At 64.6% G+C, this 114,226-nt stretch carries 105 protein-coding genes and 1 pseudogene (1 of these 106 cut by a window edge); 36 read left to right on the plus strand and 70 right to left on the minus strand.

Going from position 1 to position 114,226, the window contains the following annotated elements; all coding sequences use genetic code 11:
• Nucleotides 1-299, minus strand: a 299-nt coding sequence (locus CXQ88_RS12535) for a hypothetical protein (RefSeq protein WP_373637765.1), incomplete at its 3' end; no start/stop codon positions are given.
• 701 nt (nt 300-1,000) lie between these two features.
• Between CXQ88_RS12535 and CXQ88_RS12540 the strand changes: the two genes are divergently transcribed.
• The 11 genes and pseudogenes from CXQ88_RS12540 to CXQ88_RS12585 all read left to right on the plus strand — a co-directional run bounded on the left by CXQ88_RS12540 (nt 1,001) and on the right by CXQ88_RS12585 (nt 11,558).
• Nucleotides 1,001-1,441, plus strand: a complete 441-nt coding sequence (locus tag CXQ88_RS12540; protein ID WP_104044493.1) for a hypothetical protein — start codon at nt 1,001-1,003, stop codon at nt 1,439-1,441.
• Between the two features lie 26 nt (nt 1,442-1,467).
• A complete protein-coding gene (locus CXQ88_RS12545; RefSeq protein WP_104044494.1) occupies nt 1,468-2,301 on the plus strand; it encodes a hypothetical protein in 834 nt (277 codons plus the stop codon).
• Nucleotides 2,298-2,732: a hypothetical protein gene (locus CXQ88_RS12550; RefSeq protein WP_146069208.1), complete on the plus strand. Its 435-nt coding sequence runs from the start codon at nt 2,298-2,300 to the stop codon at nt 2,730-2,732. Before CXQ88_RS12545 ends, CXQ88_RS12550 begins: the two co-directional genes overlap by 4 nt.
• Nucleotides 2,729-4,168, plus strand: a complete 1,440-nt coding sequence (locus tag CXQ88_RS12555) for a hypothetical protein (protein ID WP_146069209.1) — start codon at nt 2,729-2,731, stop codon at nt 4,166-4,168. Before CXQ88_RS12550 ends, CXQ88_RS12555 begins: the two co-directional genes overlap by 4 nt.
• 315 nt (nt 4,169-4,483) lie before the next feature.
• A pseudogene (locus CXQ88_RS12560) lies at nt 4,484-5,662 on the plus strand (MFS transporter); the annotation flags it as partial.
• Between the two features lie 147 nt (nt 5,663-5,809).
• Entirely contained in the window at nt 5,810-6,106 is a 297-nt protein-coding gene (locus CXQ88_RS22370) for an ArsR/SmtB family transcription factor (RefSeq protein ID WP_441296483.1), read from the plus strand.
• A gap of 6 nt (nt 6,107-6,112) precedes the next feature.
• Nucleotides 6,113-6,778: a hypothetical protein gene (locus CXQ88_RS12565; RefSeq protein WP_104044498.1), complete on the plus strand. Its 666-nt coding sequence runs from the start codon at nt 6,113-6,115 to the stop codon at nt 6,776-6,778.
• Between the two features lie 81 nt (nt 6,779-6,859).
• Entirely contained in the window at nt 6,860-7,489 is a 630-nt protein-coding gene (locus CXQ88_RS12570) for a copper resistance CopC family protein (RefSeq protein ID WP_104044499.1), read from the plus strand.
• Nucleotides 7,490-7,639: 150 nt separating this feature from the next.
• Complete coding sequence (gene chrA, locus CXQ88_RS12575; RefSeq protein WP_104044500.1) at nt 7,640-8,998, plus strand: chromate efflux transporter; 1,359 nt, start codon at nt 7,640-7,642, stop codon at nt 8,996-8,998.
• Nucleotides 8,999-9,163: 165 nt separating this feature from the next.
• Nucleotides 9,164-10,525 (plus strand): hemolysin family protein, encoded by a 1,362-nt coding sequence (locus tag CXQ88_RS12580; RefSeq protein ID WP_104044501.1) that lies wholly within the window; start codon nt 9,164-9,166, stop codon nt 10,523-10,525.
• Nucleotides 10,518-11,558, plus strand: a complete 1,041-nt coding sequence (locus tag CXQ88_RS12585; protein WP_104044502.1) for a hemolysin family protein — start codon at nt 10,518-10,520, stop codon at nt 11,556-11,558. Before CXQ88_RS12580 ends, CXQ88_RS12585 begins: the two co-directional genes overlap by 8 nt.
• A gap of 67 nt (nt 11,559-11,625) precedes the next feature.
• Here CXQ88_RS12585 and CXQ88_RS12590 read toward each other — a convergent pair whose 3' ends face one another.
• Nucleotides 11,626-11,802: a CsbD family protein gene (locus CXQ88_RS12590; RefSeq protein ID WP_104044503.1), complete on the minus strand. Its 177-nt coding sequence runs from the start codon at nt 11,800-11,802 to the stop codon at nt 11,626-11,628.
• A gap of 118 nt (nt 11,803-11,920) precedes the next feature.
• Between CXQ88_RS12590 and CXQ88_RS12595 the strand changes: the two genes are divergently transcribed.
• Together CXQ88_RS12595 and CXQ88_RS12600 are read left to right on the plus strand one after the other, a co-directional pair.
• Nucleotides 11,921-12,328 (plus strand): hypothetical protein, encoded by a 408-nt coding sequence (locus tag CXQ88_RS12595; RefSeq protein ID WP_258061847.1) that lies wholly within the window; start codon nt 11,921-11,923, stop codon nt 12,326-12,328.
• Between the two features lie 236 nt (nt 12,329-12,564).
• The gene (locus CXQ88_RS12600; protein WP_104044504.1) at nt 12,565-13,317 is read left to right on the plus strand and encodes an amidohydrolase family protein; all 753 of its coding nucleotides are present in this window, start codon (nt 12,565-12,567) and stop codon (nt 13,315-13,317) included.
• 230 nt (nt 13,318-13,547) lie between these two features.
• On the opposite strand, the gene CXQ88_RS12605 is transcribed toward CXQ88_RS12600, so the two are convergent.
• The 3 genes from CXQ88_RS12605 to CXQ88_RS12615 form a co-directional block, all read right to left on the minus strand.
• Entirely contained in the window at nt 13,548-14,480 is a 933-nt protein-coding gene (locus CXQ88_RS12605; RefSeq protein WP_104044505.1) for a tetratricopeptide repeat protein, read from the minus strand.
• A gap of 183 nt (nt 14,481-14,663) precedes the next feature.
• Nucleotides 14,664-15,866, minus strand: coding sequence for an MFS transporter (locus tag CXQ88_RS12610; RefSeq protein ID WP_258061848.1), 1,203 nt, complete (start codon nt 15,864-15,866; stop codon nt 14,664-14,666).
• 99 nt (nt 15,867-15,965) lie between these two features.
• Complete coding sequence (locus CXQ88_RS12615; RefSeq protein WP_104044506.1) at nt 15,966-16,880, minus strand: LysR family transcriptional regulator; 915 nt, start codon at nt 16,878-16,880, stop codon at nt 15,966-15,968.
• A gap of 276 nt (nt 16,881-17,156) precedes the next feature.
• On the opposite strand from CXQ88_RS12615, the gene CXQ88_RS12620 reads away from it, so the two are divergent.
• The 4 genes from CXQ88_RS12620 to CXQ88_RS12635 all read left to right on the plus strand — a co-directional run bounded on the left by CXQ88_RS12620 (nt 17,157) and on the right by CXQ88_RS12635 (nt 21,989).
• Nucleotides 17,157-18,236 carry a PrpF domain-containing protein gene (locus CXQ88_RS12620; protein ID WP_104044607.1) on the plus strand — a complete coding sequence of 360 codons (1,080 nt, stop codon included), beginning with the start codon at nt 17,157-17,159 and terminating at the stop codon, nt 18,234-18,236.
• Between the two features lie 85 nt (nt 18,237-18,321).
• Nucleotides 18,322-19,530 (plus strand): Bug family tripartite tricarboxylate transporter substrate binding protein, encoded by a 1,209-nt coding sequence (locus tag CXQ88_RS12625; protein ID WP_104044507.1) that lies wholly within the window; start codon nt 18,322-18,324, stop codon nt 19,528-19,530.
• 8 nt (nt 19,531-19,538) lie between these two features.
• Nucleotides 19,539-21,566: a tripartite tricarboxylate transporter permease gene (locus CXQ88_RS12630; protein WP_104044508.1), complete on the plus strand. Its 2,028-nt coding sequence runs from the start codon at nt 19,539-19,541 to the stop codon at nt 21,564-21,566.
• 42 nt (nt 21,567-21,608) lie between these two features.
• Entirely contained in the window at nt 21,609-21,989 is a 381-nt protein-coding gene (locus CXQ88_RS12635; protein WP_104044509.1) for a universal stress protein, read from the plus strand.
• A 759-nt stretch (nt 21,990-22,748) separates the two neighbouring features.
• On the opposite strand, the gene CXQ88_RS12640 is transcribed toward CXQ88_RS12635, so the two are convergent.
• The 11 genes from CXQ88_RS12640 to leuS form a co-directional block, all read right to left on the minus strand.
• Nucleotides 22,749-23,669: a tyrosine-type recombinase/integrase gene (locus tag CXQ88_RS12640; RefSeq protein WP_104044510.1), complete on the minus strand. Its 921-nt coding sequence runs from the start codon at nt 23,667-23,669 to the stop codon at nt 22,749-22,751.
• A gap of 248 nt (nt 23,670-23,917) precedes the next feature.
• Entirely contained in the window at nt 23,918-24,286 is a 369-nt protein-coding gene (locus CXQ88_RS12645; RefSeq protein ID WP_146069210.1) for a hypothetical protein, read from the minus strand.
• Between the two features lie 59 nt (nt 24,287-24,345).
• Nucleotides 24,346-24,684, minus strand: a complete 339-nt coding sequence (locus tag CXQ88_RS12650) for a histone-like nucleoid-structuring protein Lsr2 (protein WP_104044512.1) — start codon at nt 24,682-24,684, stop codon at nt 24,346-24,348.
• A gap of 123 nt (nt 24,685-24,807) precedes the next feature.
• A complete protein-coding gene (locus tag CXQ88_RS12655) occupies nt 24,808-25,317 on the minus strand; it encodes a hypothetical protein (RefSeq protein WP_104044513.1) in 510 nt (169 codons plus the stop codon).
• 15 nt (nt 25,318-25,332) lie between these two features.
• On the minus strand, nt 25,333-25,671 hold the full coding sequence (locus tag CXQ88_RS12660; RefSeq protein ID WP_146069211.1) for a hypothetical protein: 339 nt from the start codon (nt 25,669-25,671) through the stop codon (nt 25,333-25,335).
• A gap of 192 nt (nt 25,672-25,863) precedes the next feature.
• A complete protein-coding gene (locus tag CXQ88_RS12665; RefSeq protein ID WP_104044515.1) occupies nt 25,864-27,414 on the minus strand; it encodes a recombinase family protein in 1,551 nt (516 codons plus the stop codon).
• 9 nt (nt 27,415-27,423) lie between these two features.
• Nucleotides 27,424-28,548, minus strand: coding sequence for a hypothetical protein (locus CXQ88_RS12670; RefSeq protein WP_181037507.1), 1,125 nt, complete (start codon nt 28,546-28,548; stop codon nt 27,424-27,426).
• A gap of 42 nt (nt 28,549-28,590) precedes the next feature.
• Complete coding sequence (locus tag CXQ88_RS12675; RefSeq protein WP_104044517.1) at nt 28,591-29,496, minus strand: ComEA family DNA-binding protein; 906 nt, start codon at nt 29,494-29,496, stop codon at nt 28,591-28,593.
• 72 nt (nt 29,497-29,568) lie between these two features.
• Complete coding sequence (locus CXQ88_RS12680; RefSeq protein WP_104044518.1) at nt 29,569-29,796, minus strand: hypothetical protein; 228 nt, start codon at nt 29,794-29,796, stop codon at nt 29,569-29,571.
• Between the two features lie 188 nt (nt 29,797-29,984).
• The gene (locus CXQ88_RS12685) at nt 29,985-30,965 is read right to left on the minus strand and encodes a DegV family protein (RefSeq protein WP_104044519.1); all 981 of its coding nucleotides are present in this window, start codon (nt 30,963-30,965) and stop codon (nt 29,985-29,987) included.
• A gap of 56 nt (nt 30,966-31,021) precedes the next feature.
• Nucleotides 31,022-33,547 (minus strand): leucine--tRNA ligase, encoded by a 2,526-nt coding sequence (leuS, locus tag CXQ88_RS12690; protein WP_104044520.1) that lies wholly within the window; start codon nt 33,545-33,547, stop codon nt 31,022-31,024.
• Nucleotides 33,548-33,841: 294 nt separating this feature from the next.
• Here leuS and CXQ88_RS12695 point away from each other — a divergent pair, with 294 nt between their 5' ends.
• Complete coding sequence (locus CXQ88_RS12695; protein WP_104044521.1) at nt 33,842-36,229, plus strand: PEP/pyruvate-binding domain-containing protein; 2,388 nt, start codon at nt 33,842-33,844, stop codon at nt 36,227-36,229.
• 108 nt (nt 36,230-36,337) lie between these two features.
• Here CXQ88_RS12695 and glpK read toward each other — a convergent pair whose 3' ends face one another.
• From glpK to CXQ88_RS12710, 3 genes are all read right to left on the minus strand, one after another.
• Nucleotides 36,338-37,852, minus strand: a complete 1,515-nt coding sequence (glpK, locus tag CXQ88_RS12700; protein WP_104044522.1) for a glycerol kinase GlpK — start codon at nt 37,850-37,852, stop codon at nt 36,338-36,340.
• Between the two features lie 54 nt (nt 37,853-37,906).
• Nucleotides 37,907-38,656: an MIP/aquaporin family protein gene (locus CXQ88_RS12705; RefSeq protein WP_104044523.1), complete on the minus strand. Its 750-nt coding sequence runs from the start codon at nt 38,654-38,656 to the stop codon at nt 37,907-37,909.
• A gap of 91 nt (nt 38,657-38,747) precedes the next feature.
• Nucleotides 38,748-40,499: a glycerol-3-phosphate dehydrogenase/oxidase gene (locus CXQ88_RS12710; protein ID WP_258061858.1), complete on the minus strand. Its 1,752-nt coding sequence runs from the start codon at nt 40,497-40,499 to the stop codon at nt 38,748-38,750.
• Nucleotides 40,500-40,727: 228 nt separating this feature from the next.
• Between CXQ88_RS12710 and CXQ88_RS12715 the strand changes: the two genes are divergently transcribed.
• The 4 genes from CXQ88_RS12715 to CXQ88_RS12730 are packed head-to-tail and all read left to right on the plus strand — an operon-like array spanning nt 40,728 to nt 44,574.
• A complete protein-coding gene (locus tag CXQ88_RS12715) occupies nt 40,728-41,660 on the plus strand; it encodes a sugar-binding transcriptional regulator (protein ID WP_373637766.1) in 933 nt (310 codons plus the stop codon).
• A 10-nt stretch (nt 41,661-41,670) separates the two neighbouring features.
• The gene (locus CXQ88_RS12720) at nt 41,671-42,540 is read left to right on the plus strand and encodes an aldo/keto reductase (RefSeq protein ID WP_104044525.1); all 870 of its coding nucleotides are present in this window, start codon (nt 41,671-41,673) and stop codon (nt 42,538-42,540) included.
• Between the two features lie 7 nt (nt 42,541-42,547).
• Nucleotides 42,548-43,477, plus strand: a complete 930-nt coding sequence (locus CXQ88_RS12725; protein ID WP_104044526.1) for an alpha/beta fold hydrolase — start codon at nt 42,548-42,550, stop codon at nt 43,475-43,477.
• Nucleotides 43,474-44,574, plus strand: coding sequence for a glycosyltransferase family 4 protein (locus CXQ88_RS12730; RefSeq protein WP_104044527.1), 1,101 nt, complete (start codon nt 43,474-43,476; stop codon nt 44,572-44,574). Before CXQ88_RS12725 ends, CXQ88_RS12730 begins: the two co-directional genes overlap by 4 nt.
• A 37-nt stretch (nt 44,575-44,611) precedes the next feature.
• On the opposite strand, the gene CXQ88_RS12735 is transcribed toward CXQ88_RS12730, so the two are convergent.
• From CXQ88_RS12735 to pyrR, 13 genes are all read right to left on the minus strand, one after another.
• Nucleotides 44,612-46,732, minus strand: a complete 2,121-nt coding sequence (locus tag CXQ88_RS12735; RefSeq protein WP_258061850.1) for a primosomal protein N' — start codon at nt 46,730-46,732, stop codon at nt 44,612-44,614.
• Between the two features lie 124 nt (nt 46,733-46,856).
• The gene (gene metK / locus CXQ88_RS12740; protein WP_104044528.1) at nt 46,857-48,092 is read right to left on the minus strand and encodes a methionine adenosyltransferase; all 1,236 of its coding nucleotides are present in this window, start codon (nt 48,090-48,092) and stop codon (nt 46,857-46,859) included.
• Nucleotides 48,093-48,179: 87 nt separating this feature from the next.
• Entirely contained in the window at nt 48,180-49,421 is a 1,242-nt protein-coding gene (gene coaBC / locus CXQ88_RS12745; RefSeq protein ID WP_104044529.1) for a bifunctional phosphopantothenoylcysteine decarboxylase/phosphopantothenate--cysteine ligase CoaBC, read from the minus strand.
• 35 nt (nt 49,422-49,456) lie between these two features.
• Nucleotides 49,457-49,717: a DNA-directed RNA polymerase subunit omega gene (gene rpoZ, locus CXQ88_RS12750; RefSeq protein WP_003800778.1), complete on the minus strand. Its 261-nt coding sequence runs from the start codon at nt 49,715-49,717 to the stop codon at nt 49,457-49,459.
• Between the two features lie 15 nt (nt 49,718-49,732).
• Nucleotides 49,733-50,329, minus strand: a complete 597-nt coding sequence (gene gmk / locus CXQ88_RS12755; protein WP_104044530.1) for a guanylate kinase — start codon at nt 50,327-50,329, stop codon at nt 49,733-49,735.
• A gap of 47 nt (nt 50,330-50,376) precedes the next feature.
• On the minus strand, nt 50,377-50,694 hold the full coding sequence (mihF, locus tag CXQ88_RS12760) for an integration host factor, actinobacterial type (protein ID WP_104044531.1): 318 nt from the start codon (nt 50,692-50,694) through the stop codon (nt 50,377-50,379).
• Between the two features lie 111 nt (nt 50,695-50,805).
• Complete coding sequence (gene pyrF / locus CXQ88_RS12765; protein ID WP_104044532.1) at nt 50,806-51,666, minus strand: orotidine-5'-phosphate decarboxylase; 861 nt, start codon at nt 51,664-51,666, stop codon at nt 50,806-50,808.
• On the minus strand, nt 51,659-54,973 hold the full coding sequence (gene carB, locus CXQ88_RS12770; protein WP_104044533.1) for a carbamoyl-phosphate synthase large subunit: 3,315 nt from the start codon (nt 54,971-54,973) through the stop codon (nt 51,659-51,661). The genes pyrF and carB overlap by 8 nt, the downstream gene beginning before the upstream one ends.
• Entirely contained in the window at nt 54,973-56,277 is a 1,305-nt protein-coding gene (carA, locus tag CXQ88_RS12775; protein WP_104044534.1) for a glutamine-hydrolyzing carbamoyl-phosphate synthase small subunit, read from the minus strand. Before carA ends, carB begins: the two co-directional genes overlap by 1 nt.
• Complete coding sequence (locus CXQ88_RS12780; protein ID WP_104044535.1) at nt 56,258-56,779, minus strand: PH-like domain-containing protein; 522 nt, start codon at nt 56,777-56,779, stop codon at nt 56,258-56,260. Before CXQ88_RS12780 ends, carA begins: the two co-directional genes overlap by 20 nt.
• On the minus strand, nt 56,779-58,113 hold the full coding sequence (locus CXQ88_RS12785; protein ID WP_104044536.1) for a dihydroorotase: 1,335 nt from the start codon (nt 58,111-58,113) through the stop codon (nt 56,779-56,781). Before CXQ88_RS12785 ends, CXQ88_RS12780 begins: the two co-directional genes overlap by 1 nt.
• On the minus strand, nt 58,113-59,138 hold the full coding sequence (locus tag CXQ88_RS12790) for an aspartate carbamoyltransferase catalytic subunit (protein WP_104044537.1): 1,026 nt from the start codon (nt 59,136-59,138) through the stop codon (nt 58,113-58,115). Before CXQ88_RS12790 ends, CXQ88_RS12785 begins: the two co-directional genes overlap by 1 nt.
• On the minus strand, nt 59,135-59,722 hold the full coding sequence (pyrR, locus tag CXQ88_RS12795; protein ID WP_104044538.1) for a bifunctional pyr operon transcriptional regulator/uracil phosphoribosyltransferase PyrR: 588 nt from the start codon (nt 59,720-59,722) through the stop codon (nt 59,135-59,137). Before pyrR ends, CXQ88_RS12790 begins: the two co-directional genes overlap by 4 nt.
• A gap of 178 nt (nt 59,723-59,900) precedes the next feature.
• On the opposite strand from pyrR, the gene CXQ88_RS12800 reads away from it, so the two are divergent.
• A complete protein-coding gene (locus CXQ88_RS12800) occupies nt 59,901-61,181 on the plus strand; it encodes a PrsW family intramembrane metalloprotease (RefSeq protein ID WP_104044539.1) in 1,281 nt (426 codons plus the stop codon).
• Nucleotides 61,182-61,250: 69 nt separating this feature from the next.
• On the opposite strand, the gene nusB is transcribed toward CXQ88_RS12800, so the two are convergent.
• The 14 genes from nusB to CXQ88_RS12870 form a co-directional block, all read right to left on the minus strand.
• The gene (gene nusB / locus CXQ88_RS12805) at nt 61,251-61,661 is read right to left on the minus strand and encodes a transcription antitermination factor NusB (RefSeq protein WP_104044540.1); all 411 of its coding nucleotides are present in this window, start codon (nt 61,659-61,661) and stop codon (nt 61,251-61,253) included.
• Complete coding sequence (gene efp / locus CXQ88_RS12810) at nt 61,661-62,224, minus strand: elongation factor P (protein ID WP_066276200.1); 564 nt, start codon at nt 62,222-62,224, stop codon at nt 61,661-61,663. Before efp ends, nusB begins: the two co-directional genes overlap by 1 nt.
• Nucleotides 62,225-62,398: 174 nt before the next feature.
• Nucleotides 62,399-62,917, minus strand: coding sequence for a tetratricopeptide repeat protein (locus CXQ88_RS12815; protein WP_104044541.1), 519 nt, complete (start codon nt 62,915-62,917; stop codon nt 62,399-62,401).
• Complete coding sequence (gene aroB, locus CXQ88_RS12820; protein WP_104044542.1) at nt 62,917-64,008, minus strand: 3-dehydroquinate synthase; 1,092 nt, start codon at nt 64,006-64,008, stop codon at nt 62,917-62,919. The genes CXQ88_RS12815 and aroB overlap by 1 nt, the downstream gene beginning before the upstream one ends.
• A complete protein-coding gene (locus CXQ88_RS12825) occupies nt 64,005-64,544 on the minus strand; it encodes a shikimate kinase (protein WP_104044610.1) in 540 nt (179 codons plus the stop codon). The genes aroB and CXQ88_RS12825 overlap by 4 nt, the downstream gene beginning before the upstream one ends.
• 27 nt (nt 64,545-64,571) lie before the next feature.
• A complete protein-coding gene (aroC, locus tag CXQ88_RS12830; RefSeq protein ID WP_104044543.1) occupies nt 64,572-65,771 on the minus strand; it encodes a chorismate synthase in 1,200 nt (399 codons plus the stop codon).
• Nucleotides 65,772-65,797: 26 nt separating this feature from the next.
• Nucleotides 65,798-66,658, minus strand: a complete 861-nt coding sequence (locus CXQ88_RS12835; RefSeq protein WP_104044544.1) for a shikimate dehydrogenase — start codon at nt 66,656-66,658, stop codon at nt 65,798-65,800.
• Complete coding sequence (gene mltG, locus CXQ88_RS12840) at nt 66,655-68,343, minus strand: endolytic transglycosylase MltG (RefSeq protein WP_104044545.1); 1,689 nt, start codon at nt 68,341-68,343, stop codon at nt 66,655-66,657. Before mltG ends, CXQ88_RS12835 begins: the two co-directional genes overlap by 4 nt.
• Nucleotides 68,340-68,936: a Holliday junction resolvase RuvX gene (gene ruvX / locus CXQ88_RS12845; RefSeq protein ID WP_104044546.1), complete on the minus strand. Its 597-nt coding sequence runs from the start codon at nt 68,934-68,936 to the stop codon at nt 68,340-68,342. Before ruvX ends, mltG begins: the two co-directional genes overlap by 4 nt.
• Nucleotides 68,937-68,939: 3 nt before the next feature.
• Nucleotides 68,940-71,618 carry an alanine--tRNA ligase gene (gene alaS, locus CXQ88_RS12850; protein ID WP_104044547.1) on the minus strand — a complete coding sequence of 893 codons (2,679 nt, stop codon included), beginning with the start codon at nt 71,616-71,618 and terminating at the stop codon, nt 68,940-68,942.
• A 132-nt stretch (nt 71,619-71,750) separates the two neighbouring features.
• On the minus strand, nt 71,751-71,993 hold the full coding sequence (locus CXQ88_RS12855) for a hypothetical protein (protein WP_258061854.1): 243 nt from the start codon (nt 71,991-71,993) through the stop codon (nt 71,751-71,753).
• 17 nt (nt 71,994-72,010) lie between these two features.
• The gene (locus tag CXQ88_RS12860; RefSeq protein WP_104044549.1) at nt 72,011-72,385 is read right to left on the minus strand and encodes a DUF948 domain-containing protein; all 375 of its coding nucleotides are present in this window, start codon (nt 72,383-72,385) and stop codon (nt 72,011-72,013) included.
• A 144-nt stretch (nt 72,386-72,529) separates the two neighbouring features.
• Complete coding sequence (gene rpsD, locus CXQ88_RS12865; protein WP_104044550.1) at nt 72,530-73,156, minus strand: 30S ribosomal protein S4; 627 nt, start codon at nt 73,154-73,156, stop codon at nt 72,530-72,532.
• Nucleotides 73,157-73,324: 168 nt separating this feature from the next.
• Nucleotides 73,325-74,734: a replication-associated recombination protein A gene (locus CXQ88_RS12870; RefSeq protein WP_104044551.1), complete on the minus strand. Its 1,410-nt coding sequence runs from the start codon at nt 74,732-74,734 to the stop codon at nt 73,325-73,327.
• Nucleotides 74,735-74,806: 72 nt separating this feature from the next.
• Between CXQ88_RS12870 and CXQ88_RS12875 the strand changes: the two genes are divergently transcribed.
• Nucleotides 74,807-75,481, plus strand: a complete 675-nt coding sequence (locus tag CXQ88_RS12875) for an acVLRF1 family peptidyl-tRNA hydrolase (protein WP_104044552.1) — start codon at nt 74,807-74,809, stop codon at nt 75,479-75,481.
• 8 nt (nt 75,482-75,489) lie between these two features.
• Here CXQ88_RS12875 and CXQ88_RS12880 read toward each other — a convergent pair whose 3' ends face one another.
• Both CXQ88_RS12880 and aspS read right to left on the minus strand, forming a co-directional pair.
• The gene (locus CXQ88_RS12880; RefSeq protein ID WP_441296482.1) at nt 75,490-76,269 is read right to left on the minus strand and encodes a GNAT family N-acetyltransferase; all 780 of its coding nucleotides are present in this window, start codon (nt 76,267-76,269) and stop codon (nt 75,490-75,492) included.
• 73 nt (nt 76,270-76,342) lie between these two features.
• Nucleotides 76,343-78,121: an aspartate--tRNA ligase gene (gene aspS / locus CXQ88_RS12885; RefSeq protein ID WP_104044553.1), complete on the minus strand. Its 1,779-nt coding sequence runs from the start codon at nt 78,119-78,121 to the stop codon at nt 76,343-76,345.
• A 109-nt stretch (nt 78,122-78,230) separates the two neighbouring features.
• Between aspS and CXQ88_RS12890 the strand changes: the two genes are divergently transcribed.
• A complete protein-coding gene (locus CXQ88_RS12890) occupies nt 78,231-79,475 on the plus strand; it encodes an APC family permease (protein WP_104044554.1) in 1,245 nt (414 codons plus the stop codon).
• Nucleotides 79,476-79,589: 114 nt separating this feature from the next.
• Here the strand turns inward: CXQ88_RS12890 and hisS are convergent, their stop codons facing one another.
• Entirely contained in the window at nt 79,590-80,960 is a 1,371-nt protein-coding gene (gene hisS / locus CXQ88_RS12895) for a histidine--tRNA ligase (RefSeq protein WP_104044555.1), read from the minus strand.
• Nucleotides 80,961-81,187: 227 nt separating this feature from the next.
• Here hisS and CXQ88_RS12900 point away from each other — a divergent pair, with 227 nt between their 5' ends.
• The 3 genes from CXQ88_RS12900 (at nt 81,188) to CXQ88_RS12910 (ending at nt 84,459) form a co-directional block, all read left to right on the plus strand.
• Entirely contained in the window at nt 81,188-82,000 is an 813-nt protein-coding gene (locus CXQ88_RS12900; protein WP_104044556.1) for a peptidylprolyl isomerase, read from the plus strand.
• 66 nt (nt 82,001-82,066) lie between these two features.
• Complete coding sequence (locus CXQ88_RS12905) at nt 82,067-83,611, plus strand: DUF349 domain-containing protein (protein WP_104044557.1); 1,545 nt, start codon at nt 82,067-82,069, stop codon at nt 83,609-83,611.
• Between the two features lie 110 nt (nt 83,612-83,721).
• A complete protein-coding gene (locus CXQ88_RS12910) occupies nt 83,722-84,459 on the plus strand; it encodes a type IV toxin-antitoxin system AbiEi family antitoxin (RefSeq protein ID WP_181037508.1) in 738 nt (245 codons plus the stop codon).
• Here the strand turns inward: CXQ88_RS12910 and CXQ88_RS12915 are convergent.
• The 9 genes from CXQ88_RS12915 to pdxT all read right to left on the minus strand — a co-directional run bounded on the left by CXQ88_RS12915 (nt 84,340) and on the right by pdxT (nt 94,313).
• Nucleotides 84,340-86,730, minus strand: coding sequence for a RelA/SpoT family protein (locus CXQ88_RS12915; protein WP_104044558.1), 2,391 nt, complete (start codon nt 86,728-86,730; stop codon nt 84,340-84,342). The two genes, CXQ88_RS12910 and CXQ88_RS12915, sit on opposite strands and share 120 nt — an antisense overlap.
• A 131-nt stretch (nt 86,731-86,861) precedes the next feature.
• Nucleotides 86,862-87,884: a protein translocase subunit SecF gene (gene secF / locus CXQ88_RS12920; RefSeq protein ID WP_104044559.1), complete on the minus strand. Its 1,023-nt coding sequence runs from the start codon at nt 87,882-87,884 to the stop codon at nt 86,862-86,864.
• Nucleotides 87,884-89,644: a protein translocase subunit SecD gene (gene secD, locus CXQ88_RS12925; RefSeq protein WP_104044560.1), complete on the minus strand. Its 1,761-nt coding sequence runs from the start codon at nt 89,642-89,644 to the stop codon at nt 87,884-87,886. The genes secF and secD overlap by 1 nt, the downstream gene beginning before the upstream one ends.
• Nucleotides 89,645-89,746: 102 nt before the next feature.
• Nucleotides 89,747-90,142 (minus strand): preprotein translocase subunit YajC, encoded by a 396-nt coding sequence (gene yajC, locus CXQ88_RS12930; protein ID WP_104044612.1) that lies wholly within the window; start codon nt 90,140-90,142, stop codon nt 89,747-89,749.
• A 241-nt stretch (nt 90,143-90,383) separates the two neighbouring features.
• Entirely contained in the window at nt 90,384-91,472 is a 1,089-nt protein-coding gene (ruvB, locus tag CXQ88_RS12935) for a Holliday junction branch migration DNA helicase RuvB (RefSeq protein WP_104044561.1), read from the minus strand.
• The gene (gene ruvA / locus CXQ88_RS12940; RefSeq protein WP_104044562.1) at nt 91,465-92,109 is read right to left on the minus strand and encodes a Holliday junction branch migration protein RuvA; all 645 of its coding nucleotides are present in this window, start codon (nt 92,107-92,109) and stop codon (nt 91,465-91,467) included. Before ruvA ends, ruvB begins: the two co-directional genes overlap by 8 nt.
• Before the next feature lie 90 nt (nt 92,110-92,199).
• Nucleotides 92,200-92,778, minus strand: coding sequence for a crossover junction endodeoxyribonuclease RuvC (gene ruvC / locus CXQ88_RS12945; protein WP_104044563.1), 579 nt, complete (start codon nt 92,776-92,778; stop codon nt 92,200-92,202).
• A 65-nt stretch (nt 92,779-92,843) separates the two neighbouring features.
• Nucleotides 92,844-93,599 (minus strand): YebC/PmpR family DNA-binding transcriptional regulator, encoded by a 756-nt coding sequence (locus CXQ88_RS12950; protein ID WP_104044564.1) that lies wholly within the window; start codon nt 93,597-93,599, stop codon nt 92,844-92,846.
• 3 nt (nt 93,600-93,602) lie between these two features.
• A complete protein-coding gene (gene pdxT / locus CXQ88_RS12955; RefSeq protein ID WP_104044565.1) occupies nt 93,603-94,313 on the minus strand; it encodes a pyridoxal 5'-phosphate synthase glutaminase subunit PdxT in 711 nt (236 codons plus the stop codon).
• Nucleotides 94,314-94,403: 90 nt separating this feature from the next.
• On the opposite strand from pdxT, the gene CXQ88_RS12960 reads away from it, so the two are divergent.
• Complete coding sequence (locus CXQ88_RS12960) at nt 94,404-95,696, plus strand: Mur ligase family protein (RefSeq protein WP_181037509.1); 1,293 nt, start codon at nt 94,404-94,406, stop codon at nt 95,694-95,696.
• An 11-nt stretch (nt 95,697-95,707) separates the two neighbouring features.
• Nucleotides 95,708-96,445, plus strand: a complete 738-nt coding sequence (locus tag CXQ88_RS12965) for a type 1 glutamine amidotransferase (RefSeq protein ID WP_104044613.1) — start codon at nt 95,708-95,710, stop codon at nt 96,443-96,445.
• A gap of 48 nt (nt 96,446-96,493) precedes the next feature.
• Here the strand turns inward: CXQ88_RS12965 and CXQ88_RS12970 are convergent, their stop codons facing one another.
• Nucleotides 96,494-97,768, minus strand: coding sequence for a CapA family protein (locus CXQ88_RS12970; RefSeq protein WP_104044614.1), 1,275 nt, complete (start codon nt 97,766-97,768; stop codon nt 96,494-96,496).
• An 85-nt stretch (nt 97,769-97,853) separates the two neighbouring features.
• Here CXQ88_RS12970 and CXQ88_RS12975 point away from each other — a divergent pair, with 85 nt between their 5' ends.
• Nucleotides 97,854-99,866 carry a M3 family metallopeptidase gene (locus tag CXQ88_RS12975; protein ID WP_104044567.1) on the plus strand — a complete coding sequence of 671 codons (2,013 nt, stop codon included), beginning with the start codon at nt 97,854-97,856 and terminating at the stop codon, nt 99,864-99,866.
• 192 nt (nt 99,867-100,058) lie between these two features.
• On the opposite strand, the gene pdxS is transcribed toward CXQ88_RS12975, so the two are convergent.
• The 6 genes from pdxS to CXQ88_RS13005 all read right to left on the minus strand — a co-directional run bounded on the left by pdxS (nt 100,059) and on the right by CXQ88_RS13005 (nt 108,299).
• Entirely contained in the window at nt 100,059-100,985 is a 927-nt protein-coding gene (pdxS, locus tag CXQ88_RS12980) for a pyridoxal 5'-phosphate synthase lyase subunit PdxS (RefSeq protein ID WP_043481916.1), read from the minus strand.
• A gap of 145 nt (nt 100,986-101,130) precedes the next feature.
• On the minus strand, nt 101,131-101,754 hold the full coding sequence (pgsA, locus tag CXQ88_RS12985; protein WP_104044568.1) for a phosphatidylinositol phosphate synthase: 624 nt from the start codon (nt 101,752-101,754) through the stop codon (nt 101,131-101,133).
• Nucleotides 101,744-102,331 carry an HIT family protein gene (locus tag CXQ88_RS12990; protein WP_104044569.1) on the minus strand — a complete coding sequence of 196 codons (588 nt, stop codon included), beginning with the start codon at nt 102,329-102,331 and terminating at the stop codon, nt 101,744-101,746. Before CXQ88_RS12990 ends, pgsA begins: the two co-directional genes overlap by 11 nt.
• Nucleotides 102,332-102,349: 18 nt before the next feature.
• Nucleotides 102,350-104,359, minus strand: coding sequence for a threonine--tRNA ligase (thrS, locus tag CXQ88_RS12995; RefSeq protein ID WP_104044570.1), 2,010 nt, complete (start codon nt 104,357-104,359; stop codon nt 102,350-102,352).
• Nucleotides 104,360-104,475: 116 nt separating this feature from the next.
• Nucleotides 104,476-107,964, minus strand: coding sequence for a DNA polymerase III subunit alpha (locus CXQ88_RS13000; RefSeq protein WP_104044571.1), 3,489 nt, complete (start codon nt 107,962-107,964; stop codon nt 104,476-104,478).
• Entirely contained in the window at nt 107,961-108,299 is a 339-nt protein-coding gene (locus CXQ88_RS13005) for a DUF6504 family protein (protein ID WP_104044572.1), read from the minus strand. Before CXQ88_RS13005 ends, CXQ88_RS13000 begins: the two co-directional genes overlap by 4 nt.
• Nucleotides 108,300-108,432: 133 nt before the next feature.
• Between CXQ88_RS13005 and CXQ88_RS13010 the strand changes: the two genes are divergently transcribed.
• Nucleotides 108,433-108,822 (plus strand): hypothetical protein, encoded by a 390-nt coding sequence (locus tag CXQ88_RS13010; RefSeq protein WP_104044573.1) that lies wholly within the window; start codon nt 108,433-108,435, stop codon nt 108,820-108,822.
• 18 nt (nt 108,823-108,840) lie between these two features.
• Here the strand turns inward: CXQ88_RS13010 and CXQ88_RS13015 are convergent, their stop codons facing one another.
• On the minus strand, nt 108,841-109,161 hold the full coding sequence (locus tag CXQ88_RS13015) for a chorismate mutase (protein ID WP_104044574.1): 321 nt from the start codon (nt 109,159-109,161) through the stop codon (nt 108,841-108,843).
• Nucleotides 109,162-109,180: 19 nt separating this feature from the next.
• On the opposite strand from CXQ88_RS13015, the gene CXQ88_RS13020 reads away from it, so the two are divergent.
• Nucleotides 109,181-109,603 (plus strand): VOC family protein, encoded by a 423-nt coding sequence (locus CXQ88_RS13020; protein ID WP_104044575.1) that lies wholly within the window; start codon nt 109,181-109,183, stop codon nt 109,601-109,603.
• Nucleotides 109,604-109,642: 39 nt separating this feature from the next.
• On the opposite strand, the gene CXQ88_RS13025 is transcribed toward CXQ88_RS13020, so the two are convergent.
• Nucleotides 109,643-110,404 (minus strand): SOS response-associated peptidase, encoded by a 762-nt coding sequence (locus CXQ88_RS13025; RefSeq protein WP_104044576.1) that lies wholly within the window; start codon nt 110,402-110,404, stop codon nt 109,643-109,645.
• 129 nt (nt 110,405-110,533) lie between these two features.
• Here CXQ88_RS13025 and CXQ88_RS13030 point away from each other — a divergent pair, with 129 nt between their 5' ends.
• Entirely contained in the window at nt 110,534-110,791 is a 258-nt protein-coding gene (locus tag CXQ88_RS13030; RefSeq protein WP_104044577.1) for a mycoredoxin, read from the plus strand.
• A 388-nt stretch (nt 110,792-111,179) separates the two neighbouring features.
• Here CXQ88_RS13030 and CXQ88_RS13035 read toward each other — a convergent pair whose 3' ends face one another.
• Entirely contained in the window at nt 111,180-111,926 is a 747-nt protein-coding gene (locus tag CXQ88_RS13035) for a lipoate--protein ligase family protein (RefSeq protein WP_104044578.1), read from the minus strand.
• Nucleotides 111,927-111,942: 16 nt separating this feature from the next.
• Here CXQ88_RS13035 and CXQ88_RS13040 point away from each other — a divergent pair, with 16 nt between their 5' ends.
• Nucleotides 111,943-112,335 (plus strand): DUF2177 family protein, encoded by a 393-nt coding sequence (locus CXQ88_RS13040; RefSeq protein ID WP_104044579.1) that lies wholly within the window; start codon nt 111,943-111,945, stop codon nt 112,333-112,335.
• Between the two features lie 17 nt (nt 112,336-112,352).
• Here CXQ88_RS13040 and CXQ88_RS13045 read toward each other — a convergent pair whose 3' ends face one another.
• Nucleotides 112,353-113,156 (minus strand): thioesterase family protein, encoded by an 804-nt coding sequence (locus tag CXQ88_RS13045; RefSeq protein WP_104044580.1) that lies wholly within the window; start codon nt 113,154-113,156, stop codon nt 112,353-112,355.
• A 170-nt stretch (nt 113,157-113,326) separates the two neighbouring features.
• Between CXQ88_RS13045 and CXQ88_RS13050 the strand changes: the two genes are divergently transcribed.
• The gene (locus CXQ88_RS13050) at nt 113,327-114,004 is read left to right on the plus strand and encodes an endonuclease/exonuclease/phosphatase family protein (protein ID WP_104044581.1); all 678 of its coding nucleotides are present in this window, start codon (nt 113,327-113,329) and stop codon (nt 114,002-114,004) included.
• Between the two features lie 12 nt (nt 114,005-114,016).
• Here the strand turns inward: CXQ88_RS13050 and CXQ88_RS13055 are convergent, their stop codons facing one another.
• On the minus strand, nt 114,017-114,226 hold the final stretch of the coding sequence (locus CXQ88_RS13055) for an NUDIX domain-containing protein (protein ID WP_104044582.1). The gene runs 300 nt beyond the window's last position; only the last 210 of its 510 coding nucleotides appear in the window; its start codon lies beyond the right edge, outside the window; it ends in the stop codon at nt 114,017-114,019.

Raw genomic sequence — 114,226 nt, forward strand, 5'->3', positions numbered from 1 at the left:
GGGTCTTTATTCACGGTGCCGGCGACCGCCCGGGTGGCTTCTTCGGCATGGTCGTTTTGAATCAGGACCGCTACGTCCTGGACCTTGGACCGTAGCAGGCTGTCAGTACTGGAGACGAGCGCCGACTCCAGTGTCTGGAGCAGCAGTAGCCCTCCGGTCAGCATGGCGACGGCGACGACGGCCACCGCCGCCACAGTGGATTGCCACCGGAGTCCGCGCCGCACCCCACGCTTTCGCCGTGTTTTCTCTCGTACCCGCATCGGAAGCGCAGCGGCGGACGACGGATTCGGTTGAACCATAGTCCAAGGATTCAACCTGAACCGTCCCAATGCAATGAGAGCCTATGCCGGTCTCAGGTTCCTCTCATGTACCTGGCCGCATCATGGAAGGAAACGGTGCGGCGACGGAATACGGCGGAATTACCAGCGTCAAAGTGGCTCACTTTTCAGCCCGCGAAATCGCTCACCTTTTGACCATCCCTGACAATGCATCAAGTACCTGCAAGAGGAGGAAGTTTGGAAATGGATACTTCGAACCAGTGTCCGGTTGCTGGCTGCGGGGAGGCAGGAGTGAAGTTATCGCCTCATCATGACCCTTTTGGACCAATTACTTTTGACCGACTAGCGGCTCGACGGATGGAAGTTGCCTGTCCGCTTCATAGTGAACTCCTGTGGGGTCTGTATCGGAAGCAGGTAAGTGCAGCCATGATTCGTGCTTCCCGACGTGGAACTGCTGCTGCGCCTACTGATTTTGTCGCAAGGGTTTCCTGGCGTCTTAACTCCCACAATGACCCCACATCAAAAGCAATCGCGTCCCTACTGGCACTGAGTGAGAGCGCATGAATGCTCTTCACCCCTGGGGCCCCGCTTCGGCATGTCTTGTGCGGCGGCCTGAAAATAGGGCACTGAGAACTGGGATGCGGGCTGCGGGGCCTACCGAAGCTAACCAAACTGGGTCAAAAGTCATTGTTCGCCTTCAGGGGCGATGTTATGTTCGACGCATGAAAATGCGGTCCTACTTCGTTTGCAAGCAGGGCCTGCGCCCGCTCCTCGGTGCCACGACGGTGCTTATGGCTGCCGTCCTGCTCACCGGTTGCAACTCCCCCGCCGATACAACCCCCAACTCGGCACCGGCGGCCAGTGCCAGTGCTAACACCAGTGCCAGCGCTGACACCAGCGCCGTCGCTGGCACGAGCGGATTGCAGCAGGTTGATGGGCGAGGAGTGTCTGCCAGTGACACCGAGCTGGTGTTACGGACGGCCCAGGGCGAGCGGACCTTCCAGATCAAGGAAGAAGACCTTCAGGCCATCGACCCGGCGCACTACAACTCCCACGTCGGTGTTCCCTCGCTCGGGTTCCGTGTGTATTACCGAACGGAAGGCGGCGTGGACCGGGTCGTTTCCGTCGAAGAAATCGAGGGCTCGACGCTCGGATTCGATTGACCCCAGGAAGGCCGCAGGGAGCAGGAATGCTTGACGCCGACGGTGCGATCATCGCCGCGACAACCGCGGCCCTCGCTCGTGGCCTCATGCTGGCCGCATCGCTGATCATTCTGTTTGCATTGCTGGCTATCGTCGTCAGGGGTGTTCGATTGAGCCGTGCCCTGGGACGAGGCGACAGTACTGCAGCCGCAGGCAGCGTGCCCTGGGAGGGCGTCATCGTCGGCGCCGCCCTTGTTGGGATTGTCGGCGGCGTTGTCGGCCTGCGGGCGACATATGCCCACGCCTCCATCATGCGTGGTGACGGCATCGCTGCGACGCTAGGGAGCTGGTTCGGTCTCTGGTCGCTCGTCTCCGTCGCGGTCAGCATCGCGTGCATCGCGCTGTTCGTCCTCCTACGACGCACAGTTCGCCGGGTGCCACTCGCGGTCTCGATCACCGCATCGGTCGCGGCAGCGGTCCTGTTTTTCGCAGTCGGGGCAGCCAATGAGTTGCAACAGCCACAGCGACGCGTCGAAGCAATGGTCTCTGTCAATCCTGCCGTGCAAGGAACGGTCGTCGTCGAACCTGGCGCCGCGGGACTGAACGAGGTGCGGATCGGGCTGACGGGACCGGATGAGGACGTGGACAAGCTTCGGCGCGCCATCAGTTCCGGTAGCGCAACGGTGACCCTGCGCTCCCTCGCGCTCGGTCTCCGGTCCCAGCCGGCCACTGTGCAACTTGACCAGCAAGGCGGGCTCATCGCGCGTGACGTCATCGCCGAAGCCGACGGGCGCTGGCGTGTGCAATTGGATCTCGCCGATGGCGATGATCCCGTCCTCGCCGACGTCACCCTGCAACCAAACCCCGGGTACCAAAAATGAGAAAATCTCCCGGCGCTGGCCCCGCCGTGCTGCTCGAGGACGTGCCGACCAAACCTTGGGCGTTCTGGCCCACGAGCATCGGCGCGTTCGCTCTTGCCGCACTCCTCGGGGTCGGCATCTGGCTCTTCTCACCGTCCGACCTGAGCGAAATCCAGCCCCCACCAAACATCGAGTCCTACGACTACGTCGACGGTGTCCTCTCGGAAGTACAACTGCCCATCCTCGTCATGAATGCGTACGACACCGTGGAAGGGGAGGAAAAGCTCACCTTCCGCGTGCCCGAGGCGAACCTCCGCTATTTTGACGTGGTGCACCTGCGCGCGCACTCCTCGATCGGCCTGCCAACCCGGCTCTACTACGAGCGCATCAAGGGCGAGTTGGTCGCCGTCTATAAGGTCGACGCGCCGGCCAACAGTGGGAGCGGCCAATGACCATGTCCCTCAGTAGCCGCATGCTCGCCGTCGCGGCGATCGTAACAATCATCGTCGTAACCCCAATGCCCGCCTACGCGCACGGCGTCCAAGGACGAGCCGACACTCCGATCCCCATCGAGGCGTTCTTTTGGGTCGCAGCAATCGTGCTCGTCGTTTCGTTCATCGGGCTCGGATTCGGGTGGACCAGACCACAGCTGGCAACCCACGGATGGCGACGAGCACCCCGACAACTCGAATCGATGGTGCTGGCACCCGTCACGGTCTGGACACTCCGCCTGGTCGTTCTGGCGCTGTTCATCATCGTGTTCGCCGCCGCAGCCTCCGGCTCCACACTGCTCGGCAACAACATCTCACCCCTCGTCGTGTTCGTGGTCTGGTGGATCGGGCTCGTCCCGCTGAGCGCGGCATTCGGCAACGTGTGGCGGGAGATCAATCCAGCAGCCACGATCGCGCACCTGGTGCGCATTCCAACCTCCCGGCCGGACCGGCCAATTCCCGCGCGGTGCGGCGTATGGCCGGCCGCCTTCGTGATCCTCGCCTTCGCCTGGTTCGAGCTCGTCTACCCCGCACCAGCCGAGCCTCGCCTCATCGCAGTGCTGATCGCCGTTTACACCATCGCAACCCTGGCAGCGATGTGGCGCTGGGGAATCGACGCCTGGCTCGAGACGGGCGAGGCGTTCTCCGTATACACCGGCCTCCTCGCGCTGCTCTCCCCGGTCGAAGTCCGCGGAAAAGGAAAATACCGTCAGCTCGGCTTTCGACCGCCGTTCACCGCGGCCACACGAATGAGCAACGCCCCCGGCGTCGTCGCCCTCATCGCGGTACTGATCGCCACCGTCACCTACGACGGGCTCTCCACGAGCCCCTTCTGGAAGAGACGAGATGTCGCTGCCAGCGAACGCCTCATTGACATCGGTCTCGACGACTTCCAGGCCGGCGTGCTCATCGGCACATTCGGCCTCCTCGCCTCACTGGTCGCGTTCGCCATCGCGTACGAGCTGTTCTCCACATTGTCGGGACGCTTCGCCGACTGGCGGCACACGAGCCTCGGCCGCACAGCCCGCGCCTTCGCGCACTCGCTCATTCCGATCGCATTCGCCTACTTTGTCGCGCACTACTTCACGCTGTTCGTCTTCCAAAGCCAGGATCTGGTCCGACTGGCCTCGGACCCCTTCGGCCAGGGCTGGGATCTCTTCGGCACAGCAAACAACCGCATCAACTTCCAGCTCGTCTCCGCCGAAACCATCTGGGCAGTCCAAGTCGCGGCCATCGTCATCGGACACGTCGTCGCGCTGGCATTGGCGCACGACCGTGCCCTCGAACTCGGCCGCACGCACAGGGAAGCACTCAAGTCCCAAGGCCCAATGCTCGTACTCATGGTCCTGCTCACCGTCGCGGGCCTCTGGTCCCTTTCCGTCGGCATGGGCGCCTGAGGCCAGGCGACGACAAACCACGGGTCGTCCCACCCGTGAGCGGATCGCAACCTGCCACCCCGCTCCCCGTCGCTGACTTGGTCACCACTAATACTCACTAATCCGCGCGACCCACTGCGCCGCCTAGCAAGGGAAATCGAGGCGTAGGTGAAGCGCATCGCCCTGACCCGGAGGAGTTCGTGCGGATGGACCGGACGGGCATCGCAACAATCAAAGATCGCCCGCCATGGCGGGACCCCAAAGCAGCCGCTGACCCCTTACCAGTCTGCTATAAGTGCATATACACGCACGTTTGCACTTAAGGGGTTGGGCTGGATGTTGTCGGTTTTGCGGGATGTCACGTACCGGAGGCTTTTTGCCGCGCAGATCGTGGCGCTGATCGGTACCGGCCTGCTGACCGTTGCGCTTGGCCTGCTGGCCTACGACCTGGCAAGCAGTAACGCGGGCGCGGTGCTGGGCACGGCACTGACGATCAAGATGTTCGCCTACGTTGGCTTGGCACCGGTGATTAACGCCTTGGTGGCCCGGTGGCCCAAGAAGCGGGTCCTGATCGGTGCTGACCTGGTCCGGGCGGCGATGGCCCTGTGCCTGCCGTTCATCACCGACGTCTGGCAGATCTACGTAGTGATCTTCCTGCTCCAGTCCGCTTCTGCCACATTCACGCCGGCGTTCCAGTCCCTGATCCCCACCATCCTCACCGACGAGCGGGACTACACCCGGGCGTTGTCGCTGTCCCGGCTGGCTTACGACATGGAAGCCCTGGTCAGCCCGGCGGCCGCGGCCCTGCTGCTGACCGTGCTCAGCTACAACAACCTGTTCCTCGGCACCGTTGCCGGGTTCCTGTTCTCCGCCTTTATGGTCGCCATCACCGTCCTGCCAAAGGTTCAGGCCGCCCCGGCGCCGCAGACCTCGCTCTGGCACCGGACTACTCTTGGGGCGAAAATTTTTTGGCAGAACCCTCGGCTGCGGTCCCTGCTGGCCCTGAATCTGGTGGTCGCGGCCCCGACGGCGCTGGTGCTGGTGAACACCGTCGTCTACGTCCGGGACGTCCTGGACCGGCCGGACACGGACCTCGCCCTCGCGCTGGCCTGCTTCGGTGTGGGATCGATGATCGTGGCCTTGTCCGCGCCCCGGGTCCTGGACCGGTTCGGGGACCGGGCTGTGATGCTTACCGGCGCCGGAATCATCCCATTCGTCCTGGCCGGTGCGGCCGCGCTGACCCTGCTCGGCGATCCCGGGACCGGGTGGTGGCTGCTGCTGGGACTGTGGTTCCTGCTCGGCGCGGCCACCGCCACAATCCTCACACCGTCGGCGAGGCTGTTGCGTGATGCCTCCACCGAGGACACCAGGCCGTATGTGTTCACGGCCCAGTTTTCCCTCTCGCACGCCTGTTACATCCTGACTTATCCGCTGGCCGGTTGGGTGGGAGCGGTCGCTGGTTTGGGCTGGGCTGCGGTGGCCCTGACAATTGTTGCGATGATAAGCAGTGCAGGAGCATTCGCCTCCTGGCCCCGGCACGACACTGCAGAGCCACGGAACCGACAGGGAAGGAGCAGAGCGTTGAGCAGCCAGCCCCACGGCGCACCCCGCCCCGCACCTGACACCCCTTCACTGGTCCACCCGGTAACCCCCGGACCGGAGCTGCTGGAAACCGCCGCCGGTACGCTGCGGATGCTGGCCGAACCGACCCGTCTGCACCTGCTATGGCAACTCGCACAAGGCCCGCAGAGCGTCACTGAGCTCACCGCTGCCGCCGGGGTGCCCCGGACGGTGGTCAGTCAGCACCTGGCCAAACTCCGCCTTAGCGGGCTGGTGGACACGCGCAAGGACGGCCGCCGCGTGATCTACTCCCTTCATGACGGGCACTTGGTACGGCTCATCCGCGAAACCTTCAACCACGCGGACCACCGGATTACCGGCGAACCAACCCACAGCTGACCCGGCATGCCCTTGACCGTCCTGCCGCAGCGCGCCGCACCCACCCAGACGCATGGTCTTTGGCAGTTCCTCCGCGCCGGCGTCGTCACCGCCCTGATCGTCGGCATAGCGGCCGTCGCTCACCAGGGTGCGGGCGGCCACTTGCCTCCGGTGTCGTTGATGGCCCTGCTCACCGCCGTGGTCATGGCCCCTGTCACGGCTCTGTCCCGCCGCAGGTTGTCCCTTCCTGTCCTGGCCGGGATCCTTGTCGCTGGCCAAGGGGTTTTGCACGTAGCCTTCAACGCCCTGTCCGGCCCCGTCCCTCACTGCGGACCGGCCGGCATCGCTGCTCACAGCCACCACCAGGACATGGTGGTCCCGGACTGCGCCGTCGCCGCCCCGGCTGCTGTCACTGAAGCGGTCTCTTCAGGATTCAGCCCAACGGTGATGACGGTTGCCCACGTACTGGCCACGGCGCTGACAGTCCTGGTCCTCGCCCGGGCCGAAGCCGCCCTGTGGCAGCTAAGGGACTGGCTCCTGCCACTGACCCAACCGCTGCGGCCAGCCGTGCTGCCGCCCGTCTTAGACACCCCTGCAATGGGGGCGGTTTCCCTGCCCCCAATGGCTCCCAGGACCCGCACTACTGCGCCCCGTGGTCCGCCAAGCTCCTTGGTCCTGCTGCCGGTGCTCTAGCGCCGCCACAGGACACGCGACCACACCCCTCATCTTTGCCTGGCCTAAAAGGCTTCCGGCAGTCCCTGAAAGGACACCCGCATGACCTTCTCCCTCCCCCGCGTTGGGACCACCGCCGCGCTGACCGCTTCCCTCGCCCTTGCAGCCTTCCTTGGCGTTGCCCCGGCCCAGGCCCACGACGCACTGGCCTCCACCAGCCCCACCGACGGGCAGACCATCACCACCAACCCCGGCACGGTCTCCATCACCCTGACCAACCCGCCCACCACCGGGATCCCCGGATCAAACATCCTCACCGTCACCGCCCCTGACGGCCACGTCATCAGCAACGGCGAAGTCACCATAGAAGGGGCGACGCTGAGCACGGCAGCCGAGATCGACCACGACGGCGAGCACACAGTGCAATGGCGGGCAGTCTCCGCCGACGGTCACCCCATCGAAGGCACCTTCAGCTTCACCTACACCCCCGAAGCCGCCGCCTCTGCTGCACCTTCGCCCGCTACGCCCCCGGCCAGCGCAACAGCATCAACCCGCGCAGCCGCCGCACCTGAGCCCTCAGCTGCAGCCACCGAGGCCGCAACTGATCCCGCTGCCCAAACCGAACCCGCCAACCCGGCAGGCTGGGTGATCGGCGCCGTCCTCCTCCTTGCCGCCCTCGCAGGCCTGATCTACTTCCTGCGCCGCAGGAACAAGACCGGCACCCCGGCGTAGCCCCAAGGACAGCCGGGTATCAGGCGCAGAATGGCCCTGGTACCCGGCTTCCGCATGTTGGCGCGCGTGACGGTATATGACCGGCGGCTCCCCGCTAGGTGCCTTTGGCTTCTACCTTGTACCCATGGTTACAGCCCAAGCGGTGCCCGCATGACCGTCACCCGCGACGTGGTCTCCCTCCGCGAAGCCACCCGCGTCTGGTTCGCGATCTCGCTGCAAACCTTTGGCGGGCCGGCGGGCCAGATCGCGGTGATGCAGCGGGCACTGGTCGACGAGAAGCGGTGGATCAGCCAGCAGCGTTTCCTCTTCGCGCTGTCCTACTGCACACTCCTTCCCGGCCCCGAGGCCCAGCAGCTGGCCACCTACGTCGGGTGGCTGCTCAACGGATTCCGCGGCGCCCTTGTTGCCGGGATCCTGTTCGTGCTCCCCGGCGTCGCCGCGCTGCTCGCACTGTCCGCCGTTTACGTCGCCTTCGGCGACACCGTCTGGGTTCAGGGCCTCTTTCTTGGACTCGCCCCCGCCGTGATCGCAATCGTCCTGCAGGCGCTGATGCGCGTCGCCAAACGCGGCCTGAACCACCCCGTCCTCGTTGCCCTCGCTGCCGCCGCGTTCATCGCGCTAAGCGTCTTCGCAGTCCCCTTCCCCATCGTGATCGCCGCCGCCGCAGCCATCGGCTGGGCTTTCGGGCGCGTCCACCCCGAGCTCACCGCACCCAAGGAAGCAAAAGCGACGGACGGGCCGGCCCCGCTGATCGACGACGCCACTCTTCACACCGAGCGTCCCTCCACACGGCGCTCCCTCCTGGTGCTCGTGGCCGGAGTGGTTATTTGGCTGTTGCCCGTGGTGCTGGTGGCCGTGTTTACCGGCACCGGCAGCGTGTACGTCGACCAGGGCCTGTTTTTCTCAGGGGCGGCACTCGTGACCTTCGGCGGGGCCTACGCGGTCCTGGCGTACGTCGGGCAGCAGGCCGTCAGCGTCTACGGGTGGCTGACCCCCGGTGAGATGGCGCGGGGGCTGGCTCTGGCGGAGACAACCCCCGGGCCGTTGATCATGGTGGTCCAGTTCGTCGCGTTCCTTGGGGCGTTCCGTGACCCCGGCCCCCTCGGGCCCTGGGGAGGGGCGGTCCTTGCAGCACTGCTGACCACCTGGGTTACCTTCGTGCCCAGCTTCCTGTTCATCCTCCTCGGTGCACCCTACGTTGAACGGCTCCGGCACAACCGCTCGCTCTCGGCGGCACTTACCGGAATCACCGCAGCCGTTGTCGGGGTCATCGCCAACCTCGCCGTCTACTTCGCCCTCCACACGCTCTTCGAACGCACCACGGCATCAGCCTGGGGGCCAGTCGCGCTTAACGTTCCCGACCTTGGTTCCCTGAGCGTGCCCGCCCTCATCATCACCGTCCTTGGCTTCGTCCTCATCTTCGCCTTCAAGTGGGGCGTCCTGCGTGTGCTTGGCACCTGCGCAGTCGTCGGCATCGCGCTGCACCTGGCCGTGACTACTCTCCTGTAAGCGACGTACAGCTGGCTTGCCCCTCCGCTGTGGGCATAGAGGCCGGGTTCGGTGTGGCCGGGGCCGATAGAATGAGGTGCATAATGGATGACCCTCCTTCACATATGCCCAAGCCCCTCCACCTTCTGACCGGCTCGCCGGCCACCACGGGAGAGGGGCGCCCGAATGTATGAATGGATCATGCTCGGCATCGGCCTCGTTCTCACGGTCGGTACCGGTTTCTTTGTTGCTTCCGAGTTCGCGCTGGTCAATCTGGACCGCAACGATCTTGAAGCCCGCCAGGCACGCGGAGAAAAGCGCCTCACCAGCACCATCAAGGCGCTGAAGATCACTTCGACCCACCTGTCCGGCGCCCAGCTGGGCATCACGCTCACCACCCTGCTCACCGGCTACACCTTCGAGCCCGCCATCAGCTCCATGCTGAGCGGCCCGTTGCAGGCCGCCGGGCTTCCCGACGCTGTGGTTCCCGGGGTTGGCTCCGTCGTCGGCATTTTCCTCGCCACTGTTTTCTCGATGGTGATCGGTGAGCTGGTGCCCAAGAACTTCGCACTGGCCCTGCCCCTGGCTACGGCCAAATTTGTGGTCCCGTTCCAGACCGTCTTCACCACGGTGTTCAAACCCGTGATCCTGCTGTTCAACAACACCGCCAACCGGATCATCCGGTCCTTCGGCATTGAGCCGAAGGAAGAACTCTCCGGCGCCCGCAGCGCCGAGGAGCTCAGCTCGCTGGTACGCCGCTCTGCGTTGGAAGGCGTCCTGGACGCAGACCACGCGGTGCTGCTGCACCGCACGCTGCGGTTTTCGGAGCACTCGGCAGCGGACGTCATGACACCCCGTGTGCGGATGACGGCGGTGAACGCCGATGACACGGCCGAGGAGATCGTCGCTCTTGCCACTACCACCGGCTACTCCCGGTTCCCCGTCATTGGGGAGGACCGCGACGACGTCCTGGGTGTGCTCCACGTGAAGCAGGCCTTCGCCGTGGCCTTGGAAAACCTGACAAGCGTCACCGCCTCCGAGTTGATGATCGAACCGTTGCGTGTGCCGGAATCCATGGGCGTCGACTCGCTTCTGGTCCTGCTGCGCAAGCAGGGTCTGCAGGTGGCCATCGTCTCGGACGAGCACGGCGGAACCGCCGGCATCGTGACCCTTGAGGACCTTGTCGAAGAGATCGTCGGTGAGCTTGAGGACGAACACGACCGCGCCCGGACCGGCGTGGTCAGGACCGGGCGCTCCATCACCTTTGATGCCTCCCTGCGTCCGGATGAGCTGCTGGACCGGACCGGCATCGCCGTGCCGGACGGCGAGGAGTACGACACCCTGGCCGGTTTCGTCACCGACCAGCTGGACCGTATCCCGGAACTTGGCGATGAAGTGGAGATCGACGGCGGCACGCTCCGCGTGGAGCGCGTCCTGGGTACGCACGTCGAGCGGATCCGGTTCACCCCGGAAGACTCGCAGAAAACGCCCGTGAGCGCCCATGACCGCATCATTGATGACCTGACGCAGGAGCTGACCCATGAGTGAATATCTTCCCGGCATCATCTGGCTGGTAGTGCTCCTGGTGGTCAACGCCTTCTTCGTCGGCGCCGAGTTTGCCGTCATCTCCGCCCGCCGCTCCCAAATCGAGCCCAAGGCCGAGGCCGGCAGCAAGGCCGCGAAAACCACCCTGTGGGCGATGGAGCACGCGACGCTGATGCTGGCCACAAGCCAGCTGGGCATCACGGTCTGTTCCCTGGTGATCCTGAATGTGTCCGAACCGGCCATCCACCACCTCCTGGAAATCCCGCTGGGGTTGACGTCCCTCTCGGGCGAGGCGATTGGGATCATCGCGTTCGTCACGGCGCTGCTGCTGGTGACCTTCCTGCACGTGGTTCTCGGGGAAATGGTCCCAAAGAACATATCCTTCTCGGTCCCCACCCGGGCGGCCCTGATCCTGGCCCCGCCGCTGGTCATGGTCGCACGCATCTTCAAGCCCGTCATCTGGACCCTGAACGCAATAGCGAACTCAGTCCTGCGCTTGTTCAAGGTCGAACCGAAGGACGAGGCCACCAGCGCCTACACCCTCGACGAGGTGGCGAACATTGTGGAGCAGTCCACCCGCGACGGGATGCTCACGGACACCAGCGGAACTCTGACCGCCGCCTTCGAGTTCACCGCCAAGACCGTGGCAGATGTGGAAGTGCCTATTTCGGAGATGGTACTCCTGCCCGAGTCAGCGACTCCGGCTGACATCCAGCAGGCCGTGGCGGAACACGGGTACTCCCGCTACATCCTCACCGATGGAGACGGTGTCCCCTCCGGCTACCTGCACCTCAAGGACGTCATGGACCTGACCACCGAGGAGAAGTTCACCCACCCCGTCCCGGCCAAGCGGATCCGCCGCCTCGCTTCGGCTTTCAGCGGAGCAGAGCTCGAGGATGCCCTGGCCACGATGCGACGCACCGGGGCACACGTCGCCCGGGTCTTCGATGCCCACGGCAACACCACCGGGGTGCTGTTCCTGGAAGACATCATCGAAGAACTCGTCGGCGAAGTACAGGACGCCACCAGCGCCTAACAGCCAGCATCACACAGCAGAAAGGCGCCGCTCCCCTACGGAGCGGCGCCTTTCCTTATAGTCGGATTCAGTCCTTTTTGAAGGCGTCCTTGACCTTTTCGCCGGCCTGCTTCAGGTCGCCCTTGGCCTGGTCGCCTTGGCCCTCGGCTCGCAGGCTCTCATCGCCTGTGGCGTTACCTGCGGTTTCCTTGCCCTTGCCGCCCAGCTTCTCTGCAGCGTTTTTGATCTTGTCATCCAAACCCATGGTGTTCTCCCTACGGTCTGTTGCTGCTGCCGGCTTGCTGTCGGCAGGTCACCTTTTCATCCTAACCACACCGTGGCTTTTATATCGAGACTCCAGCCGACCGAGGGAGGGGGCCGATATGATCGACTTCATGGCCAGCCCCGCGGAGTTCCTGGGCCCCATCCTGGAACTGATGACCTGGGTAGGGTTCGTACCAGGCGTGCCGCTGCTGCTCGCCGGCTGGATCATCGGTAAGAGACGCTGCCTTTGGACAAGCACGGACAGCGAGATCGTCACCGCCGGCCAGTACCGGGCACTGCTGTGGACCGACAGCACCGGCACCTCGCGCCAGGGCTTACTGCACGGGGAACAGGCCACCGGGCTGACAGCAGGACAGATGACTAACCTCTACTACGACACCTGCCACCCCTCCCGGTGGCGCCTGGAACCGCCCCGAAACGAGAACACTCTCACCGTCCTGGGCCTGGTCCTGACAGGCGTAGCTATAGCCTGCGCCGTCGCCGGGTTCATCCTGTTGATGTTATAGCGCTGGCGAGCACTGAATTCTGCCTTCGAGTGGCAAATGTGGACCCAACGGCTCCCACACGACTAGGGACTGTCCGCTGAAGAAGCCCGCACGAAGCAAACCTGTGCCGAGTTAGGGCACACCTCAGTCTGACGGACGGTGTCGTATGTACTGGCTTACTTTTGGGGCAGGCCTCGAACTCAACCTGACAGAATGAGGGATTTGGGGCACACAATCCACTTAGCGGGGGAACCACAATGACTCGACACATCTTCGACAGCCATTTCCACATCATCGATTCCCGCTTCCCGCTCGTGCCAAACAACGGATACCTGCCGCCCGAGTTCACGGCAACGGATTATCTGCGCGCCGTTTCGGATCTGGGAGTTACAGGCGGTGTTGTGGTTTCGGGTTCATTCCAGGCCTTCGACCAGAGCTATCTGACCGACGCGCTGGCAACGCTTGGCCCGATGTTCGTGGGCGTTGCCAATATTGCTGAGACGACAAGCGATGACGAACTTCTTCGTCTCGCTGAAGCGGGGGTCCGCGGCGTTCGGTTCAATCTCTACCGGGGCGGTTCCGCCGAAATGGAAAGTGTTTCGTCCCTTGGGCGACGAGCATGGGATGTTGCAGGAATGCACGTCGAGTTCTATCTGGACGCAAATGACCTGGTCGAGTTGGAACCGGTCATTACAGCACTTCCGAAGGTGAGCATCGATCACTTGGGCATGACAGCTGTGCATCGCGACGTGCTGATTCGCCTCGTGTCCGGTGGCGTACGGGTGAAGGCCACGGGGTTCGGTAGGGTCCAGCTTGACGTCGCTTCCACTATCCGGGAAATCCACCAAGAGAACCCGGAAGCTCTGATGTTTGGAACTGATCTTCCCAGCACGAGGGCCCGGGTGCCGTTTCAACCAGCGGACTTGGAACTCGTTGCGGACGTTCTTGCCGACGACGCGAGTCTCGCCCTTTACGACAACGGGGCGCGCTTTTACGGCTTGAATGCATAAGCTTCCCGCTTACGCATTCGTGTGCCCTCTCAGGTCCCCGTACACGGCTGCAGGTTTCCCAACCCCGACGGACTGGTTGCCGGTCGATGCGCTCAGCAGCATTCCCCTCCCCTTGCAGCCAGGTTCTGAGCGTCTCGACGGAGGCGCGGCGGCTGGCGGTGCAGCCTGAGCCGTGGTCAGCACGTCGTCCGCGCAAGCTCCCTGTGGGCATCCTCAGAATGCGGAAACCCCTAACCCCCGTTGCGGGAAAGCAACAGCGGGGCTATCACGTCCCTTTCGCTGGCAGACTTTGTCCACCATGAGCGTGCTTCTTCAACGTCTCCGCGGATGGCCGCATGAAGTCCTAGTATGTTCATGCTGTCGGTCTCGCCCGCCTGGGCAAGTTTTAAGACTGCTTTAGATGCGATGTCGCTGGTTACCGTGGCGGTGTCCGGGCCGAATATCTGAAGCGAATGAGCGGCGACACTGTTGCCCAGGACCGCTGCCTGTTGGAGCAGCTGTCGCGCTCTTGGTACGTCACGTTCGGCGATGTAAAGCTCCGCGAGACTCATGAGTACGTCAGGGTTTCCGTAGCCCGCGGCCTTCTCGCGGAAGTGGGAACGGTGCTGTATATCCGCTGTGAAGTGCTCGCCTATGAGCAGCATCGCGAAGGGTGCGTGGTCGGGATGTCCGCTGTCGATTGCTGTTTGGTAGGCCGCTTGGGCTCCGGTGGCGTCATCCTGTCCTTGGAGGAGTAACCCCAGTCCGACCGCGGCCAAGGGTGCATATTCTGGGTTACCACTGTCAACGGCCGCCCGGTATGCTTCGTTCGCCTCAGCTGGATTTCCTTGTTTTTCCAGGAGCATCCCCATCATGACCCAAGCGGAAGGCGCATGATGGGGATGGCGACTGTCGATAGCCTGCTCATACGCACGGCGGGCTCCTTGCCAGTCGCCAGCCTCCATCAGCCTTATCCCGACGAGGACCGCACCTCGTGGTGCGTACTCGGGGTGGCCGCTGTCCTTCGCAATCTGGAACGCTTTTTGTGCTCCGGCGGGGTCACCAAGTTCCAGCCGCAGCGTCCCAAGGGTCACTGCTGCCCTTGGGGCGTGATCAAAGTCGCCGTGGTCAACCGTTTTTTGGAGCGCTGCTGCGGCCTGTGCGAGTCGCTCGTTATGATTCATCTGCGGCTCCGCTCAGCGCTACGCCATCTACACAACTCCCGGCATCGGGACCGTAGCTTCATTGTGATGTATGAACCCGCGGATGTCGCTAATACCGCCAAGCAGCATAACTTTTCGACTCCGCCGATCCCCTAAAGCAAGCAGGCTGTTCATGGCAGTTCGTTCCAGATGCCGGAATGAGGCTCACGGCCTTTTTGGCCATCTTATGGACGCGGCGCAGAGGACTGCTGACGACATCCACAAAGCTCCCCCCGGTCCGGCTGGAGCTGCCAGCAACCCTGCCCCGATCGGCAAGGCAACCTGTCCGAGGCGGTTGCCGAGCAGCCTCAGCGCCAGTGCGGCGCCTCGCGCGTCCGGAGGGACCGCCTGGGTGATGAGTGTCATGGTGATCGGTTGTCCGAGTCCGAGGAAGAATCCAACGATTGCTAAGATGACCGCCGCCAGAACAGGATTCCCGAACAGCCACGGCAGGATCGCCAAGGTGATACCTGCCCCAACGAGGCTGGCAGTGATGAGCCCGGTTCTGCTCCACCATGTCAGCATCACGGGCAGGAGCAGACGAGACGTAATCGAAGCCGCGGCCCGGATGGCAAGAAGGACACCGATTCCGATGGGAGCGATCCCGTTTTCCTCCCCCAGCAGGGGGAGGAACGCAACGATGATGTCGGTCGTGGCCAGCAGTGCAAGGCTGGCGAGCATGTTGGTCTTCACGGTGGGGATACCCAAAAGGTGGGCCACAGGCCTCGATGCCGGGGCCTTCACCGGAGCTGCTTCTGTTTTTGGAGCGTTTGCACGTTCCTTCGTTGATGCCCCGAAAGCGACCGGCGTGGCAAGGACCGCTATTGCCGCCGCAAGTATTAGAGCTGCGTTGGCGTCCATGAGTCTGGCATCTGCGGGCGCATTTCCGGCAGATCCCATGGCCAGGCCTGCAACAAGTGGGCCGATGAGCTGGCCTAGGGAGAATGCCGCGGTGAACCAGCCGAAGGCTGCGTCCATCCTGCTGAGCGGAACAAACCGTGCGATGGCAGACTGCCCGGCAATCGTGAAGCACAGGTGTCCAATACCCAGTACCGCGCTGGCGACACCAACGAGCAGAAGGGAGGGGGCGGCCGAGAGCAGGAACGGACCGGCCGCGAGCAGCAGCGTCCCGGCCAGGGTGATGCCCTTCATCGACGTGCGGCGGTCGGACATTCGACCCAGCCAGAGGGCGATCGCCACCGGAAGGAGGGCGAAGGAGGCAGAGGTCAGGCCGACTGCAACCGAGTCTCCGCCCAGGGCCAACACCTTATAAGAGATGAGCGGCCTTGCCAGGTTCAGAGCGATCTGGCAAAGCACCGCAGCTCCAATCAGCATCCATAACCAACGGATTGACTTGCTCTTGCTCACCGCTCCCCCTTCGGTGCTGCCAAGTCAGCTGATGCGAAGCGAAGCGATACCGACGCGAGGTGCCTCACTGCTGGCGCCGGGCTTCTCGAAGGCAGTCCGTCACCGGAAGTCCGCTGTCGTATTTTTGGCTACTTCCAGGAGCGTCGCCTGGAAGGCCATTTCCGCGGCAGCACGTACCCTGTCATGTCGGTGGGCGAGGAGCACCCTTCGCGACGGGGCGCTCGAACCCAGTGAAACGATGCTGACACCGGGATGCTTATTGACGACGGCGGTTCGTGGAGCAAGCGCGATGCCCAGGCCAACACTGACCATGGCTTGGGCCTCCTGGTAGTCGTTTGCCTGGAAAGCGATCCGTGGAGTGAAACCTGCCGCGCTTGCGCTTCTTTGCAGTACTTCGACCACGGGATGTGCATCACCGCGAACGATCCATTCTTCTGAGGCCAGGTCTGCCATGTCCACCTGCTTCCGTCGCGCCAGTCGGTGGTCCTTGCCGACGATGAGCGCGGTGGCGTCCTCGAAGACCGTCGTGAGGGCAAAGTCCCCCGGGTTAATCCGGTTCCATTCGTAGTCCCAGAGGAGAGACATGCCGACCTGGCCGTTTTCCAGCATTTCAACCAAGTCCTCGAAGCGGCTGCTGCGGACGTGCAGCTCGATCGCCGGGTACTCCTTCTTGAACCGGCTGATCACGAGCGGGAGAAAGGATCCGCCCAGGGTGGGGAAGGTCCCCATGGTGAGGCTGCCCCGGTGGAGTCCTGCGATTTCTGCCAGATCCGCCTCAGCGGCAGCCATCTGCCGCAGGATACGTCGCGTGTGCGCTGCCAGAACATGCCCGGCATCCGTGGGGACCATGCCGCGGGTCTGCCGCTGAAGAAGTGGCTGCCCGATTTCGGTTTCTAGACGCCGCAGCTGCTGTGAAACTCCCGAGGGGGAGTACACATGTTTTTCTGCCGCAGCGGTGATCGATCCAAGCTCGACCACGTCCAGCAGCAATTCGAGCCTTCGAATGTTGAGCACAGCCGCGCCTCCTTTGAAGTATTTCTTATGCCCCCCTCACAATATTATGCTCACGCTTCATCAACGGCGGAATTTAGCACTCCAATTGGCTCCCGACGCGCTCCGTCACCGTGCGCGAGCCCCGCGTAACGTCATTTTGCGGCTGGTAATTGAAGTAAAAGTGCACGGATATGCAGTATTTCGCGTTTGTAATTCATCTGAGGTTCGAATCACACTTAGACCAGCCGGCAAGGCTTGCAGGCCCGATGAAGGGCCCAGGAAGGTGTGAAAGCAATCATGTTTAAGATCCCAGCAGCGTGGATGCGGGGCGGAACCAGCAAGTGTTGGGTGTTCGAGTGGGACAACCTGCAGGTCCCAGGAAAGAGCGTGGACGAAGTCCTTCTGCGTCTCTTCGGCAGCCCCGACAACCGTCAGATCGATGGTGTCGGAGGCGGAACATCCACCACAAGCAAGGCCGTCATCCTGTCCCGCTCCCTCAGTGACGAGGCCGACGTCGACTACACCTTTGCACAGGTGGCCATCGACGAACAGAGAGTTGACTGGGGCAGTAACTGCGGGAACTGCTCAGCCGTGGTCGCCCCATATGCGATCGAACGGGGTTGGGTGGTACCCGGTGAGGAGACCACATCGGTCCGGACCCTGAACACCAACACCGATCAGCTCATTCTGCAAAAGGTTCCGACGCCGGACGGCAAGCTTCAGGATCCGGGCACGCAGACGATTCCCGGTGTTCCGTTCCCCGGGCTGTCGGTGGGCATGGGATTCCTGGATCCCGCCGGGAGGACCACCGGGAAACTGTTCCCCACCGGTGAACCGGTGGAGAAGGTCACCTTCGACGGCCGAGAGGTCTCGGCCACGCTCATAGATGCCGGCGCTCCCCTGATTATTCTGGATGCCGAGTCCATCGGCCTGACCGGCAACGAGACTGCCGCGGACATTGACAGCCAGGCTGCACTGCTTGTGCATCTGGACGACGTACGCCGAGATGCCGCCGTCCGCATGGGCCTTGTGGCCACACGCGCTGAAGCTGCCCGGGCGATACCGAAGCTGGCACTGGTCGGCAGAGCGGCCCCGGGCGATGAAGCCGAACTCAACGTCAGGATGCTGTCGATGGGCAGGCTCCACCCTGCCCTGGCCATCACAGGAAGCGTAGCGCTGACAATGGCCGCGCAACACGAAGGAACAGTGGTCCGGGACCTCCTCACAACTGATCCTTCGTCCGGACTGATCATGCGCACCCCCGCCGGCCTGGTCCAGACCTGGGCGGAAAACAGCGACGGCGTTCCCGTCGTCGGAACCATCCGAAGCGCCCGCCGCATCGCAGACGCCGAACTGCTGCTTCCAGAGTCCTGGTAAGCGGAACACAAAACAACAGCCTGTCCTCCTTTGAACGCCGCGGAGTGGTGTTGCATTGAGGTAGGCCCAACCTAAGGATTCCTCAATGACGAGCAACAAGTCATCCTTGGAGCCGCCCGGGCTCTCCCCGGAAGGCACCGACGGGCGGACCGAGCCTGGCGAGCTGCCTGAGCCGCCCAAGCACTCCCGGCGCACCATCCTTACAGCGGTAGGCGCCTTTGCACTGTTGGGAACGGCAACCACCGTCCTCGGTGGAAGTTTGCTGAACCCGCCCTCCAGCACCGAAGACGGCAATTTCAGCGGCGAAACCCTCGAATTCCTCATTCCCCTCGCCTCTGGCGGTGGAACAGATACCTGGGCCCGGTTCATCGGCACCGAACTGACTAACTACGTCCCCGGGCGCCCCGGTTTTGCGCCCGTGAACGAAGCCGGCGGCGAAGGCATCCTGGGCACCAACAGGTTCGCCCGCTCAGCCAAGACAGACGGCACTGAAATTCTCGTCGGGACAGCATCGACCGTCGTTCCCTGGGTCCTCGGACGCTCGGCGGTGAAGTACTCCTTTGAAGACCTCAAGCCGGTCGTCGTCAATGGCACGGGCGGAGTGATTTATGCCCGGGCCGAAGCAGGGGTAGCCGGTGTGCAGGACCTGATCAACCGGGACACACCACTGGAGTTCGGCGGAATCAGCGCCACAGGCCTGGACATCACCACCCTGGTCGCCTTCGACCTGCTCGAGGCCGACGTGACCAGCACCTTCGGCTTTGAAGGGCGGGGACCGGTCAACCTGGCCCTCCAACGCGGAGAGATTGACCTGGACTACCAAACGACCTCCGCCTACGCCTCGGCCGTCGCCGGCATTGTCAAGGAAGGCAAAGCCGTCGTCCTGATGTCCTTTGGCCAACTGAACGAAGCCGGGGACGTCATCCGTGACCCGAACTTCCCCGATGTGCCCACAGTCGCAGAAGCCTACGAAACCCTTCACGGCAAGAAACCCTCCGGCGAAAAGTACGAGGCCTACAAAACCCTGCTCGGGCTCACCTACACCTACCAAAAAGGACTCTGGGTGCCGCAGGAGACACCGGAGAACGCCTACGAGCTGCTCCGCCAATCCAGTGAAAAACTCGGCACCGACACAGGTTTCCAGGAAAAGGCCTCCAAAGTACTCGGCGGCTACCCCCTCGTCGCGGACACCGGCATGGCCGACCGCGTCCGGGACGCCTACAAAGTCAGCGGCTCCGTCCGGTCCTACGTCACAGGGCTGCTCGCGGACAAATACAACATCCACGTTGAATAAGGACCATCATGCTTGACTCCGCAATGGCAGCGCTGGCATCCCTCGCTGACCCCTCCCTCCTCATCATGCTCCTGATCGGCACCGTCGCCGGCCTGATCATGGGCCTCATCCCCGGGCTCGGCGGCACAGGCGCCGTCGCGATCCTGCTGCCCATCACCTTCGGGATGGAACCGCCCCAGGCTCTGGCCCTTCTCATCGGTGCCCTCGCTGTTGTTCACACCTCAGACACCGTATCCGCGGTGCTGCTCGGCGCCCCCGGGTCCGCATCCGCCAGCGTCACCATGCTCGACGGCTACTCCATGGCGAAGAAGGGGCAGGCAGCCCGAGCGCTGACCCTGGCGTTCCTTTCCTCCATGGCCGGCGGCATCATCGGCGCGGTCGGCCTGACCCTGGCGATCCCACTGGCCCGGCCCCTCGTCCTTTCCTTCGCGAGTCCCGAGCTCTTCATGTTGACCGTCCTCGGTGTATCCCTGGCCGCAGTCCTGTCACGGGGAAACATCATCAAAGGCGTCTCAGCAGGCCTCCTTGGCCTGATCCTGGGCATGGTTGGAACCTCACCGACCACCGCTGAGGAACGCTTCACCTTCGGCAGTCTGTTCCTCGGCGACGGGCTGTCGCTCGTGGCCGTTGCCCTGGGCATCTTCGGTCTTGCCGAAATCGCATCCCGCGCCAGCCAGCGCCGCGGCGAGAAGCAAACCATCACCCTCGGCGGCGGATGGGGCCAGGGCATCCGGGAATGGCTCACCCACTGGACCCAGGTCATCCGCGGCGCCCTCATCGGCATCTGGGCAGGCGTCCTGCCCGGCGTCGGCGCGACCGCCGGAACCTGGATGGCCTACGGCCAGGCCGTCGCAACCGCCAAAGACAAGCGCCAGTTCGGCAAGGGAGACCCCCGCGGAATCGTTGGCCCCGAAAGCGCCAACAACTCCGTGGAAGCCGGCGACCTGATCCCCACCCTCCTCTTCGGCATCCCCGGCGGAGTCCCCTCAGCGATGCTCCTCGGAATGCTCCTCACCTACGGCATCCAGCCAGGCCCGTCCATCATCACCGAGCACCTGGACCTGATGTACCTGATCGTCTGGTCCTTCGCGATTGCCTCGATCCTAGGCGCGCTGCTCTGCTTCCTCAGCGTCAAACAGCTCGCAAAACTGACCAAGGTCCCCTTCGCCGTCCTGGCAGCAGGCCTCGTAGCCATCATGCTCCTGGGCTCCTTCCAGGAAGGCGGCCAGCTCGGCGACCTCTGGATCATGATCATCCTCGGCGTCTTCGGCTGGCTGCTGAAATCAACAGGGTTCCCCCGGGCACCGTTCCTGATCGGCTTCGTCCTGGCCATCCCGCTGGAACGCTACTACTTCCTCACCGACAGCCTCTACGAAGGCTTCGACTGGATGGCCCGCCCCGGCGTCATGGTCTTCCTGGCAATCCTGATCCTCCCGATGATCTGGGCGTTCATCAAGTTCATCCGCGCCCGCCGACACACCAACCTCGATGATGGTCACCGGGACGAACAGCCCGAGGACGACGAAGCTCCGCTGAAGAATTCAACCTGGTCCCTCGTAGCATCAGGCATCTTCTTCGTCGCCTTCGCTGCCGCCTTAATCTCCTCCGCTTCATTCTCACCGGAAGCCAGGCTGGTCCCCCAGCTGGTGAGCACCGGTGGCCTGATCTTCTCCGGCATCCTGCTCTTCATTGAGACCCGGAGAAGGCTTCGCGACAGAACCCCGAAGGCAGATCAGATCCATGCTGAGGAGACAGAAGGCATCCGTGGAACACTGCCCGCCAAGGCAGGCTGGACCCTTGACGCAAAGTTCGCGTTGAAGACCTTCCTGTGGATGACAGGGTTCCTGGCACTCACAGCCGCCTTCGGATACCTGATCGCAGTCACGATCTTCATCCCGGCCTTCCTCCTGATAGTCGCAAGGGCCCGGCTCAAAGTCGCCATCATCTACACCGGCGTCCTGTACATCGTTCTCCTGGCACTGCCCTCGCTGCTGCCGATCGACCTGCCGCAGGGCTGGCTCAACACCCTCGTCTAGCACCGGAACACCCTGCACACCCAAGCCATTGGAGAATCAAAAATGACGGTACTCGTAGCCTACGCATCCGCCCCCGAAGGCAGGGAGGCGCTAACTGAGGGGATCAAGGAAGCCCACCGGCGGAAATCAGACCTGCTCATCGTGAACATCGGCCGTGGCCACCACGACCTGGACGCGCAGGAACTGCAGGAGCTCGAACGCCAACTAACCGAGGCCGGTCTGGCCCTGACCATCGAATCCTCGATCCTGGCCGATCCGGGGGACGCGGTCATCCAAATCGCACAGGAACGCGGCGCCGAAGTGATTGTCATTGGACTCAGGCACCGGTCCATGGTGGGCAAACTCATCCTGGGAAGCACCGTTCAGCGCATCCTGCTCGACGCGACCTGCCCCGTACTCGCAGTCCGGGCCGACAAACTCTGACCCGGCGCTACAAACTGCCGGACACATCGTCCGGCGCGTGTGCTGCCGTTCCCGCACTCCATCGCAACAGGTAGCCCGACGGACGGGCGCGAGAACAGCGCAGCATACGAACGGAGGCAGGGTGACCAACCGGTCACCCTGCCTCCTCCCATAACTACCCAGAAAAGCCAACCGCCAGAACCACGTAGATAAAGGACAACCGAGATGAACACCCGCTCTCGTATGGCCAAACCCCACACTGGATCCCCCAGGCCCGAACCCATCCCCAACTGGTCCACACTCTCCCGCACCGACGAGGTCGAGATCCACAATCACGGACAAGTCATCACCTCAGGCCGCATCGACATGCTCGCCAGGACGGCAGCGTCCTCTGGCTTCAACAGGACGAAGGAAAGGGCCGCGCACTGTTCCTGCACAACGATGGACTACGGGTGTACCGGCGACCAGTCAAGCAAAGCTGAGCTGACAACAGTTGAGGTACATCTCAACCTGACGTCAGGCTGTCCACCGAAGTCTGTCCGAGTAGCGTTGGTTTTCTCTTTTCCCCACACGGAACCCGGGAACTCTAGATCCAAACCAGACACTTTCCCACCTACGCAAGCAGCAATATAAGTCTGATCCTCAGTCTTGCTGGGCAATGCTGATGCGGATGTCGGCATCCAGCACATACCTCCGGGGGCGCCGCCCACCTATTGGCGATATAGGCCGGCCGTCACGCGGCGTTTTCACTCCTTATATAAAGGGAGTGAGAAATCAGCCCTAAGCCAGGGCCCGTGCGACGTCGTATCCGGCCGACTTGAGCAGGTTGTTCCGTGCCCTGTCGTACCTGCGGGTGGTCCGGGGATCGGCATGTCCCATGCTGTCCTGCAACGCATGCAGTGAGGTCCCGCTCTCCAGTGCGATCGTGGCGAAGGTGTGCCGCAGGCTGTGCGGACTGATCTGACCGTCTATACCGGCTTTGCGGGCCAGGCGCTGGATTGTGCGGAACCCCTCGGTCCGGTGCCAGGGCCTGCCGGTGCTCGTGGTGAAAAGCGGCCGGCTTACGCTGTGGCTCTGCGCCGGCACCAGGTCTGCACCGCTGCTGCCCAGATAAGTGTTCAGGGCCACCACCGCCGGGGCGGGTACTGCGACCTTGGCGCTCCTGCCTCCCTTGCGCCGGATGTTCAGTGTGCGGTGCCCGCTGTCGTGGCCATAGTCGGCAGTACTTGCCTCCAGCGCCTCACTGACCCGGACACCGGTGAACATCAGCAAGCTCACCAGGGCATGGGACCGCGGACCGTCTGCTTTGGCGACCGCGAGCAGCGCCTTCGCCTGATCCCGGTCTAGACCCTGGGTCGAAGAGTGATCAGCATCGACAGACGGACGGGTCACTGTGGCAACCGGGTTCCGGTCCGCCGCCCCTTCGGCCATCGCGTACCGGTAGAAGCTCGACAGTGCTGCAAGGGTCCTGGCGATCGTGGACGGAGCCCCGGCCAGGGTGTGCCGGTAGCCATCGACATGCACCCGGCGGACGGTGAGCAGGTCCAGGCCCAGTCCATCGAGCCAGGTGCAGTAGGCGTCCAGATTTCGGGTGTAAGCAACCAGCGTGTGACGCGAAGTCTGCGCGAGCTGCCACGCAGCAATAATACTGGCGTGTCTTTCCCTGTTTCCAGCAGGAGCAATGTTATAAGCGACGTCCATAATTGACCTTCTCACATAGTCCACAACATAAGGGACATTATGTTGTGCTTTCTGAGCGTGTCCTGTGAATTTCAAAAAGTCGGTGTTTTTACCCTCGAACCTCTTGACGCAACACGCGCCCTTTAGTAGGCGTTTTTTTGTGCACAAAAAAGTAGCCGGGAAGTATGGACTACTTCCCGGCTACTTGTTAATATCTCGCGGCATCAGGACTCCTGGCGACCCTCGCGAATGGTCGACCAGTGACGGTTCTACAGGTCCGCTGCACGAGGACCACCTGGATGTTTCCTGCGAGTCCTGTCTCTCAGCGGCGGCACCGTGAAGGCGCCGACAGCGAGCAGCGCGAAACCGACGACCGCGGGGTTCATCCAGAAGGGGACCATGTCATAGTCGGCGTTGCACTTATTGCTCAGCGGGAAGATGTTCCTGCCGGCATGTTCAGGATGAGCCTTCCTGTACTCCCGGTCATAGTGCTGCTGGTGACGTATCCCGCAGGTCTCCTGGTCGTCGAGCCCTCCGGTCAAGATTCCAAAGAACAGGAGGACCGGAACCATAAACGCGGAGAAGATCCCGAGCTGGATCCACCAGGGTTCTATACGATGCCGCGCTGTTGGGTTCATGTCCTGTTCCCCCACAACGTCGCCTGTTCGATGAGCTCCACGCGTCAGCCCAAGCCCTGTTACTTCTGCGCCTCGTGATAGGCGTCGACTACCTCTGCCTGGATGCGACCCCGGGCGTTGACCTGGATGCCGTTCTCAGTGGCCCACCGTCGTACGGCTTTGGCGTCAACACCACTCGTGCCGGTCTTGCGGGCCGAAGTGGTCTGCCTGCTGCCGCGGGCACCGGTTACCTTACGGCCGGCGTTGGTGAATCTTTCCAGGGCCTCGCGCAATTCATTGGCGTGACCATCATTCAGATCAATCTCATATTCGGTGCCGTCGAGAGCAAAATTTACTGTCTGGTTCGCTTCCGAGCCGTCAATATCATCTTCAAGCAGCACAACTGTCTTTTTAGCCATGAAGAAAGGTTATCAGTTATGAGGCTATTGCCCTGCGTCGGACAATCCAGGACCTAATTTGGGACGCCGGAATACAAGCGGATAGCAAATAAGAAAGCAACTTGAATTAGGAGCCTTCGGCGATTACTGAAAGTCGGACTTATAGCTATAGTCGGGGAGGTAATAGCAGTCAGACATAGCGTCTACCGTCAGCGCATTTGGTGTCCACTCTTTAAATGACAGGAAGATATACCCGCCGTCCGCATGGGCAAGTTCAAGTCGATCAACACCGTTGGTGAAGTCATTATCGCCAGGCTTCCATCCCTCGGCTGCCATGTGGTTCTTGATGTCGTCAAGAAGTTGAGCCTGGTTCCGCCCGCCGCTGAGGTCGATCCACCTCATCTCGCTCAACCGCCACTCCCCGTCGTGACTGTTGTCCTTGGGACTCGCACAGCTTGATAGCTCGTCACGGTTATCCGAGATCCGGACCGATGCTTCTGGAAACATTGCCTCTATGTCATCCACCGCGGAGCGGATCATCGGTTTGACCTCCCTCAGCGTTTCGCTCTGGTCGGTACGTTGTCCTGGCGCGCAGGAGATCAGAGTTGGTGCCAAGACCACTGCACAGAGGACTGCAATCAGGCCGCTTTTCATGGGTTCCTTCGGGGGCTATAGGGGCTTGACTGCTTCGACCGTGTGGATGGTTCCATTGCGATCCTTGCATTCCATCGGGGCCCTGTTGTTGAGATCGCTCTTGCTCGGCATCGGGCACTTGAGGCGGTTCCCATCCTCATCGGTGAAGATGATGTTTTTGTTGATGAGCGATCCGGTCGTCTCGGTGATCTCCACGCCATAGGTCACTTCAACTTCCTCGTTTGCCTGTTCCACGAGCGGAAGCAACAAAACGGTGAGCAAGGCAATCACAACTGGAACGCACAGGTAGCTTATCCATCGCTGAAGAGGAGAAAGGCTGCTCTTTGCCCGTCGTGGTGTGGGACTGTCAGACATGTCTAGAACCCTATCTTCAGTAAAGGTGAACGCGGCCGACCTCCAGATGGAGCCCCTCCCCCGGCACTAATTCCACCGCCTTGGCCAGACCAGTGGCATGGGCGGCCGCAGTGCCGCCGGAACGTTTTCTTTTTGCGCCGCTACGCTACAGCCCGGTTCTGCTATCAGCGGTACTCAAAGTCAACCTGATTCTCAGCGCCACACAACGTCGACACGCTCGTGGTTGATGCCTCTCTGTCCCTTTGCGTCCGGTTCAACGCGATTGACCCTCGGCGTCATAACGGCACGGACGACGCGCCGCTTGTCGGGCAGGTCCAATCCCTCCCATGTCTCGCGGACAGATCCTGTGGCCATCAGTCGCAGGACGAACGGGTCTATCTCGGAAAGCTTCTCAAGCCGCTTCTGTGCCGTTTTGATTTTCGGCTCGATTCTGGCCTCCTGATCAATCAGCAAATCAAACCTGAGATTCAGGGCTGCCTCATCGCGCACCTTTTCCAGGTACTCCTGGTACTTCCCAATCTCGGCCAAAAGTGCCTGGCGCTCGTCGTCATTGCCCTTGCCACGCTCTCCGAGCATGGCAAGGAAGTCGGGCCGCTCGAGCCGGGCCAGCACCAGTTCGGTAACGACGGCGTCCAAGTGGGAATCACGCATCGCGACGTGAAATCCCGTCTTCCCTGGCACTCCTACACAGATGTATGTGTTGTAGAAGGGGTAGGGCAGCTCATTGCCGTTCTCATCGACGGGCTTTGGCAAGAGTTCCCCCGTGACCTTGTCCTTGCGCCGTCCGGCGTTCTGCTTGCCAATACGCATCGGAGCCCCGCATACGCCGCACGTAGCGATACCGGTCAGCAGATGTTTAGCCGGCCAGTCGTTCGTCCGCTTGCGCTCTGGAGGACTCATGACGATCTGAAGTTTCTGCCAAGTGTTCAGCTCAATGAGGGGCGGCCACATGGCGTCACCGATGATCTCCCCCTGGTGCTGACGTTTGGCTGCATAAGCCGGCATCGTCAGCATCTGTTTGATGGCGGGGGGCGTCCAGCCAAGGCCCTGCCGGTGTGCCTTCATCGTCATGCGCCTAGGCGGTATGCCGCGCTCGTTAAAGTCCTTGGCAATGGCATAGAAGGTCTCCCCGGCGAGTATGCGCCGTGCTGCCTCTTGCACGACCGGAGCCTCTTCCTCATGGGGATCGACCCGAACCAAGGCGCCTGTCTCAGAATCCTTAATGCGCCGGTAGCCGTAGATTTTCTTGCCGTGGGGCCGGCCCTTCTCCGCGTTGGATCGCATGTCACGTTGCAACCGCTTACTTGTCTTAGCGCTCTCGTACTCAGAGTCGACAGCATCTTCCAAAAGTGTGCGGCGATCACGAGCGTTGGCCGGGTCATAGAGCCTTCCGTGCGTCGTCACCCAGATGCGGATCCCACGTTCCTCACACAGTTCGATAAGGTCAACCCACTCCCCTGTCCGCCGTGATCCACGGCTGGACTCCCACAAGCCCAGGGCGCCGGCACCAAAGGCGTCTTCTTCAAGATCGCTCATGAGCTTGGCAAAGCCCTCACGCGCCTGCTTGGAATACCGGCTCGCGCTTCTGTCGTTGTCCCTGTAGGGCTCAGCGTGAATATCCCACCCGCGGTGCATGAGGGCTGCAACGTTCTCATCGTGCTGCTGGTCAGGGCTCTTGCCTCTGCCGGAGCGGTCCTTTGACACGCGGAGATACTCTCGAACCAAGAGATTCTTCGGATCCATAAACCCACCCTACTTTATGACTTTGTCCCCGCTGACGGCGGTCAGGTGGGTCATGCCAACGCTTTTCATGGCAGCGTCCAGGCTCTCGTCGAGCGCACTGGTGTCCCCGGTGACCATTCCCGGAAGCAGGCCGCGCGGATCCGGGGCCAAGAAAGAGGCCGCGGTTACAAACCGTTCCCGCAGTTCCTTGGCTGCTCCCTGCAGTACTGGCGGGCCAACGGGCTGTCCTGGTCCGGAGGACGCTGTGAGGATGCCGGCCTCCTCCCGCCCGGGATCCGCGGGGCGGAGCTTCCCGGTTGCCCGGACCAGCTGGCCGGGCACCAACGCGCCCCAACCGCCGCCGCCCATCACCAACAGCTGGGCCCGGGTCCGCAGCACAACACCGCCGGTACTGACGTCCCGCGTCCAAACAGGTACGGACCAGCGCGCAGGCGGGCCGGCTTGGTTGGGTGCAGTCAGGGCGCGGGGCGCTCCTGCCACTTCCAGGACGGCTACTACTGACTTTCCCGAAGAGACGGCGGCAGCTAGTGGACCGTCGTGCCGCTGGGTGGCGGCCACCGCCGAGTGCGCTGCCGTTGTCGCGGCAAGGAGGAGGGCGACGGCCGTGGTGGTCAGGAAGCTGCGCCGGGCCGTTTTCCCGTTGCCATGCCTGGCCGCTCGGCGGGTTCTGGGTTTGACGGTACGGTGCAGCAGCAGGGCCGAAAGGACGAGCAGTGCGCAGCAGAGGCCGCCCAGCGCCATCGGGGGCAGCCAGAGCCCGGCGACGGAGGCAACCCAGACGAGCGCCGCCGGCAGTGCCAGCCGGACGTCTGTGCGACGGCGTGCAGTTTCACCATTGGCGGGGTCGGCGTCCTGCCGTGCTTTCCTGTCGCCGTCCCGGAATCGGGCAGACTGCGCAACCCAAAACTGTTCGAGGCTTCTTCCGGGGCGACCGGCAGGGCCACTGGCGCCCAGCAACCTCCGGCGCGGTTGGGCCGGGGCACCTTTCCCCGGCCCCTCCCCAGCTGCTGACGAGGGCTGTTCCATGGCACCGGTTTGCTGCGCGTCCTGCTCACCGGCCGCGTGCCCGCGGACTGCCGACTCCACAAAACTGCTCCAGGGGCTCGACCCGGTCCCCGCTGTTCTGTTATCCATGGCGCCGCCCAACGGCCGTCGTCATTGCGCCTTGCCTTCGTTTCATATGGTCACCAGTGGCAGCAATGCTTCAAGCATTTTGGGACCGACACCGTCAATGGCGTCAAGGTCTTCGACGGCCTTGAACGCGCCATGTTCCTTGCGCCAGTCCACGATCCGCTGTGCCAGCACCGGGCCGACCTTCGGCAAACCATCCAGTTCCTCCACCCCGGCAGTATTCAGGTTGATTTTCGATGCTGCCGGCACACCGGCACTTCCATCCGGGCGATCCCCGGCCACTGGCCCGCCTGGATCCCCAGAGCCGGCTGGCAGCGGTTCGCCCTGCTGCGGGACGTGGATCTTTTGCCCATCCTCCACAGCCCCGGCGAGGTTAAGGCGGTTCAGGTCCGCCCCTGGCGCGGCCCCTCCGGCGGCGGCAATGGCCTCGTGCACCCGGCTGCCAGCGGGCAACTCCACAACTCCTGGCCGAAGCACTGATCCGGCAATGTGAACCACAACTGCGCCTGAAGGTGCACTTTCCTGCGTGTCGGGCTCGGGACCGGCGCGGTTGCCGCCACCACTGTCCTCCCCCGAGGTGCTGTCCGCGGCTGTTGGGTCGGTGGTTCCGGGACTGATGCCGCTGAGCGGCAGGATCTCCGGCCGGCCGGACGCCGCCTGCCACCAAAACCAGGCACCGGCAGCGACTGCAAGGATGCCCAAGAGCACGCCCAGCCGAAAACTGAGGCGCCAGCGAACTGCGGGGCCAACGGCGACGGGCTCCTTGGCCGGATCTTCCCCCGTAAGGGCACGCCTCCCTCCTTCCCCGCCGTCCGTGCCCCGGTATTCGAAGGGGGACCCGCCGTCGTCCCCAAGCAGCAGCCCACGGGAGTTGTCGCCCAGGGTAGCCTGCAGCCGCGACCTGGCGTGGCGCGCCCGTTCACCTGCTGCTCCAGCATCCCGGCGTGACATACCCCCACGCTAGGGACTGGCAGCGGCAGGAAAACAGGGCAAGAGGCCGCTATGTGGACAGGCGCATGGCTCTCACGCTTCGACGTCATAACTTCCCACGACACTGCCGGTCACGGCACACTGCCTCCCAGTCACCTCGCCAGAATTGCTGGCCAGCAGCAGCACTGCTCCTGCCCCTGCCAGGGCGGTGCCCAACGCGTGGCGTCCGTGCGCACGGGCTGCCCAGGAAGCGAGGTAGGCAAGGACGTGTTCCTTGCCCAGCACGCTGCGGAAGGCCACCTCATAGGCCCGCGGAGCCACCTAAAAGTTGCGGTACATCACCACAAATGCCATCCCGCCCAACAAAATCGCCGCTGAAGCGATACGGGCACCGAGAGGTGCGCCGGCCGTGGTGAAGTCAAGCAATGAGTGCTGTGGACACTTTTGGTTTGCTTTCGGGTAGGACTCGGAAGGCTTACCTGTGGGAGGGCGACTACCTACCCCCGAGGTCAGCCGGCGTCATCCACGGCAAAGTTATCGCCCACAATGACGGCGAGAACACCCAGCCCCGCATGGGCAGCGAGAACGGCGGGAAGGGAACTGATCTGGGCAGGCGGGCACTGCGGCAAGGCAGCCGCCAGCCGTTTGGCCAGCCCCTCCGCCTCAGTTGGGTTTCCAAAATGATGGACGGCAAGGCGCACGTCCGCAGCGGTCCGGGCCGACGCGTCCGCAGCCACGATCTCCTCCAGACGGGCAACGGCACGGACGGCTGACCGCACCTTCTCCAGCGGAACGATCTTGCCGCCGTCGACCCCCAGGATGGGCTTGATCGCAAGCACTGTTCCCCACAAAGAGGCAGCCGCCCCAATCCGCCCTCCGCGCCGAAGCTGCTCGAGGCTCGGAACGTAGAAATAGACCTTGGTCCGTCCTGCCTGGCCGGTGGCAGCGGCCGCCACTGCCTCCGCGTTGGCGCCTTGGCCGGCAACGCGCGCAGCTTCCTGGACGGCCATGCCAAGGGCCATGCCGACCGTTCCGGAATCGACCACTTCCACCGGAATGCCCACCCTGCCGGCCGCAAGCCGCGCGGCATCTGCCGTGCCGGACAGCCCACCCGAGATGTGGACGGAAACCACCGCTTCAAAGCCCCTGCGCTGCGCCGCCACATAGGCCTGTTCAAACTGTCCGGGCGAGGGCCGGGAGGTCTTAACGGACGTCCCGCTGGCCAGGGCCAGCGCAATGGTCTCCGAGATATCGTCTTCGCCCTCGCCGTAGATCTCCTCGCCCACCATCACGGGCATGGGAATGACGGTGAGCCGTCCGTCGCTGCTCAGCCCTGCGGCCCAGTCGGCCGGCAGCGCGGCGGCCGAGTCGGTCACCACAGCAATACGTACGACGGCGTCCGGCTGGGTTGCCGGACTTTCCTGCCGGCGGCGTCGTGCCAGCAGGCGTGCACGGACCCAGGGCCAGGCGGCGGCATCGCGGTGTGGCAAGTGGGCCTCCTGGAGTCACAGCGGGCCGCCGGAGGATTCCGGCGGCCCGGTCCGGCTTATGCCGGGACGATGTTGACCAGTTTAGGGGCGCGGACGATGACGGTGCGGATGCCGCGGCCGTCAAGGGCGCGCTGGACGTTGTCCGAGGCCAGCGCCAGTTCGCGCAGCTGGTCCTCAGAGACGTCGGGCGAGACCTCAAGCCGGTCGCGGACCTTGCCCTGGACCTGGACCACGGCGGTGACGGTCTCCTGGACCAGCAGCGCTTCATCGTGGGCAGGCCAGCCGGCGTTCGCCACCGAGGCAGGGTGGCCCAGGACGTTCCACATATCCTCGGCGGTGTACGGCGCGAAGAGGCTGAGGATGACGGCAACCGCCTCGGCAGCTTCCCGCACTGCGGGATCGGCCCCGCCGGCACCGGCGTCTATAGTCTTGCGGGTCGCGTTGACCAGCTCCATCAGCTTGGCCACCACCACGTTGAACTTGTTGTTGTCCAGCAGGGCCGCGGCGTCGGCGATGGTGCGGTGCGTGACCGACCGCAGCGCACGGTCCCCGGACGCGGGGTCAACTCCGGGCTCGCTGGTGACGTCCTGCGCCAACCTCCAAGCGCGGGCCAGGAACTTCGCGGAGCCCGACGGCGAAACATCGGCCCAATCGACGTCGTCCTCCGGCGGGGAGGCGAAGATCATGGTCAGGCGCACGGCATCCACGCCGTACTTGTCCAGCTGCTCGCCGAGGTCAACGCCGTTGCCCAGGGACTTGCTCATGGCCTTGCCGCCGTTAAGGACCTGGCCCTGGTTAAGCAGGGCGCTGAACGGCTCGTCGGCATCGATCATGCCCAGGTCGTGGATGACCTTGGTGAAGAACCGGGCGTAGAGCAGGTGCAGGATGGCATGCTCCACACCGCCCACATACTGGCCTACCGGCATCCAGTCGTTGATCTTCGCCGGGTCGAAGGGACCCTCCGTGAACTCCGGCGAGACGAAACGCAGGAAGTACCAGGACGAGTCCACGAAGGTGTCCATGGTGTCGGTATCGCGCTTGGCCGGTCCGTGGCAGTTGGGGCATTCAACATTGACCCAGGCCTCTGCGGCAGCCAGCGGTGACGTGCCCTTCGGCGACAGGTCCTCGCCGCGGAGGTCTGCCGGAAGGGTGACGGGCAGCTGCTCATCAGGCACGGGGACCTCGCCGCAGGACGGGCAGTGGATGATCGGGATGGGGGTGCCCCAGAACCGCTGGCGGCTGAGCAGCCAGTCGCGCAGCCGGAAGTTCACGAACTTCTCTCCCGTGCCCTGGCGTTCCAGGATGGCGATCGCGGCCGGGATGGCCTCAGCCTTGGGCAGTCCGTCCAGGTCGCCGGAGTTGATCAGCGTGCCCTCCCCCGTTGTGGCGGTGCCGGACACAAAGGGGTCTTCCTCGCCGGTGTCCAGGACGGGCCGTACGGGGAGGTCGAACTTCCGGGCGAAGTCGAGGTCGCGCTGGTCGTGGGCCGGCACGGCCATGATGGCGCCCGTGCCGTAGTCGGCCAGGACGTAGTCAGCTGCCCACACAGGCAGCTTCTCACCGTTCAGCGGGTTGACGGCGTACCGGCCGGTGAAAACGCCGGTCTTCTCCCGTTCCGTAGACTGCCGTTCGATTTCGGTGAGCGCCTTGACCTGCTCACGGTATTCGTCCAGGGCAGCCGCGTGCTCATCCGTAACCAGCTCGACGGCGAGGGGCGCATCCGCGGCAACGACAAAGAAGGTTGCGCCGTACAGGGTGTCGGGACGGGTGGTGAAGACCGTGACGTCCTTGGCGGGTTTGCCGCCGTCGCCCTCGATCACGAAGTTAACGTGCGCACCCTCGGAACGGCCGATCCAGTTCTTCTGCATGGCCAGCACGCGCTCGGGCCAGTGGCCCCGCAGCTCATCCATGTCATCGAGCAGCCGGTCAGCGTACTCGGTGATCTTGAAGTACCACTGATTCAGGGACTTCTTGGTGACAGTGGTGCCGCAGCGTTCGCAGGCGCCGTTGACAACCTGCTCGTTGGCCAACACGGTCTGGTCCTTGGGGCACCAGTTGACCGGTGAATTCTTGCGGTACGCCAGGCCGCGCTCGTAGAAGCGCTTGAACAGCCACTGGGTCCAGCGGTAGTACTCCGGGTCCGAGGTGTGCAGCCGGCGGGACCAGTCAGCGGAGATGGCGTAGCGCTTGAAGGACGCGGCCTGCGTGTCAATGTTGGCGTAGGTCCACTCACTGGGGTGGGCGTTGCGCTTGATGGCGGCGTTCTCGGCGGGCAGGCCGAAGGAGTCCCAGCCGATCGGGTGCAGGACGTCGTAGCCCTGCTGGCGCAGGTAGCGGGCCACCACGTCACCCATGGCAAACGCTTCGGCGTGCCCCATGTGCAGGTCCCCGGACGGGTACGGGAACATGTCCAGCACGTAGCGCCGCTCCCGGGACCCGTCGTCGACAGGGGTGAAGACCTTGAGGTCTTCCCACACCTGCGGCCATTTGGCCTCCATGGCGGCAAAGCTGTACGCGCCCTCCTCGGGCACCTCCGCCGACACTGCTGCTGTTCCGGTCTCTGTCTCCGGCTGAACGCCCACTGCTGCCCTCTTCTGTTCTGTTACGGCATCTGTGCTGCCATAACGGCCTGATCCTCCTGCTGGCGGCCCGGAAACAAGCCCGGACACACAAAAGCCCCTCACCATGGAGGGGCTGCCGCACGGTTATCCGATATTTCGGATGCCGGGCGGCTAACTAAGCAGGAGGATCGCACGCATGCAACCACTTTAGCGCACCAAGGGGGCAGGACGGTGAGCGGCTTACCTGTACCGCCGGCGCCCTGCGTTACTAGACTTGAGCCGGGCAATCCAGCCACGTTCCCGGCAGGTGACTCCTTGGGCAATGACCCTGGTGATGACTTGGGCGATGACGCCCGTGCTGCTTTCAGTGCCGATCCCTCTGGCAGTGCCCTTTTTCCGCGCCTTGGCGGACCTCTCCCACTGGCGCGCGAGGAGGCCGGCGGCAAAGCCGCAGCCTTGTCCGAACTGAAATCCGCGGGTTTTCCTGTTCCTCCCGGCTTCGTCGTCACACACGCAGCTTGGGACGCCCGTTCAAAAGACAATCAGGATGCGTGGGACCGCCAGCTGCGGGCCGCCGCCCGCATGGCCGGTCGGGGACCGTACGCGGTCCGCTCATCGGCGGCGGCCGAAGACCTGCCCGGTGCCTCCTACGCCGGGATGTATGAAAGTTATCTGGGGGTGCCAGCCGGGGACCTCCCGTCGGCCATCATTCGCTGTTTTATTTCGGCTAACGCCGCCCGCGTCCGGGCGTACCAGGAATCGCACCCCCTGCAGCCGGCCGACCACCCGCGTACTGGGCCCAGCGCCGATCCGGACGCTGGAAACGGAACTCCCAACGGCGTCGGGACCATGGCGGTCCTCGTACAGCAGATGGTGGACGCAGCGGCTGCCGGCGTCGCCTTCACGGCGAATCCCTTGACCGGCGCCCGGGACGAGACGGTGATCTCCGCTGTGAAGGGGCTCGGGGAAAGTCTGGTGGGAGGGTCCGAGCGCGGCGAAGAGTGGTTTGCGCGCAATGGGCTGGTCAGCCTCCGGAGTGGTGCTGCTGCCGCGCAGTCAGGACCTGTGCTGACGAGGGAAAGCGCGACGGCGGTCGCCGCCTTGGCGGGCAGCATCGCCCGGCACTTCGGCTGCGCGCAGGACGTGGAGTGGGCTGTGGACCGTTCCGGGCAGGTACAGGTCCTGCAGGCGCGTCCGATGACAGCCGTTCCGGAACCAGTGGTGTGGCGGGCCCCGGGAAAGGGCGCGTGGATCCGGAACTTCCGGCTTGGAGAATGGTTGCCAGAACCTGTCACACCGCTCTTTATGGACTGGATCATTCCCTGCATGGATGCCGCTTACAACGACGCCGTCTTCCGCTCGGCCAGCCTTCGGGTTCCCATGGGCTATGCCACCGTGAACGGCTGGTACTACGTGGCCCCGCCAACACTCCGGGCCCTCCCCCACCTTGTTGTCGGCGGCACGCCGCGCTCGCTGCAATACTTCTTCAACTCCGTGGTCCGCCCCATGGTCGACCCCGCCGGTGCAGACCGCGCCGTCCTGCGGGGCCTTGAGCTGGAGTGGCGCAGCCAACACCTGCCCGCCTACCGACGGCTGGTTGACAGTTACCGGGATGTCCCGCTGCCGCCAACCCTGGCCGGGCACTTGGACCTCGTTGAACAAGTGGCACGCGCTGCCGGGCAGTATCTCTGGTTCTTCGCCGCCACCGGCGGGGCAGCCTGGAAAGTGGAGCTGGTGCTGGCCCGGTTCTGGCGCAGGCATCTTGCCCCCGTTTTTGCCATCCGGCAGGAGCAGGGACTGTACGACGGCGGCGGCTACCAGGTGCTGCTCGGCGGCCTGGCCCCGGCGTTGCCGGCCAGGTCTGACCACGCCGTCTTCAGCCTCGACTGGTATCACCCGACGGCGGGCGAGGAGCCAGGCCCGGCGGTCCCGTCCGGCGGTGATTCCCGGGGCGCCGCTGCCGCGGCTGACCGGCGGCGTGCGGCCGAAGCGACCTGCCGCTCCATACTCAAGGGCCCCCGCCGACTGCGCCGGTTCGACAGATTACTTGCGATTGCCCAGCACTATGCCCTGCTCCGGGAGGAACAGGTGCGGGACTTTACCCTGGGTTGGCCGCTGCTGCGCCGTTGCGCGGCCGGGATCGGGACGCAGCTGGAACAGGCGGGCGTCATCAGCAGCCCGGACGACGTCTACTTCCTGACCCGGCAGGATCTGCGGCTGGACGCGCCAGCGCAGCAGGACAACGTTGCTGGACGCCGCGGGGACTGGCTTCGTCAACGAAAGCTTGCAGCCCCGCTGATGCTGGGCAGGCTTCCGGTGCTCGGCAACACCTTCGACCGATTGGCCAACACGGCCCGCAGCAGCACCAACTTTCCCCAAGGTGCCCTGGTGGGCCATCCCGCAAGCCCCGGCCGTGCCCGGGGCCGCGTCCGTATCGTGGAAGGTTCCGGGGACTTTTCAAGGTTTGAACCAGGCGAGGTGCTGGTTGCCAGAGCAACCGCACCAGCCTGGACCCCACTGTTTACCCAAGCTGCAGCCGTGGTCACGGATGGGGGCAACCTGGCAGCCCACGCCTCCCTGGTTGCACGGGAGTACGGCATCCCCGCAGTAGTAGGAACAGGAACAGCCACCCAGGACCTAAGGACAGGCCAGCTAGTCACGGTCGACGGCAACGCAGGAACTGTGGAGATTCACGAGGACTGACGTTGGTTAAGCCGACCGAGGGGCCGATGACTCCCCGCCATGGTGTGGTGGGCACCACGAAGCGGGCGGGCGGGAGTCATCGGCCCCTCTGTTTGGGGGGCAACAGGGCTAGTGCACGTCCTCGTCAACCCAATCCATGGACTTCGTGACGGCCTTCTTCCACAGCCGCATCTGTCGGTCCTGTTCGGACTGGTCCAGCTGTGGTTCCCAGCGCTTGTCCTCGGACCAGTTGGATGACAGTTCGCCGAGGTCCTTCCAGAACCCGACGGCGAGGCCGGCGGCATAGGCCGCGCCCAGGGCGGTGGTCTCCACCACCTTCGGCCGGATCACGGGGACGCCGAGGATGTCCGCCTGAAACTGCATCAGCGCATCGTTGGCGACCATGCCGCCGTCGACCTTCAACTCCGAGAGCGGAACGCCTGAGTCGGCGTTTACGGCGTCGAGCACCTCACGGGTTTGGAACGCCGTGGCTTCCAGCGCTGCCCGGGCAATGTGGCTCTTGTTGACGAACCGGGTGAGGCCCACAATCGCGCCCCGGGCGTCGGAACGCCAGTACGGTGCAAAGAGCCCGGAGAACGCCGGGACGATGTACACGCCGCCGTTGTCCTTAACCGACGCAGCGAGAGTTTCCACTTCCGGGGCGCTGCTGATCATGCCCAGGTTGTCCCGCAGCCACTGGATCAGCGAGCCGGTAACCGCGATGGAACCTTCCAGGGCGTAGTGGGGTGCTGCGTCGCCGAGCTTGTAGCCGACCGTGGTCAGCAGCCCGTTCTTGGAGTGGATGATTTCTTCGCCGGTGTTGAAGATCAGGAAGCAGCCGGTTCCGTAGGTGTTCTTGGCTTCGCCGGTCTGGAACGCGGCCTGGCCGAAGGTGGCTGCCTGCTGGTCGCCGAGGATGCCCGCCACCGGAACCTCGCGCAGAAGCTGCGAGGTGTGGACCGTGCCGTAGACCTCGGAGGAGGACTTGATTTCCGGCATCATGCTCCGCGGAACGCCGAAGATGCCCAGGATTTCCTCATCCCACTGCAGCGTGTCCAGGTCCATGAACAGCGTGCGCGACGCATTGGTCACATCAGTGACGTGGACACCGCCGTCCACCCCGCCGGTGAGGTTCCACAGGACCCAGGCGTCAGTGTTGCCAAAGACCAGGTCGCCCGCTTCCGCCTTCTGGCGTGCGCCCTCCACGTTGTCCAGGATCCACTTGATCTTGGTGCCGGAGAAATAGGTGGCCAGCGGAAGGCCGACCTTCTGCTTGAAGCGGTCCGCTCCCCCGTCCCTTGCCAGCTCGTCCACGATGTCCTGGGTGCGGGTGTCCTGCCACACGATGGCGTTGTAGATGGCCTCGCCGGTTGTTTTGTCCCACACCACGGCCGTTTCGCGCTGGTTGGTGATGCCGACGGCGGCAACATCGTGCCGCGTCAGGCTGGCCTTTGACAGGGCCGAGGCGATGACCTCGCGGGTGTTGTTCCAGATTTCGGCAGGGTTGTGTTCCACCCACCCCGCCTTGGGGAAGATCTGTTCGTGCTCCATCTGGCCGGAGGAGACGATGCTGCCGCTGTGGTCAAAAATGATGGCGCGGCTGCTGGTGGTTCCCTGATCGATGGCGATTACGTACTGGCTCATGGTGACGTCCTTGTCTGTGTCGGTGCTGTTTTTGGCAGTGGCTTAGGTGGGAGGTCAGGCTGCTGCTGTTGCAATGATCGGGACCAGCCGGGCGACGAGGCCGCCGAGGGCACCGCCGACCAGCGGACCGACTACCGGGATCCAGGAATAGCCCCAGTCGCTGGAACCTTTGCCCCTGATGGGCAGCAGGGCGTGGGCGATGCGCGGACCGAGGTCACGGGCCGGGTTGATGGCGTAGCCCGTGGGGCCGCCGAGGGATACACCGATGCCGACAACCAGCAGTGCAACGGCCAGCGGTCCCAGGCCGGAGGGCGTCCCGCCAAAGGTGAGGATGACGAAGACCAGGACGAACGTGCCGATGATCTCGGTCACGAGGTTCCAGGAACTGGAACGGATGGCCGGGCCAGTGGAGAAGACACCAAGCTTGCTGGCGGGTTCCTCTTCGACGTCGAAATGCTGCTTGTAGGCGAGCCAGCAGACCACCGCACCGAGGAACGCACCCAGCAGTTCACCGCCGAAATAGGTGAGCGTTGACGCGAAATCGACGGGAACGTCGGGGGCGTATTCCTCAGCTCCGTTCGCGAGCAGGCCAAGCGTCACTGCCGGGTTCAGGTGCGCCCCGGACCTCGCAGCCACATAGACACCCGCGAAAACTGCAACACCCCATCCCCAGGTAACCATCAGGAACCCGCCGCTGTTGCCTTTGGTCCCCCGCAGGGCGACATTGGCGACGACACCGCAACCCAGCAGGGTCAGCATCGCCGTTCCGAAGACTTCGGAAAGGAAAACAATTCCAAGAGACATCTTTGACTCCTCTATTTTCTGTTGTCAGTCCTTCGCGGGTTGAAGGACCGTGGGGCCGGGGCGGGTCATGCGCCCCGGCAGCCAGCCTGTCCTATGCGACCAGGCTGTGCGTTTCTACGCGGTGGAACCGCTGCAGCACTTCCTGCGCGTGCCGGATCTCGGCTGCCCGTGCTGCGGAGTCCCACCCCAGGGGAACGGCGAGTACGTCCGCCACCTCGTTGAGCAGCTCTCCCGTCACAAGGCCGCGGAAAGCCAGGGACGTGCGGCGGATGAGGACATCCACGAGGTGCCCAACCTGCTCATGGGACGCCATGAACTCCAGTTCACGGACACTCAGTTCGCGGGTGGAGTGCAGCGGACGGTCCTGCCCGCCATCGAGGTATGCCATAACGGACTCCGCCCGCGTTCCGTACCGGGTCAGCAACCCGGCGGTCCGGTCCGCGTCACGGCTGTCCGTCATGTGCTCCTTGATCCACTTCTGCACACCGGCCTCGTCCGCGGGGAAGCCTGCGCCTCCGCCGATGGCGAGCTGCGCCGTCGAGACTTTCCGCTGTATGCCGAGTTCGGCGAGGACGTCGTTGGTGAGGTGTTCAGCCAGCGCGCGGAAGGTGGTCCACTTGCCTCCAACCAGGCTCATGACGACGGCGCCCGCCCCGGCTGTGCTGCTCCCGGGGCCCTGGCGCTCGATCCGGTAATCCCGGGAAACGAATCCGGGCTGGGTTGCGTCATGCCGGGGCAGCGGCCGCACGCCGGAGAAGGTATAGACAACCTGTTCGCCCTTGACGGCGATGTCCGGGAAGACGTGGCCAATAAGTTCGAAGAAGTACTCGATTTCCTCGTCGGTGCAGACGGCGTCCTGGGTCATGTCGGCGTCCACGTCGGTGGTGCCGACCAGCACGCGGTCCCCCATGGGATAGATGAGGACGATCCTGCCGTCGGTGTGCTCAAAAAAGATCTCGCGTCCCCCGCATGCGGCCAGGAGCTCCGGGTGGTCCAACACGATGTGCGAGCCCTTGGTACCGCCCATGAACGCGGACGCTGTACCCATGGCTTCGTTGGTGAGGTCCACCCAGGCGCCCGTGGTGTTGACGATGACGTCCGCGGTGAAATCGAACTCCTCACCGGTCAGCTCATCGCGCAGCCGGACCGTGCTGCCTTTGCCGGTGCCGCGGTTGGGCTCGCCGGTCATGGATACCAGTGACAGGTAGTTGCTGGCACGGGCAGTGTTGCCCTGGGCATTGGCGCCGGATGCGCGGCCGGCCTTTTCGCCGTCCTGCAGGACATCGAGCGTGAGCCGTTCGGGGTTGTGCACGGAAGCATCGAAGTAGGTGGCCGCATATTTGACGTCTGGGCGAAGGCCGGGCAGTTCTGCGAGGGCGCGTTGACGGCCCCTGAACTGGTGGCGTGGCACCGTGCCGCCGTCGCGGGAAAACGAGTCATACAGGCTGAGGCCGAGCTTGATGAGGAAGGCGCCGCGCTCCTTGGGCTTCCCCTTTTGCTTGTGCGTGAGGAAACGCAGCGGGGCAGCAAGCACTCCCGAGAAGGTACTGAAAATGGGGATGGTGGTCTGCAGAGGCTTGACGTAGTGCGGTGCGATCCGCAGCAGCCGGTTGCGCTCCACCACTGACTCGCGGACCAGCCGGAACTCGCCGTTCTCGAGGTAGCGGATGCCGCCGTGGATCATGTGCGAGGACGCTCCGCTGGCCCCTTGGCAGTAGTCACCGCGTTCCACAAGTGCAACGTCAACTCCCTGCAGAGCCAGGTCCCGGAATGTTCCCACGCCGTTGATCCCGCCACCCACCACCAGCACTTTTGCATGCGGACGGAGCCGCAGGTTGTGCACCGGCGCGCGCTCGGTTCCCGGTTCTGGTGCTCCGGGGCTGGCGGATAAATCCTTGGGTCCCAAAATGACTCCCTTGGGCTATGTGTGGCGCGGACACAGCTAAGTGATCCACCGTTCTCAACTATTGTTTGGAGTAATGGAAAATGGAGTCAAGCGATATGCACAAACGTGCAGAACGGAGTTCCCGTGGACCCTTCCCGGCACGCAGATGCCCTTCGGGCTGCACAAATGTATTACCTGCAGGACCTCACCATGGACGCCATCGCCCGCGAGCTCCGGACGTCCCGTTCGACGGTTTCGCGCCTGTTGTCCTCGGCCCGGGACTCTGGCCTGGTCCAGGTCCAAATCCGCAACCCCCTGGACACCGGACCGGAGTTGGAGGGCCTGATCCGCCGCCGGTACGGGGTTGACGCCCATGTTGTGCCAGTGGTGGAAACACTCAATGAGGCTGAAACCCTGGACCGGGTGGCGATGCAGGCGGCACGCACCATCGGCCCGCTGGTCGATTCCAACGCGATCATCGGCGTCGCCTGGGGTTCCACCCTCAGCGCCGTCAGCAGGCACCTGACGAGGAAGATTACCCACGACAGCGTGGTGGTGCAGTTGAACGGCGCCGGCAATATGCACACGACGGGCATTACCTACGCGAGCGACATCATGCGCCGCTTCGGCAGTGCCTACGGTGCGCGCGTGGAACAGTTCCCGGTCCCCGCCTTTTTCGACCATGCCGCCACCAAGACTGCCATGTGGAATGAACGCAGCGTGCAGCGCATCCTAGAACTCCAGGCGAAGATGAGCATTGCCATCTTCGGCGTCGGATCAGTGGATGCCGATTACCCCAGCCACGTCTACGCCGGCGGATATCTGGACGAGGGCGACCTCAGCACCCTGGCGACCTCCGACGTCGTGGGCGACGTTGCAACCGTATTCTTCCGCGCCGACGGCTCCTCAGACGGGATCGTCCTCAATGAACGGTCCACCGGCCCGGCCCTCGCCGAACTTCGGCAGGTCCGGCGCAGGATCTGCGTGGTTTCCGGTGTCTCCAAGATCAACGGGCTCAAGGGCGCACTGGCGGCACGCCTGGCGACGGACCTGATCCTCGACGAGGCCACCGCCCGGCGCTTGGTGGGCCTGGAGGGGCTGGCTGTGGCGAGTAGGTAGAGTCATGGCTATGAGGATCTCCCCGCGGCTGAGCCTGAACAACGGCGTGCTGATCGACCAACTGGGCTACGGCCTGTACAAGGTGCCGTCATCCGATGCGGCCGGACTTGTTGCCATGGCTCTCGGTTCCGGGTACCGCCACTTCGACACCGCTGCCATGTACGGCAACGAGACGGGGTTGGCGCGCGGCATCAGTTCCCAGCTCGGTACCCAGCCGGGCAACGGCGGTTCCGGTGAACTTTTCCCGGCACCCGCCCGGGAGGACATCTTTGTTACCACCAAGGTATGGAACGACCACCATGGCTACGACGCCACCCTGCGCGCTTTCGACACCTCAATGGTCAACCTCGGCCTGGACTACGTGGACATGTACCTCATCCATTGGCCCTGCCCCCGGCGCGGGCTGTTTGCCGAAACCTACCGGGCCATGGAGACGCTCTACCAGGAGGGAAAGGTGCGGGCCATCGGTGTCAGCAACTTCCAGCCCGCACACCTTGACCGGCTGCTGAAGACGGCAGAAGTAACACCTGCAGTCAACCAGATCGAGCTGCACCCCTGGCTCCAGCAGCAGGAGCTGCGGAAGATCCACGACGACCTCGGGATCAGGACAGAAGCATGGAGCCCCCTGGGCCGCGGACACGTGCTGGCCGACCCCGTGGTCCAGGCCTGCGCCGCCGAACACGGGAGGACTCCGGCACAGGTCGTTCTCCGCTGGCACATACAACTGGGAAACATTGCCATCCCCAAGGCAAGCTCCGAGGCGCGCATCCGGGAGAACCTGGACGTTTTCGGCTTTGAGCTCTCAGCCAGGGACATGGATGCGCTCGCCGGGCTGGACCGGGGACAGCGCACCGGATCCCACCCGGACAACGTCAATTAGGACCTGAATGAAAACCACACCCCCGGGGCAGCCCCCCGCGCCCGCCTTCTTCAGTCCGGACCTGGCGGGCCGCACCCGAGCCGCTTCGGTGCAGCTCGCAGGCGGAAAGGTGGCCTTCTGGACCTACGAGCCCGTGCAGGCAACCCCTGAAACCCGGACCATCCTGGTGATCCACGGGTTCCGCGGCGACCACCACGGGCTCCTCCGGGTAGCGGACCAGCTTCCGGAGATGAGGATCATCATGCCGGACCTGCCTGGCTTCGGCAGCTCAGACGCTTTCGGGCCCGGTGGACACACGGTGCCGGGTTACGGCGCGTTCATCACGGAGTTTATGGGGGCCCTCGGACTGGGACCGGACACTGTCCTGCTGGGGCATTCGTTCGGGTCAATCATTGCCGCGCATTTCGTGGCCGCCCATCCCGGCGTCGTGAATCCCCTGATCCTCATCAACCCCATCGCCGCCCCCGCGCTGGAAGGTCCCAAAGGCGTGATGACCAGGCTGGCGGTGCTCTATTACCGGCTTGCCGCCCGCCTGCCCCGCCCGCTTGGGCTTGCCCTGCTGCGCAGCCCTGCGATTGTCCGGGTGATGAGCGAAGCCATGGCCAAGACGGGCGACCGGGACCTCCGGCGCTTCATCCACGGCCAGCACCACGCGTATTTCAGTGCGTTTGCCAACCGGGACAGCCTCCTCGAGTCGTTCACCGCCTCCGTCAGCAGCCACGTTGCCGAGGTCGCCGGCAGCCTGACCCTTCCGGTGCTGCTGATCGCAGGTGAGAAGGACGAAATTGCCATGCTGCCGGACCAGCACCGGCTCGACGCGCTGCTGCCCCACAGCGAACTCCAGGTCATTCCGGGCGTTGGCCACTTGATCCATTACGAGACGCCGGAACCGGCGGCCCGCTACATCCGCAGCTTCCTGAAGGACCACACCGCGTGAAGATTTTCATCGACGCCCGTTTCACCAGGACCGACCACCACGACGGCATCAGCCGCTACGGCGCCAGCCTGATCGCGGCCACTTCGAAGATCGCTGATGTTTCAATGCTGATCTCCGACATCCGCCAGCTCGCCCTGCTGCCGGACGTGCCATACACGCTGATCAACAGCCCCCTCTCCCCCGCGGAACTGTTTGTTGCCCGCCGGATCAATCCGCTGGGCGCGGATGTGGTGGTCTGCCCGATGCAGACGATGGGTACCTGGGGCCGCAAGTACGGTCTGGTCCTGACCCTGCACGACCTCATCTATTACGAGCACTCAGCACCCCCGGGATTCCTGCCCGCCCCCGTGCGGCTGCTCTGGCGCCTGTACCACAAGGCGTACTGGCCGCAGCGCTTCCTCCTCAACCGGGCCGACGTCGTGGCCACCATCAGCCGGACCACCGAGGCCCTGATGGCCAAGTACCGGCTCACGAGTCGGCCCGTCCGGATCATCAGCAATGCGCCGCAGCCGGCCCAGGAGCCCCGCGTCCCGGAAGCCGGCGCCGAACCTTCCCTCGTATACATGGGCTCATTCATGCCGTACAAAAACGTCGAAACCATGGTGGCCGGCATGGCTGACTTGCCCGGCTTCACCCTTCACCTGCTCAGCCGGGTCACCCCGCAGCGGCGCGCCGAACTGGAGAAGCTCGTTCCTCCCGGCGCCCAAGTGGTCTTCCATAGCGGCGTCACGGACGAGGAGTACGCGGCGTTCCTGAAAACCGCCACCGCGTTGGTGACCCTTTCGCGTGCGGAAGGCTACGGCCTGCCGCTCGTCGAGGCCATGGCGCTGGGCACGCCGGTCATCGCCAGCGACATCCCCATTTTTCGGGAAGTGGGCGGCGATGCAGCCAGCTACGTTGATCCGGCCTCGCCCCGACAGTTCGCGGAAGCAGTAAAGAAGCTGCAGGACCGGGAGCGGTGGGAGGAAACCTCACGGCGTTCTGTTGACCGTGCCGGGGAGTTCAACTGGGATGAGTCGGCCCGCCAGCTGGTGGACGTGGCCCACGACATCGTGGCCCGGCGCCGCGGCAAATCGAACCAGCGACGCGGCGGATAAGCGCAGTGCCGCGGAGCGAAGCAGCACGCAGGCTCCGCTATAGTACGTCCACGCCGTCCAGGCGCACCTGCACCGGTTCCGCGCTCCGCTTTGCGGCCGTCGCGGCGCGGGTTGCGCGCAGGACCCGAGTCACCGCCGCGGCCTGGCCGTAAGGGAAGAACAGGAGGTTCCGGACATCCTCCGCCGAGCGGCGGGTGGAGGGCGGGCCGCTGAGAATAAGGGGCGCAGGGCCTGCAATGCGAAGGAGGACGCCGGATTGTTCCAGTTGCGCTGACACTGCTCCTGAGAAATGCTGGACGGCGTCCCGGGGGCCGGTCACTGAGGCAATGCGCAGCGCCGGAGGAAGCTGCAGCTCCGTCCGGAGGGAGAGCTCACGCTGGGCGTAGCCTGCCGGATCCCATCTCAGCAGCGCGCCCACTGCGCCGGTGTCCGTTGCGGTCACCACCACAAGGCCTCCCTCCCCGGCAGGCCGCACCAGGGACGCGGCGTTGAACCAGCGACGCACGGTATCTTCGCCCGCCCGCAGCGTCTCCCGGCGCAGCAGGGAATCACCGTCCAGCAGCAAAGCGGCGGCATATCCCCCTTCTGCTATTGGCTCGGCTCCCACCGTAGCCACCACCAGGGCCTTGCCGCTGGTTACGTGCGCCTTGACCTGGTCGCCCGAGGAAGTGATGACGGTTTTACCTGGGAAGGCCCGGCCCAATTCCTCGGCCGTGCGGATCACGCCTGTTGAGCCCCTGCGGAGCTTACGGCCGTTGCAGTGCGTGCAGTGCCAGTCCGGTGCGGGGGTGGAGCACCACCGGCATTGGGGCAGTGCAGAGGTTCCGCTGGCCCCGGCCACGGCTAAGGGACCCTGGCAGGCACCGCAGCGGGCCGGCTCCCGGCAGCTGTCACACACCAGCGACGGCGCGTAGCCGGCGCGGGCCACCTGGACCAGGACCGGCCCCCGTTCCAGGCCTTCCTTGGCCGCCCGCCACGCAGCGCCCGGAAGGCGTGCAATCATGGCCAGCGGATCCCGCTCCTGCTCGAAGCTGTCCGCCGTATTCACCACGCGCGGGACGGTGCGGCGGACCACCGTGCGGTCGGCCTCGACAGGCAGGGCCCAGCCTGCCTCGACGAGCCGTTGGACCTCCGTGCTGCGGGCATGCCCGGCCAGAAGGCAGGCAGCCCGTGCCTGTTCGGCGCGCAGGAGCAGGACTTCGCGGGCGTGGGCATAGGGCGCGCGCTGCTCGATGTGGAGGTCGTCGCCGTCGTCCCAGCACACCACGAGCCCCAGGTCCTTTACGGGGGCGTAGGCGGCGGACCGGGTCCCAATGGCGATGCGGGCGGTTCCGGCCAGGAGTCGCAGGAAGTTCTGGTAGCGGGGTGTGGGCCCGTCCTCCGCCGTCAGGCGGGCTACGGCCTGGTCCGGCAGGAGAGCCACCACCGCCTCTTCAAGCCGGTCCAGGTCACGGTTGTCCGGCACCACCACTACGGCTCCCCGGCCGGAGGCGTAGGCGGCGGCGACTGCCTGGGCCAACAGCTGCGGCCACCCGGAGGAGCCATAACCCGTGAGAGGGTTCAACACCGCCCGTGGCGAGCCGCCGTCCTTCAGGTGCCGCAGGAAGGCGGGACCGTTCCGGTAGCTTGCCCAGGCATCGTCCGCTGTGTCACGCGCGGGTTCAGTTGCACTGTCCGCCCCGAGTTCCGCGGAAGGCGGATACGTCTTTTCCAGCCGCGCAACCCGCGGGGGAACGGCAACCCGGAGGACGTCGCTGACGGTGCCCGCGTAACGGGCGGCGACGGCGGTGACCAGGTCGCGGACCTCCGGCGTCAGGACGGGAACCGCGGAAACAACTTTCGCCAGCGGCAACAGGGTGTGTCCGGCGTCGGACTCCGCCACCCGTTCCATAATGAACCCGCCGAGATCCTGGCCGTTGAACTTCACCTTGACCCTGACGCCGGGCAGCGCAGCCTGATCGAGGGCGGCAGGAACACCGTAATCGAACGGCCGGTCCAGGTGGGGCAAGGAGGATTCCACGAAAACCCTGGCCACCGGGAGGTGGTCCGCGAACTGGGGGCCGTCTTGCAGTTTGCGTGAAGGGAAGCCCTGCAGGAGGGACGGCTGCACCGCTGCCGGTAAATCCAGTAAAGGCTGTGCGGAATCGTCAACAACCACTTCGGCTACCTCCGTTCAGCATCACCGGGTGGACTGGCAAATAAACCACCGGGCACCGACATTCCATCCACTATCGGCATTTTGGCCGGAACCGGCATTTCTGCAGGAACCGGGCGCCGCCCACTTAGGCGTTGAAGAACGCCTTCAGGTCGTCCACACGGTCCAGGCGCTCCCAGGTGAAGTCCGGATCATCCCGGCCGAAGTGGCCGTGGGCGGCCGTCTTGGCGTAGATGGGCCGCTTCAGATCCAGGGCGTCGATGATGGCGCGGGGGCGAAGGTCGAAGATTTCGGCGATGGCAGCGCTGATGCGGGCCGGGTCAACCGTTTCGGTACCGAACGTCTCAACGTACGTGCCCACGGGGCGAGCCTGGCCGATGGCGTAGGCGATCTGGATCTCCGCACGCTTCGCCAGGCCGGCAGCAACAACGTTTTTGGCGACCCACCGCATGGCATAGGCGGCGGAGCGGTCCACCTTGGACGGGTCCTTGCCGGAGAACGCGCCGCCACCGTGGCGGGCCATGCCGCCGTAAGTATCAACGATGATCTTCCGGCCGGTCAGGCCAGCGTCCCCGACGGGGCCGCCGATGACAAACTCGCCGGCCGGGTTCAGGATGTTCGCGGCGCGGGAAATGTCCAGGTTGGCGACTGCCAACACCGGCTCAATAACGATGGCGGCGAGGTCCGCGCGGAGCTGTTCCAGGCTTGCCCCTTCGGCATGCTGGCTGGAGATAACCACGGTTTCGACGGAGACCGGCAGGTCCTTGTCATAGCCGACGGTCACCTGGGTCTTCCCGTCGGGGCGGAGGTAGGGCAACTCCCCCGACTTGCGCACCTCGGTAAGCCGCTCCGAGAGGCGGTGCGCCAGCCAGATCGGCGTCGGCATGTAGGAGGGGGTTTCGTCACTCGCGTAGCCGAACATCAGACCCTGGTCCCCGGCGCCCTGGAGGTCGTAGTCGTCCTCCTGGCGTCCTTCGCGGGCCTCAAGGGAGTTGAAGACTCCGCCGGCGATGTCGTTGGACTGCTGGCCGATGGACACTGAGACGCCGCAGCGGGCGCCGTCGAATCCGTTGGCCGAGGAATCGTAGCCGATGCCCAGGATGGTCTCGCGCACGATCTGCGGGATTTCGACGTAGGCGTCAGTGGTGACCTCACCGGCCACGTGGACCAGGCCGGTGGTGGCCATGGTCTCCACAGCGACGCGTGATTCCGGGTCCTTGTCCAGCAGGGCGTCAAGGATGGCGTCACTGATCTGGTCGCAGATCTTGTCCGGGTGGCCTTCGGTGACCGATTCGGAGGTGAAGAGCCGGAGCGCGGAGGGTGTGGCCGCGTGGGATTGGGGAAGATGCAGCGGTAAAGTCACTCAACTACCTTACTGGTTGGGATCCGTCCTCCCCGCAGGAGACGTCAGCAGATGTCCCTGTACTAAGCGAACGTGGCCTGGAACACTTCAGGCGCGGGGCGATACGTGGTTCAGTTCAAAGCCGATCCGGCTGATGATGGCAGCCGAAACTTCCGTTTTGGTTCCGGCCGCCTCCTGTGGTTCGGCACCGGACCGGGAGAGGATGACGACGGAATTGGTGTCCTGCCCGAAGACCTTGTCTGCGCCCACATGGTTAACCACCAGCAAGTCGCAGCCTTTGCGCTCCAGCTTTGCTTCGCCGTAGGCCAGTACGTCGCCGTCGCTGTCGCCGGTTTCGGCAGCGAAGCCAACGATCAGCTGCTGCCTCTTTCCGTGGCCGGCACTGTTCCGCAGTTCCACCAGTTCATGCAGGATGTCCGGGTTGCGGACCAGCGTGATGACCGGGTCGGCGCTGTCATCGCGCTTTTTGATTTTGGTGTCCGAGACCTCGGCGGGGCGGAAGTCTGCCACTGCGGCAGACATAATGACGACGTCGGAACCGGCCGCGGCTGCCAGCGCAGCCTCCCGCAGCTGCAGGGCAGTCTCCACGGGCACCACTTCCACGCCGGCCGGCGCGGGAACTTCCATATGCGCTGCGAGCAGGCGGACGGTCGCGCCGGCGTTCCGGGCGGCGACGGCAAGCGCCACTCCCTGCTTGCCGGACGACCTGTTGCCCAGGAACCGTACCGGGTCCAGTGGTTCGCGGGTTCCGCCTGCGCTGATGGTGACGGTTCGTCCTGCCAGCGGCAGCTGGTAGTCCGTCTCACCCTGGACCAGGGCCATGGCGGCGTCGAAAATCACCTCGGGCTCGGGCAGCCTGCCCGGACCGGAATCAGAACCCGTCAGCCTGCCGGTTGCCGGTTCGAGGACGGCAGCTCCGCGGCTCCGCAGTGTTTCCACGTTGGCCTGGGTGGCGGCGTGCTGCCACATCTCGGTGTGCATTGCCGGCGCGAACAGCACAGGGCCGTGCGCCATCAGCAGGGTGTTGGTGAGGAGGTCCCCGGCTTGTCCCGTGGCTGCCTTGGCCAGAAGGTCAGCGGTGGCAGGGGCGATGACCACCAGATCGGCCTCGTGGCCCAGGCGGACGTGATTGACCTGGTGGACGTCGTCGAAAACGCTGTTGCTGACCGGATTTCCGGACAGCGCCTCCCACGTGGCGGTGCCAACGAAGCGGGTGGCCGCCTCCGTGGGTATCACTGTGACGTGATGGCCGGCTTCAGTAAAAAGCCGGAGGAGGGATGCCACCTTGTAGGCGGCTATCCCTCCCCCGACTCCGAGGACTATGCGCACGTGACCTCCGTCAACAGCACGTCAGGCGGCAGGTATTACTCTGCAGCTTCGATCGGCGTGGAAACCAGCTTGCCTTCGTTGATCTCGCGCAGGGCGATCGAGAGCGACTTTTCGTTCAGCTTGGTGTCTACCAGCGGGCCGACGTATTCGAACAGGCCCTCGTGCAGCTGGGCGTAGTAAGCGTTGATCTGACGAGCACGCTTGGCACCAAAGATCACCAGGCCGTACTTGGAATCTGCTGCTTCGAGCAGCGAGTCGATCGGCGGGTTGATGATGCCTTCAAGGTTCGTGGACACGAATTCTCCAAAATTCTAGCGGGCTGACCGTTCCGGCGTTCCGTGCGGATGCGGGGTCAGCCCCATGAGTGAAACTAGCTCGTCCGCTGCCCGGCGAACGTCGTCATTGATGACGGTGTGGTCGAACTCCGGTTCAGCAGCAAGCTCCAGTTTAGCGGTTTCCAGCCGGCGCTGCTGTTCCTCGGGTGTTTCCGTGCCGCGGCCCACCAGCCGGCGGACCATTTCGTCCCAGCTCGGCGGCGCGAGGAAGACAAACTGGGCGTCCGGAACGGCAGCCTTGACTTGGCGCGCGCCCTGCAGGTCAATCTCCAGCAGCACCGATCGGCCTTCGGCTATGGCCTGGTTCACGGTGCTTTTCAGCGTTCCGTAGGTGTTCTGGCCGTGCACTACCGCCCACTCGAGGAACTCGCCTTCGGCGACGAGCCGCTCGAAGTCCTCCTTGGCCTTAAAGAAGTAGTGGACGCCGTCGATTTCGCCCGGCCTGGGTGCGCGGGTGGTGGCTGATACGGAAAGCCAGACCTCGGGGTAGTTGTCCCGGATGAAGGTGGACACGGTGCCTTTGCCAACAGCCGTCGGACCAGCGAGGACTGTCAGTCCAGGTTTTTTACTCACGTATTCCTTTTGTGCCGGAGTTCGGGGAAAGCGAGGAGGTATCCGCGCTAGTTTTCGTCTATAAAATCTACCAGCGCCCGGCGCTGGTGGACGCCCAGGCCGCGGAGCCTGCGGGAGGCCGCAATACCCAGCTGCTTCATGATGGCGGCGGCCCGGACTTTGCCAACGCCCGGCAGCGCCTCCAACAGCTCCGAAACCTTCATCCGCGCCATGGCTTCGTCCTCCACGGCGGAATTGATGATGTCGGCTGCGGACCGCGCACCGTTCTTGAGGCTTTCCTTCGCCGCCGCCCGTGTTGCCCTGGCTGCCGCCGCCTTGTTCAAGGCATCAGTTCGTTCCGATGCGGATAAGGGTCGCAGCACCATGGTGGGACACCCCCGGATCTGGGTGGTTACGTCCAGGGCGGCCGCCGTTGGACATGTCCTGAAACTACCCTTTGGTGCTGCCCGAATCAATGCATGGGAGGGAAACGGCAGCTATTCGCCCCGCAACCCGTCAAGCGTCCGCTGGGCGGCCTCCCGCACTGCCCGCGGCTGCGGGCCGGCAGAAAGGATCTCCCTGCTGGAAGTTCCCAGCACCTGCGGGTAGGCGCTGCCGAAGGTGGCGCGCAGATGGGCCGGCGTGGCGCCCTGCGCGCCCAGTCCCGGCGCCAGGATGGGCCCGCGCATGGCGGCGAGGTCCATATCGAGGTCCGCGAGGGCAGAGCCAACAGTTGCACCGACCACGAGGCCAACTGAGCCGAGCCCGCCCGGGTAGCGCCGGTTTTCGCCGCCGGCCGCGAGGGCGATCCGGCGTGCCACCGAGTCGGCTCCCCCGACGTGCTGGACTGAGGCGCCCTCGGGGTTGGACGTCAGGGCGAGGACAAAAACGCCCCGTCCCGTCTCGGCCGCCAGATCGAGGGCCGGACGAAGCGACTCAAAGCCAAGGTAGGGGCTAAGCGTCACCGAGTCAGCGGCCAGGGGCGAGCCGTCGCGGAGCCAGGCATCGGCGTAGGCCGCCATGGTGGATCCGATGTCGCCGCGCTTTGCGTCGGCAATGGTGAGCACAGCCTCGTCCCGGGCAATGGCAAGGACTTCCTCCAGGACAGCCATCCCGGCCGAGCCGTGGCGCTCGTAAAGCGCAACCTGCGGCTTGACGGCGGCAGCGAGGGAGGCGACCGCATCCAGGACTGTCAGGGAGAACGCGCGCAGGCCCTCGACGTCGTCGTTCAGCCCCCAGCCGGCCAGCAGGGACGGGTGCGGGTCGATGCCCACGCACAACGGGCCGCGCGCGGCCATGGCGGCGCCAAGCCGGGAGCCAAAGGACTCCCGGCCGGCGCCTGATACCTGCTCAGGCATGCTGCAGGGCCGCCTTCTGGGACTCGGCCAGGGCAGCGGCGTGCTCCTGCAGGCTGGTGACGGACCATTCGTAGGTGCGCATCGCTTCGATGGCCTGGACGGCCGCGTTGAATTCGGCCACCGTGGTGATGCACGGGATGCCGATGGACGTGGCCGCCGCACGAAGTTCGTAGCCGTCGCTGCGTGCTTCGCCGCCGGAGGGGGTGTTGAAGACCATGTCGATCTCGCCTGCGATCACGAGGTCGGCGATGGTGCCTTCGCCTTCTGCGCTGCTGCCTTCTGCCACCTTGCGGACCGGGGTGGCCTGGATGCCGTTGCGGCGCAGGACATCGGCAGTACCGCCGGTGGAGACGATTTCGAAGCCGAGGTCCGAGAGCCGCTTGACGCCCATGATCACCGAGCGCTTGTCGCGGTTGGCCACAGAGACGAAGATCTTGCCTTCGGTGGGCAGGGCGTTGTTGGCCGCTGCCTGGCTTTTCGCGAACGCGGTGTCAAAGTGCTTGTCGATGCCCATGACTTCTCCGGTGGAGCGCATTTCCGGTCCGAGCAGGGAGTCAACCACTTTGCCCTCGAGGGTGCGGAAGCGGCTGAACGGCAGGACTGCCTCCTTGACGGACACCGGGGCGTCCAGGGGCAGGGTGGAGCCGTCGCCCACCTCGGGCAGCATCTTGTAGGCGCTGCGGAGCTGGCCGATGGTCACGCCGGTGCCGATCAGGGCAGCCGCCTTCGCCATCTGCACGCCGGTGGCCTTGGACACAAACGGCACCGTCCGGGACGCACGCGGGTTGGCTTCGAGGACGTACAGCACGTCTGAGGCCAGGGCGAACTGGATGTTGATGAGGCCGCGGACGCCCACGCCTTCGGCGATGGCCCGGGTTGCCGTGCGCACGCGCTCCAGGACGTTGGTGCCCAGGGTGATGGGCGGCAGGACGCAGGCGGAGTCGCCGGAGTGGATGCCGGCTTCCTCGATGTGCTCCATGATGCCGCCGAGGTACATGTCCGTGCCGTCGAAGAGGGCGTCGACGTCGATTTCGACGGCGTCCTCCAGGAAGCGGTCGATCAGCACCGGGTGGTCCGGGGTGATTTCGGTGGCGTTGGCGATGTAGCGGGACAGGTTGGGCTCGTCGTAGACGATTTCCATGCCGCGGCCGCCCAGCACGTAGGACGGGCGGACCAGGACGGGGTAGCCGATTTCGTCGGCGATCTTCTTAGCGTCCTCGAAGGACACGGCAGTGCCGTTCTTCGGGGAGATCAAGCCGGCCTTGTCCAGGACCCGCGAGAACGCGCCGCGGTGCTCGGCAAGGTCGATGGCTTCCGGGGAGGTTCCGAGGATGGGCACGCCCGCGTCCGCCAGCTGCTGGGCCAGTTTGAGGGGGGTCTGGCCGCCGAGCTGGACGAAGACGCCCATTACACCGCCGGTGCGTTCCTCGGCCGCGATGACTTCCAGCACGTCCTCGAGCGTCAGCGGCTCGAAGTACAGGCGGGTGGAGATGTCGTAGTCCGTGGAGACGGTCTCCGGGTTGCAGTTGACCATCACCGTCTCGTAGCCGGCCTTGCGCAGTGCCATGGAGGCGTGGACGCAGGAGTAGTCGAACTCGATGCCCTGGCCGATGCGGTTGGGCCCGGAGCCGAGGATGAGGATGGACGGCTTGGAGTGCAGCGCCACCTCGTCTTCCTCGTCGTAGGCGGAGTAGTGGTACGGCGTGTACGCAGCGAATTCCGCGGCGCAGGTGTCTACAGTCTTGTAGACAGGGCGGATGCCCAGCGCCTGCCGGACGCCCCGGACCACGGCCTCCGAGTTGTGCGTCAGGGCGCCAATCTGCTCGTCAGAAAAGCCGTGCCGCTTGGCGCGCTTCAGCATGTCAACCGTCAAGGCTCCAGCCTGGCGGATCTCCCGGGAGATCTCGTTGAGCAGCTGGAGCTGGTCCAGGAACCAGGGGTCGATTTTGGTGGCGTCGAAGAGGTCCTCGACGCTGGCGCCGCCCAGGAGGGCACGCTGGACCTGGTGCAGCCGTTCCGTCGTCGGGCGCTTGGCCTTTTCGATGAGCTCGGCGACTTCCCATTCCGGGACGGAGCTGAAGTCCAGCTGGGAGCCCTTCTGCTCCAGCGACCGCAGTGCTTTCTGCAGGGCCTCGGTGAAGTTGCGGCCCATGGCCATGGCTTCGCCCACCGACTTCATGGTGGTGGTCAGGGTGTTGTCCGCCGCCGGGAACTTCTCGAACGCGAAGCGCGGTACCTTCACCACAACGTAGTCGAGGGTGGGTTCGAAGGACGCCGGGGTCTTCTGGGTGATGTCGTTGGGGATCTCGTCCAGCGTGTAGCCCAGCGAGAGCTTGGTGGCGATCTTGGCGATGGCGAAGCCGGTGGCCTTGGATGCCAGCGCCGAGGAGCGGGACACGCGGGGGTTCATTTCAATGACCACCACGCGACCGGTGGCGGGGTCAATGGCGAACTGGATGTTGCAGCCACCGGTGTCCACGCCAACCTCACGGATGACGGCAATGGAGATGTCGCGCAGCCGCTGGTATTCACGATCGGTGAGGGTGAGGGCGGGCGCTACGGTAATGGAGTCACCGGTGTGGACGCCTACGGGGTCGAAGTTCTCGATGGAGCAGACCACCACGACGTTGTCGTTCTTGTCCCGCATCATCTCGAGCTCGTATTCCTTCCAGCCCAGGATGCTCTCTTCGAGCAGAACCTCGCTGGTGGGGCTGTACTGCAGGCCCTGACCCACGATGCGACGGAGGTCGTCCTCGTTGTAGGCGAGGCCGGAGCCCAGGCCGCCCATGGTGAAGGAGGGGCGGACCACCATCGGGTAGCCCAGGTCAACAGCGGCTTTGAGGGCCTCGTCCATGGTGTGGATGATGTGGCTGCGCGCGGACTCGGCGCCGCAGCGCTCCACCACGCCCTTGAACTTCTCGCGGTCCTCGCCGAGTTCAATCGCCGCAATGTTGGCGCCGATGAGCTCCACGTTGTACTTCTCGAGCACACCGTTCTTGTCCAGCGCGATGGCGGTGTTCAGCGCGGTCTGGCCACCCAGGGTGGGCAGGACGGCGTCGGGACGCTCCTTGGCGATGATCTTCTCCACCACCTCGGGGGTGATGGGTTCGATGTAGGTGGCATCGGCGAACTCGGGGTCGGTCATGATGGTGGCCGGGTTGGAGTTGACCAGGATGACCCGCAGGCCCTCCTCCTTGAGGACGCGCAGCGCCTGCGTGCCGGAGTAGTCGAATTCGGCGGCCTGGCCGATGACGATCGGGCCGGAACCAATGACGAGGACGCTCTTGAGATCTGTACGTTTCGGCATTACTTCTTGTCCTCAGTCTCGTTGTCGTTTTTGTGTTCAGCACCCGCGGGGTGTGCGGAGTCAACCGGATCCTTGGACAGGTTGGCGGTCCTGCCGTCCCGCGTCCCTTCCATCAGGTCGATGAAGCGGTCGAACAGGTAGGCGGCGTCGTGCGGGCCGGCCGCTGCCTCGGGGTGGTACTGCACGGAGAAAGCGGGGATGTCCAGGCAGGCGAGGCCTTCCACGACGTCGTCGTTCAGGCTGACGTGGCTGACCTCTACGCGACCGTAGCGTTCCTCGGGAGCCTGGGTGGCGCCGTCGAGCGGTGCGTCCACCGCAAAGCCGTGGTTCTGCGAGGTGATTTCCACCTTGCCCGTGCGGCGGTCCATCACGGGCTGGTTGATGCCGCGGTGGCCGTAGCGCAGCTTGTAGGTGCCATAGCCCAGCGCACGGCCCAGGATCTGGTTGCCGAAGCAGATGCCGAAGTAGGGCAGCTTTTCGTCCAGGACCGAGCGGAGCAGGTTGACTTGGGTGTCGGCCGTGGCGGGGTCGCCGGGGCCGTTGGACATAAAGAAGCCGTCCGGGTTGACGGCCTTGACGTCTTCCAAGGTGGCGGTGGCCGGGAGCACGTGGACGCGGACGCCGCGCTCGGCGAACCGGACCGGGGTCATGGCCTTGAGGCCCAGGTCGACGGCGGCGATGCTGAAGCGGGCCTCCCCGTCCCAGCCGTGGTCCTTCGGTTCAACAACGTAGGCCTCGTCAACGCTGACTTCCTCGGCCAGCCGGGCGCCCTCCATCGGGGCGCTGGCCAGCACGGCGTCGACCAGTTCCTTGTCCGTGGCCTGTGCGGCCTCACCGGAGAAGATGCCGGCGCGCATGGTCTTGTGCTCCCGGAGGTGGCGGGTTATGGCACGGGTGTCCACACCCTGGATGCCGACGACCCCCTGCTCCACCAACTCCTCGTCCAGCGAACGCTCGGAGCGCCAGTTGGAGGGGCGGCGGGCGGCGTCGCGGACAATGTAGCCGGCCACCCAGATGCGCCGGGACTCGGCGTCGTCCTTGTTCACGCCGGTGTTCCCGATGTGGGGTGCCGTCTGGACCACCAGCTGGCGGGCGTAGGAAGGGTCCGTGATGGTTTCCTGGTAGCCGGTCATGCCGGTGGCGAAGACTGCCTCGCCCAGGGCGGTTCCGGTGGCACCGTAGCTGCGTCCGCGGAAGATGCGGCCGTCTTCGAGGACGAGCGCAGCGGGAACTGATACTGGAGCGGAAACTGGGGCTGTTACTGCTGTATTTGTTGTCACTGTCTTACTTTCCACTATTGGCATCAGCCGCGGGGGCCGAAGAAATCAATTCCTGAAGTGCTGCGAAAACAACGTTCCTGTCCTCCGCGCGGCGGGTCCGGAAGCCGGTGTCCATCTCGTGGCTGCCGTGGACCCATGAAAGGACCAGGAGGCCATCCTTTTCAACGAACTTTCCGGCCATGCCGCTGTCCAGCCGCACCCCGGTGAGGGACGCGGCGGGGATGTACAGCGCCGGCGCTCCAGAACGGTCAAAGAGGACGCCGTGCGGGTGGACCCCCAGCGTGGCATTGGTCCGGATGCCGAGCCCGTGCACCGCGATCCGGTCCAGCCAGTCACCGCCGGTGGTAGAGGCGACGTACTGCCCCCCGGCGCTGGCGAGCGGCTCCCCCGGCGCCTCGGGCACCAAAGGCAACTGTTCGACGTCGGCCTGGCGCCTTAGGCGGTTCCGCCAGCCCATCCAGATGAGGCCGAACGCTGCGGCGATGAGGGCCAGCGTGATGACCAGCGAGAGCATCTGGGTGTCCATCAGGCGGCGCCCACGGAAGCGGCGTGCGGGTACGGAGTGTTGAGTGCGCCATCAAGGACGGTGGGGTGTCCCTTGAAGAACGTGGCAACAACCTTGCCGGGCAGCTCCATGCCCTTGAACGGGGAGTTCCTGCCCATGGTGGCCATCCTGGAAGGCTCAACCGTCCAGCGCGCGGCCGGATCCACGAGGATGACGTTGGCGGGCTCCCCTGCTTCAAGCGGCCGGCCCTGGTCCTCGAGGCGGCCGATCTTCGCTGCGGCAGCAGAGGTCACCCGGGCAAAATCGGCCCAAGTGAACAGGCCGGTTTCGATCATCGTGTGCTGCACGACTGACAAGGCCGTTTCCAGCCCGGTCATGCCCATGGCGGCCCGCGCCCACTCGCATTCCTTGTGCTCGCTGGGGTGCGGTGCATGGTCTGTACCCACGACGTCGATGGTGCCGTCCGCGAGGCCTGCGCGGAGAGCCTGGACGTCGGCGTCGGTCCGCAGCGGCGGGTTGACCTTGTACACAGGGTCGTAGCTGCGGACGAGGTCGTCGGTCAGCAACAGGTGGTGCGGGGTGACCTCGGCGGTGACGTTGATGCCGCGCTCCTTGGCCCAGCGGATGATTTCCACCGATCCCGCCGTGGAGACGTGGCAGACGTGCAGGCGGGATCTGACGTGCTGGGCCAGCAGCACGTCCCGGGCGATGATGCTTTCCTCGGCCACGGCGGGCCAGCCGGCGAGTCCCAGCACCGCGGAGACTTCGCCCTCGTTCATCTGGGCGCCCGCCGTCAGCCGCGGCTCCTGCGCGTGCTGGGCCACCACGCCGTCGAACGCCTTGACGTATTCCAGCGCCCTGCGCATGAGGACGGGATCGTGGACGCAGATGCCGTCGTCGGAGAACATCCGGACCCTGGCGCGGGAATCGGCCATGGCACCGAGCTCGGCGAGCTGCTCGCCGGCCAGGCCCACGGTCACGGCGCCCACGGGACGCACGTCCACCCAGCCGGCCTTCTGGCCGAGGGTGTATACCTGTTCCACCACGCCCGCGGTATCGGCCACGGGAGTGCTGTTGGCCATGGCATGCACGGCGGTGTAGCCGCCCAGTGCAGCAGCGCGGGTGCCTGTTTCAACGGTCTCAGCGTCCTCGCGGCCCGGCTCGCGGAGGTGCGTGTGAACGTCCACCATGCCCGGCAGCGCCACCAGTCCGGCTCCGTCGATGACGATGGCGCCCTCGGCGGAAAGGCCGGTTCCCGTTTCAGCGATGACACCGTCTCGGATGAGCAGGTCAGCGGGTTCGCCGCCCAGGATCGAGGCCCCGCGGATCAGATAGGTTCCGGTGTTGCCTGCCATCAGTTGCTCTCCTTGGTGGAATGGGTGCCGGTATACGCCAGGGCGGGGGTGGCGGCTGGTTCGCGGGTGTCCCCGGAGAGCAGCAGGTAAAGGGCGGCCATGCGCACGGACACGCCGTTGCGCACCTGGGCCAGGACGGTGGAGCGGGGGGAATCCGCGGCGGCTGCGGAAATTTCCAGGCCCCGGTTCATGGGGCCGGGGTGCATGATGATGGTGTCCTTCATACCCAGCGCGTCCAACGCCCGCAGCCGGTTGTCGTCGAAGCCCCAACGGCGGGAGTATTCACGGGTGCTGGGGAAGAAGGAGGCGTTCATGCGTTCGCCCTGGACGCGGAGCATCATCACAGCGTCAACGCCCTGCTCGATGGTTTCGTCCATGTTGTAGCTCACCTTGCAGGGCCACTTTTCGACGCCGATGGGCAGCAGGGTGGGCGGCGCTACGAGGGTAACGTCGGCGCCGAGGGTGCGCAGGAGCCAAACGTTGGAGCGGGCCACGCGGGAATGCAGGACGTCACCGGCGATGGCCACGCGCATGCCCTTCAGGTCGGCACCTTCGGAGCCGGTGCCGGCCAGGCGCGCCCAGTGCCGGCGCATGGTGAACGCATCCAGGAGCGCCTGGGTGGGGTGCTCGTGGGTTCCGTCGCCGGCATTGATGACGGCGGCGTCGATCCAGTCGGTTGCGGCCAGCCGGTGCGGCGCACCGGAGGCCCAGTGCCGGATCACGACGGCGTCTGCACCCATCGCGGACAGTGTCTGGGCAGTGTCCTTGAGGGACTCCCCCTTGGAGACCGAGGAGCCCTTGGCGGCGAAGTTGATAACGTCCGCCGAGAGGCGTTTTGCAGCGGCTTCGAAGGAGATGCGCGTGCGGGTGGAGTCCTCGAAAAAGAGGTTGACCACGGTGCGGCCGCGGAGGGCGGGCAGCTTCTTGACCTCACGGTCGCCCACGGCGGCCATTTCCTCGGCGGTGTCGAGGATGCGGATGGCGTTGGCGAGGCTGAGGTCTTCAGTAGAGAGCAGGTGCTTCACGAGCGGCCCTCGATGACTACTTCGTTAACCGGTGTGCCGCCGGGGGCGGTGTCGGTTTCCTCGAGCCGGACCCGGACCTTCTCCGCGGATGACGTGGGCAGGTTCTTGCCTACGTGGTCTGCGCGGATTGGCAGCTCGCGGTGGCCCCGGTCGATCAGCACGGCGAGCCGGACGATGCGGGGCCGGCCCAGGTCGACGAGGGCGTCAAGGGCGGCACGGATGGTGCGGCCTGAGTACAGGACGTCGTCGATGAGGACCACCACCTTGTTATCGATGCCGGTTCGCGGGAGCTTGGTGGGGTACGGCGGACGCGTGCCCTGGTGCGAGAGGTCGTCGCGGAACATCGTGACGTCCAGCTGACCGACGATCGCGGCGGCATCCACGCTAGGATCAGCAGCGGCAATTTTTTCGGCAAGCCTCGCGGCGAGCGGGTAACCGCGACGGGGGATGCCGAGCAGGACAAGGTCCTGGGAACCCTTGTTGGCCTCAAGGATCTCATGGGCTATACGAGTGAGGGCCCGGTCTATGTCCGCCTGGCTGAGGACAACCCTGGCTGGAACCGGTGCGCTGGTGACAGAAGTCAACGCTCGTCTCCCCTTTCCCCGCCTCACAGGACGGAATTAAAAAAGGATTATGTGCGTTCCAAAATTACCACACGGGCACGGCGGGACCCCTGCCGGGAGGACGCGTTGATGGTCACACTCCCGGGGCTCGTGGCCGGGATCCTTGGACGCTTGGCGGCAGCCACCTAGGCTTTCGGGTATGTCGATGCATCCCCGCTACCCGGCGTCCGGGCCACCCGAAGATCCGTATCGTGGAGCCGGCGCCCCACTCCCCCGCGATGCCAACCCAAGCTGGATGGGGCACGTGCAGCCGGAGAACTACCGGTCGGCGCCGGGGCATCAGGGCCAACCTGTCGATACCGTGGTGCCGCCGCAGGTACAAGGAGCGGTGGTCCGGGCCGGCCGGGCCCGCAGCGGCGGGTTGCTGGGACTGACAATCGGCGGCAGTGCCCTGGGTTTCCTCAGCCTGTTCCTGGTGGTGCCGTTCCTGCTCTCGAACACGGGCCCTGCCGGGTTCATGGTGGGATTCCTGGCCTCGCTCATTCCCCTGTCGGTGGTGCTCCTGGCCGTGTACGTCATCGACAAGTGGGAACCCGAGCCGAAGCGGCTCCTGTACTTCGCCTTCACCTGGGGCGCTGCGGTGTCCATCGCCGTAACCCTGCTCATCCAGCCGTTTTTTGTGGTGGGGTTCCAATTGTCGGACGGAGCCGACCTGCAGGCCTACATGGCCACTGTGCAGGCCCCGATTGTGGAGGAGTTCGCAAAATCCCTGGGGCTGTTGCTGCTGCTCCTGCTGGCCAGGAAGCACTTTGACGGGCCGGTGGACGGCGTGGTCTTTGCGTTCACCATCGCCGGCGGTTTCGCCTTCACTGAGAACATCCTGTATTTCGGCAGGGCCATCGCGGAATCGGCAGACCCGGCCAGCGACTTCGCCCAGGTGTTCTTCCTCCGCGGTGTAATGTCCCCCTTCGCCCACGCGATCTTCACCGGCACCACGGGGCTCATTATGGGCTTCGCCGCCCGGCGCTGGCACTCAGGCGCTTCGGTAGCTGCTTTCTTCGTGGGACTGCTGCCAGCCATGTTCCTGCATAACCGCTGGAACAGCATGGGCCAAGGCTTCCTGGTGGATTACATCCTGGTCCAGGTGCCCATCTTCTTCCTTGCCGTCGGAGGCATCATCCTCCTGCGTGTTGCGGAGAAGCGGCTGACCCGCCAGCGCCTGCTCGAATACTCCGCCGCCGGGTGGTTCACCCCCGCTGAGGTGGAGCTCCTGGCCACGTTGGGCGGCCGGCGTACGGCCCTGAGCTGGGCGGGCAGCTACGGGAAAAAGCGGCAGATGAAGGAATTCCTGAAGGCCGCCACCCAGCTTGCAAATACCCGCCAGCGCATCCTCAGCGGTCGCGACGTCCAAGTACACCAGGCTGAGGAGCGCCAGCAGCTGCAGCGCGTCCTTGCCTTGCGGGCCGCCGTCGCCCGCTGAGCGAGCAGCTTAACTGCGAAAGGGCTGGCCTCCACGTCCGTGGAGGCCAGCCCTTTGCGTTCCTGCGAGCTAAGCGAGCAGGGAAGGCTTCAGCTGCTGCAGGCGGCCCAGGAGGCCGTTGATGAACTGTGGCGACTCGTCGGTGGAAAGTGTCTTGGCCAGCGCCACTGCTTCGCTCACTGCCACGCCGTCCGGGACGTCGTCGTTGTAAAGGAGCTCCCACGTGCCAATCCGCAGGATGATGCGGTCCACGGACGGCATCCGCTCGAGGGTCCAGCCCTGCGAGTACGTTTCCAGGAATTCATCGATGGCTGGCTGCTGGGACAGCACGCCTTCAACGATTTCCAGGGTGTACGGATTGACGATCTGGTCGGTCTTCTCACGGCGTGCACGGAGCACGTCGAAGGCGGAAACCGAACGCTGCTCGGCTTCGAAAAGAACATCCAGGGCCCTGTTACGGGCTTTACCGCGTGCGCTCACTACTCGGTGACCCGGCCGAGGTAGCTGCCGTCACGGGTGTCAACCTTGACCTTGGTGTTGTTCTCGATGAACAGCGGAACCTGGATCTCGTAGCCGGTTTCCAGGGTTGCGGGCTTGGTGCCGGCCGAGGAGCGGTCGCCCTGCAGGCCAGGCTCCGTGTAGGTGATTTCGAGAACGACGCTCGGCGGCAGTTCGATGTAGAGCGGGTTGCCCTCGTGGATGGCGATGTTGACCATCTGGTTTTCGAGCATGAAGTTGGTGGCGTCGCCGACGGTAGCGCCGGAAACCGTGATCTGGTCGTAGTCGGAGGTGTCCATGAACACGAAGTCCGCGCCGTCCTGGTACAGGTACTGGTAATCGCGGCGGTCAACGGTGGCGGTCTCGATCTTGAGCCCGGCGTTGAACGTCTTGTCCACGACCTTTCCGGACATCACGTTGCGCATCTTGGTACGCACGAAGGCACCGCCCTTGCCCGGCTTGACGTGCTGGAATTCAATGATGTTCCAGAGCTGGCCCTCGAGCTTCAGGACCGTTCCGTTCTTGATGTCGTTAGTGGTTGCCACTGGTTTCCTCTGGTTTCTTTGTCTGGTCGCGTTGTCAGACGTTGTATGCCGGGCAGGCCTGCCAATCGGCTTGCCAGCGCGTATTTGTCAAAAATCGGGTCTTCGAAAAAAATTCAAAAACCATTCTACCGGGTTAATCTGAGGCCCCCTTTCGGGACGGCCAGGCGGACGCCGTCAGCAGGCCAGGTCCAGGACGTCCCGGGCACGCTGCAGCGCCACTGTAGACGAGTAGATGAGGGCGGCGTCCGCCGACTCGGCCACACGCAGGTCCAAGGCGCGGGCGAAGGATTCAACCGCCGCCGATGTCTGGCCCGCCGTGTACTGGGTCTTGCCCAGGAACTGCAGGACCAGCGCCTCGCGGGGCGTCCCCTGCACCTCGGCGAGGAGTTGCCGGAACAGCTCCACCGCCCGGTCCAGCCGGTTCGAAACCCGGAGCACTTCGGCCTCAAACGCCCGCAACCTGAAGGACTCGGGGTCTTTGAAACGCGCTTCGGCCAGCAGTTCCGCCGCCTCAGCCGAATGCCCTTCCACCAGCAGTACAAAGATGTGGTCGGCGGGGTCGGTGGACACCGCCAGCGCCTCGCGGCAGGCGTCGTCGTTCACGATCTGCGGCAGCAGGGATTCCGGGTTGATGCGGATACCCGGAAAGCCGGCCTCCGGCCAGTCTGCTGTGCCTTCCATGTCGCCGTGCATCAGGAAGCAATTTCCTGGTAGGCGGCGAACAGCAACGAGGTGTCCGGGACGTCCAGGATGCCGGGCTTGGCCACGCCGTCCAGGACAACGAAGCGCAACAGGTCGCCGCGGGACTTTTTGTCCCGGCGCATCCCGTCAAGCAAGCCCTGCCACCGGTCCCTGCGGTAAGTGACGGGAAGTCCCAGTCCGTCAAGGATGGTGCGGTGCCGGTCTGCGTCTGCGTCGCTGAGCCTGCCGACGCTCCGGGCGAGTTCGGCGGCGAACATCATGCCGACGGAGACGGCGGCGCCGTGGCGCCAGGAGTAGCGTTCCACCAGTTCGATGGCGTGGCCCAGCGTGTGTCCGTAGTTAAGGATCTCCCTGAGCCCGGATTCCTTGAGGTCTTCGGAGACGACCTTTGCCTTGACGGCGATGGCCCTCTCAATAAGCTCCCGGAGGACGGCCGACTGCGGGTCCACCACCCCTTCCGGGTCCTTCTCGATGAGGTCGAGGATGGCAGGGTCAGCAATAAAGCCGCACTTGATGACTTCTGCCATTCCCGAGATGATCTCGTTTTTTGGCAGCGTATTCAGTGTGTCCAGGTCCGCCAGCACGGCCGCGGGCGGGTGGAAGGCACCCACCAGATTCTTGCCTTCGGCGGTGTTGATGCCGGTCTTTCCGCCCACGGAGGCGTCCACCATACCCAGCAGGCTGGTGGGCATGTGGATGACCTTGATGCCGCGCAGCCACGTCGCGGCGACAAACCCAGCGAGGTCCGTAACGGCGCCTCCCCCCACAGCGACGATCGCGTCGGAGCGGGTGAAGTCGTTCTGCCCGAGGACCTGCCAGCAGAAGGCTGCCACCTGGATGTGCTTGCCTTCTTCGGCGTCCGGGATCTCCGCCGTCAAGGAGGTGAAACCTGCTGCCGCCAGCTCGTCGCGCACGGTGTCGCCCGTGAGCCGGAGGGCACGCGGGTGGATGACCAGGACCCGCCGGACACGCTCACCGAGCCGGCCGGGAAGGCCACCGAGCAGCCCCCGTCCCACCACGACGTCGTAGTTGTTAGCGGCGGATTCGCCGGTGACTTGGATGATTGTTGATTCCGCGCTCACTTTTCAACTTCCTGTTGGGCAGCTGCGTAGTCCCGCAGTGCTGCTTCCAGACGGCGTCCGAGCTCGGAAACCGAGCCACTTCGTACGTCCAGGGTTATGTCTGCCAGCCGTTCGTAGACGGGTTTGCGGGTGGCGAACATGGCCGTCCATCGGCCCATGGCGTCTCCCGCCAGCAGCGGCCGGCCTGAATTCCGGGCGATGCGGCCCGCAACTGTGCTGGCGTCGCATTCCAGGTACACCACGGTGCACCTGTTGATCAGCTGCTGGGTTCCGGAGTCAAGCACAGCACCGCCGCCCAGGGAGATGACTGTGGCCGTGCCTTCCGCTGCCTCGACGACGTCCGCCACCGTCCGTGCCTCTATCTCGCGGAAAGCGTGCTCGCCGCGTCCGGCGAAGATGTCGGAAATGGATCCGTGTGCTGCCACGATGACGGCGTCGGTGTCCACGAAAGGGGCACCGAGCTGATGGGCAAGTTGCTGGCCAATAGCTGATTTGCCGACGGCCATGGGCCCGATGAGAACCACCGGACGGCCCATGGACGCGGTTTTGTTGCTCTGGGGCACTTACTGGCCGATCGAGTCCAGGGACGCCGGAATGCTGTCCAGGTAACCCTTGATGTTGCGTGCGGTCTCCGCCACCGAATCGCCGCCAAACTTTTCGGTGACCGCTTCGGCCAGGACCAGCGCCACCATGGCTTCTGCCACCACGCCGGCGGCCGGGACTGCACAGACGTCGGACCGCTGGTGGTGTGCCTTCGCGGCTTCTCCGGTGCTGACGTCGATTGTCTTCAGCGCGCGGGGCACCGTAGCGATGGGCTTCATGGCCGCGCGGACGCGCAGGACGTCGCCGATGCTCATGCCGCCTTCGATGCCGCCGGCCCGGTTGCTGGTGCGGACGATGCGCCCGTCGGAGTCCCTGACGATTTCGTCGTGGGCTGCCGAACCGCGGCGTGCGGCGGTCAGGAAGCCGTCGCCGACCTCCACGCCCTTGATGGCCTGGATGCCCATCAGTGCTGCGGCCAGCCGGGAATCGAGCCGGCGGTCCCAGTGCACGTAGCTGCCGAGACCCGGCGGGAGTCCGTAGGCGAGGACTTCAACCACGCCACCCAGGGTCTCGCCCTCCTTGTGCGCGGCATCCACCTCGGCAACCATTGCGTCGGAGGTTTCCCGGTCAAAGCAGCGCAGCGGATCCGCGTCCAGGGCAAGCACGTCCGTGGGAACCGGCAGCGGGCGCCCCTCGGGTACCGTGACCGTTGCGATGGAGACGGTGTGGCTGACAAGTTCGATGCCGAGGTGCTTCAGGAACTGCGCGGCGACGGTGCCCATTGCTACGCGGGTGGCAGTCTCACGGGCGCTGGCGCGTTCCAGGACGGGCCGGGCCTCGTCGAAGCCGTACTTCTGCATTCCGGTGAAGTCGGCGTGCCCGGGGCGGGGGCGCGTCAGCGGTGCGTTGCGGGCCTGGTCGGCGAGCAGTTCGGCAGCAACCGGATCGGCCGACATGATCTGCTCCCACTTGGGCCATTCCGTATTGCCCACCTGGATGGCCACGGGGCCGCCCTGAGTCAGGCCGTGCCGAACGCCGCCGAGGATTGTCACCACGTCCTGTTCGAACTTCATGCGTGCGCCGCGGCCATATCCCAGGCGGCGGCGGGCCAGTGAATCAGCGATGTGCCCGCTGGTGATCTCCACACCGGCGGGGACGCCTTCAATAATTCCCATCAGGGCCGGACCATGGGATTCACCGGCAGTCAACCAACGCAACATATTTTCCATCCTGCCACGTATGGCGGTTACAACGCCCGTCGGGGAAGGCCGACTGCGTCACACATCACATCTATGACAGATGCGTTAACTTCCTCTTCGAGGTGGCTGAACAGGCGCACCTGTTCCACGGCCTGGTACAGCAGCATTTCGAGGCCGGGCACCACGGCGCCGCCCCCGGCCTCCCACACAGACGCAATCAGGCTGGGCCAGGGATCGTAGGCCACGTCCAGCAGAACACCGGACGTGGAAGTCTTCAGTGCCGCGATTTCTGCCGCCAGCCCGTCTGCCGCGCGCGGCGGCAGGGTGGAAATAACGACGTCGGCAGCGGCCATTGGTTTCGCCGCTTCCGTGAGGGGGCGGATCTCCAGGGAGAGGCCAAAACTTTCTGCAGCGGCGCGGACTTCGGCAGTGCGGAAGGGATCACGGACGAAGAGCAGCGCCGAGCCGGCTCCCAGTTCCGTCAGGGCTGCAACGGCGGCGGCCGCCGTCCCGCCCCCGCCTAGAATAACGGGCTCCGCGGGCGTCCCCCCGCCTGCGTGGCGTACGGCGTTGACGATTCCTGTGACGTCCGTATTGAACCCGATGGCCCGGGAACCGCTCCCGTGCTTCTCGAAAGCCACGGTGTTCACCACGCCCAGGGCCCGCGCAACACCGCGCACTTCGTCCACCTCGCTGACCATGGCGGACTTCAAGGGCATGGTGACGGACAAGCCGCGCCAGCCCGGCTGGTCCCGGAGCTGCCGCATCAACGAGGGCAGCATTTGTTCAGTGACATCGATGGCGGTATAGCTGATGCCGATGCCTAGCTGGCTGTACGCCGCGTGATGCAGTGCCGGAGACTTTGAGTGGCTGATGGGGTGGCCCAGGACGGCTGCCCGCAGGCTCATGTGCAGCGGCCAACGTTCGCCGTGCACCAGGCGTTGTACTGGTCAACATAGGTGTTGTGTTCAGCCAGTGTCCGGGAGAACTTCGTTTCCTTGGTGTCCAGGTTGATGGTTACCCAGTACAGGAAGTCGTTTGACTTGGGCTTGGCAGCAGCATCGATGGCTGCCTTTCCCGGAGAACCGATGGGGCCAGGGGGCAGGCCCGGATTCGCGTAGGTGTTGTACGGGTTGGACTTGTCCTGGCGCTGTTCGTCGGTGAAGTTATAGCTCTTGGTGCCCAGGCCGTAGGTCACGGCTGAATCCACCTGCAGGAAGCCGCTGGTCTGGTCATTGGGCTTGAGCCGGTTGTAGATGGCACCGGCCACGTCACCGTACTCCGCCTGGCCACCCTCGGCCTGCACGATGCTTGCCACGATGACGGCCCTATACTGCTTGGCCGGATCCGTGATGCCCTGGGACTCAAGTTCGTCAACGGTGATCTTGACCAGCGATTGGAGGATGTCCTTCGCCGGTGTGCCAAGCGGGTAACGGTGTTCACCCGGGGCGAGGTACCCTTCCAGGTTCTTGGCAGTTTTGGGAAGGCCGAACTGAGCCGGCTGGTTGCTGAGGGCCTGCAGATCCTGGATGGAAACGCCGGAACCTTCGGCGATCGCCTGCAGCGACTCATTAATGCGCAGGCCGGCGCTGAGGGCGAAGTAGATCACCTTCTCCTGGTCCTTGCCGAGCAGGACGTTTACGGCATCGGAGTTCTTCATTTCTGTCTTGAAGGTGTAGTTCCCGGGGGCCAGTACCCCGCCGGATGCGTTGAATTCCTCGAGGAAGGTGTCGGAATTGGCGACGACGCGCTCGCCCTCCAGCCTGCTGGCGACGGAACGGGTGCCTTCCCCGTTCTCAACCGTCACCATAACCTCGCCCGAACCGGGACCCGGGTAGTCGCTGGGCTTGTCGTTGCCAAGCAGCGGCTTCAGGAACTGCGCCCCGACGGCGACAGCCGTGACGAAAACGGCGAGTGTGAGGAACAGGGCCAGCAACCTCCGGCGCCGGCGGACCTTCCTGGACGGCTTGGCCACTACGGGCGCTGCGGCAGGCAGGAACTCGTGGTGCCCGGTGTCGTGGCGCGCATCGTCGTAATGCCCCTGGTCATAGCGTCCCTCGTGTTGAAGGGCGTCGTCGTGGTGCACACCCTCCTGGAAGTGGTGTCCCTCGGCATAGTGGACGTCATCGTCGTAGTGCGTATCGGCTGCGTGCCGGTGCCCGGCGATGGCAGGCTCGGGGTAGGAAACTTGAGCGTGGTCGTGATGGACTTCGTCATGCAGAGCCTCCTCCTGCTGAACCCCGGGACGGTGCTCGTCCTCGTGGTGCACGTCGTCGTAATGAAGGTCGTTTTCCGGGCGCAGCCCTGCGGGCTGCCGCTCCTCATGATGAACGTGCTGGATGGACGGCGGCGCCTGAGGAGCGGCCGGGACAGCCGGTTCCTCCTGGACCGACGGAACAGGTGACGCGACGGCCGGTGGCCCGGAGGGCGGCGGCGGAACGTCGTGTCCCGTTTCGTAGGCCTGCTCGGGCACGGCGCCCTGGAGTCCGGTGTCAGAGGTCTTTTGGCGCGCCCTGAGTTCCTTGCGGGTCAGCGGCCTCGCTGCCCCGGCGTCCAAGGGGCCGGAAGCGTCGTCAATATTGGCAGGACTCACTGTTGCCTTCCATCATTTGAAGATTGGTCCGTATCCGGGGTGACGTGGACACTCTCATCCACTTCGCTGACCCCCGGGTCCACGGAAGGGGAGGGCGCGGTCACGCGTCGGCCGACATCCACTCCCCTGGCTTTTTGCATGTCGAGGGCGTGCTGGAGGATACCTGCCGCCGCGACCTGATCAACTACTTTACGGTGATTGCGGCTGCTCATGCCAGCTTCATGCAGGTTGCGGTGGGCTGTAACGCTGCTGAGGCGCTCGTCCACCAGGTTCACCGGCACGGCCAAAGCCCGTGCCGACAGCTCTGCAACCAGCAGTTCTGCGTACTCAGTGGCCATTTTCGCCGACGCGTGCTCTTCACCCTTCATGGTCCGGGGCAGGCCCACGATGACCTGTACCGCGCCAAGTTCCTCGACCAGGTTGGCAATGACCCGGACGTCCGAGTTTTTCTTGGCATTCCGGTCCAGCGTCTTGTAGGGCGTGGCCAGGATCGAGTCGCGGTCGCAGATGGCCACGCCTACCCGGACGGTGCCGACGTCGACCCCCAGTTTGATGCCCTGGGGGCTGGCGTCGGCTGCAGAAGGATTGGTCAAGGTTTATCGCCCGGAAATGGCGTCCACGACGGCTGCCAAAGCAGGAGTCACCTTGCCGGCGTCCGTTCCGCCGCCCTGGGCAACGTCGTCCTTGCCGCCACCGCCGCCACCGAGGATCCCGGCGGCCAGCCGTACCAGGGCACCTGCCTTGACACCGGATTCCCGAGCGGCTTCATTCGTGGCCACCAGGATCATGGGACGTTCGTTCGCGACGCCCGCAACAGCCACGGCAGCGGCGGTGGAGCCCAGACGGTTGCGCAGGTCCAGCGCCAGCCCGCGGAGGTCGTCCGCGCCGCTGACCTGCCCGGCATCGTGGGCAATAACGCTGACCCCGGAGGCGTCCTTGGCGCTGTTGACGAGCTGGGCGGCGGAAGCAGCCAGCTGTTCCTTGCGGAGCCTGTCCAGCTCCTTCTCCGTAGCCTTGAGCTTCGCCAGCGTCGCGGCGATCCTGTCGGCCAGCTGGCCGGACGGGACCTTGAGCAGGTCGGTCAGTTCGGTCACCAGGGCACGCTCGGCGGCGAGGTGGCGGAAGGCGTCCATGCCCACGAACGCCTCAACGCGGCGGTTTCCGGAGCCGACTGACTGCTCGCCCAGGAGCGAGAGGCTGCCGATCAGCGAGGTGTTGGCCACGTGCGTTCCGCCACACAGCTCACGGGACCAGGCGCCGTCGATCTCCACGACGCGCACTTCGCTGCCGTAGTTCTCGCCGAAGAGGGCCATGGCTCCCAGGGCCTTGGCCTCGGCCAATCCCATCACCTTGGTCTCCACGGAGTAGTTACTCCGGATGGCGAGGTTGGAGACCTCTTCGATTTCCGAGCGGGTGGCAGTGCTCAGGCCCTCGCCCCAGGCGAAGTCGAAGCGCAGGTAGCCGGCTTTGTTGTAGGACCCGCGCTGGGTGGCTTCCGGCCCGAGGATCTGGTGCAGCGCCGCGTGCACAATGTGCGTGCCGGTGTGTGCCTGCTCGGCGGCGTGGCGGCGTTCGCGGTCGACGGCGGCACGGACCAGCGAGTCGGAGCCGATTTCGCCTTCACGGACGATCGCCTTGTGGACGCTCAGGCCCTTGAGCGGACGCTGGACATCGAGGACCTCAACGACGAACCCGTCGCCAGTGATCAGGCCGGTATCCGCGGCCTGTCCGCCTGCCTCTGCGTAGAACGGGGTCTCGGAGAGCACGAGTTCGATCTCGTCGCCCGTGGATGCCTGCTGTACCGGCTGTCCTCCGGTGAGGATGCCGCGGACGCGGGATTCGCCGTCGAGCTCTGTGTAACCGGTGAAGACCGTCTCGCCCCGGGTGAGAATCTCCTGGAAGGCGCTCAGGTCGGCGTGGCCGCCCTTTTTGCCTTTCGCATCGGCCTGGGCACGCTTCCGCTGCTCCTGCATGAGGTTGCGGAATGCTGCCTCATCCACCTGGAGCCCGGCCTCCTCGGCCATTTCCAGTGTGAGGTCAATGGGGAACCCGTAGGTGTCGTGCAGGGCGAAAGCGTCAGCGCCGGAGAGCGGCTTATTGGCGGCCTTGGACTCCTTGACAGCGTCCTCAAGCCGAGCGGTGCCGGAGGCAATGGTGCGCAGGAACGCCTTTTCTTCGGCGTAGGCGATGCGGCTGATGCGGGCAAAGTCGGTGTCCACCACCGGGTAGACGCCCTTCATGGCATCCCGTGAGGCGGGCAGCAGTTCCGGCAGGCAGGCTTGCTCCACGCCCAGGAGGCGCATGGACCGCACTGCACGGCGGATGAGCCGGCGAAGGACGTAGCCGCGGCCCTCATTGGAGGGGGTCACGCCGTCGGAGATTAGCATCAATGCCGAGCGGATATGATCGCCCACCACGCGCATGCGCACGTCGTCGGTGTGGTGAGGATCGTCAGGTGTTTCAGCTGACGTGTATTCCTTGCCCGAGAGTGCGGCGGCCTTGTCGATGACGGGACGGACCTGGTCCGTCTCGTACATGTTCTCGACGCCCTGCAGGATCATGGCCAGGCGTTCCATGCCAAGGCCGGTATCGATGTTGCGCTTGGGCAGTTCGCCCACGACATCAAAGTCTTCTTTCGAGCGGACGTTTTCGATCTGGTACTGCATAAAAACGAGGTTCCAGATCTCGATGTACCGGGTCTCGTCAGCCAGCGGGCCGCCCTCAATGCCGTAGGCGGGGCCGCGGTCGTAGTAGATCTCCGAGCACGGACCGGCGGGGCCGGGCTGGCCGGTGTGCCAGTAGTTGTCCGATTTGCCCATTTTCTGGATGCGCTCGGCCGGAACACCGGTGTTCTTCAGCCAGAGTTCCTTGGCTTCGTCGTCCTCTTCGTAGACCGTCACCCACAGCAGTTCAGGCGTAAGGCCGTAGCCGCCGTCGTCCACGCTCTTGGTCAGCAGTTCCCAGGCGAACTTGATGGCGTCTTCCTTGAAGTAGTCGCCGAAGGAGAAGTTCCCGCACATTTGGAAGAAGGTGCCGTGCCGGGCGGTCTTGCCCACTTCCTCGATGTCGCCGGTGCGGATGCATTTCTGCACGCTGGTGGCGCGGGAGTAGGGCGGTTCCTCGCGTGCCGTGAGGTAGGGAATGAACGGAACCATGCCGGCGACCGTAAACAGCAGCGAGGGGTCGCTGGAGACCAGCGATGCGGAAGGAACCGCGGTGTGGCCCTTGCTGACAAAAAAGTCAACCCAGCGCTTAGTGATCTCCTGCGACTTCATGAGCTGTTTACTTACCCTTCTTGGTCCACGCACATGCGCGGAAGTTCGTTCGCTTGGCAGTTCCGTGGGCACGGTTGCTGCCGGTCTGTTCATTAGAGCCGCGGCCCGGCCGCAGCCCGGCCGGTTGCCGGGTCAGCGGCCGACCAGTTCTCCGGATTCCACCCCAAGGGCCGCACGAAGATCCGTTTCCCGTTCACGCATGCCGTCACGGATCGCGTCAGCGAAGTCGTAGACCCCGTCGGCGAGCCGGCCTACGGCCCGGTTAAGGCCCTGCGGGCCAAGTGTGGACTGCATGCTGGCCTGCGCTTCGGTGACTTTGCGGAATGCGATGACTCCGATCGCCACGCCGATTCCCATCCAGACAAGTCGTTTCATTCTAAGTTCTCCGAAGTTCAGCGGCTGCGGCGGCCGGCGGTGGTTTTTTTGCGGTTGGCCAGCGCGGTGCGGACGCCGTAGCTGAACGCTGCCACTTTGATGAGCGGCGAGCCAACGGTGGCGGCAACCAGCGAGGACAGTGCCGACAGGTTTGCTGACGCGTCGGAGACGTTCGAGGAAATGCCGTCCACCTTCTTCAGCTGCTGGTTGGTGGTGGACACGGTGGCCGTAACCTCGTCCATCAGAGGTGTGGCGCCGTCGCTGATGGACCGGATGGATGTGCGGACCTCGTCAAGGACTTTGCCCAACTTCAGAATGGGCACAGCAAGCAGCAGCACCAGGAGCGCAAATACTCCGGCAGCGATCAGGCCGGCAATATCGCCACCAGACATAGACGTTCATCTCCTAGAAATTCTGTGGTTCGTTCCACCCGGCGGTGCGTTGTGAAGCGCATTCCGCGGATGTCCCCCAAGTACCTTACATACAAAGAAGCCCGCGGCGCTTGCCACGGGCTTCTTTGGATACGCTGCTGAAATTTAGCGTGCGTAGAATTCGACGACCAGCTGCTCTTCACAGGTCACGGGGACCTCGGAGCGCTTGGGGCGGCGGACCAGGCGTGCCTGCAGGGCTTCCAGCTTGACGTCCAGGTATGCCGGAACGGTGGGCAGGACGTCGCGGTGTGCGCCGGCTGCTGCAACCTGGAGCGGAACCATGGTTTCGCTGCGGGTGTGGACGTGGACCAGCTGGCCTTCGCCGACGCGGAACGACGGGCGGTCAACGCGGACGCCGTCAACCATGATGTGGCGGTGCACAACAAGCTGGCGGGCCTGGGCGATGGTGCGGGCGAAGCCGGCACGCAGGACCAGGGCGTCAAGACGCATTTCGAGCAGTTCGATGAGGTTTTCACCGGTCAGGCCCTTGGTGCGGCGGGCTTCTTCGAAGGCACGGGTCATCTGTGCTTCGCGGATGCCGTACTGGGCGCGCAGGCGCTGCTTTTCGCGCAGACGTACGGCGTAGTCGGAGTCCTGCTTCTTGCGGGCACGGCCATGCTCACCGGGGCCGTACGGGCGGCGCTCCATGTACTTGGCGGCCTTGGGGGTCAGAGCGATGCCGAGGGACCGCGAGAGGCGGGCCTGACGGCGAGCACGAGTGTTGTTAGCCACTTGTGTCCTTCCAATATCTGCGGTGTGTCAGTGTTACTGGCCTCCATCATGGAGAGCATGGGCCAACCGCTGCCTTTTGCTACTGGGTTCAGGGCACAACCAAGCGGATAAGTTCCAGTGATTGGGCGCCCGGACCTTGCCAGACAAACATCAATCCTAGCACGGTGCTTACTTGCCCCGGACGATCTTCCTCAGCCGCTCCAACCGCACCGCGATGTCCCGCTCCGCGCCGTTGCCGGTGGGCTGGTAATAGTCCTTCCCCACGAGGTCATCCGGCGGGTACTGCTGCGTTGCTACGCCGTGCGGAGCGTCGTGGGCGTACTTGTAACCGAGGCCATGGCCCAGCTGCTTGGAACCCGGGTAGTGTGCGTCCCGCAGGTGGGCGGGGATGCCGTTCCCCAGGCCGGCACGAACGTCGGCGACGGCCTTGTTGAGGCCCATGTACGCGGCGTTGGACTTGGGCGCCGTTGCCAGGTGCACCACGGCCTCCGCCAGAACGATCCGCCCCTCGGGCATCCCGATCAGCTGCACGGCCTGGGCTGCCGCCACGGCGGTCTGCAGGGCGGTGGGATCAGCCATGCCCACATCCTCAGCCGCCGAGATCACGATCCGGCGGGCCACGAAGCGCGGGTCCTCCCCCGCTTCGAGCATCCGCGCCAGATAGTGAAGGGCGGCATCCACATCGGACCCGCGGACGGACTTGATGAAGGCGCTGGCCACGTCATAGTGCTGGTCACCGGCCCGGTCGTAGCGGACCGCGGCCACGTCCAGGGCGCGCTCGGTGTGCTTGAGCGCCACCTGCACCGCCCCTTCACCGGCGTCGTCCGCATCCCCGAACGCCACGCCCGCCGCTGCCTCCAGCGCCGTCAGGGCCCGCCGGGCATCGCCGCCGGAAAGCCTGACGAGGTGCGCCAGGGCTTCGTCGTCCAGCTCCACCTTGCCGCCAAGCCCGCGGGCGTCCACGACCGCCCGCTGAAGGAGCCCCTCGATGTCAGCGTCGGTCAATGGCTTGAGGGTCAGCAGCAGGGAGCGGGACAGGAGCGGCGACACCACGGAAAACGAGGGGTTCTCGGTGGTTGCCGCCACCAGGACTACCCACCTGTTCTCGACGCCGGGCAGCAGCGCGTCCTGCTGGGCTTTGTTGAAGCGGTGGATCTCGTCGAGGAACAGGACGGTGGTGGTTTTATACAAATCACGGGCGGTCAGGGCGTCGTCCATTACCCTCCGTACGTCCTTGACCCCGGCGGTGATGGCTGACAGTTCCACGAACTTCCGGCCCGGACCCCTGGCAATCACGTGGGCCAGGGTGGTCTTTCCCGTGCCGGGAGGGCCCCAGAGGATTAATGACGTGGGCCCTGCGGGTCCGGCTGCGTCCGCGCCTGCCGCCAGCTGTCGAAGCGGCGAGCCTTGGCCCAGCAAGTGTTGCTGGCCCACCACCTCATCCAGGGTACGCGGCCGCATCCGCACGGCCAGCGGGCTCCGCTGCTTCGCACCGGCGCTGGAGGGAGCGCGGTCCACGGCAACGGGACCGTCGTCGTCGTCATCATTGCCGGGCCCATGCCCGAAGAGATCTTCCACATAGATAGGCTACTTCCAGTTCACCCAGGGCTTCCGCGCGGAAGCTGCCGCCGTTCAGCGAAGGATCCCGGCATGTCCGCACGTACCCCCGTCAGCGGGCAGCGACCCTCCTCCGTCCGCACCGCCTTCGTCCCTGGCAGCCGCCTGCGCGGCTGGGTGGAGAGGTTCGGGGCGGGGCACGGCGGATTTTTAGTGAGGGATGACGACGACGGCCTGCGCCTCCTGGCGGACGACGGCGCCGAAGCACTCCTCCAGGCCCCCTGGCCCAACGACGGCCGGCCGGGCCGTGGAGCGGACGCGCTGGAAAGGCTCGCCTCCCTCACGTCGCAGCCGCGCCGGCTCGGCCTCCTGCTGGTCAGGCGTGGAGGGTATGGCGTGGCGGTGGCCAGCGAAGGACTGGTGCTGGCTTCGAAAGTGGGCTCCACCTACGTGCAATCCCGGACGGCAGCGGGCGGCCAGTCCCAGCAGCGGTTCGCCCGGCGCCGGTCCAACCAGGCGGACGCACTGGTGGAAACTGTTGCGGAGCAAACGCTTCGGGTGTTCAGCAGCGAGTCCTTCGAATACGTGGTTCCCGGTGGTGACAGGGCATTGGCGGGCTTCGTCCTTGAACACCCGGCACTGAGTGACTATTCGAAGTTCCCGCGGCTGGCCTACCTTGACGTTCCGGACCCCAGGGCTGCTGTGCTCAAGAAGGCAGCCGCGGACGCGTGTGCCGTGCGGATCCAGGTGACGGATGCGCCTCCGTAGTTCCGCTTTCAGCAGCCGGTCAGCGCCCGCCGGGGCCGCTGCTGGCGGTAGAGGTACCGGCCCGCTTCTTTGAACCCGGCCTGGCCGTACAGCTGCCGGGCGGGGTGATTCGCTGCGGTGACCAGCAACCAGTAGCTGTCCAGGCCCCGGGCGGTTCCCTCGGACAGGAGCGCTTGCAGCACCAGCGAAGCGTACCCGCGCCGCCGGTGCGACGGGGACGTGGCCATGCAGTAGATCCCGCCGGTACCGTCCACCAGGGCGAGCCGGCCGACGGCGGCCGGCCCGCCGTCGTCGTCCCTTATGAGCGCATAAAGGGCAGGGCACCCCGCCAGGATGGTCCGCGCAGTTTCCTGTCCTGCTTGGCAGCCCCGGCCGTCCACGCCCCACCAGAGGTCCAGCCATTCCTCATCCGGCTGGTCCCGGATTTCAGTCTTACCAGCGGCCGCTGCGGGCTCCGTCCCGGCCGGCCGGGCCATGATCAGCGTCTCCGACTGGCGGGTGAACCCCTGCTCGTCCAGGAAGGCGTTCAGGCCGGAGTTGGCAGGCGTGTCCGTGATCTGGAAGATCAGGGGCAACCGCCGCTTCCGGTACCACTGAACCGCCCCGCACAGCGCATCCAGAGGTTCCGCCGCGGTGTCCCGCGGCCACACCGAGTTGGCCCGCTGCGTGACCCCATCGGCAGCACGAAGGACCCACTCCCCCGTGTCGTGGCGCTCGACGGCGGACCAGGCCGCGTCCATCAGCGTCTCGTAGGCGCGGGCCTGCTGACCCGGAAGGCTGTGCACCACGGGGTCTCCTGTCTGCGGATAAACCTGAAGGCCCTCCTTGCCAGGAGAGCCTTCAGGTCAAACGGGTGGTGCTTTACTTGCCTTCGGCGGGCTTGGCTTCCGGTTTGAAGTCCACGCCTGCCTCCTTGCGCTGCTGCGGCGTGATGGGGGCCGGGGCCGCAGTCAAGGGGTCATAACCGTTGCCGGTCTTCGGGAACGCAATGACGTCGCGGATGGACTCAACACCTGCCAGCAGTGCCACCACGCGGTCCCACCCGAAAGCGATGCCGCCGTGCGGAGGGGCGCCGTACTTGAAGCCTTCCAGCAGGAAGCCGAACTTGGTTTGGGCGTCCTCCCGGTCGAGGCCCATCAGTTCGAAAACCCGTTCCTGGACATCGCGCTCGTGGATACGGATGGAACCGCCGCCGATTTCGTTGCCGTTGCAGACGATGTCGTACGCGTAGGACAGGGCCGACTCCGGGTCCTGGTCGAACGTGTCCAGGAACTCGGGCTTGGGCGAGGTGAAAGCGTGGTGGACGGCCGTCCACTTGCCGGCGCCAACGGCCACATCCCCTGATGCCACTGCTGCGGCTGCCGGTTCAAACATGGGCGCGTCCACTACCCAGCAGAAGGCCCAGGCGTTGGGGTCGATCAGTCCGGTGCGGTGGCCGATTTCGACGCGGGCAGCGCCGAGGAGGGCACGGGCCGCGGACTTCTCGCCGGCCGCGAAGAAGATACAGTCACCGGGCTTGGCGCCCACGGCGTCCGCCAGGCCTTCGCGCTCCTGGTCAGTCAGGTTTTTGGCGACAGGACCGGCGAGCTCCCCGTCTTCCTTGAACAGGACGTACGCAAGGCCCTTGTGGCCGCGCTGCTTGGCGAATTCCTGCCAGCCGTCCAGGGTGCGGCGTGGCTGAGAGGCACCGCCCGGCATGACGACGGCGCCGACGTAAGGAGCCTTGAAGACGCCGAAGTTCGTGTCCTTGAAGAACTCTGTCAGCTCGGTCAGCTCCACGCCGAAGCGGAGGTCGGGCTTGTCCGAGCCGTACCGGGCCATGGCGTCCGCGTAGGTGATGCGCTGAATGGGCGTCGGGATCTCGACGTCGATCAGCTTCCACAGGGCCTTAACGATGCTTTCGCCGAGCGAAATGATGTCGTCCTGGTCCACGAAGCTGGCTTCGATGTCCAGCTGGGTGAATTCCGGCTGGCGGTCCGCGCGGAAGTCCTCATCGCGGTAGCAGCGCGCAATCTGGTAGTACTTTTCGAAGCCACCCACCTGCAGGAGCTGCTTGAAAAGTTGCGGGGACTGCGGCAGGGCGTACCACGAACCCGGGGCAAGGCGGGCGGGGACCACGAAGTCACGGGCGCCTTCCGGCGTCGAACGGGTCAGCGTGGGGGTTTCAACCTCTACGAAGCCATCCTGGTGCAGCAGTTCACGGGCCACGCGGTTTGCCTCCGAGCGCAGCCGGAGGTTTCGGGCGGGGCCGGGCCGGCGCAGGTCCAGGTAGCGGTGCTTGAGGCGTGCTTCCTCGCCCACTTCAACGTGCTCGTCGATCTGGAACGGAAGCGGCTCAGAGGTGTTAAGGATGACCACCTTGTCCGCCATGACCTCGATCTCGCCGGTGGCCAGGGCAGGGTTCTCATTGCCCGCCGGCCGCTTGGAGACGGTGCCGGTGATCTGCAGGACATACTCGTTGCGCAGGCCGTGGAAAACTTCTTCCTCGCGGACCACAACCTGTGCCACGCCGGAAGCATCGCGGAGGTCAACGAAGGCCACACCACCGTGATCACGACGGCGGCCCACCCAGCCAGCGAGGGTTACGGTTTGTCCAATGTGCTCGGAACGAAGGGATCCGAGGTCATGTGTGCGCAGCACAGCACGCCTTTCTGCGGGGTAACAGCGGGGAGATAACAGCAAAGTTAAATAGGATCGTTCGGGGAACGATTCCGTTCGAGTTTACCCGCTGACAAGGGACTGTCACCGCATGAGCGCTCACCAGCAACTGCAACGAAGGCTGGGCACCTTCGATGCCACCGTCATCGGCCTCGGCTCCATGCTGGGCGCCGGTGTGTTCGTCGTCTTCGCGCCCGCCGCCGCGCTGGCCGGGAATCTGCTGGTACTTTCGGTGGTCCTTGCCGGGGCGGTGGCGTACTGCAACGCCGTGGCGTCCGCTGCACTGGCCGCCAAGTATCCCACCAGCGGCGGAACCTACGTGTATGGCCGCAAACAGCTCGGAGAGTGGCCGGGGTTCCTGGCGGGTTGGGGTTTTGTCACCGGGAAAACCGCCTCGTGCGCGGCGATGGCGTTGACGTTTGGCACTTATGTGGCCGGTGACTTTGCAGTCCCGGTGGCCATTGCTGCGGTGGTTTCACTGACCGTCGTCAACCTGCTGGGCATCACCCGGACGGCCCTGCTGACTCGGATCCTGCTGTGCGTAGTACTGGCCACCTTGGTGTTCGTCGCCGTCGCGGCCATCCTTGGGCCGCACCCGGCTTCTGCCGGACTGGCCCAAGCCTCCCCGAGCGGGCCGGCTGGCGTGCTGCCTGCTGCCGGCCTGCTCTTTTTCGCTTTCGCCGGCTACGCCCGCATCGCCACACTGGGAGAGGAAGTCAAGAACCCCTCCCGCTCCATTCCGCGGGCCATCCTTGCAGCTCTGGCCGCAGCCTTCGCCATCTACCTGTCCCTGGCGCTGCTGCTGCTCAACCACCTTTCGGGCGGACAGCTGGCGGCTACGCAGACGCCGTTGCTGGAAGCCGTGCTGCAGTCGCGGCTGGCGAGCGGCGCGCCGATAGTGCAGGCAGGCGCAGCAGCTGCGTGTCTGGGCGCGCTCCTTGCCCTCATTACAGGGGTGGGCCGCACCACCCTTGCGATGGCGCGGGAGCGTGACCTTCCCCGGCCGCTCGCCCGGTTGGGGGGAAAGCACACCGTTCCGTATGTTGCGGAAGTCGCCGTGGCCGGCGTCGTTATCCTGCTTCTGCTAACCACCGACGTCATGACTGTGGTGGGCTTTTCAAGTTTCGGCGTGCTCGTTTACTACGCCGTGGCCAACGCCTCCGCTTACACACTGGAGTCGCACCCGGGGTATGCACCCAAGTGGCTGAACGCGGTCGGCTTCGTTGCCTGTCTGCTGCTGGCCTTCACGCTTCCCCCGGCCTCCGTGCTGACCATGACGGCGGTCCTGGCCATCGGTGTGGCGGGGCGTTGGCTGGTGCTGCGCCTCCGCCGCTAGGGCTCCGGCGGCCCAGCTAGGGTCCGCCGTGGTGGGGCACTTCGGACTCCTGTACCGCGGATACCGGGCAGGAGTATGGCGAGTCCGTGCCAAAGTGCCCCGGGACGGCTGTAGCTACACCGCCGAGGCCACTTGGGCCGTCGCGGCCACCTGCACCGCGAGGTCCTCCAACGGCGGAGTCCAGGTTTCCGGGAATGCGACGACCTGCTCGCCGGTGCGGATGTCCTTTACCTGATGGGTGCCGTCGTCGTCCGTGAACCAGACGAAGGGAATGCCGCGGCGATCGGCAAACTTGATCTGCTTGCCGAACTTCTCTGCCTTTGCCGCTACTTCAGTGGCAATTCCCCGGCTGCGGAGCTGGGCGGCTACGTCCTGTGCCGCACTCCAGCTGTCGTCGGAGGTGAGGGCAACCAGCACGGCGGTGGGAACGGCGCGTGAAGCCTTGGCCAGATCCTGGCTGAGGATCCGGGACACCAACCGGGTGACGCCGATGGAAAGGCCCACCCCCGGGAACTTCCGGTTGCCCTTTGAGGCCAGTGCATCGTAGCGGCCGCCGGAGCAGATGGAGCCGAGCTGCTCGTGGCCCACCAAAACAGTTTCCACCACCGTGCCGGTGTAGTAGTCCAGGCCGCGGGCGATGCTGAGGTCTGCCACCACCTTGCCGGGGGCACGCTGGACGGCCGCCTCGATGACCTGCTCCAGCTCGTTCAGACCTTCATCCAACAGCTCATTGCTGACGCCCAGCGCCTGAACCTGTGCCACAAAGGATGTGTCCTCGGTGCGGATCGCAGCCAACTGCAGGGCTTTCCACGCCTGCTCGTCGGTGGCCCCCAGTTCGGCCTTCAGCAGGTCAGCCACTTTGTCCGGGCCGACCTTTTCAAGTTTGTCGATGCTCCGCAGCACGCCGGCCGTGTCCTCCAACCCAATACCGCGGTAGAAGCCCTCCGCCAGCTTGCGGTTATTGATCCGCAGGCGGAAGTCCGGGATGGGAAGGGCACTCAGGGCCTCGGCAATCACCAGCGCGATTTCGACGTCATACCGGAAAGGCAGGTCGCCATCCCCCACCACGTCAATGTCCGCCTGTGTGAACTCACGGGCACGGCCCTCCTGGGGACGCTCACCGCGCCATACCTTTTGAATTTGGTAACGCCGGAACGGGAAGGCGAGGTAGCCGGCGTTCTCCACCACGTAACGGGCGAACGGGACAGTGAGGTCAAAGTGCAGGGCAAGTGCGTGGGGATCTGCTTTACCTCCCTTTACAAGGTTCTCGCTCTCGTCCTCCTGGAGGCGGCTGAGACCGTACACTTCCTTGTCGATTTCACCCTTGCGCAGCAGTTGCCCCACTGTTTCCACGGCACGGGTCTCGATGGAACCGAAACCGTGCAGCTCGAATACCCGGCGCAGCGTGTCCAGCACATGCAGCTCCACCAGCCGCTCCTCGGGAAGCCACTCGGGGAATCCGGACAGGGAGGCGGTGCGTGCCATGGTGGATTTTCTCCTCATTGGTGAAGTGCCTGGGACTTGCCCGGCATCCCGAAACGGGCCAGGAACGGCGGCAGTCCAGCCAGTCATGCATAAACTATGTGCGGCAGTCAGTTTATGCGTCATCCGCCAGCATCTCTAATGCGGCGGACCGGCAGGCTCGGCCGTCAGACAACTGCGCCCGGGGCCTCGCGCCACGCCGTGCAGCAGCCCGACAATAAGGAGGACCCTTGGCGGCCAGTTCACGCAGCGCCCGCGAAGCAAAGCGTCGCATCCAGCAGATGGAAGCCAAGCGCGAACTGCGGCGGGACCAGGATAAGCGGCGCAGGCGCGACAACATTATTGCCGCCGGCGCCGGAACCGCCGCCGTGGTGCTCGCCGTTGTACTCCAGCTCACCGCTTTTGCCGGGAACCCGACCGAGGAGGAGTTCGCCGCCGCCGAGGCAGGGCTGACCAGCCCGTCCGCCTCCGCATCTGCAAGTCCCACTGCGCAGGCGACCAACGGCCCGAATATCCCGGCTGCCGCATCGGCTGCGGGCAAGACCTTCACCGGCGACCTGGTCCTCAACGGCACTGCCCTCGCTGTGGAGCTTGACGGGACGAACGCCCCGCAGGCCGCCGCTGTATTTAAGTCCCTCAGCGACGAGGGCTACTACAACGGGAAAACGTGCCACCGACTCACCACGGGTGAGACCTTCGGGGTGCTGCAGTGCGGCGCCTCCGGCCCTGAGGGGCAGGGCGATCCTTCCTACACGTGGGGACCCCTGGAGAACACCCCCGCTGACAATTCTTATCCGGCCGGAACTGTCGCCGTCGCCCGTACGGGAAACAACGCCTTTGGGAACGGCAAACAATTCTTCATCGTCTACAAGGATACTGTCATCCCGGCCGACTCTGCCGGCGGCTACACGGTGGTGGGAAGGGTGACATCCGGCCTCGATGTGGTGTCGAAGATAGCGGCTGCCGGAATTACGCCGGGCAGCAGCGACACGGACGGCGCACCTGTGGAACCAGTCACGATAGACTCGTTTTCTCTGAAGTAGGAGGCCCGGCCACGGAGCTGCGGCGCAGGACCTGAGTATTTTCCTTCAAGCGAAAGACTTTTAGCGGTGACAGACAGTCAGAAATCCGACGAAACAGCAACAGACCTGACCGAGACGGCGGCACCCGCCTCCGACGAGGCAGCATCTGAAGCGGCCACAACCCCGGCGGCGGAAGCTCCTGTGGAGGACGCACCCGAGAGCAGCGCTCCGGCAGCGGAAGCTCCCCTGGAGAACGCTCCCGAAAACAGCGCCCCGGCTCCGGCTCCCCGCCCGGCGCCCTCCCCCGCCGCCTTCGCCTCCCGCCCCAAACCTGCGGCCGCACCTGTCGCAGCGCCGGTCGCCGCAGTCCCCTCCACCTCCCTGGCGGAAGCCTCGAAATGGGGACGCGTTGAGGGCGACGGACACGTCTTCCTGAACATCGACGGCGGCGAGCACCCCGTGGGCCAGTACCCGGACGTCAGCGATGACGAAGCCCTGGCTTATTTCGCCCGGAAATACGACGACGTCGTGGCCCAGATTGTGCTGCTCGAGCAGCGCGTGAGCTCCAAGGCTCAGAGCACCGACATGCAGAAGACCGTCACGCACCTTCGCGAGCAACTGGCTGAGCGGAACATGGTGGGCGACCTCCGGTCGGCCGAGGCGCGCCTCGACGAGCTCTCCACCCAGATCGCTGAACTGGAAAAGGCAGAGAAGGCTGAGCATGACGCCGTCCGCGCCTCTGAGCTCGCCGCCCGCGAGGCGATTGTGGCCGAAGCCGAGCAGATCTCCGGCCAGGATCCGGCCCAGACGCAGTGGAAGACTTCCAGCTCCAGGATGAACGAACTCTTCGAGAGCTGGAAGGCTGCACAGAAGAGCGGAGTCCGCCTGGGCCGCAGCAACGAGGACGCCCTGTGGAAGCGGTTCCGCGCAGCCCGCACCGTTTTCGATCGCCACCGCCGTGCCTACTTCTCGCAGCTGGACAGCAACAACTCTGCTGCCAAGTCCGCCAAGGAGAAGCTGATTACCGAAGCGGAAGCACTGTCAACGTCCACTGACTGGGGTTTCGCGGCCGGTGAGTACCGCCGCCTCATGGACCAGTGGAAGGCCTCCCCGCGTGCCAGCCGCAAGGACGACGATGCCCTGTGGGCAAGGTTCCGCGCCGCCCAGGACGTCTTCTTCACAAACCGCCAGGCCGCCAATGACGAGATCGACCAGGAGTACGCGGCAAACCTCACGGTTAAGGAAGCCCTCCTGACCGAGGCCAACGCAATCTTCCCGGTGAAGGACCTGGCAGCTGCCAAGAAGGCCCTGCAGTCCGTTCGTGACCGCTGGGAAGAGGCCGGCAAGGTCCCCCGCGCGGACATGGGTCGCATTGAGGCCGGACTGCGGAAGGTAGAGGATGCAGTGCGCCACGCTGAAGAAGAGCAGTGGCAGCGCTCCAACCCCGAGCGGAAGGCACGCACCAACAGCGCCCTCTCCCAGCTCGAATCCGCTATTGCGGGGCTGCAGGACGATCTCGCCAAGGCCGAGAAAACCGGCGACCAGCGCCGGATCAAGGCAGCCCAGGAAGCCCTGGAAGCACGCCAGGCCTGGCTTGATCAGATCCAGCGCTCGGCCAGCGAACTGTCCTAGGCCTACCGCCTGCCCTATCAGGCCGCCGCTCTTTGCAGGCCCGGCTCCGGTTATCCACATATCCGGACCGGGCCTGTGCCCGTTAACGGCTGCGGCGGCAGGATGGGTAAATGGCGATTCCCTCACCTCCTCCCTCCGCCGCCCACGGCAAGGACAACGTCCACGGCGGAGAAGCAACACCCCGCTTTCCCGAGTTGTACGCCCCTGGCATGCCGTTCGCCTCACCGGAGCTGCAGTCCCTGGCCTCGGACGGCCTGCTGGAACGTTTCCACCAGCACGGCTATACAGTCCCGGGAGCCAAGGCCTCTCCGCAGCTGCGTGCACGCGCAGCAGCGGGAGCCGTGCCCGCGGCTGTGCGCCAGCGGGTAGTTGCAGGCCGCATGACCGCGGCGTGGATCTACGGCTGCGCGGGTGAACCGGACCGGCTTGCCCTCCTGGTGGACGCCAAACGGCGGGTATCGAGCTTACGGAACACCAAGGGCTGCACCCTGCATGAGGTGAAGCTTGGCCCCTTCGACGTCGTCAGCCTCGGCGGCCTGATGGTGTCCAGTCCCCTCCGGACTGCACTCGACGTCGCTCTCCACGTGGAGGCCGATCGTGCCATCCCCACCCTCGAGGGGCTGCTCGCCCGCCCGCAGAACGACGTGCGCCTGCGCCTGCTGGTTCTTGCAATAGAGGCGAGCCCGCGGGTTCCCCACAAAAAAGCCGCATTGGAAAAGTTGTCCCGGCTAGGTCCGCCGCTTGTTCCCGGTGGTGCGGTACACATCGAAGACCCCGTCAATGCGGCGGACGGCACTGAGGACGTGGTGCAGGTACTTGGGGTCCCCCATCTCAAAGGCGAACTTTGAGATGGCCACCCTGTCCGTGGAGGTATGCACGCTGGCCGCCAGGATGTTGACGTGGTTTTCGGACAGCACGCGCGTGACGTCGGAGAGCAGCGATTTGCGGTCCAGCGCCTCCACCTGGATCTCCACCAGGAACACGCTGGACTGCGTCGGAGCCCAGTCCACGTCGACGATCCGGTCCGGCTGATCCTTCAGGTCCGAGATGTTGGTGCAGTCTGTGCGGTGCACTGACACGCCCGATCCCCTGGTGACAAAACCGAGGATGGGATCGGGCGGCACGGGAGTGCAGCAGCGGGCGAGCTTCACCCAGACGTCACCGACACCCCGGACCACAACGCCCGAATCGGAGAACCGTGCCTTGGTGACCTGGGTGGGGACGCTGACTTCGGTGATGTCGTCGTCGGTGCTCTCATTGCCGCCAAGGCTTTCGACGAGCTTTTCCATGACCGACTGTGCGGAGGTATGCCCGTCGCCCACACCGGCGTAGAGACCGGAAATGTCAACGTACTTGAATTCCTGGGCCACCGCGGCGAGGGCCTCGTGGGTCATCAGGCGCTGCAGCGGAAGATTCTGCTTCCGCATGGCCCGGGTCAGCAGTTCCTTGCCGCGGTCGATCGCCTCTTCGCGGCGTTCCTTGCTGAACCACTGACGGATCTTGTTGCGGGCCCTGGCGCTCTTGACGAAGTGCTGCCAGTCCTGGCTGGGTCCGGCGCCTTCGGCCTTGGACGTGAAGATTTCCACCCAGTCGCCGTGGTTCAGTTCGCTGTTGAGCGGAACCAGTTTCCCGTTCACCCGGGCGCCGATGGTCCGGTGTCCCACCTCGGTGTGCACGGCGTAAGCGAAGTCCACAGGGGTGGACCCGGCCGGCAGGGCCATGACCTCACCCTTGGGGGTGAAAACGAACACCTCTCGGGCGTTGATCTCGAACCGCAGCGAGTCAAGGAACTCGCCGGGATCGGAGGTCTCCTGCTGCCAGTCCACCAGGGAGCGCAGCCAGCCCATGTCGCCGTCGCGGGGGCTGCCGGGGCCAACAGCCGTGCGGTTGGGCTGGTCCTTGTACTTCCAGTGCGCTGCGACGCCGTACTCGGCGCGGCGGTGCATCTCGTGGGTCCGGATCTGGATCTCCACCGGCTTGCCGCCCGGGCCGATGACCGTGGTGTGCAGCGACTGGTACATATTGAACTTGGGCATCGCGATGTAGTCCTTGAACCTGCCGGGCAGCGGGTTCCAGCGCGAATGCATGCTGCCGAGGGCTGCGTAACAGTCCCGGACGGAGTCCACCAGGACCCGGACACCCATGAGGTCGTTGATGTCGTCGAAGTCCTTGTCGCGGACAACCATCTTCTGGTAGATCGAGTAGTAGTGCTTGGGGCGGCCGGTAATGGTTGCCTTGATCTTGGCGGTGCGGAGGTCCTCGGTGATCTGGTCACGGATGACGCTCAGGCTCTTCTCCCGCTCAGGCGTCCTGTCCCCCACCATGCGGACAATCTCTTCGTACACCTTCGGATAGAGGGCGGCGAAGGAGAGGTCCTCGAGTTCCCACTTGATGGTGTTCATGCCCAGGCGGTGGGCCAACGGAGCGAAGATTTCCAGCGTTTCCCGGGCTTTGCGGGCCGATGATTCGGCGGAGACAAAGCGCCATGTGCGTGCGTTGTGGAGCCGGTCCGCCAGTTTAATCATCAGCACACGGATGTCCTTGGCCATGGCCACGACCATCTTACGAACAGTCTCGGACTGGGCTGCTTCCCCGAAGCTGACCTTGTCGAGTTTGGTCACGCCGTCAACCAGCATGGCCACCTCGGGGCCGAAGTCACGCTTTAGATCGGCAAGTGTGTAGGCAGTGTCCTCTACGGTGTCGTGCAGGAGGGCCGCCGCCAAGGTGGTCCCGCTCAGTCCCAGTTCCGCGAGGATGGTGGCCACTGCCACCGGGTGGGTGATGTAGGGATCGCCGCTCTTCCGCTTTTGCCCCCGGTGGCTGTGTTCCGCCACGTCGAAAGCCCGCTGGATCAGGTCGAAATCCTCTTTGGGATTGTTGGCCCTGACCGTCCTCAGAAGTGGCTCGAGGATGGGCGAGTAACTTGCCGTGCCGCGTCCTGTCAGGCGGGCGAGCCTGGAGCGGGTGCGTTCCCTCCGGCCGGGGAAAGTGGGGCGGGATCCGGAGTTGTCTACAGGGACCAAAGAACTTGAGCGCGCGGAATCGGCCACTCCGGTCTGCAAACCGGCAGGACTTTTATCTCCCTGTGCCGTTGGCACCGACGCCGAACGTTCTTCCAATGAAGCACCCCTTACCACCGTTTAATTACTTCAGTCTATTCCTCAGGCCGCGGACTTTTTAAACCGGCCGTTAAAACAGGACGGGCCGGGCAGTGTCAAGGTTCTGACACTGCCCGGCCCGCGGAAGCAGCTCAGGCCTGGGCCGGCTCCACCGCTGTTGATCCGGACCTTGAAGAAGACTCGGCCCGGCGGTGCTCCACGCGCTTGGCCTGCCTCACCAAGTCAGGCTCGTTCTGGCGCAGCCAGGCATACATGGGGGCGGCGATGAAGATCGTGGCCGCAGTTCCAATGAGGATGCCAACGAACAACGCAAGCGAGAGGTCGCGCAGCGTTCCCGCGCCCAGCAGACCCGCGCCGATGAACAGGATGGCACCCACGGGGAGGATTGCAACCATCATGGTGTTAATCGAGCGGACCAAGGTCTGGTTCACCGCGAGGTTGACTTCCTCAGCAAAGGTACGCCGGGTTGAGGCGTCCACGTCCGCAGTGTTCTCGCGGATCTTGTCGAATACCACCACCGTGTCATAGAGCGAGTAGCTCAGGACAGTCAGGAACCCGATGATGGCGGACGGGGTGACCTCGAAGTCACTGAGGGCATAAACCCCGGCGGTGACGAACATCGTGACCGCCATGCCCGCAATAGCCGAAAGCGACATCTTCCAGGTGCGGAAGTACACTGCCATCAGCACCGCGGCCAGGAGCACAAAGATCACCAGGCCTATCAGTGCCTGCTTGGTCACGTCAGCACCCCACGTCGGACCCACAAAGGTTGACGTCACCTCGTTGTCCGTGACGCCATAGGCCGAGGTCAAGCCCTCCTTGATCCGGAGGGTCTCGTCATCGGTGAGTTTGTCGGTCTGGATCCGCATAGTGGTTCCAGCCACGTTGGCTACGCGCGGAACGCTGCCCTCAACTACATCGGTGACGGCCTTTTCGCCCACCGCAGCGTCAGTGGTCTTAACGTTCGAGACAGTGAATTCGGAGCCGCCACGGAACTCGATGCCGAGGTTGAACCCGCCCTTGGCCACCGGAATCAGGATGGACAGGGCAACGGCTACCGCCGCGATGATGAACCAGATCTTCTTTGCGCCCACAAAGTTGTAGGAGCGCTTGCCCGTGTAGAGCTCGTTGCCGAAATTAGCGAAGCTTGGCATTACTTGGTCTCCTTCGCTGCAGACTTCGAGGAGCCTGCGAGCTGCTCCTGCTTCTGCGCCATACGGCGTTCGGCAATGGTCAGCCGGCGTTCTGCCTCGGCTGCCGCACCGGCATTCTTGGCGGGGACCACGGCCGCGGGCTTGTCTTCGGGGGTACGGATACGGCCTGCACCCCGGTAGAGCGGTACAGCGCCCAGGCGCTTGGGGTCAAGACCGGACAACCGGTGGCCCTCACCAAAGAACTTCGTACGCGCCAGCAGCTGCAGCGTGGGGTGCGTGAACATAAACACCACAATGAGGTCCGCGATGGCGGTGAGCCCCAGCGTGAAGGCAAAGCCACGGACGTTGCCTACAGCCACGAAGTACAGGACCAGGGCCGCAAGAAGGTTGACGGCTTTGGATGCAAGGACGGTTCGCTTGGCCCGCTTCCAGCCGTTTTCGACGGCGGACACCAGACCGCGTCCCTCACGGAGCTCATCGCGGATGCGCTCGAAGTAGACGATGAAGGAGTCTGCCGTCTGGCCGATGGCGACGATGATGCCGGCCACGCCCGCCAGGGACAACCGGTAGTTTTCGGTCCAGCCCAGGATGGCGATGGCGAGGTAGGTCAGGATGCCCGCCACCACCAGCGAGGCGATGGTCACGAATCCGAGGGCCCGGTACTGGAAGAGCGAGTACACCACCACCAGCAGCAGCCCGATCACGCCCGCAAGGAGGCCCATGCGCAGCTGTTCGCCACCGAGGGTGGCAGAAATCTGCTGCTCGCTCTGGATCTCGAAGCTGATGGGCAGTGCGCCGAACCGAAGCTGGTCCGAGAGGGCCTTGGCACTCTGTTCCGTGAAGCCGCCGGTGATCTGGGGGCGGCCGTCCGTAATGACGGCCAGCGAGCGGGGAGCGGAGATGACCTGGTCATCCAGCACAATGGCGAACTGGGCCTTCGGGTCGTTGCCCGTGTCACCGCCGGCAGCCACATAGAACTGGTTCAGCCGTTCGGTGACCTCCTTGAACTTGGCTGTGCCTTCGTCGTCGAACTGGATGTTGACGGCCCACTCGTTCGTGACGGCGCCCTGCGCACCCTGCTGGAGCTGGAAGGAGGACGTGACGATGTTGCTGCCCTTGACCTCCACCGGACCGAGGATGTACTTGACGGCAGGGTTCGTCCCGGAAGCAGGCTCACAGGTCACCAGCGGCTTGGCCGGATCCGAACGTTCCTGCTCATCCTGCGCCGGGTTGTCACAGTCAAGGGCTTCGAACTGCCGGTAAATCTCCGGCGTGATCCAGTTGGTGTCGCTGCCGTTGGTGGGTTCCGCCGCCGGCTTGGGCAGCTGGTCCTCAGGGGCCCGGGACTCCTCCGGCACGGGGGCGCCCGCTCCGTTGAGGAGGACGGGACGGAAATTCATGTCGGCGGAGGCCTGGATCAGGTCGCGCGTCTGCGATGAGGGGGTACCGGGAAGGCTGACCACCACGTTGCGCCCCGACTGCGTGCTGATCTCTGCTTCAGCCACGCCGGAGCCGTCCACGCGCTGGCGGATGATCGCCACAGCCTGGTTGAGCTGTTCTTCATTGATATCCGAACCGCCCTCCACCTTCGGCGCCAGGATCATCTGGGTGCCGCCTTCGAGGTCGAGCGCCAGCTTGGGCGCCCAGCTCGCTTGGCCGGCCATGGTGCCGCCCGCAAGGACAGCAGTCAGCACGGCGAGGATTACGCCGAGCCAGACCAGGACCCTGAGGCCTGGTTTCTTAGAACCAGTTCGTGCCATTGTTGATCTTTCTCTTATTCACGGAGGAACCGCCGGTGCATGCTGGTCGCTGGCACCGGCGGCGTTCCGCAGCCGTAGAGGTGTTGTAAAGAACCAGCCGGACTAGTTGTCCTTCTTGCCCTCATCATTGAGGCGCTTAAGGGTCTCGTCCGGCGTTTCAGCCGTTGCGGCGGTGCTGCCGGTCTCCTGGACGGTGAGGGATGAGGCGTCATCCGGCACGGCGGGGGAAACGGCTTCCGGCGCTGCTGCGGGCTCCACGATCTTGGTGACGGCCTGGCGGTGCACGGTGGCCAGGTTGCCCGGGGAAAGTTCCAGCGTGACCTTGTTCTCTTCATCGTCGATTTCAACGATGCGGCCGAACAGGCCAAAGCTGGTCATCACCTCAACCCCCGGGGCGAACTGGGACTGGAGCGTCGCCTGCTGCTGCTGGGTCTTCTTGTTGCGGCGGAACATCATAAAGATGAAGATGCCGAGCATGGCGAACAGCAGGATCGACATGATGTCAATGCCGCCGCCGGGCTGCGTAGTGGTGGTCTGGGCAGTGATATGTCCGAACACGGGGAAGTTCCATTCTGTACTTGCGTAGAGCTGATTGACAGCGCCGTCCGCTTTGAACGTGTGGCCTGGCGCGAACTTGCACCATCCGTCCACGGGCTGCCGGTAGTGCTGCCTGCGGGAACAAAGACCCGAACGTGCCGAGCGTCATACCAGTCTAAAGGGAAAAACTGAAGGGAGCCTGTTATTGGCTTTGCGGGGCCCAGTCTTCCGTGCCGTCGGCGTCCTTGCCGGCGGTTTCGAAGAGGTCCAGCGGCTCCTGCCCGAAGACGCCGGCAGGGATGGCGTAGCCAAGGTGGGTCCAGGCGGGGGCCATGGCGATCCGGCCGCGCGGGGTGCGGCCGAGAAGCCCCTCCCGAACCAGGAAGGGTTCGGCAACGGTTTCCACAGTTTCGGTTTCTTCCCCGACAGCAATGGCAAGGGTGGAGAGCCCGACAGGGCCGCCGCCAAACTTGGTAATCAGCGCCTCCAGGACCGACCGGTCCAGCCGGTCCAGTCCTTTTTTGTCCACTTCGTACATATCGAGCGCAGCGGAGGCCGCCCGCGCGTCGATCTGTTCGATGCCGTGGACCAGCGCCCAGTCCCGTACCCGCCGTAACAGCCTGTTGGCGATACGGGGTGTGCCACGTGAACGTCCGGCGATTTCGCTGAAACCGGCGGAATTGACCTTGAGGTCCAGCAGTCCCGCGGAGCGCCGCAGGACAAGTTCGAGCTCGGCAACGGAATAGAACTCCAGGTGCCCGGTGAAGCCGAAGCGGTCACGCAGCGGCCCGGGCAGCAGGCCTGCGCGGGTAGTCGCCCCCACGAGGGTGAACGGCGGAAGTTCGAGCGGAATGGCCGTGGCGCCGGCTCCCTTGCCCACCACGATGTCCACGCGAAAGTCTTCCATGGCCATGTAGAGCATTTCTTCGGCCGGCCGGGACATGCGGTGGATTTCGTCCAGGAACAGGACTTCGCCCTCCGACAGGGAGGAGAGGATGGCCGCAAGGTCTCCGGCATGCTGGATGGCGGGGCCGCTGCTGATCCGCAGCGGGGCGTTCATCTCGGACGCAACAATCATGGCCAGCGTGGTCTTGCCCAGGCCCGGCGGACCGGAAAACAGCACATGGTCCGCGCTCCGGCCCCGCATCCGGGAGGCCTGCAGCACCAGTGACAGCTGTTTGCGGACCCGGTGCTGGCCTACGAAGTCATGCAGGTTTTTGGGCCGGAGCGCCGCCTCGATGGCCCGCTCCTCCGGCTCCTCCCCCGCCGCCACCACTGACTGTTCAGCCACGGCTGCCTACGCGGTTGCCGGCGCGTGCCCCATCCTGGCCCAGCCAGCGAAGGGTGGTCCTCAGGATCTCCGGGACATTACCGCGGAAAGCGGCCTCCGGATCATCGGCAAGTGCCTTGTCGATACTTGCTGAAGCGTCCTTTTCGGACCAGCCGAGGCTGGTCATGGCGGCGACTACCTGCGGCTTCCAGGCAGCTTCCGCAGCAGTGGGTGCGCTGGCTGCGCCCGCAGTGCCGTGCGGAACCAGTTTTCCGGCGAGCTCAAGGACAATGCGGCCGGCCACTTTAGGGCCGATGCCCGGCACCTTTGTGAAGGTTTTATTGTCCCCTGTGTGCGCCGCCACCCGGATGGCCTCCGGATCATGCACGGCAAGAACCGCCAAAGCCAGCCGGGGGCCCACCCCGCTCACACTGAGCAGGACATCGAAAACCTCACGCTCGTCGTCGGACGCGAAGCCGAAGAGGGTAAGAGAATCCTCCCGGACAATCAGGGACGTAAAAAGCTGGCCCTCCTCCCCCATGCGGAGCCCGCTGAGGGTCTGCGGCGTGGCGTTGACGCTCATTCCAGCGCCGTTGAGGTCAATGACGGCCGTGGACAGTCCAACGTGCGCTACGGTTCCGCGGAGGAAACTGATCAAGGGCCTGGCTCCTGGTGTACTGCCGGGCTCCAGGGGCTGGGCCGGCTATCCGAACATATTTACGAATACCCTAGCAAGCGGCCAGGACAATCAGCGTGCGCGCCGCACCTTCGCTTCGGCTTCAGCCCACGCTCTTTGAGCGGGCGTCAGCGAAGAACTCCCGGGCCCGGTGGTGGCAACGGCCGCACCGCTGCCTGCCCGCCAGGCGTGGGTGATGGCCAGCGCCAAGGCGTCTGCGGCGTCGGCCGGGCGGGGCGGCGCGTCCAGCCGGAGGATCTTGGTGACCAGCTTGGTCACCGCGTCCTTGTTGGAGTTGCCGCTGCCGGTGACGGCAGCTTTAACTTCCGACGGCGTGTGCAGCGCCACGGGGATCCCGCGGCGGGCGGCGGCGGCAATCACCACGCCGGACGCCTGGGCAACGCCCATCACCGTGCTTACATTGAGCTGGGAAAAGACGCGTTCGACGGCTAGGACCTGGGGTTCGTAGCGGTCCAGCCACTCGTCGATCGCCAGGGCGATCACCAGGAGCCGCTGGTCCAGGGTTTCCTCCGGAGAGGTTCCCACCACCCCGACGGCCACCATGGTGGCGCGCCTGTTCCTTTCAACGTCCACCACGCCGATGCCGCAGCGGGTGAGCCCTGGGTCAACCCCCAGTACGCGCAGCGTCACGGGCAACCGGATTCAGCGGGCACCCAGGCCTCAGGCAAGCCGGATTCAGCGGGCAAGGCCGGGCGTCACTCGGATTCCAGGGCGGCCTGGACTTCGTCGCTGAGGTCAGCGTTGCTGTAGACGTTCTGGACGTCGTCGAGGTCCTCCAGTGCGTCCACGAGCTTCATGAACTTCTTGGCGGCGTCCAGGTCCAGGGGCACTTCCATGGACGGGACAAACTCGGCCTCGTCCGTGTCGTACTCGATTTCTGCATCCTTGAGGGCATCGCGGACGGCCTGGAGGTCCTTCGGATCCGAGTGGATTTCGAAGGAATCGCCGTTGTCCTTGACTTCCTCGGCGCCGGCGTCGAGGACAGCCATCAGGACGTCATCCTCCGTAAGGTCCTTCTTCGGCAGGGACACCACGCCCTTGCGGCTGAAGAGGTAGCTGACCGAGCCGGGGTCGGCGATGGTGCCGCCGTTGCGGGAAATGGCCAACCGGACTTCCGAAGCTGCGCGGTTTTTGTTGTCCGTCAGGCACTCGATGAGCAGCGCCGAACCCTGCGGGCCACGGCATTCGTACATGATTTCGGTGTAGTCAACCACTTCGCCGGTGAGCCCGGCGCCGCGCTTGATGGCGCGGTCGATGTTGTCAGCCGGGACGGACGTCTTCTTGGCCTTGGTGACGGCGAGTTCAAGGCCGGGGTTGCCGGAGAGGTCCGGGCCGCCCATGCGGGCAGCTACTTCGATGTTCTTGATCAGTTTGGCGAACGACTTTGCACGGCGGCTGTCGAGGATGGCCTTCTTGTGCTTGGTCGTTGCCCATTTGGAGTGGCCTGACATGCTTTACGCTTCTCCTCTGATCATGCGGATAAAAAGTTCGTGTACGCGTTTTTCCCCAGTCACTTCCGGGTGGAAGGAGGTGGCCAGCAGGTGGCCGGAACGCACAGCAACAATTCTAGCCGTCCCCGGCAGCGGGACTGCGTGGGACGCGTGCTCCGGATCCGCCGGTTCCACCTGGGCCAGGATCTCCACATCGGGGCCTGCGCGTTCCACCCACGGGCCCCGGATGAAGACGGCGTGGACAGGAGGAACGCCGGACTCCGTGGCGCTGAAATCAAGTCCCTTGAAGTCCAGGTCGGTTTCGAAAGACTCGCGCTGCCGGCCGAAGGCGTTGCGCCGCACAGTGATGTCCAGCCCGCCGAAGGTCTGCTGCGGAGCCCCGGAAAGGTCAGTGGCCGGGTCGGCGATGTCCGATGCGAGCAGAATCATGCCGGCGCAGGAACCGTAAACGGGCAGGCCGACGGCGATGCGTTCCCGGAGGGGTTCAGCCAGGTCGAAGGCGCGGGCGAGCTTGTCGATCGCGGTGGATTCCCCGCCTGGAATGATCAGCCCGTCCAGGCCGTCCAGCTCCTTCGGGCGGCGGATTGCTGCACCTTCGGCTCCGGTTGCTTCGACGGCGCGGAGGTGCTCGCGGAAGTCGCCTTGGAGCGCCAGCACGCCGATCCGCAGGCCGGAGCCAAGGCGCGCCAAAGGAGCTGAAGGGGAATTTGTCATCCAACCAGCATACGGGGCGCGGCCTTACTGGCCGGGCGGCAGCCACACCGCGACGGCGGTTCCATGCCCTTGCTGGGATATATTCGAATAATGCTCTACTTCAGTGTTCCGCTCGGCAAGCTGGTCCGCCGGGTGTCCCGGCTACGGGGCGGCGGTTCTGCCCTGCCCGGGCTGGTGGTCGAAAAAATCGATCCCGGCTTCATGCGCCGGACGCTCACCACGCTCCCCCACGGCGTCGCCGTGGTCAGCGGCACCAACGGCAAAACCACCACCACCAAAATGGTAGTGGAGCTGCTTGAGAGCCAGGGGCTCAAGGTCTTCACCAACCGCACCGGCAGCAACTTCACGCGCGGTGTGGCCGCAGCGCTGCTGGGCGAGGTGGACTGGCGCGGCCGGCTCGACGCCGATGTCGCTGTCCTGGAACTGGACGAGGCCCACGCCGTGCACTTCGTCAACAGCGTCCCGCCCCGATACTGCCTGCTCCTGAATGTCCTCCGCGACCAGCTGGACCGGTTCGGCGAGATTGACAAGACGGCACAGCTGCTCCAGCACATCGCCGCCAAGACCACCGGAACTGTGGTGCTGAACCGTGAGGACCCCCGTGTAGCCAGGATTGCCACCACCCTCACTGGGCAGGACGTCAAGTACTTTGGCCTGGACGATTCACTGCTGGGCACCTTCCCGAACGACGACGACATGCGCGCCGCTCCCGGAAGTCCCGCTCCCGCAGGCCTGCCGGAGAAGCCTGCCGCCGACGTCGTACTCCGCAAAGTAGGTGCGGACACCGCCGACTTCGAGTACGACGGAGTCACGGTCACCACCGGGATGAAGCTGCGCGGCGTGTACAACATCTTTAATGCCGCCGCCGCGCTGACCCTGGCGCGAAGCATCTGTGGCGGCGGTGCCGCCACCGCGGACCACGACACGCTGCTGGCAGCACTCGCCCAGGTTGCGCCAGCGTTCGGCCGCGGCGAAAGCCTGACGGTGGACGGCCAGCCCCTGGACCTGGTCCTGGTCAAGAACCCCAGCGGGTTCCGGCTCGGCCTGAAGTCCTTTCCCGCCGGCGGTTACGCCACCATGATCGCCATCAACGACAACTACGCCGACGGCCGCGACATGTCCTGGCTGTGGGATGTTGAATTCGAGTCCCTGCGCGAGGGTGGAGTGGACCAGGTGACCGGCTCCCGCGCCTACGACATGGCCCTGCGCCTGCAGTATGACGAGGTGCGGGTCGGCGGCGTCGAGACCGAGATTGCGCCGGCCCTTGCCGCCTTCATCAGGGAAGCCCAAGGCAAGCCGAAGCGCATCTTCTGCACGTATACCGCAATGCTGGCCATTCGCCGCGAGCTGTCCAAAATCACCACCGTGGAGGTTGTCTCTTGAGCCACGCAGGCATGGACCCGGCGCAGGAGAGCAAGGGCACCATCCGGGTGGTGCAGCTCTACCCGCGCGACATGAACATCTACGGCGACTGGGGCAACGCCCTCGTCCTCCAACAGCGCATCAGGTGGCACGGCTACACGCCGGAGCTGCTCGAATACAACGTTGGCGACCCTTTCCCGGAGGACGTCGACATCATTGTGGGCGGCGGCGGCCAGGACAGCGGCCAACTGGTGATCCAGGACGACCTGCAGGCACGTGCGGGAGCGCTGAAGGATCTGGCCGAGGACGGCGCCCCGATGCTGGTGATCTGCGGGTTGTACCAGCTCTTCGGACGCTTTTTCAAAACACGCACCGGGGCGGTCATCCCGGGCATCGGCGTCCTTGACGTGGAAACCCACGGCACAGACGAGCGTCTGATCGGCAATGTCAAGGTGGCTACGCCGGAGTTTGGCGAGGTGCTGGGTTACGAGAACCACAGCGGGCAGACCACCCTCGGCAACGGCGTCCGTCCACTCGGAACCGTGCCCAAAGGCACCGGAAACAACAGCAGCGATGGCCACGAAGGCGCCCGCTACCGCAACATCGTGGCGAGCTACCTGCATGGGTCGCTGCTGCCGAAGAACCCGGCCATTGCCGACTTCCTGATCCGCACGGCGGCTGAGCGTAAATTCGGGTCCTTTGACCCCGGCCAGCCGAACGACCGGTTCGCGGATCTCGCCAGGGAACACGCGGCCCGCCGCCCGCGCTGACCAGCACAGGGTTCAGCAGCCGACGACGGCGCTCCCTTGCGGGACGGCTTAAGGTTCGCGGGTGATGAGGAGCTCGCGGGCACCGGCCGCTGCGGCACCCCGGGATTCCACCACGGTCCTGGTCCGCTGCCTGGTCGCTGCGTCCGCTTCCGGGCCGGCGCACGGTCCCTGCGGCGCATCTGCCGCTACTGAACACCAGCGGTACGGGTCGCGGACGATCACCGACGGTGCCCAGGCGAGATCCGTGGCGGACCATTTTCCGGAAGGGTCCTGGCCGAACTGCACCCTCGCCAGGAGGCCCTCGTTGTTGACCACATACCAGGGAGACAGCTCGGTGACGCCGTTGCCCAGGCCGTACACAATCCAGGTGCCCTTGTAGTTTTCGATGGGCTGCACTGCGTGGCTGTGGTGCCCATAGACCAGGTTGAACTGCCCGCTGTCCACCAGGGCACGTGCCGCCTCCTGCTGCTGGGCATTCGGTTCGCTGGCGTACTCATCACCCGCGTGCATCGCGGCCAGGACGATATCCGCCCCCAGCGCCCGCGCCTTTTCGGCCTTGCCGATCATCGCTGCCGGGTCCAGCATGTCCACCTGCCAGGGGTATTCAGGGAGCAGTCCGTTGAGCCCGTAGGTGGCCTGGATGACGGCTACTTTCGCGGCCGGCGTCTGCATGATGAGGATGCCGCGGGACTCGTTCTGCGTGCGGTAGGAGCCCGTGTGCTTCAGGCCGGCAGCATCCAGGGCGTCGAGAGTACGCAGCAGCCCGTCCGTGCCACGGTCGATGGTGCGGTTGCTGGCCGTGGTGCACGCCTGGTAGCCCACGTCCTTGGACGCGGCGATGATCTGGGGCGGGACGTTGAACGACGGGTACACAGAGAAGGGACCTTCCGGTCCCGCCACGGGCGTCTCCTGGTGGCAGATGGCAAGGTCGCTGTTGTTGATGTACCGGCGCTGCCCTTCCAGGAGGGGTCCAAAATTCAGCCCCGCCTTGCCTGCCGCTGCTGCGTCCTGCTTCGCCTGCTGCCACAGCTGGGCGTGGACCAGCATGTCCCCCGTGACGAGCACGTTGGTGCACCTGACCGCGGGGCAGGCTGGGCCGTTGCCGGGCGTAGGAATGGGTGTGGGTGTGTGGCTTGAGGCAGGAGCGGTGGTTGCGGCGGGATTGTCGCCGGATCCTGGAATTTGCACAGCGGGTCCCGCGAGTGGCGGTGCCTGCCCTTCCTGTTCAGCCACCAGGCCACAGCCCGCCAGCACGGCAGCGGCGAGCAAGGCCCAGAAGGTGGCCCCGGCGCGCGGGGCAGCACCGCCCCAACTAATCCCCATAGCGGTCATTGTAGGTAAAGTCCTGGGCCGCCACGAGCATTTGAGGGTCGTTGTGATGGCGTGGCCCGTATGGAAGATTTGCGTCATGACAAACCCCCTGCTCACTCCCAGCACGCTTCCGTTCGCTCTGCCGCCGTTCGCGGAAATCGGGCCTTCCCACTTCGCCGAAGCGGCAGAGGCAGGATTCGCGGAGCATCTGGCGGAAGTCCAGGCGATCACGGAGAATTCTGATCCCGCCACCTTCGACAACACTGCTGTGGTGATGGAGCGCTCCGGCCAATTGCTGCAGCGAACTGCCGCCGCGTTCTTCACGCTGGTTTCCGCCGACGCTTCCGAGGAGATCCGGGAACTTGAAACCCAGCTCTCGCCGCTGTTCTCAGCCCACCAGGACGAAGTGTTCCTGAACAAGGCACTCTACGAACGCTTCGCCGCCATCGGGACGGCCGGTCTTAATCCGGAGTCGGCCCGCTTGGTGGAAGAGTATTTGAAGGAATTCCGGCAGTCCGGGATCCAACTGGATGGCCCCGGGCAGGAGCGGCTCCGGGCGCTCAATGCCGAACTCTCCCGGCTGGGAACCGAATTCGGCCAGCGGGTCAAGGAGGGCATGAAGTCCGCGGCCCTCCTGCTTGAGGACCCCGCAGACCTGGCGGGGTTGCCGGCCGACGACGTGGCGGGCGCCGCTGAAGCGGCCCGGGCGGCGGGGCATGAGGGGAAATTCCTTCTGACCCTGATCCAGCCGACAAACCAGCCTGCCTTGGCCGCACTGGAGAACCGGGGCATCCGGCGTCGGTTGTTTGAGGCGTCTGTGGCCCGCGGCAGCAGCGGCGGGAACCTCGATGTGCTCGAACTCGCCCGTTCCATGGCCGGCCTGCGCGCGGAAAAAGCTGCCTTGCTGGGCTTCGCCAACTACGCCGAACTCGTGGTGGACCTCCAGACCGCACCCGATTTTGAGTCGGTCCAGTCGATGCTGAGCCGAATGGCGCCGGCGGCGGTCCGCAATGCTGACCGCGAGGCCACGGCTCTTGCTGAGGCAGCCGGACACTCCCTGGAGGCCTGGGACTGGGCGTTCTACTCTGCGAAGGTCCGGCGGGAAAAGTACGCGGTGGACGAACAGGCCCTCCGGCCCTATTTCGAGCTGGACCGGGTCCTCACTGACGGGGTCTTCTTCGCTGCCACGTCGCTTTACGGCATCACCTTCCACGAGCGGGAGGACCTTTCCGGCTACCACCCGGATGTGCGTGTCTGGGAGGTCAGGAACGAGGACGGCACCGCACTTGGGCTGTTCCTCGGCGACTACTACACCCGCGAGTCCAAGCGGGGCGGCGCCTGGATGAATTCCTTGGTGGAACAGTCGTCGCTGCTGGGGACCCAGCCCGTAGTCATCAACAACCTCAACATCTCCAAGCCGCCGGCGGGGGAACCTGCGCTCCTGACCCTGGACGAACTGCGGACTACGTTCCACGAGTTCGGCCATGCCCTGCACGGGTTGTTTTCCAACGTGACCTATCCGCGGTTTTCCGGCACGTCGGTCCCCCGGGACTTCGTAGAGTACCCGTCCCAGGTCAATGAAATGTGGATTATGTGGCCGGAGGTGCTGGCCAACTACGCGAAGCACTACGCCACCGGGGAGCCGCTCCCGCAGGACATCGTGGACAAACTGGACGAATCACGGCTTTGGGGTGAGGGGTTTGCCACCACGGAGTACTTGGGGGCGGCGCTACTGGACCTGGCCTGGCATGTCCTGGGGAGCAGCGAGATACCTGAGGACGCCCTTGCCTTCGAGGACAAGGCCTTGGCGGCTGCCGGAATTGCCCATGCCCTGATTCCGCCGCGCTACCGCACGGGATACTTCCAGCACGTCTTCGCTGGTGCCGGTTACGCTGCTGGGTACTACTCGTATATCTGGAGCGAGGTGCTGGACGCCGAGACGGTGGACTGGTTCAGCGAAAACGGCGGCCTGACCCGGGCCAACGGCCAACGCTTCCGGGAGGAGCTGCTGTCCCAAGGAAACAGCCGCGACCCCCTGCACTCCTTCAAAACCCTCCGAGGCCGCGAAGCGAGGCTGGAGCCCCTGCTAAAGCGCCGCGGCCTCGACTAACCCCTCATCCATTGCTCCGCACGGGCCCTTTTGAGGGGTCATAAGGGCCCGTGCGGAGCAACCGATGGGGTTTCGACAGGCTCAACCACCGACGACGGCGGCGGGTCACCCACAAAGGTGACCCGCCGCCGTCGGACTTTGGAGCGGAATAGTAAGCAGAGGATCAGCGCCGCCAGGCGCGAACCAGAAGAACTACCAGCCGCGCTCGGCGAGGCGGTGCGGCTGCGGGATCTCGTCGACGTTGATGCCCACCATGGCTTCGCCCAGGCCGCGGGAGGCCTTGGCGATGACATCGGGGTCGTCGAAGAAGGTGGTTGCCTTCACGACGGCGGCGGCGCGCTGGGCGGGGTTGCCTGACTTGAAGATGCCGGAGCCGACGAACACGCCGTCAGCGCCGAGCTGCATCATCATGGCGGCGTCGGCCGGGGTGGCGATGCCGCCGGCGGTGAACAGCACCACGGGGAGCTTGCCGGCAGCGGCAACTTCCTTGACCAGTTCGTAGGGTGCCTGCAGTTCCTTGGCGGCTACGTACAGCTCGTCCTCGGGCAGTGCGGCAAGCTTGGCGATCTCGGAGCGGATTTGGCGCATGTGGCCGGTGGCATTGGAGACGTCACCGGTGCCGGCCTCGCCCTTGGACCGGATCATGGCCGCGCCCTCGTTGATGCGGCGGAGTGCCTCACCGAGGTTGGTGGCGCCACAGACGAACGGAACCTTGAAGTTCCACTTGTCGATGTGGTTGACGTAGTCGGCCGGGGTCAGGACCTCGGACTCGTCAATGTAGTCGACGCCGAGGGACTGCAGGACCTGGGCCTCAACGAAGTGCCCGATCCGGGCCTTGGCCATGACCGGCACGGACACGGCGTCGATGATCTTGTCGATCATGTCAGGATCGGACATGCGGGACACGCCGCCCTGGGCGCGGATATCGGCCGGAACGCGTTCCAGTGCCATTACAGCAACGGCACCGGCGTCTTCGGCGATGCGGGCCTGTTCAACGTTGACGACGTCCATGATGACGCCGCCCTTGAGCATCTCAGCCATGCCCCGCTTCACGCGGTTGCTGCCCGTGACGCTGTTCGCGGACGAACCGGCCTCGCTGCTTACATCAGGTGTAGACACAAAAACCCCTATGGGTAGATAGATGACCTTCGCCGGGCGTGCAGGGCGGCACGGAGATGCCATATGTACACACACCGGGTTGCCGGATCCATTGACCGGGCAGTCCTAATACTAGTCTCACCGGACCCGGCCGGCTTAATTCGTGTTAATCAGCCGGGGAAGGTTCCGCAAGGGCCTGGCGGCGTACCGACACCACACGCTGGACCACCGTGATGAAGCTCGCGAGGGCGAGCAGTACAAGCGTCACCAGCAGCACTACCTGCGGCAGCCCAAGGCCGGTAAATCCGGTGACCACCAGCACGGACACGAGGCGTTCGGCACGCTCTGCGATGCCGATGTTGGCCGTGAATCCCAGTGACTCCGCCTTCGCCCTGGCGTAGGAAACCACCATGCCAAGGACCAGGCAGACGGTGGCTGCCATGGCGATGGGAACATTCGCGCCGCCGGTGAAGAACCAGACAGCAAGACCAGCGAAGAGTGCACCGTCCGCGATCCGGTCCAGGGTTGAGTCAAGGAAGTTGCCCCAGCGGCTGCCCACCGCCTGCATCCTGGCCATGATGCCGTCCAGGACATCGGAGAAGATGAACGCGGTGATGAACAGCGTTCCCCACCACAGCTGCCCCATCGGGTAAAAGACGAGGGCTCCCACCACCACACCGGCGGTACCGACGATGGTCACAGCATCCGGTGAGACGCCGATCCGAAGGAGCCAGCGGGCGAGCGGGGTGAACAGTGCGGTGAAGAACCCGCGGGCGTGCCTATTCAGCATCCGTCTCCCCGGGCCAGGCGTCGGCGACCTGTTGGCGGACCTCGTCAAGGGTCTGTGTAATCGCCTTGGTCTGGGCGATGATGGGGAAGAAGTTCCCGTCACCGCCCCAACGCGGAACAATGTGCTGGTGCAGGTGGGCGGCGATGCCTGCGCCGCCCACCACCCCCTGGTTCATGCCAAGGTTGAATCCGCCCGGGTTTGATACTTTCCGCAGGACCCGCATGGCCGTCTGGGTCAGCTCGGCAAACTCCGCCGTCTCCTCGACGGTCAGGTCGGTGTAGTCAGGGATGTGACGGTAAGGGCAGACCAGGAGGTGACCCGGGTTGTACGGAAACAGGTTCAGCACCACGTAGCAGGTCTTTCCCCGGTACACGATCAACGCATCCTCGTCGGTCCGTCCTGGTCCGATGCAGAACGGGCAGTCGTTTTCGTTCTTGAACTGGTGCTGGCCGCCCTTGATGTAGGCCATGCGGTGCGGAGTCCACAGGCGCTGGAAAGCGTCCGGGACACCGGCGAGGTCAAAGTCGTCGGTGACGCCGGCATCCCCTGGATATCCTGCGCCTGTGTTCTCCTGCACCGTGCTGTTCCGTTTCCGCTAGCTGGTCCGGTTACGGACGGCTTCAGTGATCCGCTTGACTGCCTCTGCCACGGGCACGCCGTTGTCCTGGCTTCCGTCGCGGAAGCGGAACGACACGGCGCCTGCCTCGGCGTCGTCACCGCCGGCGATCAGCACAAAAGGAATTTTGTCCTTGCTGGCGGTGCGGATCTTCTTGGGGAACCTGTCCGAGGAAGTGTCCACCTCGGCCCGGATGCCTGCCGCCTTGAGCTGATCGACGACGTCGAACATGTACTCGTTGAACGTCTCCGCCACCGGGATGCCCACCACCTGTACAGGGGCGAGCCAGGCGGGGAAAGCGCCGGCGTAGTGCTCGGTGAGCACGCCCATGAACCGTTCGATCGAGCCGAACAGCGCACGGTGGATCATCACGGGACGCTGGCGGGTGCCATCGGCGGCCTGGAATTCCAGTTCGAACCGCTCGGGCAGGTTGAAGTCCAGCTGGATGGTGGACATCTGCCAGGTGCGGCCCAGGGCGTCCTTTGCCTGCACGGAGATCTTGGGGCCGTAGAATGCCGCTCCGCCCGGATCCGCGACCAGTTCCAGGCCGGATTCCTCTGCCACCTCGGCGAGGGTCCGGGTGGCTTCCTCCCAGGCGGCGTCCTCGCCGACGTACTTCTCCGGGTCCTTGGTGGAGAGCTCCAGGTAGAAGTCGTCCAGGCCGTAGTCCTTCAGCAGGTCCAGCACAAACGTCAGGGTCTTGGTGAGTTCTTCCTTCATCTGCTCGCGGGTGCAGTAGATGTGGGCGTCGTCCTGTGTCATGCCGCGGACCCGGGTGAGGCCGTGCACCACGCCGGACTTCTCGTACCGGTAGACCGAGCCGAATTCGAACAGGCGCAGGGGCAACTCACGGTAGGAGCGTCCGCGGGAGCGGAAGATGAGGTTGTGCATGGGGCAGTTCATCGGCTTCAGGTAGTAGTCCTGTGCCGGCTTGCGGATGGTGCCGTCGGCGTTGAGTTCCTCATCCACGCGCATGGCGGGGAACATGCCTTCCTTGTACCAGTCAAGGTGGCCGGAGACCTCGTACAGGTGGCCCTTGGTGATGTGGGGCGTGTAGACGAACTCGTAGCCGGCTTCGACGTGGCGCTGCCGCGAGTAGTCCTCCATCTCCTTGCGGATGATGCCGCCCTTGGGGTGGAACACCGGCAGGCCTGAACCGAGCTCGTCCGGAAAGGAGAACAGGTCCAGTTCGACGCCGAGCTTGCGGTGGTCACGCCGTTCTGCTTCAGCAAGACGTTCCTGGTAGGCCTTGAGTGCATCCTTGGTGGGCCAAGCCGTGCCGTAAATCCGCTGCAGCTGCTGGTTCTTCTGGTTTCCCAGCCAGTAGGCGGAGGACGAGCGGGTGAGGGCGAAGGCGTTGGAAATCAGCTTGGTGTTGGGCAGGTGCGGGCCACGGCAGAGATCGCACCAGACGGTGGCACCTTCCTTGCGCTCAACATTGTCGTAGATGGTGATGTCGCCGGCGCCCACCTCGACATTTACGCCCTCACCGGCTTCGGCGGCCTCGTTTTTCTTGCCAAGGAGTTCGAGCTTGTAGGGCTCGTTCTTCATCGCTTCGCGGGCCTCGTCCTCGGAGACCACACGCCGGACGAACTTCTGGTTCTGGTTGACGATTTTGAGCATCATCTTTTCGAGGGTTTTGAGGTCCTCGGGGGTGAAGGGCTCGGCCACGTCAAAGTCGAAGTAGAAACCGTCGGTGATGTAGGGACCGATGCCCAGCTTGGCGTCGGGGCGCAGTTGCTGGACGGCCTGGGCCATCACGTGGGCGGTGGAGTGGCGGAGTACGTTCAGTCCGTCGGGGGAATCGATGGTGACGCCTTCGACGTCGGCGCCTTCCGGAAGTTCCTGGTCCAGGTCCTTCAGCTCGCCATTGACGCGGGCAACAACAACATCACGGCGCTCAAAGAAGAGTTCCGCACCGGTTGTCCCGGTAGTCACCTTGGTCTCTTCGCCATCGACGAGGAGGGTGATCTGCTGGGCATCTGACACGGGTGTCTCCTATTCAAAGTTAAGGCTTCATAGCTTGTGGCGTACGGGGACCACAGCCAGCCACCGTCAATGCTATCGGTTCAGCAAAGGGCCGACCAACGCGGCGCACGGCAGGCTCAGCCGTTAAATCCCGTGATGGCCAGGCTCCTGCTGATTCCATCCAGTGGATGCGGGCCATCAGGGGCACGGGTCTCCGAGTCCGGGAAGGGCAGGCTTTCGGTGCGGCTGAGGTCCCAGGCCATGCTTGCACTGAGGCTGATTCCACGTGGGCCCGTCCGCCGTGTGGTGCCGCGGATTAGCAGCAGCCGGGTTCCGAACAGGAGCAGGCCGGCATTCTCCTGGGCCTCATGGAAGAAGACTGAATCAATGCAGCCGGTGCCGTCGTCAATGCTGATGAACACCACCCTCCTGCCCCCACGCATGGGGGGCGTCTGGGTGGCCACCCGCACTCCGGCCACCAGGACCTCCGTCCCGTTGCGCAGGCCCAGGAGCTTGTCCGCGGTGGTGACTCCCAGCCTGTCCAGCATGGGCCGGTGGCTGTCCATGAGGTGGCTGCTGACGTCCACAGCCATCAGGTCCAGCTCTGCCCGGACGTTTTCGATGAGGGTGGGTTCCGGGAGCCCCGGCTTGACGTTGCGCAGTTCCACATCCCCCAGGGGCAGGGACAGCTGTCCTTCCAGAACCTCCACGCCTTTCCGCCCGCTGCCCGCACTTTGAAGCTGCTGCAAGTGCTGGACCAGGTCTGCCCGGTTGGCCACGCCACCGGCTTCACGGTGCAGGGAATCGAAAGCACCCAACTGGGCCAAACGTTTGATGCTTGGCTTGCTTAACCGCGAGCGCGCACGGAGGTCTGCGAGTGAGTCATAAGGCTGGCCCGCAACGATTCTTTTCAGTTCCGTGGCGGACAGCCCGTAAATACCGTTCAGGCTCAGACGGATTCCCAGCTTTCCCAAATCGGGTCCCTGCCGGATCCGTTCCACCCGGTACTCCCCCTTGCTGCGGTTGATATCCAGGGGAAGGATGGGGATGCCCAGCCGCCGGGCTTCCGCCACAAGCAGTCTTTTGGGGTACATGCCGGGATCGTGTTCCCAGAGGCCGGCCAGGAAGGCTTCCGGGTGATGCGTCTTCAGCCAGGCGGACTGGTAGGTGGGCACCGCGAAAGCGGCTCCGTGGGCCTTACAGAACCCAAAGCTGCCAAAGGCCTTCAGGGTCCCCCACACGTTGTCCACTACTTCCGGGGAATAGCCCTTCTTCCGGGCTTCCCTGCGGAAAAACTCCTCAACACTTAATTCCAGGACCTCGTTGCCCAGGGCACGACGGAATTCGTCAGCCCTGGCCAGGCCGCAACCGGTCATCACGTTGAACGTTTTCAGGATCTGTTCATGGAAAACGGTCACCCCGTGGGTTTCCGCCAGAACGGGCTTCAGGTCCGGGTGGGGGTACACCTCGGGTGCGAAACCGTGCCGGTGCTCCAGGAAGGGCCGGACCATGTCCGATTTCATGGGCCCGGGCCGGAAAAGCGAAATGTCGATGATGAGATCGTTGAACTCCCGCGGTGCCATCTTGCCGATCAGTTCGCGCTGCCCAGGAGACTCAATTTGGAAGCAGCCCAGGGTGTGTGTGCTCCGGATGAGTTCAAAGGTGGCCTCATCATCCAGGGGTATGGCGTTGAGGTCGATGTGGCCGTTTTCTGCAATGTAATCCGGGCCGGACCCGTCCTTCCCGGGATCATGTTTCCCTGCAGCCACCACTTCCTCTTTAGACGAGTGGATGCGGATGACCTCCCGGACGGCAAACGCCATGGCGCTTTGCATCCTGACACCCAGGACGTCGAGCTTCAGCATGCCCATGGGGTCCATATCGTGTTTATCGAACTGGCTCATAGGCAGACCCAGGCCGCTGGGCTGGACCGGGGTGCGGTCCAGCAGGGTTGCGTCCCCCAGGATCACACCGCACGGATGCATCGAGATATGCCGCGGCAGCCGGTCAAGGCGTTCCGTCAGGTCCACCAGCAGGTCCAACTGCTGGTTGCCGTGGGTATCGCGCTGTTCCACCCGGCCTGCAAATTCCCTCAGTTCAGGCTTTTCCTGCAATGCCTCCCGGAATTTCCGTGCTGAAAACCGCCACAGCTGTTTCGCGATGTCCCCCACGTCACCGTCATCCATGCCTAGAGCCATGCCGGCGTCCCGCACTGCGCCTCTAGCCCGGTACCCGTTTTGCATACTCATCAGCGTGACCCGCTCGGCGCCGAATCGCTCGAAGATCCGCCGGTAGACGTTATGCCGTTCTGCGCTTTCAACGTCGATATCGATGTCAGGCAGGGTGGCCCGGTCCCGGGAAAGGAAGCGCTCAAAGATCAGGTCATGCTGCAGTGGATTTACCTGGCTGACGTCAATCAGGTAATTGACCAGGCTTGATGCACCAGATCCGCGGGCCGCCGCCCTCACCCCCATGTCCTGGATCATGCGTGAAACTTCGGCAACAGTAAGGAAGTAGGACGAAAACCCCAGGTTCTGGATAATGCCCAGTTCGTGCTCGAGCCGGTGCCGCATTTCCTTTTCCCGGGTGCCCGAAATTCCCGGGAACCGCCTCCCGATTCCCGCCTGGCAGCGTTGTACCAGTTCAATATGGGGATCCTGGTTGATCCCGATGACTGAAGCTTCCGGCACCACGGGCTGCTTCCAGCCCATATCGGTGACGGGGTCCATCCTGCAGAGATCGGCGAGCGCCTCGGTTTGTGCCATCAGCTGTTTAAGGTCTGCTGCACCGTATCCGGCGGCGGAGATGATTTCCTTGCCCAGTTGCAGCATTTGGGCTCCGGATTTCAGCCAGCCCTGCCCATTCGGCTGCAGCATTGGTTCCTGGGCCAGCTCCGGCAGCGATTTCAGGGTCCGGGCCGAGTCCAGGACGTCGGCGGTGGCGGCTCCGTCCTCCGCGCAGTACCGCACCGCGTTACTGAGGATTGCCGGTACGTTGTGCTCTTCCGCGAGCTTAAGCATCCGGACGGCATGTGAGGTACTCAGCGGCGCCCCCGGGGCGCTGAGTTGCGAAACGATCTCCGTTACCACCGTTCCGGCGGGCATTGCGTCGAGCCATTGTTTGAAAAGTGTCCGCGGGCGCAGGTACCGGCGGCCGCCCATGGCCCGCCCGACATCGGAATCCGGCCCGATCAGGACCATCAGCACGGGTTTGAGGGTCCGGGGATCCAAAGTGCGGGAGGCAAGCTCCGCCCTGGTCACTGCCACCGGCACGGTTCCCCCGGACTTCCCCGAGGTGCGGGCATGGGCATCGGACACCAGCCGGCACAGTGCACGGTACCCTGCCCCGTTGTTGTTGCCCCGGGCGAGCACCACCACACGTCCCGCCAACTGGGTGCGGTGATCGCCGTCGTCGTCGAAAACCGCCAGGTCCACCCCAACCAGGGGGTCGATACCCGCATCCATGCACGCCTTCAGGTGCTTGATGGTTCCGTACAGACCGTCGCGGTCGGTGCAGGCGAGCGCGGTGGCGCCGTCGGCAGCGGCAGCCTGCGCCAGTTCTTCAGGCCAGGACACACCGTAGTGGGCACTGAAGGCGGTGGAGACGTGGAGGTGCGTGAAGCTCATGCTGTCCGGGGGCGCAGGGCGTCGTGGATCCGCAGGAGCCGCCAGCGGCCGCTGCGGATGTGGCGGGTCAGGTCAAGGGTGAGTGGTTCTTCCTGGTCCTTAAATGCGCCGGAACCGGCGGCGGAAGGAAGCACCTGAACCCGCCAGATTTCATGGTCCACCAGTCCAGGACCGGTTCCCAGCGGTGCACGGCTTTCCTCGGCCCACCACTGCCGGCGCTCGTACCATCGGACCGGCTCGGCGCAGATTGAATACCGCCGTCCTGCCCATTGAAGGCTTACCGGTTGGCCTTCCGGGTTGCAGGCAACGTCCACGGATTCGCTGAACATCCCCATGGGCACCTCCCGGACAGACCAAAAAATCAGGACACATTCGAATATGTGTTCGAATACTTCAAGTCTAAGCCAGCGGCGGCACAAATCCTAGGCGGGGGTGGACGGACCGATCGGCAGGGAGCAGGATTGTGCCATGAGCACCCATGACGCACTCCTCAAACAGGTCAGCATCAAAGCCCAGAACTCCACCCTCGTGGCCACCTTCGACATAGACGGCAACATCCCCGGTTCCGGTGCCTACGTGGTGGGGCTTGTGGCTGCCAGTCCGGACTACTCATCCCAGCGGCGCCTGGGCATTGAGTTCATGAACGGGGAGGCGATCGCCTTCTTCTCGTTCAACCATGAACAGAGCACGGAAGAGAACTACGATCTTTCCGGCGTCACCCACTCCGGCAACACCATCACCGGCAATTTCCCGCTCGCAGCCATTAATGGGCTCGGCAAAGGGCATGTGATGACCGGCTTCAGCGAAGCGGACGGCCGGGAATTCCAATCCGGTGTTCCGGTGGAGGAAAACCTGTAACAGCTGGGCTGAAGCAGCTCAGCTGTTCTCTTTGTGGACCCGGAGTTCGAGTTCGATGAAGCCTGAGATCATGGCCCGATACGTGGACTCAACGATGTCCGGGTCAATGTCTTTCTTAGCAGCCGCAGAGCGGACGTGCTCGATGACCCGCTCCACACGGCCGGGGGCACGGACCTCAGCGTCGTCGCCCTTGAGGGTTCCGGCGATCCGGATCAGCCGTTCACGGCGGGCAATGAGGGTGACAATCTGGTCATCCACCTCGTCAACGGCAACCCGGACGGCAGCAAGCTGTTCCTTGTCGGCCAGTGCGTCTCTATCGTTCCCTTGAATTGTTGCCATCCTCTGACAGTATCGAACCATGCAGCCCAGAGTCGACTTCATTTCACTAGGCGTCCGCAGCGTTCCGGCGTCCCGCTCCTTCTATGTGGACGGCCTTGGCTGGCCAGTCCACCGCGAATTTCCTGGGGATGTGGTGTTCATCCAGGTGAACCACGGCCTGGTGCTGTCACTGTGGGACGTCCGCCAGATGCAGGCCGATGCCGGCGTCAGCGAGCCCGGCCCGGTCCCCTGCATCACCCTGAGCCACAACCTCCCCAGTACCGAGGACGTTGACCGGGTCATGGAAGAGGCTGCCGCAGCGGGAGCTACCATCGTCGCCGAGCCCATCACGCAGCCCTGGGGCGGCTACAGCGGGTACTTCGCAGATCCGGACGGCTTCCGCTGGGAAGTGGCCTACAACCCCACCTGGGCAGTGGACGACGCCGGGTCGGTCACCGTTTAGCCCCTCGGCACGGCTTCGCGGGGCTACTTCGGTTACGGTTTAGAAGAGGGCCTCCACCGGGCGGATCAGCTCGGGGCCGTTGTTGCGGACGTTGCCCACCTCTTTGCCCACTGAATCAACGTGCCAGTCCGATGCCACGTCTTTAACCCCGGACCGGACCAGATCAACCAGCGCCGCAGCGTCGTCGGCTTGCGGGTCGAGCCACACCTGCATGGTGGCCTTGTCCATCGGCAGCGGCACCCGGTCATGCAGCGCGGTCAGCTTGCCGAAGACGGTTGTTTCGCTGCCGGTCGGCGGAGTGTCAGTGGTCAGGATGGAGGTGGAAAGCATCCAGCCGCCGGGCTCCCCCGCCGGCCAGGCCGGATCCTTCCACCACTCATAGAGCCCGGCAAAAACCAGGCCGCCACCCTTCCCCGGATGCACGTAGTAGGGCTGTTTCGCCTTCCCGGTCCCCTGCTTCCACTCGTAGTAGCCGTCCGCGGGCACCGCGCAGCGGCGCGACTGAATGGCTTTGCGGAACGCCGGCTTCTCCAGCACTGATTCGCTCCGGGCGTTGATCATCCGCGAGCCGATGCCCGGGTCCTTGGCCCAGGAAGGGACCAAGCCCCACCGCGCCACGTGAAGCTGGCGCACCTGCCTGGGCTCCGGACCCTCATCGATCAACCGCTCCAGGACAATGGGTACAGCGTCAGTGGGCGCAACATTCCACGACGGCGGGATGCTCACCTCATCCTCGAGCTCGGCGTCAAACTCTGCCAGGAGGTCCCCCACAGCACGTGCCATTACATAGCGTCCACACATGGCTCCAGCATGCCATCGGCGGCAGGAGCTGTCATCCAAGGACGCCAGTGGCTAGCTGTAGCTGGGAATACGCGGCTTCGCGCTACCGTTGACGGTAAGGAAACCCTGCACGACTCTTAGGAGAAACTTATGGACTTCACTCCCGAATCCGGCACCATCACAATGTTTTCCACCACCTGGTGCGGCTACTGCAACCGGCTGAAGAAGCAGCTGGACTCGCACGGCATCGGCTACACCGAGATCAACATCGAGGAAGTGGAAGGCACTGCCGAACTCGTGGAGCAGCTTAACGGCGGCAACCGCACAGTGCCCACCGTCCTCTTTCCGGACGGCACCGCGGCAACCAACCCTTCCGCTGCCGAGGTCAAGACCCGCCTCGCAGCGTAGCCGGCAAGCCGAACAAGAGGTTCGGCAACCCCGGGGCCGCCGTCGGAGGCGTGTGATAGACAGAACGGGACCAGCATTTCGGTGTTGGTCCCGTTTTGCGTATCTGCACCATCCCCTTCTGTATGCCAGATGCGGGAGCAGTCGTGGTCCATAGAGTCAAAGGTGCCGTAGCGCGCTCGTGACAAGGAATGCGTGGTGATTGACCCGGCCCACGATGCCCGGGCCGGATGCTGTGGCAGCGGTCTATCCCGGGACCTAACCGGACCGGGAGGTCAGCCACGGAGACGTCATTGAGGTGGCTGGCACTTCGCTGAACGCGCTGCACACCGCCGGGCATTCGCCGGGGGCACTAGCGTAAGCGGAGGGTACCGGGTCACAGTCGTGCGGGTTAAGCCCCCAAGCTGCTGAAGGCAGCGGTCCTGAGGGTGGCATGGCCCGCATAGGTGGCCAGTAGCGCTTCCTCCACCGTTCCGACGTCCACCCCGGGCACAAGATCGTTCACGGCTCCCGCCGTGGCCGGGTCCCACTCCAGCCCCAAGGCTGCGTAGCTGTCTGTGAGGACCTTCCGGATGGGGGTGGAGTTCTCCACGACAATGACGGAGCTGAACAGCCAGCCGCCGGAGACCACCCGCTGGGCCGTGCCCACCAGCTTCACCCTCGAGCCGTCAGCGGGAGCCGTGCCGTGCACGCTGTATTCCCCGGGGCAGTACTCTCCGGTGATCTCTCCAACGCCGGCGTGCACCCCTACCCGGCGCAGCGTTTCGGCAAACAGCTCCCCAAAGTATCCAAACCGGCTTTTGGAACCGGCAATGGCGTCAGCGTCCGGTTCGATGTGGTCCACCACGAGGGTTCCCTGGTGGTAGGCGGCCGCCCGCCCTCCTGCCCGGCGGACCAGCGGCTCAAAGCCGTTGTCGCGGCAGGCCTGTGCCGCTGCTTCGAAGCCCGGCAGCCGGGTGTCCCGCTGGCCGAATGCGACAGTGGGGGCAGGACGGTACAGGCGCAAGGTGGGGCCGATGCCCCCCGTCCTTGCCTTGGCCAGGAGCTCCAGGCCGAACTCCAGGTCACGGGCCGCGCCGAGCGACGCCTCCTGCCGCACCACTGTGAGCGTGCGCGGTCCGGATCCGGCGTGGTGCATGTTGCTAAGCTCCCTTATGGTCATCTTGCAATTCCTTGTTGTCGCCGCCGCGTTCGCAGTGATTGACGCTGTGTGGCTCAAGCTGATGAACCCGTTCTACCGGAGCCACATCGGCGACTTGCTGGCGGACAAGCCAAACCTAGGGTACGCCGTCGCCTTTTACGTCATTTACATCGCCGGGATTGTGTTCTTTGCCCTCCGTCCCGCGCTCGACGGCGGCAGCTGGCTTACCGCTCTGGGCTACGGTGCGGCGCTGGGCGCCTTCGCGTATGCCACCTATGACCTCACCAACGCGGCCACCCTCAAGGTGTGGCCATTGCAGCTGATTGTGGTGGACATGCTGTGGGGCGCGGCACTCACAGGGCTGTCCACCCTCGCGGGCTGGCTCGTCTTCCAGGGGCGGGGCTGAGCCGGCGCGGCAGGAACTCAGGTCCGCCGCACGGTCAGGATCTGCTCTGCCCGGCCGAAGGGGCCGTCGAGGTCGTGCAGCACTGTTGAGGTAAGGCCGATGCCGTCCCGGCCGAAGGAGACCGCGTTGTCCAGCCCCAGCCACTCTCCTTCCGGGCGGCGGTACATGTGGATCTGCAGGTCCAGGTTGGGGAACGCGTAGCTGTCCTTGCCCGGCGGGACGCGTGCTGCGATGCCGTTGGCGGTGTCCACCAGTCCCATCAGCCGGGCGAGGTTGCCGCTGTCACTGCGGTCCGTCAGGGGGTGGTCGGTGCGTAGCCACACCTTGCCGTTCCCCGGGCGGTGCCCTTCAGCTACGCGCATCTCCAGAGAACGGATGTAGCCGCCCGGCCACACCGAGGCGCCGTCGTAGGGCTTGCATTCGTCAGGTCCGGGAATGGTGATGTCTTCCACCGCGGCCACCTCGGAGGTATCGCTGGTGATCATCCGCCAGGCCGTGGCCCGGATCGCCGTCCGGCCGCCGGCCACCAGCTCGGCCTGCAGCAATTCGATGGTCCGCCCCGGCCGCAGTGTGGTGGTTTCAATTTGGAATTCACCAGCGGGGATCAGTCCCAGGATCTCGTAGCTGAGGCGGGCCATCCGCATGTCGCTGCGCGGCTGGTGGCGCTCAAGGCTGTCAGCCATCAGCCCGGATGCCGGCGCCATGTGCTGCTCGTGGACGTTCCAGGCACCCTGGGCATGGATGGTGGAACGGAAACGGCCGTCGCCCAGGGATAGGTAATAGAAGTTTCCCTCAGCCAGTTCAGGCAGATCAGCGGTCAACGGTGGCCCTTCAAGAAGATTTCAGTGAATTGGCAATAACTCTATCGTTTTGCCCCGCGGCTGCCGGCAGAGGCTGCTTTCCGACGCGGCGAAATGTTGGAGCCTGGCGGCTGTCATCTGGGTAGACTCAGGAACTGGCCCTGTCAGCAACCCTCGGAAGAGGTGTTCCATTGCGCGTCATCAGTTACAACCTTCGCGAGCACAAAGCGAGCGGCGAACTCCTTGCCCTGGCACGGAATCACGATATTGATGCGCTCTGCCTCCAGGAGGTGGATTCCAGCGACCTCCCGGAGACCCTGGGCCCGCTTCACCTCGCGGACGCCACCAAGGCGAACCGGCTCGGGCTGGCCATCTATTACCGCACCAGCAGGTTCACGGCCCTGGATACGCAGTCCTTCGCGCTGAAAAAGTCAATGCATGACAGGGTGCTGGCGCCGGCGCACGAGCGGCTCATCGGGACACGGGTGGTGGACAACGAGACGCAGCACGAGCTGGTGATCGGTTCCTTCCACGCCGCACCCCTGACGGCCTCCAACTCGCTGCGGCGGAAGCAGATCCACGCGGCCCACGCTGAACTCCTGAGCATGGGCGAGGGCTTGATGACGCTGATGGTGGGCGACTTCAACTACCCGTTCTTCACCAAGAACCTGCACGTCCACATGAAGAATTCGGGTTACGCACTATCGCTGAGCAACCGGCGCACGTACACCCGCTACAAGGTCTTTAAGGGCCATTTCGACTTCGCCACGTCATTGGGGCTGGACATCACCAGCGTGGAAACCCTCCCGCGCGGCAATTCGGACCACCTGCCCATTCTGGTCACCGCCGAATACGGTCCGGACTACTAACCTGCGTCCGGACTACGCTCCGGAGGCCAGCCGCTCCCGCAGGGCCGGCCACGCCGCGGCGAAGCCGGGATGCAGTTCCTGGCGTTCCACGTCAGCGAGCGGGATCCACAGCAGTTCGATGCTCTCCGGATCGCTGATCACCGGGTCAAACGGCTCCGTCACCAGGACCACCACGGTGGTGTAGGACCAGTAGCCCAGGTCCAGCACCGAGGTGAAGAGCAC

Origin of the sequence: Arthrobacter sp. ZGTC412 (assembly GCF_002929215.1) — a bacterium.
Lineage (GTDB): Bacteria > Actinomycetota > Actinomycetes > Actinomycetales > Micrococcaceae > Arthrobacter.

Bases quoted from the DNA above. Each gene is read 5' to 3' on its own strand.
- CXQ88_RS12545 (WP_104044494.1), top strand. From the start codon at position 1,468: ATGCTTGACGCCGACGGTGCGATCATCGCCGCGACAACCGCGGCCCTC.
- CXQ88_RS13025 (WP_104044576.1), bottom strand. From the start codon at position 110,404: ATGTGTGGACGCTATGTAATGGCACGTGCTGTGGGGGACCTCCTGGCA.
- CXQ88_RS13005 (WP_104044572.1), bottom strand. From the start codon at position 108,299: ATGGGGATGTTCAGCGAATCCGTGGACGTTGCCTGCAACCCGGAAGGC.
- CXQ88_RS12635 (WP_104044509.1), top strand. From the start codon at position 21,609: ATGACGGTACTCGTAGCCTACGCATCCGCCCCCGAAGGCAGGGAGGCG.
- CXQ88_RS13030 (WP_104044577.1), top strand. From the start codon at position 110,534: ATGGACTTCACTCCCGAATCCGGCACCATCACAATGTTTTCCACCACC.
- alaS (WP_104044547.1), bottom strand. From the start codon at position 71,618: ATGAAGTCGCAGGAGATCACTAAGCGCTGGGTTGACTTTTTTGTCAGC.
- CXQ88_RS12890 (WP_104044554.1), top strand. From the start codon at position 78,231: ATGAGCGCTCACCAGCAACTGCAACGAAGGCTGGGCACCTTCGATGCC.
- CXQ88_RS12725 (WP_104044526.1), top strand. From the start codon at position 42,548: ATGAAAACCACACCCCCGGGGCAGCCCCCCGCGCCCGCCTTCTTCAGT.
- aroC (WP_104044543.1), bottom strand. From the start codon at position 65,771: ATGTTGCGTTGGTTGACTGCCGGTGAATCCCATGGTCCGGCCCTGATG.
- chrA (WP_104044500.1), top strand. From the start codon at position 7,640: ATGACCGTCACCCGCGACGTGGTCTCCCTCCGCGAAGCCACCCGCGTC.
- CXQ88_RS12875 (WP_104044552.1), top strand. From the start codon at position 74,807: ATGTCCGCACGTACCCCCGTCAGCGGGCAGCGACCCTCCTCCGTCCGC.
- CXQ88_RS12715 (WP_373637766.1), top strand. From the start codon at position 40,728: ATGTATTACCTGCAGGACCTCACCATGGACGCCATCGCCCGCGAGCTC.
- CXQ88_RS12960 (WP_181037509.1), top strand. From the start codon at position 94,404: ATGCTCTACTTCAGTGTTCCGCTCGGCAAGCTGGTCCGCCGGGTGTCC.
- secD (WP_104044560.1), bottom strand. From the start codon at position 89,644: ATGGCACGAACTGGTTCTAAGAAACCAGGCCTCAGGGTCCTGGTCTGG.
- pdxT (WP_104044565.1), bottom strand. From the start codon at position 94,313: ATGACAAATTCCCCTTCAGCTCCTTTGGCGCGCCTTGGCTCCGGCCTG.
- CXQ88_RS12835 (WP_104044544.1), bottom strand. From the start codon at position 66,658: ATGAGCCTGCGGGCAGCCGTCCTGGGCCACCCCATCAGCCACTCAAAG.
- CXQ88_RS12550 (WP_146069208.1), top strand. From the start codon at position 2,298: ATGAGAAAATCTCCCGGCGCTGGCCCCGCCGTGCTGCTCGAGGACGTG.
- CXQ88_RS12670 (WP_181037507.1), bottom strand. From the start codon at position 28,548: ATGGATAACAGAACAGCGGGGACCGGGTCGAGCCCCTGGAGCAGTTTT.
- CXQ88_RS12675 (WP_104044517.1), bottom strand. From the start codon at position 29,496: ATGTCACGCCGGGATGCTGGAGCAGCAGGTGAACGGGCGCGCCACGCC.
- CXQ88_RS12595 (WP_258061847.1), top strand. From the start codon at position 11,921: ATGATCGACTTCATGGCCAGCCCCGCGGAGTTCCTGGGCCCCATCCTG.
- hisS (WP_104044555.1), bottom strand. From the start codon at position 80,960: ATGGCACGCACCGCCTCCCTGTCCGGATTCCCCGAGTGGCTTCCCGAG.
- carA (WP_104044534.1), bottom strand. From the start codon at position 56,277: ATGCCAATAGTGGAAAGTAAGACAGTGACAACAAATACAGCAGTAACA.
- CXQ88_RS12580 (WP_104044501.1), top strand. From the start codon at position 9,164: ATGTATGAATGGATCATGCTCGGCATCGGCCTCGTTCTCACGGTCGGT.
- CXQ88_RS12970 (WP_104044614.1), bottom strand. From the start codon at position 97,768: ATGGGGATTAGTTGGGGCGGTGCTGCCCCGCGCGCCGGGGCCACCTTC.
- CXQ88_RS12860 (WP_104044549.1), bottom strand. From the start codon at position 72,385: ATGTCTGGTGGCGATATTGCCGGCCTGATCGCTGCCGGAGTATTTGCG.
- CXQ88_RS13010 (WP_104044573.1), top strand. From the start codon at position 108,433: ATGAGCACCCATGACGCACTCCTCAAACAGGTCAGCATCAAAGCCCAG.
- carB (WP_104044533.1), bottom strand. From the start codon at position 54,973: ATGCCGAAACGTACAGATCTCAAGAGCGTCCTCGTCATTGGTTCCGGC.
- CXQ88_RS12800 (WP_104044539.1), top strand. From the start codon at position 59,901: ATGTCGATGCATCCCCGCTACCCGGCGTCCGGGCCACCCGAAGATCCG.
- CXQ88_RS12585 (WP_104044502.1), top strand. From the start codon at position 10,518: ATGAGTGAATATCTTCCCGGCATCATCTGGCTGGTAGTGCTCCTGGTG.
- CXQ88_RS12705 (WP_104044523.1), bottom strand. From the start codon at position 38,656: ATGTCTCTTGGAATTGTTTTCCTTTCCGAAGTCTTCGGAACGGCGATG.
- CXQ88_RS12590 (WP_104044503.1), bottom strand. From the start codon at position 11,802: ATGGGTTTGGATGACAAGATCAAAAACGCTGCAGAGAAGCTGGGCGGC.
- CXQ88_RS13015 (WP_104044574.1), bottom strand. From the start codon at position 109,161: ATGGCAACAATTCAAGGGAACGATAGAGACGCACTGGCCGACAAGGAA.
- CXQ88_RS12645 (WP_146069210.1), bottom strand. From the start codon at position 24,286: ATGAACCCAACAGCGCGGCATCGTATAGAACCCTGGTGGATCCAGCTC.
- CXQ88_RS12660 (WP_146069211.1), bottom strand. From the start codon at position 25,671: ATGTCTGACAGTCCCACACCACGACGGGCAAAGAGCAGCCTTTCTCCT.
- CXQ88_RS12540 (WP_104044493.1), top strand. From the start codon at position 1,001: ATGAAAATGCGGTCCTACTTCGTTTGCAAGCAGGGCCTGCGCCCGCTC.
- CXQ88_RS13035 (WP_104044578.1), bottom strand. From the start codon at position 111,926: ATGCACCACGCCGGATCCGGACCGCGCACGCTCACAGTGGTGCGGCAG.
- CXQ88_RS12620 (WP_104044607.1), top strand. From the start codon at position 17,157: ATGTTTAAGATCCCAGCAGCGTGGATGCGGGGCGGAACCAGCAAGTGT.
- CXQ88_RS12650 (WP_104044512.1), bottom strand. From the start codon at position 24,684: ATGGCTAAAAAGACAGTTGTGCTGCTTGAAGATGATATTGACGGCTCG.
- CXQ88_RS12910 (WP_181037508.1), top strand. From the start codon at position 83,722: ATGGCGATTCCCTCACCTCCTCCCTCCGCCGCCCACGGCAAGGACAAC.
- secF (WP_104044559.1), bottom strand. From the start codon at position 87,884: ATGCCAAGCTTCGCTAATTTCGGCAACGAGCTCTACACGGGCAAGCGC.
- glpK (WP_104044522.1), bottom strand. From the start codon at position 37,852: ATGAGCCAGTACGTAATCGCCATCGATCAGGGAACCACCAGCAGCCGC.
- CXQ88_RS12950 (WP_104044564.1), bottom strand. From the start codon at position 93,599: ATGTCAGGCCACTCCAAATGGGCAACGACCAAGCACAAGAAGGCCATC.
- CXQ88_RS13040 (WP_104044579.1), top strand. From the start codon at position 111,943: ATGGTCATCTTGCAATTCCTTGTTGTCGCCGCCGCGTTCGCAGTGATT.
- CXQ88_RS12965 (WP_104044613.1), top strand. From the start codon at position 95,708: ATGGACCCGGCGCAGGAGAGCAAGGGCACCATCCGGGTGGTGCAGCTC.
- CXQ88_RS12555 (WP_146069209.1), top strand. From the start codon at position 2,729: ATGACCATGTCCCTCAGTAGCCGCATGCTCGCCGTCGCGGCGATCGTA.
- CXQ88_RS12570 (WP_104044499.1), top strand. From the start codon at position 6,860: ATGACCTTCTCCCTCCCCCGCGTTGGGACCACCGCCGCGCTGACCGCT.
- pgsA (WP_104044568.1), bottom strand. From the start codon at position 101,754: ATGCTGAATAGGCACGCCCGCGGGTTCTTCACCGCACTGTTCACCCCG.
- CXQ88_RS12625 (WP_104044507.1), top strand. From the start codon at position 18,322: ATGACGAGCAACAAGTCATCCTTGGAGCCGCCCGGGCTCTCCCCGGAA.
- CXQ88_RS12665 (WP_104044515.1), bottom strand. From the start codon at position 27,414: ATGGATCCGAAGAATCTCTTGGTTCGAGAGTATCTCCGCGTGTCAAAG.
- CXQ88_RS12825 (WP_104044610.1), bottom strand. From the start codon at position 64,544: ATGGGCCGTCCGGTGGTTCTCATCGGGCCCATGGCCGTCGGCAAATCA.
- CXQ88_RS13020 (WP_104044575.1), top strand. From the start codon at position 109,181: ATGCAGCCCAGAGTCGACTTCATTTCACTAGGCGTCCGCAGCGTTCCG.
- CXQ88_RS12600 (WP_104044504.1), top strand. From the start codon at position 12,565: ATGACTCGACACATCTTCGACAGCCATTTCCACATCATCGATTCCCGC.
- CXQ88_RS12855 (WP_258061854.1), bottom strand. From the start codon at position 71,993: ATGAAACGACTTGTCTGGATGGGAATCGGCGTGGCGATCGGAGTCATC.
- CXQ88_RS12640 (WP_104044510.1), bottom strand. From the start codon at position 23,669: ATGGACGTCGCTTATAACATTGCTCCTGCTGGAAACAGGGAAAGACAC.
- CXQ88_RS12780 (WP_104044535.1), bottom strand. From the start codon at position 56,779: ATGGACACCCAGATGCTCTCGCTGGTCATCACGCTGGCCCTCATCGCC.
- CXQ88_RS12720 (WP_104044525.1), top strand. From the start codon at position 41,671: ATGAGGATCTCCCCGCGGCTGAGCCTGAACAACGGCGTGCTGATCGAC.
- CXQ88_RS12975 (WP_104044567.1), top strand. From the start codon at position 97,854: ATGACAAACCCCCTGCTCACTCCCAGCACGCTTCCGTTCGCTCTGCCG.
- CXQ88_RS12785 (WP_104044536.1), bottom strand. From the start codon at position 58,113: ATGGCAGGCAACACCGGAACCTATCTGATCCGCGGGGCCTCGATCCTG.
- CXQ88_RS12605 (WP_104044505.1), bottom strand. From the start codon at position 14,480: ATGAATCATAACGAGCGACTCGCACAGGCCGCAGCAGCGCTCCAAAAA.
- CXQ88_RS12655 (WP_104044513.1), bottom strand. From the start codon at position 25,317: ATGAAAAGCGGCCTGATTGCAGTCCTCTGTGCAGTGGTCTTGGCACCA.
- CXQ88_RS12565 (WP_104044498.1), top strand. From the start codon at position 6,113: ATGCCCTTGACCGTCCTGCCGCAGCGCGCCGCACCCACCCAGACGCAT.
- CXQ88_RS13000 (WP_104044571.1), bottom strand. From the start codon at position 107,964: ATGAGCTTCACGCACCTCCACGTCTCCACCGCCTTCAGTGCCCACTAC.
- CXQ88_RS12630 (WP_104044508.1), top strand. From the start codon at position 19,539: ATGCTTGACTCCGCAATGGCAGCGCTGGCATCCCTCGCTGACCCCTCC.
- CXQ88_RS12815 (WP_104044541.1), bottom strand. From the start codon at position 62,917: ATGCACGGCGACATGGAAGGCACAGCAGACTGGCCGGAGGCCGGCTTT.
- yajC (WP_104044612.1), bottom strand. From the start codon at position 90,142: ATGTCGATCCTGCTGTTCGCCATGCTCGGCATCTTCATCTTTATGATG.
- mihF (WP_104044531.1), bottom strand. From the start codon at position 50,694: ATGGTGCTGCGACCCTTATCCGCATCGGAACGAACTGATGCCTTGAAC.
- pyrF (WP_104044532.1), bottom strand. From the start codon at position 51,666: ATGCCTGAGCAGGTATCAGGCGCCGGCCGGGAGTCCTTTGGCTCCCGG.